Origin of the sequence: Corallococcus sp. Z5C101001 (genome assembly GCF_007352635.1) — a bacterium.
GTDB classification, from domain to species: domain Bacteria; phylum Myxococcota; class Myxococcia; order Myxococcales; family Myxococcaceae; genus Corallococcus; species Corallococcus silvisoli.
Window position 1 is genome coordinate 906,761 of sequence record NZ_VKLU01000001.1, and the last position, 113,972, is coordinate 1,020,732.

Here is a 113,972-nt window from a genome sequence, read left to right on the forward strand (position 1 = left end):
GAAGTAGGTGTAGTTGGCCGGAGGCGATTGTTTTATCTGGATGACCTGCCCGTCATACGCGTAGCGGATGGGCCCTCCCACGGGCGTCGCGTTGTATTGGGTCAGGTCGTAGTACGCCCAGAAGTTGGGCATGTGATTGTGATACACGTGCGCGGCGGCGATCTGCGCCCGTGCCCGGTCCGCGTGAAACAGCGAGACCGCGAGCACCGCGAGCCACACCCACTGCGGCAGTCTTTTCATGGAGCGTCCTTGACCGGCCGGGAGGAGGGCCGTCCGGTCCGGACTGCTTACCGGTGTTTGACTCTGGATTTCCCATGTAAACTGGTAATGACAATCTGTAAATCGATACTGCGATGCGTCAGTCCCCTGGGGACAGGCTGTCGTTGACAGGGGGCACCCGGGCCCGGACAGTCGGGCGCGCCATGGCCACCTATCCCGCGTCTCCTCGTGAAGCCTTTGTCCAGTTGCGTACGCTCGCCGAGGCGCTGGCACGCCCGGAGGAGCGTCCCCGCGCGCTGGTGGAGCTGCGCGAGCTGGCGGAGCTGTCGCGCGGTCAGCCGGAGGGGGCGCCCCTGCGGCTGGCGTCGGTGGTGGTGGCGGTGGGTGCGTCGCAGGAGCGGCTGGAGCTGTTCATCCCCCCGTCCATCTTCGCGCCGGAGGCGTGGGCCTTCACGTTCCTGGAGGGGCTGCTGAAGGTCCCCCTGGACGAGTACGCCGGCAAGCAGCTGGTGGAGGTGGGCGCGGGCTCCGGGTGGATCTGCATCGCGCTGGCGAAGTTCACGGGGCTGGCGCGCATCCGGGGCCTGGACCTGAACCCGCAGGCCCCGGCGGTGGGGCTCTGCAACGCGTGGCTCAACGGAGACGAGCAGCTGGTGTCGCGGCTGTCCTTCGGGGAGAGCGACCTGCTGCGCGGCCTGCCGCAGGCCCCGGCCTGGGACTTCATCGTCGGGTGCATCCCCCAGGTGCTCCGCGGGGATGAGCTGCCCGCGGAGCTGGCGCAGGCGGATGAGCAGGCGCTGTTGGACCTGTCCAACTACACGTCGCTCCAGAACGTCTACGAGGACCACTTCGGCCTGGGGCTCATCGCGCGGCTGCTCGACGAGGCGCCGGAGCGGCTGCTGCCCGGGGGGCGGCTGCTCCTCAACCTGGCGGGCCGGCCGGGCCGCTCCATCATCGCGCGCATGTTCACCCGCCGCGGGTTCACCACCCGCGTGCGCGTGGCCCGGCGGGTGATGCAGGCGGCGGACACGGACATCCGCCCGCTGGTGTCGCTGGAGCAGCGCACCGAGCGGGAGTTCGAGTTCTTCATGGAGGCCCACAGCCCGGAGCCGCTGCGCGCCGCGACCGCGCTCGGCTGGCTCCAGGCGGGCCACCCCATCTGGCACGAGGTGGCGGTCTGGGAGGCCCACCTGTCGCAGCCCCGCGAGACGCTGGCCCTGCGCGCGTCGCTGCGCGCCCTGGGCATCGCGCCGCTCCAGGAGGAGCTGGACCTGGGCGCCGCGTCCCCGGAGCAGCTGGGCTTCGTCACGGCGCTCGCGGAGCGGCTGTCGCAGTCGCCGCACCTGCCCTACGCGCACGAGGCCGGGGACGCGTCCTTCCGGCGGCTGGTGGCGCGCTACCTGGACCGGCACTTCGGCTTGAGGCTGTCGGAGGACTCGCTGTTCGTCGCGCCGGAGCGCGAGCAGGCCGTGTATTCGTTCCTGCTCGCCACGTGCGACCCGGGGGACACGGTGCTGGTGTCGCGCAGCCTGCACCCGCTCTACGCCCGCGCGCTGGACAAGGCGGGCGTGCGCGCCACCGTGACGCACAACGCGCTGGGGGAGATCCGCCGCCTGCTCACCGCCTTCGACGTGAAGGCGGTGCTCCTCACGGTGGAGCCGGGGGAGCGCACCAACCTGGCGGTGCTGCGCGACATCGTGGCGGAGGCGGCCCGGCGCGGCATCTGGGTGGTGCTGGATGAGAGCGCCTTCTTCAACATCACCGGCGAGGTGGAGCCGCGGACGCTCTTCGAGTTCCTCGCGCGCACGCCGCAGGCGCCCAACCTGGTCATCCTGTACGGGCTCATCAAGAACGCGGTGTGGCCGGACCTGGAGCTGACGCTGCTGCTCCCGGTGCCCGAGCCCCTGCGCGCCGACCTGGAGGTGGCCGCGGAGGTGACGTACTCGCGCATCAGCGTCCTGGCGGAGTGGTTCTACGAGCGCACCTTCTCGGAGCTGCTCGCCTTCCGCATGGCCTTCGCGGAGCCGGAGCCGCCCGCGCCGGCCCGCTCGCCAGAGGTGCCGCTGCCCCGGGCGAAGCGCATCGCGCGGCTGGCGGAGGAGCCCGCGTTCGCGCCGCGCTTCTTCCACGAGGGCGACCCGGAGCTGGTGCGCCTGGACTACGGCGAGAACGAGGGGCCGTTGCCGCTGCCGCTGGTGGAAGGGCTCATCGCGGCGGGCGTCGCCCCGCGCGCGGACGCCACTCAGACGGGGCTCGCCGAGTCCGTGGCGGCCTTCCTGCTGGAGACGCGCGGGGCCCGCTACGCCCCGGAGGACGTCGTCGTGGCGCCCGGCGTCTGGCCCCTCATGCACCACCTGGGCGTGGCGCTGCGCCAGCGGCTGGGCCGCGCGCCGCGCGTGTTCCTGGTCACCCCCTGCTACGGGGTGCTGGCGCCCACGTTCCTCGCGGCGGGCTGCGACGTGGAGTCCGGGCCGCTCGGCGCGCTGCTGTCTCGCCGCGCGCGGGGTGGGGCGCCGGACGCGGTGGTGTTGTCCCAGCCGGCGAACCCCACGGGCCACTACCTGTCGCACGAGGAGCTGATGGCGCTGGCGACGTACGTCGTGGAGCAGCGCTGCCTCTGGGTGTCGGATGAAATCTTCGGGCTGGTGAACCTCACGAACCCCACCGCGGAGACGGTGCACAGCCCGGTGACGCTGGAGGGCGCGGTGCCCGGCATCGGCGCGCGCACGGTGCTTTTGGGCGGGCTGTCCAAGGAGTTCGCGGCCGGAGGGCTGCGCGTGGGGTGGCTCGCGACGAAGGACCGGGCGCTGGTGGCGGCGCTGCGCGACAGCGCCCCGGGGGTGCTGCACACGCCCACGGCGCGCGCGGCGGCGTACCTGTACGCGGCCCATGCTCGCGGGCCGGATGGACAGCTGCTCTATCCGGCGAGGCACAAGGCGCTGCGGGCCTATCTGGCGAGGATGCGGCGCGACCTGGCGGAGAAGCGCGCGCTGCTGGCGGAGGCGCTGCCGGACGACGGCCGCGCGGAGGCCACGGAGGCCGGGGGCCTCTTCCTCGCGCCGCGGATGACGGCCTGGCTGGGGCGTTCGGTGGACGGGGTGACGCTCACGCCGGAGAACCTGCCCCGCGTCATCTACGCGCACACCCACGTGGTGCTCAACGGCGGAGCGTGGTGCGGCGACGCGGAGCGCGTGCGCGCGGTGTTCTCCATCCCGCGCGAGAAGCTGCTCAAGGCCCGCGAGCGGCTGCGCGCCTTCGGCAAGCGGCTGCGCTGACACGGCCCGTGCGGCGAGCGGATCCGCGTCGTTCCCTCTACACTCCACCGACCGATGATCCGCTCACTCCTCGTCCTCCTCCTCTGCGGCCTTCCGGCCGGCGCGCTCGCGGCCAGCGAGTCCTGGCTCGTGACGACCGACCTGTGGGGCAACCCCGCCTACCAGCTCCTCACGCTCGAGCGCGCCGGGAAGCGCCTGACGGGGGAACTCGACGGGGACCGGCTGGAAGGGGAGCGCGCGGGCAACGTCGTCCACTTCGTCGTCACGGACTCGCGCCAGCAGACCTACGTCTTCGACGGCAAGGTGAGCAGCGACGGGCTGCGCGGGACCGCGGACTACCCGGACAGCAACAACCCGAAGGCTCGGGTGGCCCATGCCTTCACGGCGCGGCTGCTTCCCGTTCGCCCCGCGGGGCCTCCGCGCGTGCACGACTTCACGCCCACCACCTGGTCCAACGAGTTCACCGCCCACCGCCTGCCGGTGCTGACGGTCTGGCCGGGAGACACGGTGCGGACCTCGACGCTCGACTCCGGCGGCATGGACGCGAAGGGCGTCACGCGCGCGCTCTTCGGCAATCCGCAGACGGGCCCCTTCTTCATCGCCACCGCGAACCCCGGCGACACGCTGGCCATCCACATCCGCCGCCTGAAGCCGAACCGGCCGTTCGCGGACAGCCTGGACAGCATCGTGGGCCGGGCCCTCACGCCGGGGCTCGCCGCGAAGGCCGCGGGCCTGGGCAAGCCGGTGCGCTGGACGCTCGACCTGGAGCGCGGCGTCGCGAGGCCGGAGACCCCGACGGAGCGCCTGAGGGCCTTCAGCGTGCCGCTGCGGCCCATGCTGGGCGGCGTGGCGGTGGCGCAGGGCTTCGGCTCCGCGCCGCTGTCCACCGGCGACACGGGCCGCTACGGCGGCAACATGGACTTCAACGAGGTGGTGGAGGGCAACACCGTCTACCTGCCCGTGGCCCAGCCCGGGGCCCTGCTGTACCTGGGCGACGCGCACGCCGCGCAGGGCGACGGTGAGACGTCGCAGTACGCGCTGGAGACCTCCATGGACGTCGAGTTCACCGTGGACGTCCTCCACGGCAAGCCGCCGCCCTCCACGCCCCGGGTGGAGTCCCCCACGCACCTGATGGCGCTGGGGCAGGGCGGCTCGCTGGACGACGCGCTGCGCTCCGCGACGCAGGGGCTGGCCCAGTGGCTGGAGCAGGACTACGGGCTCACCCTGTCGGAGAGCGCGCAGGTGCTGGGCAGCTCCGTGCAGTACGTCGTCGCGAACCTCGCGGGGCGCAGCGTGGGGGTCGCCGCGAAGCTCGACAAGGTCCGGCTCGAAGCCCTCCGTCCCCCAGCGAAGTGACCTGCGCTCCCGGCGCAGACCGGGGGGAGGGGCGGCGCGGAAAATGGGGCGGAAACAGGCGTGTCGATTTCGCGGCCCCTCGTTCGACGTGGAGCTGAACCCTCCCGCTCACCCCGGGAGCCTCACTTCACGGGAACAGGAGCCCCTCCATGGCCATCAAGCTCGCAATCGCCGCCCTCATCCTCGTCGCCGCGCTGGGCGCCTTCATCGCCACCCGCCCGGACCGCTTCCGCGTGGAGCGCGACGCGCACGTGGCCGCTTCGCCGGATGCCGTCTTCGCGATGATCAACGACCTGCGCCGGTTCGACACGTGGAACCCGTACCGCTTCGAGCTGGCCCCGGGCCTGACCAAGTCCTTCGAGGGGCCCGACGAGGGGCCGGGCGCCCGCTTCTCCTGGGCCGGAGGAGGTCAGGCGGGCGAAGGCAGCATGCTCATCACGGAGAGCCAGCCCGGGCAGCGCGTCGTCCTCACGCTGACGTTCGTCAAGCCGTTCGCCGCCACGAACCAGACGGTCTTCACGCTCACCCCCGAGAACGGCGGCACGCGGGTGCGCTGGAGCATGGATGGCGACAACACCCTGATGGGCAAGGCGATGTCGCTCGTCATCAACATGGACACGCTGGTGGGCAAGGACTTCGAGAAGGGGCTCGTGAACCTGGACGCCGCCGTGCGGACTGGCGCCCCGGCTTCCCCCGCGAACGTCCAGGCCGCCGCGGCGACGCCCGCTCCGGCGCTCTGAGTCCGCGCTTCAGCCTTCCAGCGCCCGGTACGCGTCCTTGGAGAACTCCAGGGCCAGGGCTCCCTCCTCGGGGTCCTGCACCCGCCGCTGGGTCAGGAGCAGCGCCGTCAGGTCCTGCCGCGGGTCGATGAAGAAGGTGGTGCCGTAGCCACCGCCCCAGCCATAGCGACCGGCGGTGGGAGAGATGCCATCCGGCCGCGTGGTGACGGCGCCGCCGAAGCCCCACCCCGTCGCGTCCCAGAAGCCGGGGTAGAAGGGCGAGGCGTCCTTCTGCTCCGAGGGAATCTGGTCCGTCATCATGGCCTCGATGCTCCCGGGCGACAGGATGCGGGTGTCGCCGTGGCGGCCCGCGCTCAGCAGCATCCGGCCGAACGCGAGGAAGTCGTCGGCCGTGGACACCAGTCCTCCCTGGCCACCGCCGGAGGGGAACGCGGGAGGGCGGGACCAGAAGCTGTTCGAGGGCTCGTCCCAGGCCTCGAGCCGCCCGGTTCCCGGGTCGCGTGCATAGGCGGTGCACAGCCGGCCCCGCTTCTCCACGGGCACGCTGAACGCGGTGTCCTTCATGGCCAGCGGCACGAAGAGCCTTTCGCGCAGGAAGTCATCGAAGCGCATGCCGGAGGCGCGCGCGACCAGGACGCCCAGGACCTCGTAGCCGGTGTGATACATCCAGCGCTCCCCCGGCTGATGGACGAGCGGCAGGGTGCCCATCCGCCGCATGTACTCATCCGGCGGGTCGGTGATGGCTTGGAACCCGGCGGACACCCGCGCCTCGCGAATCGCCTCCTGGATGGGGTAGGTGCCGGGCGGCGCCATCACCGCGCCCAGGCCCCAGCGCAGGGTGAGCAGGTCGCGCACGGTGATGGCCCGCTTCGCGGGGACGGTGTCTTCGAGCGGGCTGTCCGGCCTGCGCAGGACGCGCCGGTCCGCCAACTCCGGCAGCCACCGGTCCACGGCACCGTCGAGCGCGAGCTTCCCTTCCTCCACCAGCAACAGCGTGGCCACGGCCGTCAGGGGCTTGGCCATGGACGCGACGCGGAAGAGGGTGTCGCGCCGCATGGGTGGGCTGGAGGTGGTGAGCCCCTGCGTGCCCAGCGCGGCGACGTGCACGGCGTCTCCGCGCGCGACCAGGGCGACGAGCCCGGGCAGGTCCCCTCGCTCCACGTGGCCGCGCAGGGCGGTCGTCATGTCCGCGAGCCGTGTCTGAGAGAAACCGCGGGTGGGGGGCGTGTTCATGGAGGACCCGAGAGGAATGTGGCGACGAAGGGCCCGTCGCGCGGCGGCGGAGGCCCCCCGTTCGGAGGCCTCCGCGGGATGTGTCAGTAGAGCAGGGAGCGCATCGGCACCGTGAGGGTCAGGGGACGCCCACTGCCGAGCTGGCCGTCGGAATTGACGCCCCAGGCCCAGACCGTGCCATCGCTGCGCAGCGCCAGCGAGAAGCTCTCGCCCGCGGCAACGGACGTCGCCGTCAAGACGGACAGGCTGTTCACCAACACCGTGACGGGCGCCAACGCGTACGCGTCCGGCGGGGCCCCGGTGCCCAGCGATCCGGCATCGTCGGTGCCCCACGCGAACACCCACCCATCCGAGCGAGCCGCCACCCCGTGATAGCTGCCCTGCGCGACGACGCCGCCTCCGGTCCACCCAGGGACCTGTGTGGGGACGCGGTGGGAGTTCTGGGTGCCGTCCGCGAGCTGTCCGTAATCGTTCTCGCCCCAGCCCCAGAGCGTCCCTCCGGAGCGCACCGCCATGGACGTGAAGCCCCGGGCGCTGAGGGACGACACGTCCGCCAGCCCCGTCACCCGCACGGGCGTCAGGCGGTGCGTCGTGCTGCCATCGCCCACCTGTCCGGAGAAGTTACCGCCCCAGGCCCACACCGTGCCGTCCGAGCGCAGGGCCAGCGAGTGGTATATCCCCGCCGCCACGGCGACCACGTTGGTCAGGCCCACCACCTGCACCGGAGCGGAGCGCGCCGTGGTGGAGCCGTCCCCTAGGGCGCCATAGATGTTGAAGCCCCAGGCCCACACCGTGCCATCCGAGCGGAGCGCGAGCACGTGGTGGCTGCCGGTGGCCACCGACAGCACGCCTCCCAGGCCCGGGACCTGCGCGGGGACATTGCGCCCTCCCGCCGTGGCGTCCCCCAGCTGTCCCCAGTCGTTCGCGCCCCACGTCCACACCGTGCCATCCGAGCGGAGCGCCACGGAGTGGCCCGCGCCCGCGGCCACCGCCTTCGCGCTCGTGATCCCCGCCACGGCGAAAGGCGCGCTGCGGTTGGAGCGGGTCCCATCGCCCAACTGGCCCGCGCGGTTGGAGCCCCAGGCCCAGACGCTGCCGTCGGAGCGGACCGCCAGCGCATGGGCGTCACCCGCCGCCACCCGGGTCACGCCGCTCAGCCCCGTCGCGGGCACTGGCACCGGGCGGCGGTAGTCCGTGCCGTCGCCTCGGACGCCGCCCCCGCCGTACCCCCACGCCCACAGCGTCCCGTCCGAGCGCGCCGCCAGCGAATGGGAGACCCCCGCGGCCACCGCCACCACGCCTGTCAGCCCCTGGACCGCGACCGGGGTGTTGCGGGACGACCGGCTGTCGTCACCCAGCTGGCCCCAATAGTTGTCACCCCAGGCCCACGCCGTGCCGTCCGAACGCACCGCCAGCGAGTGGGATTGGCCCGCCGAGACCGACACGACCCCGTCGAGCGAAGCGATCCGCACCGGCACCGCGCTGAAGGCCAACGTCGAGGAACCCGTCCCCAGCGAGCCGTTGCTGTTGTCGCCCCAGGACCACGCGAAGCCATCCGAACGAACCGCCAGCGAATGGGATGAGCCCGCCGAAACAGACACGGCGCCTGTCATCCCCGCGACGGAGACAGGAGAGGCGCGGTCCACCTGGGTGCCGTCCCCGAGCTGCCCGCGGTGGTTCCATCCCCAGGCGGAGAGCGTTCCATCCGCGCGCAACACCAGCGAGTGGTAGCTGCCCGTCACCCCCATCAACGCATTGGCGAGCCCGGGCACCTGCCCCGGCGTCGAGCGCGACGTCGTGGTGCCATTCCCCAGGTTGCCGTAGCCATTGTAGCCCCAGGTCCACACGGTCCCGTCCGAGCGCACCGCCAGGGCATGGTTGTCTCCGGCGGAAACAGACACCACGCTCCCCAGTCCCGGGATCTGGGTCGGTACCAGCCGGGACGCCGTGTCACCCATGCCCAGCTGCCCGTACGTGTTGCTGCCCCAGGCCCACACCGTGCCATCCGAGCGGAGGGCCAGAGAGAAGTTCCGGCCGGCCGCCACCGCCGCCACGCTGCTCAGTCCCGAGGCCTGGACCGGGTTCACGCGCTGGAGGCGGGTGCCATCTCCGAGCTCCCCCTGGCTGTTGTTTCCAGAGGCCCACACGGTTCCATCCGGACGGATGGCCAGTGAGTGACTCACGTTCGCGGCGATGCGGCCGGAGAACGCGGTGCGCGACGCCGCGTCGGCCCCCTGTTTCCCCACGGTGCCGTCCGCCGCCAGGGCCGGGCTCCAGGCCATTCCCAGCAGCAATGACAACCAGGCTCCCCACCATCGGAACAACTCCAGGCGCATCCTTGAACGCATCTCGTCTCCCATGTTCGTGGATGGTGTTGCCGGGCATCCAGCAGGCCCTTCAGGCACACCCCCCCCCGCTCAAACGTGCCCATCTCGTAATTCACGGAAGGTCTGTGTGGATTTCACGGCATGGGTGTTCGATGAACGACATGCAATGCCAGACAGCTCAGGCCAGACGACACCGGCTCCCTCCGTGGGCACCGGAGCGAGGCCTCGCGAGGGCCCCTGTCCCGCCAGCTCCGTGGGGGGCTCGCGCCCGCCGTCGGCGTTCCACGGGAGGCGTCAGGGCGGCCGATGGTACAGCCTGCGCAGCTCCGCCTTGGCCTCTTGGAGCGCGCGCTTGCGCGAGGCCGGGAGGTTCTTCCCCGCGCGGTTGCCGTAGAACGACAGCATCGACATGGCCGACTGGAAGGGCGAGGCCTTGAGCCGGTCACTGCGTTCGGCGGAGCGCTTCACGGAGCGGGCGATCTGCTTCGGGGACCGCGTGAAGACCCGGTCCTCCAACTTCATCGCGTTGCTGTGCGCCGTCACCTCCGCGGACCAGTAGCGCCGTTTCGCCGTGGAGCGCTTCGCGGTGGACGGCCGCTTCCGGGGGGCGGTGTGGCCGCGCGGCTTCTTCGTCACGGAGGCCATCGTGGCTACCTCCCCGCCCGGGTCGGGGTGCTCTTGCCCTCGCGCGGGTCCTCCCGGGCCTGCTCCACGGTCTGTTCGCCAGGCATTCATTCCTCCCAAGGGGTTCGGGTGCTGTCCCAAAGGTGAGGACGCTTCATGCACAGGCAAGGCGTCGCTCCACTCCCCCGCGGAGGGGTTCTGGCGCGTTCCCCGGGCGCCGCCTCGTCACATGGGGCTGGCCGGAGCCTTCCCAGGTGGTGGGGGTGCCTCGCTCTGTTGCTTGCCTCCCGTCCGGCACGCCGTCCCGCGGGTGGCGTCCTGGGCTCCGCGGCGTCCGGCCGGACCCTTCAGCGGGTCCGGTTCGGGGCCATCGCGCATCGACCCCCGGGGGGACGGGAATCAAAGCCCTGCCGCGCCGGCGTCACCCGCCGGTGCGCCCGCCCGCTCAGTGTCCGGCGGCCAGCCCGGGCTCCGCGGACGTCACGCGAGCGCGCAGGTCCTGCTTGAAGCCCAGTCCGAAGAGCACCAGCGTGAGCAGGTACACCGGCTCGATGAAGAAGAGCAGCGGACCGCCCAGGGACAGGCCGTGGGTCTTCTTCTCGAAGACGACGTGCGCGCCCACCACCAGCGCGAAGCGAACCACCATGACGCCCACCGCCACGCCCGCGGCCGTCCCGGTGGGCAGCCCCGCCACCGCCTCGGCGGCCAGCAGCGTGGGGACCAGGGGCACCGCCATCAGCAGGCCCGCGGTCCATTCCAGCGTCACGGCGTACAGCGCCACCGCGGCCACCAGCAGGTGCGCGGCGGTGACGGGAAGGCCGGGCACCCGCACCCAGCACAGGGGGACCAGCAGCGCGAAGGTGAAGAGGTAGGCCCCCAGGAAGTGCACGGCGCGGCTGACGCCGTTCTCGTGCAGGGGCATCCAGACGCGCATCTTGTCGGCGAAGCTCATGGGCCCCCAGGCTAAGCCATCCGCGTCCGGGATGCCTCTCCCCATGAGGGTTCGCGGTCGGGGGACACCCCGGGCCCGAGAATAATTTTGCACCGGGGCGTAACCCAGGGGCAGCACGCCGTTCACCGCTGCCCTCACCCTGAAGGTCACTCCCCGATGAAAACCCTCCTGTCTCCCAGCGTCCTGCGCCGCGCGTTCCGTGGCGTGGGCTTCAAGGTCGCCGCGGCCGCCACCGTCGGCCTCGCGCTGACCAGCGCCATCAGCTTCGCGTCCGTTTCCACCCGCACGCTGACCCACGATTTCACCCAGGCGGACGTGGACAGCATCGTCGCGCAGATTCGCACGGTGTCCTCGGACACGTTCTACGTCCGGCTGCCCACGTTCTCGGCCCGGGGCGTCGTCAACGGGTCGCGCCTCTATGGGTCGCTGCCCATCGCCTACGTGCGGCGGATGGCGAGCGCCCAGAACGTCGTCCTCAACGAGGACGCGAACATCATGGGGCTGGTGATGGACCCCAACAACGCGTCGCAGACGGCCTCGGGCGCCAAGTCGGAGCGCGCCGCGCTGGCCATTGAAGCCGTGCTCGCGAACATCACTCCCAACAGCTACCAGTTCCTGAGGTAGCCCATGCGGACCCCCCCATCCCGGCCCGTGGGCGATGAGCGCCCCGCGGGCGTGTGGGCGTGCGTCGCGGTGCTGCATCTGGCCGCGGTGAGCGCCTTCATCTGGACGGACCTCTCCCGAGGGAACTCGGACACCGCGTTCGACCGCGGCGTGCGGACCTACAAGGGCCTGTCCGGCGTCGTCAGCGACTACCGCTTCTTCGCGCCCGCGGTCTCCAGCGACACGCGGACCGGCTTCTTCCTGGAGCTGCGCGACGGAAGCACGCTGTTCCAGTCCCTGGAGTCCGGGGAGCTGGAGGTGGGGCTCCGTTACCAATGCATCGTCGCCTCCAGCCTGCGCTCCAGTCAGAAGGTGCAGGATGTGCTGGCCCAGTCGTGGGCGGCGGTGATGCTGGGAGTGCATCCAGAGGCTTCCCGCGTCACCGTCGTCACGCAGTCCTACGTGCTTCCGCCGATGCGGGCCTGGGCGGCAGGGAAGCGGCCGGACTGGACCCTCAACTACACCGGGACCTTCGACCGTCGCGACGGCCCGGCCCCCGAGTCCTCGCCATGAACCGCGTCCCTTCCCTCCTGCGCCGCTTCTGGTTGGAGCCGGCCGCTCCCGACGCGCTCGCCTTCCTGCGCCTGGCCGTCGCGACCATCGCCCTCACGCAGCTGGTCATCCTCTGGCCGCACCTGCCCGCGCTCTACGGCAACTTCGGCCTCGTCCAGTGGGTCATCACCGACATGAGCGCGGGGGACTGGGCGCCGAGCCTGGGCCGGTTGGGCATCCTGCTGGCCCCGCTGGGCGTCAGCGCGATGACCACGCTCTACGGCGTCTTCGTCCTCTACGCGGTGGGGCTCGTGGGCCTGCTGGTGGGCTACCGCACGCGCTTCTTCGCGGTGCTCACGTGGGTCACGCACGGCATCACGTCCGCGAACGCGACGCTGTCGCTCTACGGCGTGGACACCATCCTCCACGTCCTCTTCTTCTATCTGGCGTTCATGCCGTCCGCGGGCCGCTGGTCGCTGGACGCGCGCGCGGGCCGCGTCCTCACGGGCCTGTCCTCGCGGGCCCGCGTGGCGCAGCGCACGTTGCAGCTGCACCTGTGCTTCATCTACCTGGACACCGGCCTCGCCAAGGCGCAGGGCCCCCAGTGGTGGAACGGCGAGGCCCTCTGGCGCGCGCTGATGCAGCCGCAGTTCCGCGTCTTCGACTTCTCGTGGCTGGCGTCGTACCCGGTCGTCGCGCAGCTGGCGTGTTGGGGCACGCTCGTCATCGAGGTGGGCTACGCCGGGATGATCTGGGTCCCCCGGCTGCGCCGTCACTGGCTCCTGGCCACGCTGGCGTTGCACGCGGGCATCGCCGTCTGTCTGCGGCTGTGGCTCTTCTCCCTGATGATGATGGCCTTCAACCTGGCCGCGTTCGCCTGGGAGTGGCGGACCGAGGCCGCGCCCGCGAAGGACGCGCCCCCGGAGTCGCACCCGGAGGCCCCGCTCCTGACCACCGAGGCGGCCTGACCGTTTCAGGTTCTGGACCTCTGGCGCATTCCGGGTTGACCCGCTGGAGGCCCGGGAGCATGAGCGGGGGCGCGACCCGAACGGGAGGAGAGGCGGACCATGAAGATTCTGGTGACTGGTGCGACGGGCTACATCGGCGGGGCGGTGGTGGAGGCGCTCGAGCGGGCCGGCCACCAGGTGCTGGGGCTGGCGCGCTCGGAGGAGGCGCGCGGCAAGCTCGCGGCCCGGGGCGTCCAGGCGGTGACGGGCGACCTGAAGGACACCGTGGGGCTGGCCGCCCTGGTGAAGGACCTGGACGCGGTCATCTGGACGGCCACGGCCAACAGCGAGGCCGTGGACGCGCCCGCCGTCGCGGCGGTGCTGGACGCGCTCCAAGGCACGAACAAGGCGTTCCTCTACACGAGCGGCGTCTGGGTGCACGGGGACACGCGCGGCGTCGCCACGGAGGAGTCCCCGCTGAACGCCACGCCCATCGTCTCCTGGCGTCCGGCCGTGGAGCGGCGCGCCCTGAGCACGCCGGGCGTGCGCGGCATCGTCATCCGCCCGGGCGTCGTCTACGGCCACGGCACCGGCATCCCCGCGATGCTCGTCGCGTCCGCGAAGGAGGGTGGCGCCGTCCGCTACGTGGGCACCGGTGAGAACCACTGGCCGGTGGTGTTCGTGGAGGACCTGGCGGACCTCTACGTGCGCGCCGTGGAGAAGGCCCCCGCGGGCACCGTCCTCATCGCCACGCAGGGCCCGGCGGTGAAGGTGAAGGACGCCGCCGCCGCCGCGAGCGAGGCCGCTGGCGTGGCCGGGAAGACCGTCGCGTGGCCCCTGGAGGAGGCCCGGAAGCAGTTCGGCCCGTTCGCGGACGCGCTGGCGTTGGATCAGCAGTTCACCTCCCAGAAGGCGGAGAAGCTGCTGGGCTGGGCACCCCGGGGGCCCGGCCTCCTGGAGGACCTGCGCGCCGGCTCGTACGCGCGGCGCTGATGCAGGACCCCCGCCGCGCACCGGCCCCCGAGGCCGATGGGCGGCGGCACCGCGGCCCGGACCTCAGCTCCGGGCCGCCTTGAGCACCCGAGCGACGACGCCCGCGTCCGTCACGCGCTCGTAGCTCAAGGGCTGCCCGAGCACCGCGCGGTAGCGGTAGACCGTGAAGGGGCCCTTGTCGTCGCTGGCATGCTCCGGCACGAGCACCGCGAAGCTCTCCGTCCCCACGCCCACCACGTCGATGCAGCGCAGCCGCTCCAGCTTCCCCGAGGGGTCGCGCAGGTTGTAGACGTCGTCGATGCTGAAGCTGACCACGCCCTCGCCCTCGGGCCGGGTGGGCAGGTGCTTGCGCAGCAGGCCCACGACCTTGCCCAGGTAGTCCCGGGCGGCGTCGGCCGTGGCCGGCAGCTCCTGGCGCTTCGCGTCCTCGCGCACCAGCGCCACCAGCGTCGCGGCGGGGGTCGCCTTGTCGGCGAGCAGGGCCTCCAGCCCCTCCAGCCCCGTCCACAGCGGGATGCTGTTGAAGCCGAGCGCGTGCTGGACCTGCTCCTCCACCTCCTCCAGCCCCGAGTTGGGGGCGCAGTAGGCCTTCAGGAAGGTGCGCGCCTTCTCGAGCGCGGGCGCCTTCTGGAGGGCCTCCATCCGAGCCTGGAGCTGTTCGAAGGTGGCGGCTGCCTTGGGGTCGGCGTTCATGGGTTCTTGTTACCGGGGAAGGCGGTCAATACCACCACCTGCGGCGGGGTGCCGTCGAGCAGGCGCAGCCGGATGTTGTAGTGGGTCGCGTCCAGCGGGACGGCCCGCCTGGTGCCTGTCGTTGGATCCTCCACGCCCTTGAAGCCCTTGCCCACCTTCGTCCCGGTGGGGACGGGGATGTCCAGGTTGTCGCTGACGCCCTCCAGGGCCAGCTCGGTCCGGATGCGGGGCCAGTTGTCGGCGACGTACTGGTTGAGGGTCGCGTTCATCGTCGCGTCGCTCTCCCACTGGAACGACAGGGGCTCCGCCTTGTTCCAGCCGTCGCCCGTGGTGACGCGGCTCTCGATGCTGCGGGCCCCCGGCGGCGCGTCCGCGACGGAGGTGGGCACCGAGGCGCCGTGCCGGTCGACCGTGTGCGCGTTGTGGGCGGTGCCGTGCGCCAGGTCGTTGGCGGCCACGTCGAGGACGGGGCCATTCGGGTACGCCGCGGCCAGCTGCTGATCGCGGATGACGCCCCGGCGGAGCATCTCCGCCTGGGCCTTCTCCGCGCGCACCTTGGCGTACTGGTTCGTCTCGACGGGGACCTTCTGCCCCGTGGTCGGATCCTCCCGGGTGTAGGGCCCGGGCTTGATGTCCTGGTTGAGCTCGGCCTGGGTGCGGAGCTTCGGGTCGTAGGTGCGCTCGGCGTACGCGCGGTGGCCCTCGCTCACGCGGGCCTTGTATTCGGCCTTCGTCTCCGTGGGGGCGCGCGGGTTGTTGATGGCGGCGTGCTCCGCCGCGTTCATGGGGGCCTGCGCGGGGGGCGTCACGGCCAGCTGGCTGTTCACCGTCGTGCCCACGCCCGGCCAGTCCGGCACCGCGCCCGTCTGGCCGTGCATCGCCACCGAGCCCGTCCCCGGCGCGAGCGAGTTCAGCTTCTGGGCGTGGAACTCAATCTGGAACTCGACGTTGGCGATGTCCCGCTGGAGCGCCGCGCGCTCCGCGACGGTGGCCGCGGTGGGCTTGCCGCTCATGCCCGCGATGCTGTCGTCGATTCTCTTCTGCGCCGCCTCCAGGCCGCCCAGGATGTTCTTGAGCTTCTGCACCTCCAGCTTCGACTCGAAGCCCTGCGTGCCGTAGCCCGGCGTGCGCGTGAGGGCCTGCTGGACGCGGTCCTTGAGCTGGCGGATCTGCCCGGTGGGCCCCTCGTACTTCTGGAGCAGGCGGGCCGTCTCCTGGTGCGCCGCGATGTCCGCGGGCGTGGCGTGCGGCCCCGCCTCGATGCGCACCCGGCCGTTGTCGTAGCGCACCTGGGTGGTGTTGCCCGGCAGGTCCGGGTTGCGCAGGACGGGGATCTCCCGCGGCTTGAGCAGCTCCGCGCCCTTGGCGAAGCCGCCGCTGACCGCGCCGCCCGTGATGGCGCCCACGGTGCCGTCCGTCGCCGCGCGGGTGGCCACGCGGCCCAGGCCCTTGAGGGCGCCGTCCTGCCACGTCTCGCGCTGGGTGGCCGCGTCGACGGCGCCACCGGCCGCGCCGCCGAAGGCGCCTTCCTTCATGCCCTGCTTGATGGCGGTCTTCACGCCGCTCTCCGCCGTCTCCTTCACCGCGGTGCGGGCCGCGGCCTCCGTGACGGTGGTGGCCGCGGCGCGGGTGCCGCCCGTGATGGCGCTGGCGCCCTTGCCCACGGGGATGACCGCCGTGCCGCCCTCCACCGCGCCGATGAGCGCCTGGCGGCTCAGGTCCTGCGCCCCGGCGGCGTCGCCCTGGATGGCGGCGTACGTCACCGCGCGCGTCGTGGCCCCCGCCGCCGCGTATCCGGCGATGGCCAGCGGCGTGGCCGCGCCGCCCGTGGCGATGACGGCCGCGGTGGTGACGGCGACGACGGCCACGGTGGCCGTGGTCTCCGCCAGCGAGTCCTTGCCCGCCTGGAGCGCCTTGACGTCCTCCGTGGCGTAGCCCGTCAACGTCTGCGCGCGCTGGGTATCCCCTGTCTGGAGGGACTGCTCCGCGCGGCCCAGGTTGCGGTCGAGGATGTCGTTGTCCGACTCGCCCTTGGTCAGGTGCTGCACTCCGTCCAGCAGGCTGACGCCCAGGCCCGACTCGTTGGCCTGGACCTCGCGCAGGCGCCGCACGCGCTCCTGCGCGGCGTTGGGGTCGTTGGGGTCGATGGCGCCCAGGTCGAAGTCCTGCTTGAGCAGCTCCAGCTCGTCGCGGCCGTCCAGCTCGCTGTCCAGCTCCGAGCGCAGGTCCTTGCCGTACTTCTGCTGGTAGGCGGCGGAGATGGCGTTGAGGTCTTCCTTGGACTTGCCGCTCAGCACCGAGCGGATGGCGTCCTCGTCCGTGCCCAGGCCGTCCATGGCCAGGAACAGCTTCTCCGCGGCGGCCTCCGCCTGCCCCTGCGCGTCGTCGGCCGCGGGCGGGTTGAGCATGCGCAGCGTGACGTCGCGGTCGCCGCCGTCCCACTGGCGGACCTGGTCCTCCAGGGACTGGCCCGTCTGGCGTTGGTACTCGGCCTTGATGGCGGTGAGCTGGTCGGGCGTCTTGCCTTGCAGGATGTCGCGCACGCCGCTCTCGTCCGCGCCGAAGAAGCCGCCCATCGCCTCGCGCAGCCGGGCCGCGTCCGCCTGGGCCGGGTTGCCCTGCAGCATGCCGATGGCGCGGTCGTACTCCTCCGTGGACAGGTCGTCCTTGAGCTTCGCCTTCAGGCCCTCGTCCTGCGCGAGGATCTGACGCTGCTCGGGGGTGGCCTTCTCCAGGCGCTCGAAGAGGCGGCCCTCGTCGGTGCCCCAGCCGGCCATGTCCTCTTCCAGGCCGGCCTTGAGCGCCTGGGCCTCCAGCGCCGTGGCCTCCGCGGGGTTCGTGGCTTGTCCCGCGCCGAGCATGCTCCGGGCCCGCTCCAGCTGGGCGCCGTCCATCTCGCGTCCCAGGCGGGACAGCAGGAAGTCCTCGGGCGTCTGGCCCGGCGCGGTGCCGCCGTTCAAGTCCGCGAACTGCTGGGCGATGGCGTGGCGCTCCTCCGGGGCGCGCTTCTCCAGCACCTTGAGCATGTCCTCGTTGGTGCCGAAGAGGCTGTCCATCTCCGACTGGAGGTTGACCGCGTCGCTCTTCGCGGTGTTGGACTGGAGCATGCCCTCCGCGCGCTGCCAGTCGGAGCCGCTCAGCTCGCCCCGGATGGTCTCATCCAGGTTCTTGCCGTAGTGGTCCTGGTAGCTCTGGCGGATCATCGCCAGCTGCTCCGGGCTCTTGCCCTCCAGCGTCTGGAAGAGCTTGTCCTCGTCGGTGCCCCAGCCGGTGAGGCCCCCTTCCATGGCCTCGCGCAGGGCGCTGGCGTCCTTGTCCGCCTGGGCCTGCGTATACGACGGCGCGGCGGGCGTGGGGGCCGGCGCGGGAGGCGTGGCCGCGACCTGGGGACCGGCGACGGTGTTGGCGGTCGCGGGCGGGGTGGGCGTGCCCAGCGACGGGCCAGTCCGGGCCTGGGGACGCTCGAAGGAGGAGCGGTCCCGCTGCGGAGGCTTGGGAGGGGGAGGTGGGGGCGGAGGCGGCGCGGGGGCCTGGGGCTGCTGCGGGAGCGTGCGCTGAACGCCGTTGTTGCGAGGACCGTCGATCGCCATCGTCTGTCTCCGAAGACTTCTGCGCTCGGTGGGTCCAAATGCTGGCGCCCTGGAACCGCGGCGTCCCCCGCCACCGGGTGCAATCCTTTTCAGATTATCGCACCGACCCACCTCAGGGTTTCGGATGGCCCCCGATGGGTAGGAATTACAGTGGGTGTCTGCCTACACGGTGCGCGTGGCGCGCAGGCGGGGTGGGGTGAACGACAGCTCCCGGACGCGGAGCCGGGACGTGGTGAAGCCATCGAAGCGGCGGGGCGCCTCCTGGGCCCCGGCGCGCAGGGCGACGTGGGACTCCACGTCCAACTCCAACTGGACGGGCCACAGCCGGTCCAGGGCGAGCAGGCAGCCTCCGTGACCCTTGGCCTCCGTGTGCATCGTCTCTCCGCCGTTGGGGGTGCGGAGCGAGGCGGGCACCGGCTGGGGCGTGCGCGGCGTCTCCCATTGGAGGCGCAGGCCCACGGACTGGCGCTCCAGGCTGCGCAGCTCCACGCGCGTGGTGGCCCCGGTGAGCGCTCCGCTCCCCACGCCCTGCTGTTCCCACCGGGCCCCGAGCCCCACGGGTTCGGTGGGCAGGAAGGTGCCCAGGTCCTTGAGCAGGTCCGCCATCTGTTGCATCTGGCCGCGCACGGGCGCGGAGAGGTCCGGCGGCAGCTTCCACTCGAAGCCGGTGGAGCGGCCGTGGGGGCCCACCTGCCCCTCGCCCTTCAATCCCGGCAGGGGCGCGAGCTGCGCGCGGGCCGCCTCCACGGCGCGCACGGGCGTGCGCGCGGCGACGAGCAGGTCCACTTCTTCCAGCGTGAAGCGGTAGCGCGCGGTGCCGTCCGGGAGCACCCGCAGCACCTCCGCGACCATCACCATCTGGACGCCTGGAAGCGAAGGCCCGGGCCTGGTCCGGCCCGCGTCGCGCAGCGTGGTGGTGCTCTCCGAGCGCATGCCAATGCGTTGCACCCCGCCGAACAGGGGGCGCAGCAAGAGAGGCTGATGGGGTGCATGACCGCGTCGCAGGACGTGCATGGGCCGCGAGTCTAGCCCCGCCGCGCGGCTTGTGAATCCAGGCACACGGCGCGGGTTGCGAGGGGGGCTCGTGGCGGTTACGCATGCGCCGTGGTCATGGGTCGCCGTCAGCGTCCTCCGGGACGACGAAAGGCCGCATCCCCATGTCGAACGAAACAGCAACCCCGGTGCCGCTGGAAGTGGGTCAGGTCCGGTTCGATGCGTTCAAGAGCCTCTGGCTCTGGAGCATGGTGATTCCAGGCGGGGTCCTCGGGCCCCTGTCCGTGACGCCCGCGACGCTCACGGCGTCCCTGGGGATGACCTTCCTGACGCTGTGCCTGGGGCACTCCGTGGGGTTGCACCGGGGCGTCATCCACCGCACCTACGAAGCGGGCCCCGTCGTGCGCGGCGCCCTGGCGTACCTCTTCGTCCTGAGCGGCCTGGGCGGGCCCCTGTCCTGGGCGCGGCTGCACGCCGTGCGCGACCACTGGCAGAACCAGCGCGACTGCCCGCCGTACTTCGCGTACCGGCACTCGCTGGCGCGCGACTTCGTGTGGAACCTGCACCTGCGCTTCGATGCGGCGGATGACCGGGCCCTGTCGCGCCTGCCTCCGGACGTGATGGAGGACCGGTGGCTGCGCTTCCTGGAGCGCACCTGGCCGTTGCACGTGCTCGCGCTGGCGGCGGTCACCTTCGCGGTGGGCGGGCCTGGCGCGGTGGCTGTCTGTATTTGCGCCCGGACCGCCGGAGGCATCCTGGGCCACTGGTTCGTCGGCTACGTCGCGCATGTCTGGGGTTCGCGGCCGCATGCCGTTCCGGGCGCGACGGAGAGCGGCACGAATGTCTGGCTATTGGGGGTGCTCTCCTTCGGGGAGGGTTTTCACAACAACCACCATGCGTTCGCCGGTTCGGCGCGGATGGGCCTGCGGACCCACGAGCTCGACCTGGGCTGGCTCAGCCTCCGCGCGATGGAGGCCGTCGGGCTCGTCCGCTCGGTCAGAAGCCACCGCTTTCACGGTGAACCATCCCGGCTGTGATGTCTTTGGATAAAACAGAGTCCGCGCAAATCCAGCCAGCGCCGTCTCGGTGGGCGAGGGGGAATTTCCCAGGGGGCGAGAACGCACCGGGTGGGGACGAAAGACATCGCGGAGCCCCTCGCGATTGTTTATAGGACGTGTTCCGCCAAGGCCCGCTTGGAGGCAGCACTGAAGCGCTCGTACCCCCGGAACTTTCCCACGCACTCTTTGTATTGGTTCGTTGGGGGAGGGGTCCTCATCTATGTGGTGGCGGCGGCGTTTCTCGCGCCCACCTCGGTGCGCCTGCTGCCCCTGGAGGTGATCCAGGCCCTGTTCCATGACCGCTTCGGGCCCTTCATCCTGTTGTTCGGCGCCCCCTGCGGCATCTACCTCATTGGGTGGCGGGCGGATGACCTCTTCGTCTGGATGGTCGCGCCGCGCGCGCTGACGTTGGACGACGAGGGGCTGCGCGACGGCGACACGCGGGTGCGGTGGCGGGACGTGCGGGAGATCGTCGAACAGCCCGCGCACGACCGGGTCGTCCTGCGCCACGCGGGGGGACGCTACCGGCTGCGGCTGGGCCTCTGGGGTGACTCGGAGGAGCTGCACCAGGAGGTGCAGGGGCAGGTCGTGTCGCGGCTGCTGGAGCGCGTGCACCTCCAGGTCGCCGCCGGGCAGGAGGTGCGCTTCGGCCCGCTGACCCTGGGCGACGCGGGGCTGACCCACAAGGGGCGGCTGCTGACCTGGGAGGACATCGAGAGCATCCGCCTCCAGGACGAGGTGGACCACGGCGTGGCGGCGCGCGAGCTGGTCATCGTCGCGCAGGGCAGGACCCGGAAGTTCGACACCTCGAAGATCGTCAACGCGCCAGTGCTGCTGGCCTACCTGTCAGACCGGCTGGCCGGCTGACCTCCTCTTCACACCCGGACACTCCCATGGAAGTCTACCGTTCCCCCAAGGCGAAGAAGCAGGTGGAGCAGCCGAAGGCCATCTACTACTCGCGGACCCGGCTCATCATCGGCGCGGTCATCTGGTCGCTGGCGGTCGCCTTCTTCGGCGCGCTCGCCTGGCGCTCGAGGACGGAGACCGGCGCGCTGGCGTTCGCGGGGGTGATCACGCTGGGCGCTGCCTGGATGTTCTTCAGCTGTGTCCGGCCGCTGGGGAGCCTGGACACGCCCGTGCTGCTCATTGGCCGGGACGGCATCCGCTTCCCGGATGGCGTCCTCATCGCCTGGGCGGACATGGAGGAGAACGTCTACTTCCACCAGTCGTACATGGGCATCCCCATCATGAAGCTGGTGCAGGTCAAGACCACGCTCAAGAAGCCCCGCCTCAAGAAGCTGCGGGTCTCCGCGCTCGCCATGAACAGCGACGAGTACCTGGCGCTCTGTGACAGCTACAGCCAGGGCGAGAGCCCGTCCTCCGCGCGCTGAGCGGGCTAGGGGACGGCCGGAGCGGGGGGCAGGCCGACGACCCGTGTCCCGCCGTCCTTGTCCACCTCCAGCGTGAGGCGGGGCTTTCCCTGGGCGTCGTGGAGCACGATGCTCGCCACGCCATCCACCACGCCCAGGGTGATGCGCTCCTTCCAGTCACGCCGGAAGGTGATGTTGGGCTGGCCCTGGATGAGGCTCATGCACATCGCCTCGTAGCCCTCCTTGCTGTCGAAGCACAGCCCGCGGATGTCCAGGGAGTCGATCATCCCCAGGCCGCCCACCTCCTCGCCGGAGGCATCCATGAACTGGATGCCGTAGGCGGTGACGGCGCGCTTCAGGCCCTTGGGGTCGGGCATGGGCGCGCTGATGCGCACGCGCGCCTGTCCTTTCTCATCGACGATGTTCAGCTCCCGCACGGAGAGCGAGTCGGTGGGCCGGGACGTGGTGGAGCAGGCCCCGAACAGCAGGCCCGCGGAGGAGACGGCGACGCACAGGGACGGACGCAAGGGGGAGCGGAGCATGGTGAGCGTCAGGCTAGACGCCCCCGCGCACCGGCTGCTCCACGGCCCGCTGGTCAGCGTGTCATCGGTCCGTCATGACGCCCCAAAGGGAATCGCAAGGCGCGTCACGCGCCCTGCGTTCCCCGGGACGGCCTCTTGCCTGAGCGCGGACTACGCGGGCAGCGTGCCCTGGCCGGTGGCCAGGGTGTTCATGAAGCTCTTCACCTTCTGCACGTAGGTGGCGTCACCCGTGCCCGCGGGGATCGCGTCGGGGTTGCTCTTGTCCACGCCGTTCGGGCCGGAGTTGTAGGCGCGCAGGGCCAGGTCCACGCTGCCGAACTGCTCCTTCATGTCCTTCATGTAGAAGGCGCCCGCGAGGATGTTGGTCTCCGGGTCGGCGAGGTTCTTGCCCTGGAGCTCCGGGTGCTTCGCCTGCAGCTCCTGGTAGGTGTTGGGGTTCACCTGCATCAGGCCGGTGTCCGTCAGGCCATTGCCGCCGTTGGTGGTGACGGCCTCCAGGTTGCCGCGCGACTCCTGCCAGATCTGCGCGGCCAGCATCTCCGCGGGCATGCCCGTCTTGGCCGCCGCGGACTCGATGGCGCCCCGGAACTTCTCCAGGCCCGCGGGCAGGTTGCCGCCCAGGCGCGAGCCGCCGGACGGGCCCTGCTGCGACGTCACCGGGCTGGGGGTGTTCTGCTGCGACGGCGCCGGGCTGGCGCCATCCTGGCGCAGCGGGGGCGGGATCGGGCCCGTGTTCTGCGCGACGGGGTTGAGGTCCACGGGAGGCCGGCCCGACGCGTCCTTCGGCGTGAAGCTGCTGCCGGAGGACTGCGAACCCGAGCACCCCTTTGCGCCCGTGACGCCCTGCGCGTCCTGCCCGCCGGTGAGGCCCTGGAGCCCCTGCGCGCCGCTCGCCTGCGCCACCAGCTGCACGATGGAGCTCAGCACCGACAGCGTGTCCTGGAGCAGCTTGCCCAGCTCCTGGCCCTTGCCGGAGCCGGCGTCGAAGCCGTCCTGCTGGAGCGCGGCCAGCCCGGGGGAGGACAGCCGGGAGCCCGGCTTCTGGCTGGAGGAGGCACCCCCCACGCCGCCCTGGAAGCTCGACGGGCGGGACACGGCGCTGTCCTGCGTGGAGATGCGGGAGGCGGGAGCGGAGGCGCTGCGGAAGGCCGAGATGCTCATGGGGGTGTTCCTCGAAGGGGATTGGGAGTTCGGTGAAGCGACGGGGACTCCCTTAGCAGCCGGTGTGCCAGCCCCTTCGGACCGGCCGGGCGCTGGCAACCCATTGATTTCACATGGGGCGCCGGAGCACGGGGATGGCGCTGGTGGGGGGCGCCCTGATGACTGCCGTCATCGGCCCGGTGGCCAGCGTCACCAGCCGAACCGCCGGGCGCGGACGGGATTGGCGGAGGAGGGCGAGTCGGGCAGAACGGGCCGCATGGCCGACATCACCCACCGCATCGTGAAGACGAACGGCATCCACCTCCACATCGCGGAGGCGGGGCGCGGGCCTCTCGTGCTGCTCCTCCATGGGTGGCCGGAGTCCTGGTACTCGTGGCGCCATCAGCTCACGGCGCTCGCGGAGGCCGGCTACCACGCCGTGGCGCCGGACGTCCGCGGCTACGGCCAGAGCGACAAGCCGCAGGCCGTCGAGGCGTACAGCATGAAGCAGCTGCTGGCGGACTTCGTGGGCCTGCTGGATGCGCTGGGGGAGAAGACCGCCGTCGTGGTCGGGCATGACTGGGGGGCGGCGATGGCGTGGACCTGCGCGGCGCTCCACCCGGACCGCTTCCGCGCCGTCGTCGGCATGAGCGTGCCGCACCTGGGCCGCGCGCCCATGCCGCCCACGCAGCTCTTCAAGCGCATGTTCGGGGAGACGTGGTTCTACATCCTCTACTTCCAGGAGCCGGGCGTCGCGGAGGCGGAGTTCGAGGCGGACATCCCCAGGACGGTCCGCATCCTCCTCGCGGGCGTCCCCGGCTTCGACCCGAAGGACCGGACCGTGCAGGCGAAGAAGGCAGGGGACGGGTTCCTCACGGGGCTCGAGGCCCCGGACACGCTGCCCTCCTGGCTCACGGAGGCGGATGTCGCGTACTTCGCGAAGGAGCTGGCCGGCAGCGGCTTCCGGGGAGGGCTCAACCGCTACCGCAACATGGACCGCGACTGGGCGGAGCTGCCCGAACTGGCGACGGTGAAGATCGAGCAGCCCGCGCTCTTCCTCATCGGAGAGAAGGACCCGGGGCGCGCCTTCGCCCCTCCCGACCTCATGGCGGCCCTGGTGCCCGACCTCCGGGGACAGCACGTCCTCCCGGGCGCGGGCCATTGGCTCCAACAGGAGCGCGCCGCGGAAGTGAACGCCGCGCTCCTGGACTTCCTGAAGGCGTTGCCCTCCTGACGGGGCGGGGGGACAGGAGGCGCTGGCTCCGCGCGCGCGTCGTGCTATCGACGGCCCCATGAGCGCTGAGAACCCAAGCATCCTGTCCCATGTCTCCGTTGGCACGAATGACTACGCGCGGGCGGTGGCCTTCTACGATCAGGTCCTGGCCACGCTGGGCTGCCGCCGCGTCCTGGAGTTCCCGAACGCTGCGGCCTACGGCCGCCAGTTCCCGGAGTTCTGGGTCCAGGCCCCCATCAATGGCCAGCCCGCGAGCCTGGGCAATGGCACGCACTTCGGCTTCATCGCGCCGTCGAAGCAGGCGGTGCATGACTTCCATCAGGCGGCGCTCGCGGCGGGAGGCACCGATGACGGCGCTCCGGGGCCGCGTCCCCTCTACGGCGCGCCCTACTACGGCTGCTTCGTGAGGGATCCCGACGGCCACAAGGTGGAGGCGTCCTTCTGGGATGAAGCGGCGGGCGGTGGCCACGGGGGCGCGTGAGCCTCGCTCGCGGCATCGCCGTGCTTCGACACAGCGGGGCCTCGCGCTCGTCGCGCGGGTCCTGCCACGGCGCATGACGTCTTCTCGAAGCAGGAAACTTCCGGACGCCTTCTTCCCATAATCCGAGACGACCGGGACGGACCCGGCCGCGAGCTTCGGGCTTCGGAGATGGCGATGCGCGTCAATAGCGGTGGTGTTTCTCAGACGGGCACGGCCTCCGGGAGCGATGGCGCGGCGGAGGCGGCGCGGCGCGCGGCGGAGGAAGCACGGCGGGCGGCCGAGGAGGCGATGCGGCGGGCCCAGCAGGCGGCGGCCGAGGCGGAGCGGGCGAGGGCACAGCTCCAGGCGGCTTCGACGAACGTGGGGCCCTCGCGTCAGCCCGGCGCGGATTCGCAGGGCGGCCTGAAGCTGGAGCAGCGCTCGGTGGCGGCGGACGCGAATGCCCGGCAGCTCGCGACGGAGGCGCGGAACGCGACGCAGCACGCGAACACCACCGCCCTGGCCGCGGGCCGGCCCGCGCCCTTCCCGGCGGGACCTTCCCTCCGCAACACGTTGCTGGCGGACGGCGGTGACTTCTCCGGCCGTCCCAAGGCCTCGCTCTTCGGGACTCCCTCGCTCGGGGCCACCCCCGCGAACTTCCGCGCGGACGCGGGCGCCGTCACGGGCCCGTCCACGGCGGCGCCGGCCGCGGCGGCCACTGGCGCGACGACGGTCGACGAGGCGCGCACCAACCTGGTCGACGCCAAGCAGTCGTACGACGACGCGCACAAGAAGACCGCGGAGCTGAACGAGAAGCTCAACCAGGAGCTCGCCAAGCTGGGGCCGGCGCTCACCGACGCACAGAAGCAGCAGTACGTGCAGGAGTTCCGGGAGAGCCACCCGGATGAGTTCGCCGCAGAAGAGGCCGCGGCGAAGAAGCTCAACGACGCGCTGAATGATCCGAAGCTGCTCGAGGCCGCGAAGAACAACCCGGACGTCGCGAAGGAGAGCGTCGACGCGGCGAAGTCGCTCGCTGAGTCGCCCCAGGCCAAGGGCGCGCTGGAGTGGGCCGCCAAGGCGATGGATCCGCAGGGCCCGGCGGGCACCGCCTTCGAAGGCCTGAAGGATCAGATCGACGAGGACGTCACGGCGCCGGCGCTCTCCACCGCCGCGGGCCAGCTGCTCACGGAGAACGGCGGGGACGCCCAGGCGGCGCTGAAGGCGCTGACGGAGCTCACCCAACCGCTCGTTCCTCTCTCCAAGGGGGGCGCGGCCCTCAAGAACGGCATCCAGACCATCAAGGCCGCGCTCGACTCAGGCGACCCGAACCCCCTGCGCCAGCTCTCCCAGTCGGGGGGCAAGCTGGGCACGGCCCTGGCGGGCGTGGGCGTCGCCTTCGGGCTGGCGAGCGCGGCGACGGATGCCGCGCGAGGTGAGTGGGGCAAGGTCGTCAAGGACCTGGCGAACGCGGGCCGCAGTGGCGCGCAGGCCGCCGCCGCGGTGATGCGCACCCTGGGCGAGTCCGGCCGCATCGCCGCGCAGACGGGGGAGAAGGCGGCGCAGTTCCTCTCCCGACTGGCGCCCGCGCTGGGCGTGGTGGCCAACTCGGTGGTGCTCGCGGAGCACTTCAAGGACTTCCTGGATGATCCGTCCGTGGGCGGCGGCGTCCAGGCCTTCGGCGACGCGGTGGCCGTGGTGGGCGCGGGCCTGGGCACGGTGCTCCCCGGCGTGGGTCAGATTGTCGAGGGCGTGGGCCTGGTGCTCTCCGCGCTGGGCGGCCTCATCGTGGGCAAGGAGAAGCAGGAGGCGCTGGACAACGAGTCGGAGGGCATCCTCAAGCAGATGGGCATGGACCCCGACGTGGCGAAGACCCTCGCCCACGGGGATGATCAGCCCGAGCGCCTGTCCAAGGACCTGGGCCTGTCGCCGGAGCAGATCCAGGACGTCGCGAAGCGCTACCCGACGCTCTTCGACGCCCCGGGCCTGGGGCAGGCCGCCATCGACGCGGCCAAGGCGTGCGGAATGAAGGGCCAGGACGCGGTGGGCTTCATCGACGCGATGGCGAAGGACAACGGGGACTTCGCGTGGGACCTGCTGGGCGTCAAGCCGATGATCCAGGGCGACGGCACGCACCCGACCTCCACGGACGACTCCTGGCGAGCGTATGTGCAGGGCCGCTACCCGACCGCCTACGCGCACGCGCAGGAGCACGCGCCGGACCTCTTCGGGGCCAGCGCGGAGTCGCGGCTGCGCGCGGACCGCGACTTCGAACAGAACGCGGGGATGATGGACTTCCCGCTCACGTACGCGCGCCTGTGCGACAAGAACAAGGGCGACGAGGCGTACACCAGCGAGTTCATCCACCGCATGAAGGACAACGGCTACCTCGACAACTTCGTGCGCTTCATCGACCAGAACGGCCTGGACATGGATCGCAGCGGCGCGAAGGCCGCGCTCGACGCGGCGTTGAAGACAGGCGTGCTCTCCGAGGCGGACGTCCAGGGCTACCTCAACGGCGGCAACGGCGACGCCTGGCGCTCCATCCTCGGCCGCTGAGCGGGGGCCTTCCGCGCGCGGAGTGCCACGGCTCCGGCCCTCGTCGGAGCACGAGCTGTTAGCTTCTCCAGGCATGGGCGAACTCCGGGTGGAGCGGTTTGGCCGGTATGAGCTGTTGATACCGGTTGAGTTCAGCGGGTTCGCCAGGCTGTACCTGGCGCGCGACACGGAGGCGCCGGGTGCCAGCACGCCCGTGCTCCTCAAGCGGCTCTCCGAGGTCAATTCAGGCGACGCCGCGTTCATCGAGAAGTTCCTCACCTCGGCCCGCAGGACCGCGAAGTCCCACCACGACAACATCGCGCGGACGTTGGACTTCGGCGTGGTGGGAGGCGAGTACTTCCTCGCCCGGGAGTGGGTGGACGGCCGCGACCTGATGGGCGTGCGGCACTCGGCCAGGAGACGGGGCCTGAAGGGGATGCCCGAGCCCATCGCCGTGAGCGTCACCCGCGACGTCTGTCAGGCCCTGCATCATGCCCATACGCGAATGGGCATGCTCCACGGAAGCCTCTCCCCCCGCCATGTCCTGCTGGGGTTTGGAGGAGCGGTGAAGGTCATCGACTTCTCCCACGACTGGCGGATGCTCTCTCCCGACACGGTGTCCCGGTTGAACATCATGACGGGCAAGCTCCAGTACTTCACTCCGGAATGGGCCGCTGGCCTCGCGGAGGATGCCCGCTCGGAGGTCTATCTGACGGGGGTGATGCTCTACCAGTTCTTGTGCGGAGAGCTTCACCTGCGCGGCGACTCCGATCCCGCGCGGCTCGATGAGGTACGGCAGGGCCGGCTGATCCCCGCGCGACAGCACAAGCCCTCTCTAGATGAGGAGCTTCTGGGCATCCTCCAGCGGGCCTTGATGACGTCGCCAGAGGACCGGTACCCGTCCGCCCAGGCGCTGCGCGACGCGCTGTCGGATTGGATGTCCGCCCACGCGCCTTCGTTCCACGCCGACGACCGCGGCCAGTGGCTGGTGCGGCTTCGTCAGGAGTCGGAGGGCAGGGGGCAGTGAACAGGCTGCTTGCGCGGCTCAATCCAGCGCGGACGCGGGCGCGTGGACTGGGGCCTCCCCGGACAGCTGGGCCCTCGTGCCGGTCCGCGCTTCGAAGCGGCGGATGAACTCCTTCAGCCGGTCCGCGGTGAAGCGCTCGCGAGGAATCCCAGTAACGCGGATGGCGCCCTCGATGGCCTCGGGAGAACCCTCCACCTCGACGAGCAGGTCCATGCGCGGGAACTGCTCGAAGCGCAGGGTGGCGTCCCCGCACGCGTACCAGGCGATCTCCCGCGTCAGGTGCTCGCCCGGCGTGAAGCCGGTGCGCTCCAGGATGTCCCGCAGGGTGGAGGGGTCCTCCACCCGGGTGCTCAACTCCTCCCGCACCTTGTAGCCGTGCTCCAGGCTCGCGCCGCCCTTCCACGTCAGCTCCGACCACTGGCTTTCAGGGGACTGGTAGGTGCGGATCCGCAGCCGCCCGGTGCCGCCGTCCTTGCGCGTGTAGTACCGGTCCTCCATCGTCCCGGCGAAGCGCAGCGTGCCGCCCGCCGCCTCGACCCGGCTGCGGCAGCGCGCGACGTCGTCCACGACGCTCTTGAGCTCCACCTCACGCATGACGCGTCATGATGGCGGGCGCCCATGAGACGCGCATGGGGAGGGGATGAGGGCTCTCTCATCCGCTAACGGTCGCACGTGAAGCGCCCCAAGATGGGCGGGTCCGTGCCGGGCCGGAAGCGACGCCGGGCTGACACGTTCACCGACTCCAGGGCAGCGTGGTGCATGCCCCGGGATGCGCGGCGCTCCTTGGGGATTGTGGCGGGGGCCGTCGTCGTGGTGTCTGGCCTTCGATGTGGCTCGAGAGCGGAATGCCTTGCACGGTCGTCACCCTGTTGCTGCTGTGTGGCACCGCCGCGCTGGGCGAGCCGCTCACGCTGCGCGCGGCGCTCCTCGAGGCCCGGAGCCAGGCCCCCGCGCTCGCGCAGGCCCGGGCACAGGAAGCCGTGGCCCAGGGCGAGGAGGCGCTGGCCCGCACCTATGCGCCGGTGACCCTGTTCCTGGCGGGCGGCGGCAACGACCCCCACTGGGCCGTGGGCCTGACCCAGAAGCTCCCCTTCCCGGGGGCCCGGTCCGCGCGCGTCCACGCCGCGGAGCTGTCGGCGCGAAGCGCAGGGGATGATCGCCGCGCGAGCGAGGCCTCGGTCCGGGCGGAGACCCGGCGCGCGTACTTCTCCCTGCTGCGCGCCCGACAGCTCGTGGAGGCCGGCGCGCGGGCCCTGGCGCTCGCGCGCGAGTCGGAGGCCGCCGCGGCGCTGCTCTTTGAAACCGGCGCGGCTCCGGAGCTGGACCTCCTCCAGGCCCGCATCGCGCGCGGCACCGCGGAGGTCCAGGTGCTCACCCGTCAGGGCGACCTGACCGGCGCCGGGGCGGCGCTGGCGCTGCTCCTGGGGCGGACGCCGGGTGGCGTGTTGGAGCCGGTGGATGCGCGGACGCCGGACCTGCCCTCGTTGGACGCGGTGCTGGCCCTGGGCTCGCGTGCTCCCGCCGCCGAAGCGCGACAGGCGGAGGTGGCGGCGGCCGAGGCGACCCTGCGGGCGACGCGACGCGAGCGGTGGCCGACCCCCACGGTGGGCGTCTCCATGGAGGGGGACGGTCCGGCCGGCCGCCATGCCTTCCTCCGGGGCGCGCTCGCCCTGGAGATGGTCCTCCCCGGCCTGGGGAGGGGAGAGACGGTGCGCGCGGCGGCGCAGCTGGAGGCCGCCCGGGCCCGCCAGGACGAGGACGTTCGTTCGCGGAGAACGGAGCTGGTCGCGGCCCACGCGAGGCTGGCGGTCGCGGTCGCCAGCCTCGCGCTCTACACGCGGGAGATCCTCCCCGCGGTGGAGCGGACGGAGCGCATGGCGCTCGAGGCCTACCGCGCCGGCCGCAGTCCCCGGGTGGCGCTCAACGCCGCGCTCCAGGCCGCGACGGACACGCGGACGCAGGCCATCGACGCCGCCTTCTCCGCCCAGTCCGCGTTCGCGGACCTTGAACTCGCGGCCGGGGTCCCCCTCGATGAGCCCTAGACTCCCATGGCTCGGCTGTCTGCTGGCCACCGTCGCGGCCTGCCAGCGCCCGCCGCCGGAGGAGGGCGCGCAGCCGCTGCCGCGCGTCCGCGTGGCCCCGGTGGCTCCGGGGCAGGCCGTGCGCGGTCTGCGCGTCACCGGCCTCTTGTCCGCGCTTCCCGGGCGCGAGGTCCGGCTCGCGCCGCCCGTGCCCGGCCGGCTGTCGTTGCTGCGCGTGGCCGAGGGAGACCGGGTGCGCGCGGGCGAGGTCCTGGCGCAGGTGGACCTGGGGCCCGCCACCGCGGAGCTCCAGCAGGCGGAGGCCACGCTGAAGGAGGCCACGTCGGCGCTCGAGGCCGCTCGGGAGAAGCGCGCGCGCACGGACGTCCTGGTCGACCGCGGCGTGGCGGCCCGTCAGGACGCGGAGCAGGACCGGAGCGCGGAGGCCGCCGCGCGCTCCGCGGAGACGCGGGCCCGCAGTGCCCTGGAGCTGGCCCGGCGCGGCGTGGGCCGCACCGCGCTCCAGGCCCCCTTCGACGGTGTCGTGACGACGGTGTGGGTGCGGCAGGGCGAGATGGTGGATGCCTCCACGCCCGCGGTGGTCCAGGTCTCCGCGACGGATCCGCTGGAGCTGCGCGCGTTCGTCACCCAGCAGGAGGCCGCGGCGCTCCGGCCCGGCCAGCGCGCGAGCCTCCGCGTCGAAGGGCTGGCGGGTGCACGCGAGGGCGAGGTCACCGCGGTGGCCCCGGCCGTGGACGCGCTGAGCGGCAACGTGGGGGTCCGCCTGCGCTTCGCCAACCCGCGCGACGACCTGCGCCTGGGCGGAGCCGCCTGGGCCCACGTCGTCCTGGAGGACCTGGGCGCCGCGCTGGCCGTGCCGTCCTCCGCGCTCCTCCCCCAGGAGGACGGGGGCGTCGCGGTCGCGCGGGTGGCGGACGGCCGGGTCCACATCGTGCCGGTGCGCATCGTGTCCGAGGACGAGGGCCGGGCCGTCATCCAGGGGCCGCTCGCGGTGGGCGACCCCGTCGTCGTGGAGGGCGGCTACTCCCTCCCGGACGACGCCGGCGTGGAGGTCCTGCGGTGACGTGGCTGGCGCTGTTGCGGCGCAACGCGCCCGGGGTCGTGGTGCTGTTGGCGATGCTGACGTTGGCGGGGGGGCTTGGCGCCCTCCAACTGCCCGGCGGGCTCTACCCGGAGGTGTCCTTCCCCCGCATCGTCGTGGCCGCGACGCTGAACGGCGCCAGCGCGCAGATGATGCAATTGACCGTGACGCGCCCGGTGGAGGAGGGCCTGTCCACCGTCATCGGCGTGCGGCAGGTCCGCTCGAGGACCCTCCGCGCGGCGTCGGAGATCTCGCTCTGGTTCGACTCGCGCGCGGACATGGAGCGGGCCCTGGGGCTGGTCAACGCCCGGCTCGCGGAGGTGCGGGGCGCGCTGCCCCCGGACGCCACCCTCACCGCCGAACGGCTCACCCCGTCGTCCTTTCCCATCCAGACCCTGGCCGTCACCGGCACGGCGTCGCAGGCCCGGATGCGGGACTTCGCGCTGGGGACGCTGCGCCCCGCTCTGGCGGGCCTCCCGGGCGTGGGGCGCGTGGACGTGGTGGGCGGCGACGTGCGCGAATGGAGCATCACCGCCGACGCGCAGCGGCTGGCGCAGGCGAAGCTGGACCTGCCCACGCTCGCCACGCAGGTGGGCAGCGCGCTGATGCTGGAGCCCGCGGGCCGCGTGGACGTGCACTACCAGCAGGAGCTGGTGGTGGTGCGGGGACCGGTGGACTCGCCGGGGTCGCTGACGGCGCTCGTGGTGGGGGGCACCCCCGACGCGCCGGTGCGGCTGGGGGACGTCGCGCGCATCGAGGAGGGACACGCGGACCGGCTCTCCCTCACGTACGCGAACGGGCGGCCCGCGGTGCTCGTCAACGTGGGGCGGGGACCGGGCGCGGACGCCGTCGCCCTGGCGCGGGGCATCCAGGAGGAGCTGGCGCGGATGCGGGGGGGCCTGCCCCCGGGCATCGCCATCGAGGTCTCCTATGATCAAGCCGGGCTCATCGCGCGGTCCGTGGCCCATGTGCGCGACGAGGTCCTCCTCGGCGGGCTGCTCACGCTGGGGGTGGTGGGCCTCTTCCTGCGCTCCTGGAGGGCCATGACGGCGGCGGCGGTGGTGCTCCCCGCTGCCCTGGCGATGACGCTCGGCGCGCTCTGGCTCACGGGCGGGACGCTCAACCTGATGTCGCTGGGCGGGCTGGCGGTCGCCATCGGGCTGGTGGTGGACGACGCCGTGGTCGTGGTGGAGGCGGTGTACCGGCGGGTGTCGGCGGGCATGGAGCGGTGGACGGCCACCGCGGAGGCGCTGGGGGAGATCGCCTGGCCCGTCACCAACTCCACGCTCACCACGGTCGTCGTCTTCGCGCCCCTGTCCCTGCTGCCCGGCGTGTCCGGTCAGTTCTTCTCCGCGCTGGCCTTCACCCTGTGCGCCGCGGTGCTGTTCTCCCTGCTGCTGGCCCTCACGCTGACGCCGCTGCTGTGCGGATGGTTGCTCGTCGCGCCCGGCACCCACGCCCCGCCGGCGCCCTCCCTCCCGGAGTTCCTGCGCGCGCGGTGGCGGCGGAGGCCGGGCGTGCTCGTCGCGGGCGTGGCGCTGCTCATCGTGCTGCTGGCGGTGCTGGGCCATGGGGTGGGGACCGGCTTCCTGCCGGAGCTGGATGAGGGCGCGTTCGTGGTGGACTACTTCACGCCGACGGGGACGTCGGTCGCGGAGGCGGACCGGCTGGGGCGCGCGCTGGAGGCGGTGGTCGCGGGGGTCCCGGAGGTCGTGGGCACCAGCCGCCGGCTGGGCGCGGAGCTGGGCCCTCCGGCGGCCACCGAGTCCTCGCGAGGCGACCTGACCGTGTCGCTCTCTCCCCGGCGCACGCGCCCGGGGCCCGCCATCATCGAGGAGACGCGCGCTCGCGCCGAAGCCGCCCTCCCGGGCGTGCGCCTGGAGTTCGTCGAGCTGCTCCAGGACATGCTCTCCGACCTGGAGGGCGCGCCAGAGCCCGTCGAGGTGAAGCTGCTGGGCCCGGACGTCCAGGTGCTGCGGGGCTTCGCGCCGCGAGTGGCCGAGCGGCTCCAGGACATCCCGGGCCTCGCCGACCTGTTCGACGGGGTCGCCGGCTGCACGCCGGAGGCCCACCTGGAGGTGGACCTGGTCCGCGCGGGCCGCCTGGGCCTCACGACGCGGGACGTGTCGACGCAGGTCCGGACCGCGCTTTTGGGGGAGGTCGTCGGGACGCTCCCCCGCGAGGGCCAGCCGGTGGACGTGCGCGTGCGGCTGCGCGACGCGGACCGCCTGGAGCCCCAGGTGCTCCAGCACCTGCGGCTGCGGACCCCGTCGGGGGTGGAGGTCCCGCTGACGCAGGTGGTGCGCGTGAGACAGCAATGCCTGCCGTCGGAGCTGCGGTCCGACAACCTCCGCCCGCTGGTGGCGGTGACGGGGCGGCTGGAGTCGCGCGACCTGGGGAGCGTCACCGCCGACGTCCAGGCGCGGCTCGCCACGCTGACGCCGCCAGCGGGGGTGGACGTGCGGCTGGGCGGGCAGCACCCGAGCCAACGCGCGTCCTTCCGCGCCCTGGTGCTCGTGCTGCTGCTGGCCACGCTGAGCGTCTTCCTGGTGCTGACGTTCCACTTCCGCGGGGTCGTGCTGCCGCTGCTCATCCTGGGCGCGGTCCCGGTGGCCCTCGCGGCGGGCATCGCCTGCCTGCGGCTCACCGGCATCCCCCTCAATGTGTCGTCGTTGATGGGCTGCATCCTGCTCGTGGGGCTCGTCGTGAAGAACGGCATCCTCCTGCTCGACCGGGCGGAGGAGGGCCTCGCCGAAGGGCTGCCGGCCGCGGAGGCCGTCGCGACCGCCACCGCCGTGCGCCTGCGCCCCATCCTCATGACCACGCTCGCGACGCTGCTGGGACTCGTCCCGCTCGCGCTCGGCCTGGGGGAGGGCGGCGACCTGCAACGCCCGCTGGCCGTCACGGTCCTGGGGGGGCTCGCTCTGTCGACTTTCACGGTGTTGGTGGGCCTGCCCGCGGCCTACGCGTGGGTGCGCCGTGATTCCCCTGCGAAGATGAAGGCCCGATGAAAACTCTCTCAGACAGCCCGTGGCGCGCGGACACGGCCAACCCGCATCGGGCATGAATCAGGACATTCCCCGCGCACCGGAGCACTGATGCCCAGGCGGCCCTTGGGGACGAGAGGATACCTGATGCCTCGCACGTCCGAGCGGACCTCCCAGGCCCGTGGGTGGCCCTGGGGCCTGGCGGCGACATGCGGGCTCATCCTCTTGAGGCTCGCCTACGCGGCGCGGGTGGAGCTGGCTCCGCAGGAAGCCTATTACTGGCAATACACGCGCCACCTGGACTGGTCCTATCTGGACCATCCCCCCATGTGCGCCTGGTGGATGGCTTTGTCCGTCCGGCTCCTGGGGGACTCGCAGGTCGCCCTGCGCCTGCCCGCCATCCTCTCCTCCGCCGCGCTGAGCTGGGTCCTGTACTCCCTGGGCAAGCGATTGTATTCGCCGGCGGTCGGCATGCTGACGGCGGTCGCCGCGAACGCCACGGTCCTCTTCGGGCTGGGGGCGGTGGTGATGACGCCGGACGTGCCCCTGGTGCTGTTCTGGGCCGCCGCGCTGCGGGTCCTCTGTGAGCTGGTGCTCCCGGACGGGCGGGGCCCGGGGCGCTTCGGCTGGCGCTGGTACCTGCTGGGCGCGCTCTGTGGGGGCGGGCTGCTGTCCAAGTACACCGCCGCGCTGTTGCCGCTCCAGGTGCTGGCCACGGCGCTGGTGATGCCCCGGGGCCGCGCGGCCCTGCGCACCCCGCATCCCTACGCCGCCTGCGTGCTCATGCTCGCGGTGTTCTCACCCGTGCTCATCTGGAATCAGGCGCATGGCTGGGCGTCCTTCGCGTTTCAGACCACCGGCCGCGCGAGGACGGTGGATGGCTTTCATGGCTACCTCGTCGGCCGCTATCTGGGATTGCAGGCGGTGGCCGTGGGGCCGCTGCTCTATGTGGCGTTGCTGCTGACGGCGGGCGTCCTCGTGCGCCAGGCGTGGCGGGGGGATGTCCGCGCGCGGCTGCTGGGAGTCGCCAGCGTGCCGGGGCTCGCCGCGTTCACCCTGGTGAGCCCGCTGCATTGGGTGAAGATGAACTGGGTGGCGCCCGCGTACCTGGGGCTGATGGTGGCCGCCGCGGCGGGGGCGTGGGCCCTGCGCCAGCACCGGGCCGTGCGCGGCTACGCGGCGCTGAGCGTGGGCGTGGGCGCGGTGCTGATGACGGGCATGTACCTGATGCCCCTCTGTCCGTGGATTCCCTTCCGCGAGCGCGACAACCTGGTGAGCGGCTGGCGCGAGCTGGCGGACGCCGTGCAGCGGCACCGCGAGGCGGCGGGCTCCCCCGCGCCCCTGGTGGTGGGGTGGGGCTACAAGACGGCGAGCGAGCTGGCCTACTACCTGCCCGGCCGTCCGGAGACGCAGTCCGACTCCGCGCTGGGCGGCGACGGGCTGGCGTATGGCTTCTGGCTGGACCGGGTGAGCCCCGGGGTGGACGCCCTCGTCGTCGAGGACGCGCGCCAGCCGCTGCGCGACGCGGCCACCCGCCTGGAGGCGCACTGCGGCGCGGTGAAGGAGCTGCCCTCCGTGACGGTGCACCGCGGCCCGCGCCCGGTGACGACGTTCAGGGTGTGGTCCTGCCAGCGCTGGCATGCGCCCCGAGAGGTGGCGGTCCGTCAGCCGCCCCCGGCTTCGGCAGGCGGAAGGTGAAGCGGCTCTCGCCGTCGCTCCGCGCGTAGTCGAGCGTGCCGCCGTGGGCCTCGGCGATGGTGCGCGACAGCGCGAGCCCCAGGCCCGTGCCTTCTCCGGTTCGTGACGGGTCCGCGCGAGCGAAGCGCTGGAAGAGCCGCGCCTGGAAGGCGGGGTCCACCCCCGGGCCGTCGTCGCCCACGGTGACCTGGACCCCGGCGTCCGTCGCGCGCACCTCCACGCGGATGCGTTGCCGGGCGTGGCGCAAGGCGTTGGAGAGCAGGTTGTCCAACACGTGGGACAGCAGCACGGGGCTGCCCTGCACCGTCGTGGGGTTGCCCTGGAGCTCCAGCGTCAGGCTCCGGGAGCGCGCCGCCAGGTGCTGCTCCGTGCGCTGGAGGGCGCCCTTCGCCAGGAGGAACAGGTCCACGGGCTCCGCCTCCAGGACCCGGGCGCCGGCATCCGCGCGCGCGAGCTGAAGCAGCTCATCCACCAGGTGCGTGAGCCGGCGCGTCTCGTCGAGCACGACCTCCAGCGTGCGGCGGTACTCCTCCGGCGCCCGGTCCCTGCGCAGGCTTACCTCCGTCTCGCCCAGGATGACGGTGAGCGGCGTGCGCAGCTCGTGCGCGGCGTCAGCGGTGAAGGAGCGGATGCGCTCGAACGACGCGCGGGCATCCGCGAGCAGCTCGTTCAGCGTCGACGCCAGCGTGTCCCACTCGTCGCTCGTCCCCCGGACGGGGAGCCGCAGGTCCAGCTCCGAGGCCCGCGCGACGCGGACCCGGTCACTGGCTTCGCGCAGCGGGGCCAGCGCCCGGTCGGCCAACCTGCCCCCCAGCGCGAGGGACCCCACCACCGCGAACGGGATGCTGAGGAACATCGCGCCCAGGGCCTGCAGCGCCTCGTCGAAGATGCCCTCCGTCAGCCCCAGGCGGGGGTCCGCGCGGTGCTCGAGCCACTCACCCGTGGCCAGCACCGCCGTCACCAGCGCGCCGTAGAGGAGCAGGGTGCCCAGGACGGAGCTGGCGAAGAAGAAGGTCAGCTGGCCGCGGAGCGTGCGCGGGCGCTTCATCCGTGCCTCCGGAGCACGTAGCCCACCCCCCGCACCGTGTGGATGAGCCGGGTGGGGAAGGGCGTGTCCACCTTGGCCCGGAGGTAGCGGATGTAGACCTCCACGACGTTGGAGAAGGTCTCGAAGTCGTGGTCCCACACGGCCTGGACGATGCGCGTGCGCGAGACCACCTCGCCCGCGTGCTCGAGCAGGAACTGCAGCAGGGCGTACTCGCGGGCGGTGAGGGGGATCTCCACGCCCGCCCGGACCACCTTCCGGGTGGTGGGGTCCAACGTCAGGTCCGCGTGGGTCAGCAGCGGGGTGGCGCGGTTGTCCACCCGGCGGAGGATGGCGCGGATGCGCGCCAGCAGCTCGTCGAAGGCGAAGGGCTTGATGAGGTAGTCGTCCGCGCCCGCGTTGAGCGCGCTGATGCGGTCCGCGACCGCGTCTCGCGCGGTGAGCATGAGGATGGGCGTGGTGTCCTGCTTCGCGCGCAACGCCCGAAGCAGCTCCAGCCCCGACAGCCCTGGGAGCATCCAGTCGAGGATGATCAACGCGAAGCGCTCGTGGCGCATCAGCTCCTGGACCTGGGCCCCGTCCGCGCACTCGCGCACGCGGAACCCCTCTTCCGTGAGGCCCCGCGCGATGAAGGCCCGGACTCGCAGCTCGTCTTCGACGATGAGGATGGACACGATGGGATTCCTAGCAGCCTGCCCCGGGAGGGGCGGCGGGGGAGTGGCCGTCGCGGGGGAACGACAGCCGCAGGTGGGCCCCTTCCGTCGAAGGAAGGAACTCCGCGTGGGCCCGGTGGGCCCGTGCGACGAGCGCCACCAGGGACAAGCCAATGCCATGGCCCTGCTTGCCGGCGCGGGCGCTCGGCGTGCGGTAGAAGGGCTCGAAGACTCGCATCGAGTCCTCGCGGGCGATGCCCGGTCCCTCGTCCCGGACCTCGAGCCGCGTGGCGTCCGGGGTCTGCTGGAGGGACACGTGGACCCGCCCGCCGTTGGAGAACTTGAGGGCGTTCTCCACCACGTTGTCCACCAGCTGCCGCAGCAGGTGGCCATCCCCCGGGATGACGCCCGGGGTCCCGGCCTCGAAGTCGACGCGGCGCTGCTCGCCTTCGGGCAGTGAGCGCAGGGCTTCCTCCACGATGCCTGACAGGCTCACCGGCTCGAGGAGCTCCAGCGCGCCCCGCGTCCCGTCCGCGAGCACCAGCAGCCGCTCCACCAGCACCCCCAGCGACACCACCGTCCGGTGCATCCGCTCCAGCGCCTGGGCGGTGTCCGGGGGCTGGGACAGCTCCGCCTGCAGCTCCAGCTCCGCCCGCAGCGTGGTCAGGGGCGTGCGCAGCTCGTGCGCGGCGTTGGCGGCGAAGCGGCGGGACTGGTCCAGCGCCTCCTGGAGGCGCGTGAGCAGGTCCACCAGCGCGGCGCGCACGGCGTTCACCTCGCTGTAGCGGGCCGGGGCGTGGAGCGGGGCGGGGAGGGGGCCGCCGGGCTCGATGCGCGAAAGCTCCGCGCTCAGCTCCGTGAGGGGCCGCGCCGCCCAGCGCGCCACGCGCCGGCTCACGCCCAGGCTGAGCAGGGCCGCGCAGCCCGCCGCGAGCAGGGCGGCCAGCGGCAGGGAGAGCCGCAGCAGGGGGATGCTCTCCAGGTTCTCCCGCGCCACCGCCAGCCTCCCGTGGGCCATCACGCCGCAGGACCGTACGCCTGACTCGGCCGGGAGCGGGGACCAACCGCAGCCCGAAGCGACGGGGATGCCGGGCGCGCCGCCCAGCCGCCGCTCCCCGGAGAACAGGGCGATGTGGATGCCGAAGGCCGCCAGCTCCTGCTGCTCGGACTGGGCCGCCGCCCCCGCCTCCGCGTCCGTCATCCCGGCCACCTCCTCCACCAGGTCCACCGCCGCGTCCCGCAGGCGCCGGTCCTCTCCCTCCAGCAGCAGGTGGTAGGCAATCAGGCCGGTGGCCGCGGCCGTGAGCGCGCTGCTGGCCAGGGTGACCGCCAGCATGGCGCGCGACAGCCGGCGCACCATGGAATCCCGAGGGAGCCCGTCGTCAGCCCTGTCCAAGGCCATACCCCTCGCCGCGCAGCGTGCGCACCACGTCGTCGCCCAGCTTGCGGCGGATCCTCCCCACCAGGACCTCCAGGCTGCTCGCGGCCCCGGCGGAGACCTCGCCCCAGACGGACTCCAGCAGCGCGTCGCGGCCCACCACGCGGTCCCCGTGCGCGGCCAGCGTCTCCAGGATGGCCCACTCCTTCGCGGTGATGGGGACGGCCGCGCCGGAGCGGAGCGCTTCCCTCCGGCCGAAGTCGAGCACCACGTCGCCCCGCTGGACGCGGACCGTGCCCGTCCGCTCCCTCCGGCGTCCGACGGCGCGCACCCGCGCCCGCAGCTCCGCGATGGCGAAGGGCTTGCCCAGGAAGTCGTCCGCGCCCGCGTCCAGCCCCTCCACCCGCTCGTCCACGCGGTTGTGGGCGGTGAGGATGAGGATGGGCGTCTGGAGGCCGTCCGCGCGCAGCTCCCGGCAGAGCGAGAGCCCGGAGCCATCCGGCAGGCCGATGTCGAGCACGATGACGTCCACCGCGTCGACCAGCGCCTGCCGCGCCTGCTCCACGTCGGCGGCCTGCCGGACGACGTGGCCGTCGCGCTCCAGCGCCTGGGTGACGAGGGCGCGGAGTTCCTGATGGTCATCGACGACGAGGACGCGCATGGCGGTTTTCCCGGCCGACCTATAGCACCGGCGAGCGGCCTCCGGCCCATGGGCTCCGGAGGCCGTTCAGCCGCCGTTCAACAGGGGCTGGCAGGGTCCGCGCATGTCTTCCCGGTGCAGGCCCCGAACGCCCGCTGCTCGCATGATGGTGCTCACGTGGCTCCTGATGGCCACGGCCTGCGCCACCTCGCCCTACGACCGGGCGTGGGTGTCCGCGGAGCTTGGCTCGCTCGCCGCCCCCCTCGGGCCGGGCGTGGACACCCCCGCCTCCCTCCCCCCGGGCGTCGAGGACGCGGAGCCGTTGGACGAGCGGACCGCGGTCGCCGTCGCGCTCTGGAACAGCGCCGCGCTCCAGGCCGACATGGCACAGCTCGGCGTCTCGCGCGCCGACCTGGCCGAGGCGGGAGCGCTCCCCAACCCCACCTTCTCCCTGCTCCTGCCCGTGGGGCCCCGGACGATCGAGTCCTCGCTGCTCCTGCCGCTGTTCTCCCTCTGGCAGCGCCCGGCCCGCGTCGCCGCCGCGAAGGCCCAGGTGGAGCAGGTCGCGCGCGGGCTGGTGCAGAACGGGCTGGATGTCGCCAGGGACGTCCGCGTCGCCCACGCGGACTGGGTGCTCGCGGAGGGACGGCGCGTGGCGCTCGAGGAGCTGTCGGCCCTGTGGTCGCGGACGCTGGAGCTGGCCCAGGCGCGCTTCGAGGCCGGTGACGCCAGCCGCACGGAGATGGACGCGCTGCGCGCGGAGACGCTGCTGGCGGAGGACACCGCCCGGCGCTCGCGGACGGACGTGCTGCTGGCCCGGGAGCGGCTGCGGCTCTTGATGGGCGTGGTCCAGAGCCCGCTGTTCGCCGCTGCCCGCCCGCGAGGGGCACCCCTGGAAGCCAAGGCCCCGCGGCCGCTCCCCGACCTCATCCAGCTGGCGCAGGCCGCGAGGCCCGACGTGCTCGCGGCGGAGCTGGGCATCCAGATGGCGGGAGGCCGGCTGGGCTGGGAGAAGTCGCGCATCGTCAACCTGCTCGCGCGGTTGGACGTGAAGCCGTCCACGTCCGCGAAGGGCTCGCCCCAGGCGCTGTGGGTGCCGGGCGCGCAGCTGGAGCTGCCGCTCTTCAACTGGAACCCGGGCGGCGTCGGGCGCGCGGAGGCGGAGCTGATGCGCGCCTCCGCCCGCTACGTCCTGCTGAGGCAGCAGGTCGCGAACGAGGTCCTCGTGGCCCGGGAGCGGGTGCTCCAGTCCGCCGCGTCACTCCAGGCCTTCGAAGCGAACATCCTCCCGGCGTTCACCTCCGCGAGCGAGGGCGTGCGCAAGTCCTTCGACGCCGGGGATGCGCCGTATGTGTTGGTGCTGGACGCCCTGCGCCGCCTGGCGGACGCGCGGCTTCGCACCCTTGAACTCGAAGCGGACCTGCGCCGCGCGCTCGCCCAGCTGGACCGGGGGCTGGGCAAACAGGGAGTGGCCCATGAATAGGCATGTCCGGCTGGCCGCCGTCGCCGGTGTCGTCGTCTCCTGCCTCGCCTGCCGGGATCCAAAGCCCGCGCCCGCGCCCCCCGCGGCTTCCGTGAGCGCCCACGTGGCCGAGGCCTCGTTGGCGACGGTGACGCTCCAGCCCCAGGCCGAGGCGCGGCTGGCCCTGCGCGTCCAACCCGTGGAGAAGCGGAAGGCGCCGCGGCGGCAGGTGCTGGGCGGCGAGGTCGTGGTGCCGTCCGGCAACGCCCTGGTGGTGACCGCGCCCGTGGCGGGCGGCGTCGCGGCGGAGGGCGCGACGCCCGCGCTGCGCCCCGGGGCCCCGGTGAAGCGAGGCGATGTCCTGTTGCGGCTGGTGCCGCTCGCCACCGTGGACCGGGACCTGCTGGCCCAGGCCCGCCGGGCGGTGGACGCGGCGGCGGCCCGCGACGAGGTCGCCGCGGGGCGGCTCGCCCGGACGGAGCGGCTGCTGCGCGACGGCGCGGGGACGGAGCGGGCCGTGGAGGAAGCGCGCGCGGAGCGGGCCGTCGCCCGGTCGGAGCTGGAGGCCGCGCGCACGCGGATGGAGCTGGTGAGCCGCTCGCCGCTGGAGTCGGACGTGAGCCTGCGGATCCGCGCGCCTCGCGACGGCGTCCTGCGGCAGGTGTCGGTCGCGCCCGGCCAGTCGGTCACGGCGGGCGCGCCGCTCTTCGAGGTGGTGGGCGTCACCGCGAACTGGGTGCGCGTGCCCCTCTTCGTCGACGAGGCCCCCCGCGTGAAGCCAGACGTGCCCGCGCGCGTGCACGCGCTCCTGTCGGGCCGGGACGACGGCGTGGAGGCCCTGCCGGTGATGGGGCCCCCCAGCGCGGATCCGGTCAGCGCCACGGTGGACCGGTTCTATGAGCTGCCCGCCGCCGCGCGCTTCGCGCCGGGCCAGCGCGTCGCGGTGTCGCTGCACCTGGAGGAGGACGCGGAGCTGCTGGCCGTGCCCGCGTCCGCCGTCGTCTACGACGCGCTGGGCGGGGCCTGGGTCTACGCGCGGCAGCAGGACCACGTGTACGCCCGCGTCCGCGTGGACGTCGTGCGCCTGGAGGGGACGGACCTGCTGCTGGGCCGGGGACCTCCGGAGGGCACCCCCGTCGTGGCCGTGGGCGCGGCGGAGCTGTTTGGGACCGAGTTCGGCGCGGGCCACTGAGGAAGACCGGGTTTCGACATGAATCGACTCATCTCCGCTTGTCTCCACTATCGGCTCATCCCCATCGCGGCCGCGGCCCTGCTGCTCGTGCTGGGCTACGCGAGCCTTCGCGGCATGCCGCTGGATGTCTTCCCGGAGTTCGCGCCCCCGCTGGTGGAGATCCAGACGGAGGTCCCGGGCCTGTCCAGCCTGGAGGTGGAGAAGCTGGTCACCACGCCGCTGGAGAACGGCCTCGCGGGGGTGCCGGCGCTGAAGACGCTCCGCTCCAAGTCCGTGCTCGGGCTCTCCTCCGTGGTGCTCATCTTCGAGCGGGGCTCGGACCTGTTCCGGGCGCGACAGCTGGTGCAGGAGCGGCTGGCGCGCATCGCCGCCACGCTGCCCTCGGTGGCGCGGCCCCCGGTGATGCTCTCTCCCGTGTCGGCGACGAGCCGGGTCCTCAAGGTGGGCCTGCGCTCCGACACGCTGGACCGGATGGCGCTGTCGGAGGTGGCGCGGTGGACCCTCCGCCCCCGGCTGATGGGCATCCCGGGGGTGGCGAACGTCGCCATCTGGGGACAGCGGGACCGCCAGTTCCAGGTAAGGGTGGACCCGGAGCGGCTGCGCGCCGCGAACCTCCAACTGGACGACGTGCTCCGGGTGGCGCGCGCCGCGAGCCTGCCGTCCTCCGGAGGCTTCATCGACACGCCCAACCAGCGGCTGGCGGTCACCCTCCCGGGGGCCACCACGCTGGCGGCGCTGGAGGAGGTGCCGGTGGCCTTCCGCAACGGAGCGTCCATCCGGCTCGCGGACGTGGCGACGGTGCAGGAGGGGCATCCGCCGCCCATCGGCGAGGGCATCGTCGACGGCGAGGCGGGCATCCTCCTCATCGTCGAGAAGCAGCCCTGGGGCAACACGCTGGAGGTCACCGAGCAGGTGGAGGCCGCGCTCGAACAGCTGCGTCCGGCGCTCCAGGGCGTCACCGTGGTCCCCGGCATCTTCCGTCCGGCGACCTTCATCGAGACCGCGGTGGGGAACCTCCAGCACGCCGTGCTGCTCGGCTGCGTGATGGTCATCGTGGTGCTGTTCGCCTTCCTCCAGGACGTGCGGACGGCGGCCATCAGCCTCGTCGCGATCCCGCTCTCGCTGGTGGGCGCGGTGGTCGCCCTGCGCCTGGTGGGGGCGACCCTGGACACCATGGTGCTCGCGGGGCTGGTGCTCGCGCTGGGCGAGGTGGTGGATGACGCCATCATCGACGTGGAGAACGTGCAGCGGCGCCTCTCGGAGAACCGCGCGCTGGGCAGCCCCCGCTCCGCCTTCCAGGTGGTGCTCGACGCCTCGCTGGAGGTCCGCAGCGCCGTCGTCTACGCGACGGTCATCGTCGTCCTCGTCTTCCTGCCGGTGTTCCTGCTGGAGGGCGTGAGCGGCGCCTTCTTCCGTCCGCTCGCGGTGGCGTATGTCCTCGCGGTGGGCGCGTCGATGGCGGTCGCGCTCACGCTGACCCCGGTGTTGTGCCTCATGTTCCTGTCGAAGCGGGGGGAGGAGCGGGCGCCCCGGCTGGGAGGGTGGCTGCGCGAGCGCCTCCGCCCGCTGGTGGCCTGGATGATGGACCGGCCCCGGCTGGCGGTCCGGAGCGTGCTCGCCGTGCTGCTGGCGGGAGGCCTCCTCGCGGCGTGGCTGGGCGAGGGGTTCCTGCCCCACTTCCAGGAGTCGGACTTCCTCATGCACTGGGTGGCGAAGCCGGGGACGTCCGGCGACGCCGTCCTCCGCACGGCGCTGCGCGCCAGTGAGGAGCTGCGAGCCATTCCAGGCGTCCGGCACTTCGGCGCGCACATCGGCCGCGCGGAGGTGGCTGACGAGGTGGTGGGCCCCAACTTCGCGGAGCTGTGGATCAGCCTGGGCCCCGTCGACGACTACCCGGCGACCGTCCAGCGCATCCACGAGGTGGTGGAGGGCTACCCCGGGCTCTACCGCGACGTGCAGACGTACCTCCAGGAGCGCATCAAGGAGGTGCTCAGCGGCGCGAGCGGCTCCATCGTGGTGCGCGCCTCGGGGCCGGACCTGGACACGCTCCGCTCCAAGGCCCGCGACATCGAAGCGAGGCTGCGCGGGATTCCCGGCGTGGTGAACCTGAAGGTGGAGCCCCAGGTGCTGGTGCCCCAGCTCCAGGTGCGGCTGGAGCCGGAGGCGGGCCGCCGGCTGGGGCTCACGCCGGGAGACGTGCAGCGCGCGGTGGCCACGCTGCTCCAGGGCACGAAGGTGGGCGAGGTGTACCGCGACGAGCGCACGCTCGATGTCGTCGTGTGGGGCGAGGAGTCGCTGCGCCAGGACGTGGCCGCCGTGAAGTCCCTGCGCCTGGTGGCCCCCTCGGGCATGCCCTACCGGCTGGGCGACGTGGCGCGCGTGGAGATGGTCTCCGTCCCGAACGTCATCCAGCACGAGGGCGCGTCCCGCAGGCTGGACATCACCTGCGACGCCCAGGGCCGCGCGCTGGGGGCGGTGGTCACCGACATCCGGGCCGCGCTCTCCGGACTGGACTGGCCGGTCGGCCACCACGCCGAGGTCCTGGGCGAATACGCCGAGCGCCAGGGCGCGCGGACGCGGCTGCTGGCCTTCTCCCTCCTCGCGGTGCTGGGCATCGCCCTGGTCCTCTACCTGGACTTCCAGTCGCCGCGGCTGGTGGCCTTCACCCTGGGGACGCTGCCCTTCGCGCTGGTGGGCGGCGTGGTGGGGGTGCTGCTCACCGGGGGCGTCGTCTCGCTGGGCTCCCTGGTGGGGTTCGTCACCGTGCTGGGCGTCGCCGCGCGCAACGGCATCCTCCTGGTGAGCCACTACCGTCACCTGGAGGCCAGCGAGGGCGTCCCGTTCGGACGCGAGCTGGTCCTGCGCGGGACGCTGGAGCGGCTCCAGCCCATGGCGATGACCACGCTGACGACGGCGCTGGCGCTGGTGCCGCTGGTGGCGGGGGGCCTGCGGCCGGGGCAGGAGATCGAACACCCCATGGCCGTGGTCATCCTGGGCGGACTGGTGTCGTCCGCCGTGCTCAACGTGCTGCTCGTCCCCTCCCTGTACCTGCGCTTCGGGAGGGGAGCGGGGGCGGCTTAGAGCTGGATCTTGAAGCCGCCAATGAGCGTGCGGGGCGCGTTGGGGCGGGCGCCGTAGGGACGGCGGCCGACGATGACGGCCTCATCCAGGATGTTGCGGCCGCTCACGTAGAGCTGTCCCCAGCGGGTGATGTTCCAGCTGGCGTTCACGTCGAACGTCAACAGGGCCCCCGTCTTCAGGCCCTCGGGGATCTCCCCCTGGCCCGCCTGCTCGCGCATGCTGGCCAGATAGGTGGAGCTGATGAAGGCACCCCAGCGCGCGCCCTCGATGCCGATGGAGGCGTAGAGCTGGTGGTGGGGCACGTACGGCAGCTCGTCGCCGACCACCACGTTGCCGAACTGGGGATCCGAAGAACGGAAGTCGTTGAGCAGCTTCGTGCGCGTGAACGTGTACGCCACCGTCAGCGGGAAGGTGATGCCCCCGCCCGGACGGAAGGTCTTCTCCGCGAAGGCCTCCAGGCCGTAGATGTTCGCCTCGCCCGCGTCCACCTGCCGGTCCAGGTTGTCGTTGAGACAGCCGTTGGAGAAGGTGCAGACGTCGGTGAGGTTGGAGTAGTCGTTGAAGAAGCCCACGACCTCGAAGCGCTCGCTGCGCCGCGCCCAGCGCGCGCCGGCCTCGTAGTTGACGCTCTTCTCCGGACCCACGGCCTGGGGCTGTCCCGGCGCGGGCGGGGAGAAGCCCCGGTAGGCGCCGGCGAACAGGCCCAGCGCGGGGGTGAGCGCGCCATAGACGCCCACGCCCGGCATCAGCGCCTCCAGCGACCCGTGCTGCACGGTGTCCGCCAGCTTGTCCGCGGACTTGGAGCGGATGATCTCCAGGCGGACGCCGGGCGTCACCACCAGCGGGCCCCAGGCGATGGCGTCCGTCGCGTGCAGCGCGAGCGCGTGCGTGGAGTCCTTGTTGTCGGCGGTGACCTCCGTGGTGCCGCCCTCGGCGACCAGCTCGCCGCTGACCATGCGGAAGCCGTCCTGCGTGTGGCGGCGGTCGATGCTGTCGAAGTGGTAGCGCACGCCGAACTCGGCGTTGTGCGACAGCGGGCCCGTCTTCGCCGTCCAGCGGGCGATGCTCTGGATGCCCTGGTTGACGAAGACGCGGTGGTTGGGGCCGATGAGGATGGTCTCACCGGGCGTGGACGAGTCCTGCTCGCCCGTGAGCACGGCGTAATAGATGGCGTTGCGCGCGCTCGTGGGGTCCGCCAGCACGTCGGAGATGGAGATGCCCCGGAAGCCGTTCACCTTGCGCCAGGTGCGGTCCAGGTCCTGGCGGTACAGCGACGTCGTCACCGCGACGTCGCGCCCCTCCAGCACGTGGCTGAGCACCGCCTGGGTGCGGTGCCACTGCATGTGGTCGAACTGGCTGGCCTTGTAGCGGCGCAGCGGGTTCGCCGCGAAGTCCGCGTCCGACAGGCCCAGGTACGTCTCGTTGGAGCCCTCGTCGGAGTAGCCCAGCTTGAGCTGGAGCGTCTGGCGCAGCTCCCCGTCCGGCACCAGCCGGTAGCGCGCCTTGGCCATCCATTCGTTGCGGTGGAAGCCGGTGGTGGCGTCGCTGTTGTCGATGTCCTTGAAGCCGTTGCTGCGCAGGTGCACGCCTTCGATGAGGAAGCCCGCCCGCTCCGTGCTGGCGCCGAAGAAGCCGTGCGCCTTGCCGTACAGGTACTGGCCGCCCGCGACGTCCAGGCCGAAGGACTCCTGCGCGGGGATGTCCCGGGTGATGAGGTCCACCGAGCCGCCCACCGTCTGCGGGCCCTGCTGCACGGACGAGGGGCCCTTGAGCACGCGCACCGACTGCATGCGCGTCATCAGCGGGAAGTAGTACGCGGCGGGGGCGGAGTAGGGCGCCGGCCCGAAGAGGATGCCGTCCTCCAGCAGCGTCACCTTCTTGCTGCGGTCCGGGTTGACGCCGCGCAGGCCCAGGTTGGGCCGCAGGCCGAAGCCGTCCTCGCCGCGGCCGTACACGCCCGGCACGGACTGGAGGATGGCCTGGGGGTCGTCCAGCTCGTAGCGCTGGAGCTTCTCCGGCTTGAGGATGTGGATGGAGCCGCTCGTCTTCGCCTCGGACGTGCCCACCACCACGCTCTCGAACCGGCGGTTGTCGGCGGGCGGGGCCTCGACGACGGGCGCGTCGGACGGCGCGGGTCCGGCGAGGGGAGGCTCCGAAGGCGGCGGGGCCTGGAGCGGCGCGTCGGCAGCGGCGGCGGAGCCCGGGACGGACGGGGCTCCGGCGGCGGCCGGCTCGGGCGCGGGCTCGGAGGCCGGCGGCGGTGCCAGCGGGGTCTCCGAGGGGGGCGGGGAGGCCTCTTGCGGCGCGGGCGCCTGCGCCAGGGCCAACGAGGAGACGACGAAGGAGACGACTGCGACTGCCCAGGCCGGTGCACCCATGAAGACGAAGACTCCCGGAGGAACGTGCGAAGAAGCGCGGCGGCCGACCGGACCGACGGGGGCGTGACGCGTCCCCGCCGGTCCTGGAAGACCGCGCTACAGCGACCGCGTGGACGTCTACTGCGCCTCGGCGGCGCCCGCGACGACGATCTTCCCGTCGGACTGCACGGTGATGCCGCGCGCGGCCTCGTCCAGCTTGCCGGCGATGATGTTCACCGTGACGATGCCGCCGGTGCCGAAGGTGGTGTCGCGCGTGCCATCCAGGTTGAAGCGGGCGACCGCGAAGCGGTTGTCACCCCCTTCGGTGACGAAGCCCGCGGCGTACACCTTGTTGTCCGGGCCGAACGTCACGCCCCAGAAGCGGTCGTTCTCCGTCTCGGAGAAGGGCACCGCGCCGGCGAACTCCGCGCCCGTCGTGATGTTGCGGATGAGCAGGATGGCGTCGTCGTCCTGTCCGCCACCCGCGCGGTAGCCCGCGGCCGCCACGTACTCGTCGGCGCCGATGTCCGCCTTCGCGACGTTGAAGAAGGCCTCGTCCGGACGGTCGAAGGAGTAGAGCTTGAAGCCCTCGTTGAAGCCGTCCGCGGCCGCCGGGTGGCCGTCCGGGGTGATCAGCACCGCCATCGCGTCGATGTTGCCCGACGTCGGGGTCCCGCTGCCCACCATGAACACGCGGTTGTCCTTCAGCACCACCGCGTCACGGCCGCGGTCGTTGTCACCGGCCAGGTCCAGGATGAACGCGCCGTTCGTGCCGTAGGTGGTGTCGAGCAGCCCCTCCGCCGTGTAGCGGAAGGAGATGAGGTCCACCGTGTTGCCCGCCACGCCCGCCGCGCGGCCATAGCCGGTGGTGACGTAGGCGCCCGTGGACTGGCGGACCGCCGCGTAGGCCTCGGAGATGCCCCACTCCTTGGTCGGGTCATTCGTGGCGAACGGCGCCGAGTTCAGCACGCCCTTGGAGCCGAACGTGTTGTCCACCGTGCCCGTGCTCTCCAGGCGCAGCAGCACGATGCGGTTGGCGGACTGCGCGCCCACGCCCGAGGGCTGCGACAGGTAGCCGGCGGACATGATCTTCCCGTCCGCCTGCACGAAGCCGTGGCGCGCGGAGTCGCCCAGGCCGCCGATGTCCAGCGCGTAGAAGCCCTTGCGCGCGTTGGCGGCGGGGGTCGCGTTGAAGGTCTCATCCAGCGCGCCGTTGGCGGTGAGGCGGGCCACCACGCGGTCGGTGTCCGTGCGCGTGCCCTCCGCCTTCTTCGTCGCGAACACCACCAGCCGGTCCTGCGCGTCGCGGCTGATGCCCCACATGGAGTCACGCACCGTGCCGGCGCCCGTGCCCAGGTTCACGCGCGAGATGCCGTTGCCGTTCGCGCCGAAGCTGTTGTCCACCGTGCCGTTGGCGTTCAGCCGCAGGAACGCCAGGTCCGTGTCCGGCGTGACGGTGCCAGCGTCGGTCCCCGCGTCGGTGCCAGCGTCAGTCCCCGCGTCGGTGCCAGCGTCGGTGCCGGCATCCGTCTGGGTGCCCGCGTCCGGCGTCGGCGTGGGCTCTTCGTCATCGCCGCAGCCGCCCAGGTAGGTCACGGCCAGGCCCAGGACCAACATGCTGGGCAGCAGCTTCTTGAAGCTCCGGTGCTTCCTCTGATTCGACATGTAAACCCTCGGGTAGGGTGCGATTGAAATGAGAACGATTCTCATTTTCAAACGCGTTGACGGGGCGCCTGAGTAGACCGCGAGTCCGGTGAAGTCAAGGCATCGGCCGACTGACACACGGTGCTGTTCATTGCGTCGAGAATGATTGTCAGTCTCAACTTTGGCTGATACTTCGACGGGCATGAGTGTCTTTCGAACCCGTCCCGAAGCGCCCTCCTGGCTGGGAGTGAGGGCCCTGGCGTTCACCGCGGTGCTGTGCGTGGCGTGCAGCGACGGCAAGCCCAAGCCGGTGCCGCCTCCGCCCGAGGGCGTGGATGTGCGCGTCGACCTGCTGAAGGCGGCGGGTGATTGCATCCTGGGGACGGCGCGGGACTTCCTGCCCAAGGCCACGACGTTGGAGCAGAGGACGGCGGCGCTCCGGGACGCCCCGGACGCGGCGGCCCAGGCGGCGGCGCGCACGGCGTTCCATGAGGCGATGGACGTCTGGCAGACGATGGAGGCGATGCAGGTGGGGCCGGCGGCGCCGCGCAGCAGCCCGGGTGGCGCGGAGATCCGCGACAACATCCACTCGTTCCCGCTCTACAACCGGTGCTCCATCGAGGAGCAGATCGTCTCCAAGGGCTACGAGTCGGCCAGCTTCTCCACCAGCCTGGTGACGCGGCGCGGGTTCCTGGCGCTGGAGTACCTGCTGTTCTACGAGGGCGCGGAGACGGTGTGCGGGCCCAACTCCGCCATCGTGGCGCAGGGCACGTGGGCGGCGCTGTCCGCGGAGGAGCGGGCGGCGCGCAAGCGGGCCTACGCGGCGGTGGTGGCGGCGGACGTGCGCAATCGCGCGCAGGCGCTGGTGGATGCGTGGGCGCCGGAGAGCGGCGACTTCTTGAAGACGCTGGCGACGGCGGGCTCCGGCAACAAGGTGTTCCCGACGACGCAGGTGGCGCTCAACGCGATGAGCGACGCGCTCTTCTACGTGGAGCGCGAGGGCAAGGACCAGAAGCTGGCGCGTCCGCTGGCGCTGCGCGACTGCGCGTCGGACACCTGTCCGGAGCTGCTGGAGTCGCAGTTCGCGGGCCGCTCGAAGCAGAACCTGCACCTGAACCTGGTGGGCTTCCGGCGCATCGTGGACGGCTGCGGGCCGGACTACACGGGCATCGGCTTCGACGACGTGCTGGCGGCGGCGGGCGCGGAGGCGGTGGCCACGCGGCTGCGGCAGCAGGTGTTGGAGGCGGAGGCGGCGCTGGCCGCGGTGGAGGAGGACGACCTGCGGCAGGCGCTGGCGCAGGACAAGGCGTCCGTGCAGGCGGTCTACACCGAGTTCAAGGGCATCACGGACCTGTTGAAGACGGACTTCATCACCACGCTGGACCTGGAGCCGCCCGCGGGCCTCGAGGGAGACAATGACTGACGCGCCTGGCGCCGGGGGCGTGACGTCCTCGCGCCCCGTGGCGCGGGTGTGGGCGTGGTTGCTGGCGCCCCGGGACATCGCCGCGCTGGCGGCGTTCCGGGTGGCGCTGGGCCTGCTCATCGCCGTTTCGGCGGTGCGCTTCCTGGCCTACGGCTGGGTGGGCGTGCTGTTCGCGCAGCCTCGGTTCCGCTTCACCTATTGGGGGTTCGGCTGGGTGCCCGTCATCCCAGGCCCTTGGATGCCCGCGCTCTTCGTGGCGCTGGGCGTGCTGGGGGTTCTGCTGATGGTGGGGCTGTTCTACCGGGTCACGGTGGTGCTGCTCTTCGCGGTGTTCGCGTACGTGCAGCTGCTGGACGTGACGAACTACCTCAACCACTACTACCTCGTGAGCCTGCTGCTGGCGCTGTTGTGCTTCGTGCCGGCGCACCGGGCCTTCTCCGTGGACGCGTGGCGCAAGCCCGCGCTGCGGAGCGACTGGCTGCCGGCGTGGTGCACGGTGCTGCTGCGCTTCCAGGTGTCCGTCGTCTACGTGTTCGCGGGGCTGGCGAAGGTCACGAACGACTGGCTGGTGCACGCGCAGCCGCTCAACATCTGGCTGGCCGCCCGCACGGGACTGCCGTGGGTGGGGCCCCTGCTGGAGCAGCGCTGGGTGGCCTACGCGGCGGCCTGGGGCGGGATGCTCTTCGACAGCACCATCGTGCTGTTCCTGCTGTGGCGCCGCACGCGGCCCTTCGCGTACGTCGTGGTGCTGGGGTTCCACGCGGTGACGTTCGTGCTGTTCCCCATCGGGATGTTCCCCTTCATCATGGTGACGGGGGCGCTGGTGTTCTTCGACCCGTCGTGGCCGCGCGCGCTCCTCGCCCGGGTGCGGCGGCGGCCCGTCCCCGCTCCCCCAATCCCGCCCACGGCGGCGGTGGCGCCGGGCTGGAAGGGCCAGCTGGCGCTGGGGGCGGCGGCGGTCTACGCGCTCCTCCAGTTGGCGCTGCCGCTGCGCACCCACGCGTACGGGGGCAACGTGCTCTGGCACGAGCAGGGGATGCGCTTCTCGTGGCGGGTGATGACGCGGGAGAAGAACGGGAGCGCGACGTTCATGGTGCGCGACAGCGTCACCGGCCGCGAGTGGCACGTGCCGCCCAGCCAGTACCTCACGCGGCTTCAGGAGCGGGAGATGGCGGTGCAGCCGGACCTCATCCTGCAACTGGCCCACCGCATCGCCCGGGACTTCGAGGCGACCACGCACCACCCCGTGGAGGTGCGGGCCGACGTCCGCGTGTCCCTGAACGGCCGGATGTCGGAGCGGCTGGTGGACCCCACGGTGGATCTGTCGAAGGAGGAGGACGGCCTGGGACCCAAGGCGTGGATCCTCCCCGCGCCGGAGGGGCCGCCGGTGCACCTGCGTCCCACGCGCGCCGCGCAGGCGCGGAGCCCTGGCGCCTGACGTCCCGTCAGCCCAGGGTCAGCAGGGCACCGCAGACCATCAGCCCGACGCCCACGACGAGCTTCCACGACATGGGCTCGCCTAGCAGGCCCCACGCCAGCACGAGCGTGAGCGCCAGGCTGAGCTTGTCGATGGGGGCCACCCGCGAGGCGGGCGCGAGCTGGAGCGCGCGGAAGTAGGCGAGCCACGACAGGCCCGTGGCCACGCCGGAGAGCGCGAGGAAGAGGAGGGTGCGCCGGCTGAGGGTGGGGAGCGCCGCCCCCTCGCCCCGGGCCAACGCGATGGTCCAGGCGAAGGCGAGCACCACCACGGTGCGCAGGGCGGTGGCGAGCGTCGAGGGCACTCCCTCCACGCCCACCTTGCCGAGAATGGCCGTCAGCGCGGCGAAACCCGCGGAGGCCAGGGCGTAGATCCACCACGTCATGTGTGACTCCTGGGCGCGGGCCCGACTCCAGTGACGGCTCCGCCGTGCCCGTCATTCTCGCGGCTTTCAGCGCTCGCGGAAGACGGCTTCCATGTTGTTCCCGTCCGGATCCAGGACGAACGCGGCGTAATACCCGGGCGGATAACCCGTGGCGGGGTCGCGAAGTCCCGGCGGACCGTTGTCCGTGCCGCCCGCACGCCCATCACGTCCTCCACCGTGCGGCCCGCCTTCCAACACCTACTCCGTGGCCAGAGCGTGCCTGAACGCATCCCTGCCGAGCCCTGGGGGCAGCGCAGCGAGCGCGTCGGTGCCGTTCGGTACCGTGCGCAGCATGACAACCACGATTGCCGCGCGTTGGCGGCTCCGCCTCGCTGTCCATCTGGCTGGAGCGCTGTCCCTGTCTGCATGCGCCGAAGGCGCCATGTCCACGGCGAGCGGCGTCCGCAGATGGGTGGGCCCTCAGGTCACGGTCCCAGGTGGCGGGCAATTCAGGACAAACATCTTCTACGGCCCGTGGCAGTGCAGTCAGCAGCTCATGAACTACTGCCGCGATAAGTGCACCGGGGATGGATTCGCGCTCCAGGGATGCGTCTGGCTCGCGGACGTGAAGATGGACTTCGACGGCGACGTGGTCCGTGCGGGCTCCAGGTTCGGCATCACCAACTGCTGCTGTAACTATCCGGCCCTGAGCGTCAGCCAGAACGCAACGGCGCGGGGACGCTGGGAGTCCATCCGCGATGGCTTCCGCGAGCGCTGGGCAGAGAAGTTCGGCCAGTGGCCCACCGACGCCAGCGGGAACAACTATCCGGCCCACCACATCCGCGACCTCAAGCACGGCGGTAACCCGACCGACTGGGACAACATCATCCCCTATCCGTCCGAACTGCATTCCGGCCTGAATCAGGTCTACAACCAGTGCTACGCGGGACAGCCCCCGTGGACGATCGTCGGGGGCAGCTACCCCTACGGAGAGTAGCCACATGCCGACGATGACCGAACTCCTGAACGTCGTGGCGGCCCAGCACTATCCGCACCCGCCCGCGACGGCCGCGGCGGTCGAGGCGTTCGAGCATCGCATGGGATGGCGCCTGGACCCGGACCTGCGTGCTTTCTACTCGCGTTTCGATGGAGCGAAGCTGTTCCGCGGCTCCAACGCGCCCTACCAGATCCTGCCACTCGCAGAGGTGCGTCGCGCTCGGGTGGTCATGTCCCAAGCCGACACTGACGCGGCGGGCCCCGCGTCCTGGTACGCGGTGTGCCAGCTCCAGGACAGCAACTACGTGCTCCTGGACGTGGGGCAACAGTTCGATGGGCGCTATCCCCTCCGCGATGGATATCGCGAGGGATTTCCGGACCCGTACTACTGCCCGGTCATCGCCCACTCGTTCGCGGAGTTCCTGGCGGGCGCGCTGGCGGCCGCTGGGAGGTCATACTGGCTGAAATCCATCGAAGAAGAGGGGCAGTGAGGCCAAGGCGCGGCGCCTTGCTGTCCTGCTGACGCGGTGCCGCCTGCGGCACGGGCGGCGGTGCCACCGCGCACGCACACTCCGGATTCGCTTCGGCCAACTGCTCTCGGCTTTCATCCATCAGCCGCGAAGCAACCCGACATCGCGCCCCCTGCCAGTAACACTCCCTCCAGCCTTCAAACTGCTCGGCTTTCAGCGCTCGCGGAAGACGGCTTCCATGTTGTTGCCGTCCGGATCCAGGACGAACGCGGCGTAATACCCGGGCGGATAACCCGTGGCGGGGTCGCGAAGTCCCGGCGGACCGTTGTCCGTGCCGCCCGCTCGGAGGCCCGCCGCGTGGAAGGCGTCGACCTGGGCGCGGCTTCCTGCCGCGAAGGCCGTGTGCTGCTTCACACCAGGAGGATGGAAGCGATCAATCCAGAAGACGGGATGGGCGCGGCCGTAACCAATGCCGTCGCTGCCCTCGCCCTCTGGAAGCTGCATGACCCGGTGGAGGCCGAGCGCGCCCAGCGCCGCGTCGTAGAAGGCGGCGGAGCGGGCCATGTCCGCCACCCCGATGCCCGTGTGGTCGATCATTGAGGCCATCCCACTCCACGCGGGCTGGCCGCTCCAGTCCGCTCACGCCGCCTGTGTCCCTGTCCCAACGGTCGGCCGGACAATCACCTCATCCACGTCCGCGGGTGACTCCAGCGTGAAGCCACTCGCGCGGGTGGGCCCGGGCGGATCCACGACGGTCGCGCCATCCTGGAGGGAGGGGCAGGCATGCCGCGCGAACGCCTGTCGGTCCACATCGCGGGCCCTGTCGTCCGGTCCTGGACCGCCCCAAGGGATGAAAGTCGCGCCGCCCCCTGTCCAATGCCCTCGTCCGTCACCAGTTCCCTGGGGCGGAATGGATCCATCGCGGGGGGGCATCAATGTCGGGATTGGGGGACGAGGGATTGCCGGAGCTCATTCCGGACAGACCGTCGTCGCGCCTGCCGGGGTTTCACCGTCGCGACATGGATTCGCGGTGGCGGGAACTGGCGCGGCGAGGCGACGTCTCACCGGAGGACCTGCGGGTGCTGCGGGCCTTGGGCACGCCCTCCTTCGACATCGTCAACCAGATGATCGAGAACGCGGTGGGGGTGTTCGCCCTGCCGCTGGGTCTGGGATTGAACCTCACCGTCAACGGGTGTGATCACCTGGTGCCCATGGCGGTGGAGGAGCCGTCGGTGGTGGCCGCGGTGTCGTTCGCGGCGAAGGTGGTGCGCGAGGCGGGCGGCTTCACCGCGGACGCGGACCCCTCCCTGATGATTGGTCAGGTGCAGCTCACCCGCTACGGCGTACCGGAGGTCGCCCGGGAGCGCCTGCTGGCGGCCCGGGAGCAGCTGCTCGCCCTGGCCAACAGCTTCCACCCGGCGCTCCAGCGGCGGGGCGGCGGCGCGCGCGACGTGCAGGTGCGCATCCTGCCCGCGCCCGAGGGCCCGCAGGGTGAACCGCTCTTCATCGTGCACCTCGTGGTCGACACGCGGGAGGCCATGGGCGCCAACCTCATCAACACCATGGCGGAGGGCGTGGCGCCGCTCATCGAGCAGCTCACCGGAGGCCGCGTCTTCGTGCGCATCCTCTCCAATCTGGCCGACCAGCGGCTGGCGCGCGCCTCCTGCCGCATCCCCGTGGAGGCGCTGGCGGACTTCGACCTGCCGGGCGAGGACATCGCGGAGGGCATCCTCCAGGCGAGCCGCTTCGCGGAGGCCGACCCCTACCGCGCCGCCACGCACAACAAGGGCGTGATGAACGGCATCGACGCGGTGGCCATCGCCACCGGCCAGGACTGGCGGGCCATCGAGGCCGGCGCGCACGCCTATGCGTGCCGCAAGGGCCGCTACGGTCCGCTGTCGCGCTGGACGCTGGAGCAGGGCCACCTGGTGGGGCGCATCGAACTGCCGCTGGCGCTGGGCATGGTGGGCGGGCCCATCCAGGTGCACCCCGGCGCCCAACTGGGCCTCAAGCTGCTTCGCGTCGGCTCCGTGCGCGAGCTGGCCATGGTGTTCGCGGCGGTGGGGCTGGCGCAGAACTTCGCGGCGGTGCGCGCCCTGGGGTCGGTGGGCATCCAGAAGGGCCACATGGCGCTGCACGCGCGGTGTGTCGCGGTCACCGCGGGCGCGCGCGGCATGGACGTGGAGAAGGTGGCGGTGCTGCTCGTGGAGCGCGGCAGCGTCAAGGTGGAGACCGCGCGGGAGATCCTCGCCTCCCTCCAGGAGGCTCCCGCGCCATGAACGAGCCGGCGGGGGACGCGCCCTCCGTATTCACCCGGTGGGCCTCGGGTGTGCACCGGCACCGGGGCCGGGTGCTGGCGGGCACCCTCGCGCTCCTGGCCGCGGCGCTCTGGCTGCTGCTCCAGGGAGGGGCGCTCACCACGGGGACCATCGACGGCATCGAGGCCGCGCGGGCCGAGTCGCTGGCCCGGGGCGCCGCCGCGGGGTCGAACGACCAGACCCTGGCCGTCATCTTCCACCGCGACGACTGGACGGCGGAGGACCCGCGCTTCACCCAGGCGGTGACGCAGGTGCTGGCGCGCGTGGGGCGGCTGCCGGAGGTCGAATCGGTGGTGTCGCCCGTGGACGCGCCGCCGGCCATCCGCGCCCGCTTCGTGGCGAAGACGGGGCATGACCTGCTGGCGCTGGTGCGGCTCAAGGGCGGTGAGCGCGAGGCGACCGCCGCGTTCCCCGCCGTGCGGGAGGCGCTGGAGGATCCCCGCTTCCAGACGACGCTCACCGGCAAGGTGGCCTTCCTGGACGCGCTGAACCAGCTGCTGGAGCACGACCTGCTGCGCGCGGAGCTGCTCTCGTTCCCGCTGGCGCTGGTGGTGCTGCTGTGGGTGTTCCGGACGGTGGTGGCGGCCGTGCTGCCGCTGGTGGTGGGCGGGCTGGCGGTGCTCTGCGGCGTGGCGGGCGTGCTGCTGCTGTCGCGGTACACCAACATGGCCCAGTACACGCTCAACGTGGTGTCGCTCATCGGGTTGGGCGTGGCCATCGACTACTCGCTCTTCATCGTGAGCCGCTTCCGCGCGGAGCTCGCCGCGGGACTCACGACGGAGCGGGCCTTGATGCGCACGCTGGACACCGCCGGGAGGGCGGTGGCGTTCTCCGGGCTGGCCGTCGCCGTGGGGCTGGGCGGGCTGCTCTTCTTTCGCGGCTCCTACCTGAGCGCCATGGGGCTGGGGGGCGCGCTGGTGGTGGCCTTCGCCGTGCTCTTCGCGCTCACGGTGTTGCCCGCGCTGCTCTCGTGGCTGGGGCCGAGGGTGGACCGGGGGAGGCTGCCGTTCACACGCGGAGCGGGGCGCGGCGGCCTCTGGCATGCGCTGGCCACCTGGGTGATGCGGCATCCCTGGTGGGTGCTGTTGCCCACGCTCGCGCTCCTGCTGGCCATGGGGCTGCCGTTCCGGCGGCTGGAGCTGGCGGCCACGGACATCACGGCGCTGCCCGAGGACACGCCGGCGCGCCAGGGCGCGGAGCGGCTGGCCCGCCTGTTCCCGCGTGAGGCCGCCACGCGTGTACTGGTGGCGGTGGAGTTTCCGTCGGGGAACCCCCTGACGCCGGAGCGCGCCGGAGCCCTCTTCGATGCCAGCCGCCGCATCGCGGCCCTGCCCGGCGTGCTGGGCGTGGAGAGCGCGGTGGACCTGGTGCCCGGGATGGATCGCGCGACGGTGCAGCGGCTCGCGGCGGCGCCTCCCCAGGCGATGCCACCGGAGCTGGCCGCCTCCCGGGCCGCGTACCTCACCGGGAGCGTGGCGGTGATGCAGGTGCTGACGTCCGCGCCGCCCAGCAGCCGCGAGGCGCGGGACCTGGTCCGGACGCTGCGCGAGAACCGCGTCGTGGGCGATGGTCGTTGGGTGGTGGGGGGCCAGACGGCCACGGACGTGGACGCCGGGGCCTTCGTGCGCCACCACACGCCCGCGGCGGTGGGGTTCGTGATGGGGATGACGTGCCTGGTCCTCTTCGTGCTGCTGCGCTCGGTGGTGCTGCCGCTGAAGGCGCTCCTGATGAACGTGCTGTCGCTGGCCGGGTCGTTCGGGGCGCTGGTGTGGATCTTCCAGGAGGGACACCTGCACCGGCTGCTGCGCTTCGAGCCCGGCCCCATCGAACCGTCGCTGCCCATCCTGCTCTTCTGCGCCCTGTTCGGCCTGTCCATGGACTACGAGGTGCTGCTGCTCAGCCGGATCCGCGAGGAGTGGCTGCGCACGGGGGACAACACCCACGCCGTGGCCGAGGGGCTGGAGCGGACCGGCGGGCTCATCACCAGCGCGGCGGCCATCATGGTGGCCGTGTTCGCGGCCTTCTCGCTGGCGTCGGTGGTGGTGGTGAAGGCGATGGGAGTGGGCATGGCCATCGCGGTCGCGCTGGATGCGACGCTGGTCCGCGTGCTCATCGTCCCCGCGATGATGCGCCTGATGGGGGACCTGAACTGGTGGGGGCCCGGTCATCGCGGGCGTCCGCACGTGCGGGCGGAGGGGACGGAGGTGAGGCCATGAACGCGCGGGACCTGGGATGGGCGGCGGCGGGGGCGGCGGCGCTCGGTCTGTTGATGCACGGGCACCTGGGGCTGATGGCGGGCGTCCGGCGGCGCCCGGCGCCTTCCGGGAAGCGGTTCGACCCGCCGTCGGTGACGGTCATCCGCCCCATCCGAGGCCTGGACGTGGAGGCGCGCGCCAACGTGCGCGCGCTGCTCGACCTGGACTACCCCGGCGAGTGGGAGGTGCTCTTCATCTTCGACAGCGAGGACGACCCGGCGTTCGCTCCCACGCGGGAGGAGGTGGGCTCGCACCCGACGCGCGCGAAGCGGGTGGCGCTCATCGTGGCGGGCGAGCCCCCGGAGGGGATGACGGGCAAGCTCAACGCCATGCAGGTGGGGGTGGCCCGGGCCCGGGGAGACCTGCTGGCCTTCAGCGACTCGGATACGCGCCCCGAACCCGGCGGCCTGACGGCGCTGGTGGGGGCCCTGCTGGAGGACGCGCGCACGGGCGCCACGTTCGCGCCGGTGTACGCGGCGGCGGACACGCCCCTCGCGGGCGACGTGGGCTACGGGCTGCTGGTGAACGCGTGGTACGGCGCGTCGGTGGCGCGCACGGCGGGGCCGGATGGCGCGCTGCCCTTCATCATGGGGCAGCTGATGGTCTTCCGCCGCGAAGCGCTCGCGGCCATCGGGGGCGTGGGCTGCGCCGCCGGGCAGTTCGTGGATGACATGTACCTGGGGCGCCGGCTGCACGAGGCCGGGTGGAAGAACCGCGTCATCCACGCGCCCCTGCGCATCGTCACGGGGAACCTGGAGCTGCGCGCCTTCCTGCGCATCTTCCGGCGGTGGATCCTCTTCTCGGAGGCGGGGCTGCCCTGGGCCTTCGCGCGGCCCAACTGGGTGCGGGGGCTGGTGGGCTGGCTGTCGTGGGGCGGCCTGGTGACGGCGGCGTCGCGAAGGGCCTGGGGGCCCGCGGCCCTGGCGGCCCTGCCGATTGGCTTCTCCGTGTGGAGCCAGCTGCGGTTGCAGCGCGCCTGCCACGGGCCCCGCGTCGCGCCCCGGCACTTCTGGGTCCCGGCGGTGCTGCCGCTGCTGGGCGCGGGCGTGGCGCTGTCCACGCGGCTGTCTCGCGACGTGGACTGGCGCGGCCGCGGCTACCGGTTGGATGCGAAGGCTCGCCTGGGGGAGGCCCAGCCCGCCCGGGCCAGCGTGTAGACGGGACGGCGGACGCGACGATGCAGCCAACTCCCCATCTGCTCCACCGCGCTCGCCACGGTGCTCCGGAGCGGCGGTCCGGCCGAGCGCAGCAGCGGCGCGGCGGACCGCAGGTTCCCGCCCGGTCCGCTCGGCGAGAGCATCGCCGCGAAGGCGTGGCCCACGACGCTCAGGTACTCGCGGGCCATCACCCGCATGCGGGGCTCCTCGGAGGAGAGCAGGGCCATGGAGGCGCGCGCGCCGCGGGGGCTGAACTGCCAGTAGTGCAAGAGGCCCAGGCGCAGCGCCCGCATGCCGTCGTCCTGCCCCGCGAAGGCGCTGTAGAGCGCGGAGGCGAGCGCGACGCGGGTGCGCTGCGCCGGCCGCCGCTCGTGCGCGTAGTGTTCGAGCGCCCGGGGGATGTTCCCCCGGTGGTGGTACAGGGCCTCCTGCAATGCGCGGGCGTCGTGGAAGCACGACGCCATGCCGCTCGCGGTGAGCGGATGGCAGCACGCGGCGGCGTCGCCCACCAGCACGGCGCTCCCCATCCAGACGGTCTCCGACAGCCGGTCGTCGTTGGAGGCCATGCGCGGCGTGGGCTGCTGCTCCAGCGCCTGCCGGACCTCATCCCTCAACCGGGCGGGCAGCGCGAGCAGGTATTCCGGATGGGCCCTCAACATCTGGGCCGTGCTGCCCAGGGGGAGATCCACCATCACCCGCGCCACGCCAGGTTGGATGGCGTAGGCCAGCGCGTGCACGGGGCCGCCCACGAACTGGTGTCCGTGGTCGGGGTAGGGCAGGCAGGCGCTGTCCACGGTGACGCCCAGCATGGTGGAGATGCGCGTGAGGTGTTCGGCGATGCCCAGCATCCGCCGCACGGGCGACGCGCGTCCGTCCGCGGCCACGAGCAGCCGGGCGCTCAGGGTGTGCTCGGCCCCTTCATGGGAGAAGCGCACCCGCACGCCGTGCGTGTCGTTGTGCTCCACGGCCGTCACGCGGGCCCGGGTGCGCACGGTGACGCCGGGCCTCCGGGCCACCGACTCCAGGAGGGGAACGGTGAGGGCCGCATGCTCGAGCGACAGGCCCGTGACCCCGTTCCCGTAGGGCAGCAGGAGCGTGCGCGCGGGGGCATGGAAGCGCACCGCGAAGCCGCGCACCGGCTGGGCCGTCCAGGCATCCACGACGTCCCCGAAGCCCAGCGCGCGCAGGTCCCGCACCCCGGGAGGGTGAAGCAGCTCGCCCGCGAGCTGTTTGTGCCGGTCCACGCCCGCGTCCAGCAGCATGACGGACAAGCCCAGCTCGTGGAGCGCCGCCGCCACCGAGCACCCCGCGGGCCCACCACCGGCAATCACGACGTCGACGTCCAACACACGGCCCCCACTCGGTCTGAAGACACCTGGTCTGTCCTGTCATGGACGAGTTAGCCATTGAGTCGCCGTGCCGCACGCAGAGGAGGCAGGCATGAGGTTGCCGGGAGAGTCGTTCTGTCGCACGCAGCTGCCCCGGGTATCCCGGACGTTCGCGCTCAACATCCCCTTGCTGCCCGGGCCGCTGGACCTGGCGGTGACGGTGGCCTACCTGCTGTGCCGCATCGCGGACACGCTGGAGGACGAGGCCCCGGGGGCACTCCAGGGGCCCCTGCTCGACGAGCTGGGAGAGCTCGTGTGCCTGGGGCCGGACTGGGAGTCCCGCGCCAGCTCCTTCGCGAGGCGGGCGGGCCTCGCGCTGAGGCCGGAGGTCCCCGAAGCGGAAGCCGAGCTCGTCGCACGCACGCTCACGGTGCTGGAGACCCTGGCGGCGCTCCCCTCCTGGGTCCACCCGCATATCGCGCGGTGCGTTCGCACGATGACCGGTGGGATGAGACAGATGCAACGGCTGTACGGGGGCGACAGTCAGGTCATGGGCCTGCCCGACCTCCAGGCGACGTTCATGTATTGCTATTACGTGGCGGGCGTCGTGGGCGAGATGCTGACCGGGCTCTTCATCGCCGGCTCCTCGAGCGTCGCCCCCCGGCAGGAGCGGCTCGCGCCGCGGGCGCTTGCCTTTGGCCGGGCCCTGCAGCTCACCAACATCCTGAAGGACGTGCGCGAGGACCTGGACCGGGGCAGCTGCTGGCTGCCCAGGGACCGGATGTCCGCGCATGGGCTGACGCCAGCCACGCTCGCGCTGCCCGGCAGCCGAGCGCGGGCGGTGGCGCTGATGGAGGAGCTGGTGGCGGTGGCGCGGCGGGAGCTGGACGCGGCGCTCGAATACACGCTGGCCCTGCCCGCCGACGAACCCGGCCTGCGGCTGTTCTGTCTCTACCCCCTGTTCTTCGCGGTGATGACGCTCAACACGCTGGAGGGCAACCCCGCCGTGTTCGACCCCACCCCCGTGAAGATGAGCCGCGAGGCGGTGGGGATGCTGATGCAGCTCACGCAGGAGCGGGTGGCGTCCGACGACGCGCTGCGGGCGCTCTACGCCGAGTGCTCGCGGGCGCAAGCGGGGGTGGCGGAATGGCGGTGATGCGGCGGGCCCGCGCCACGCTGGCCCGGACCCAGGAGGCGGATGGCTCCTGGAAGGGGGACTACAGCGGCCCGCTCTTCCTGGGCGCGGTGTACGTGGCCGGGCTGTATGTGATGGGCCAGACCCCGGACGCGCGCACCCGGGAGGGGATGATCGCCTACCTGCGCGCCCACCAGAACGCGGATGGCGGATGGGGACTGGACGTGGAGTCGCCCAGCCTCGTCTTCACGACGGTGCTGGATTACGTCGCGCTGCGGTTGATGGGCGTTGGCCCCGCGGACCCGGGGCTCGTCCGTGCGCGGGAGTGGTTCCTCCCCAGGGGAGGGCCGCTGGCCAGCGCGTCCTGGGGGAAGTTCATCCTCGCCCTGCTGGGGCTCTACGAATACGACGGGCTGGCCCCCGTGCCTCCCGAGCTGTGGCTGTTGCCGCGAGCGCTGCCGTTCCACCCCTCGCGGCTGTGGTGCCATTGCCGCATGGTGTACCTGCCCATGGGCTGGCTCTATGGCCGCCGGGCCCGCGCGCCGGAGACGCCCCTGCTGGCCGAGCTGCGGCGTGAGCTGTATCCCCAGCCGTACGCGGACGTGGACTGGAAGCGCGCGCGCGGCCGGGTGGCCCCGTCCGACGCCTACAGTCCCCACGGGCCGTTGCTGCGCGCGGCGCACCGCGTGCTGGGGGGGTATGAGCGGATCCACTCGAAGCGGCTGCGGGCCCGCGCGCTGGATGAATCCCTGGCGCTGATTCGAGGAGAGGACGAGGCCACGCACCACCTCTGCATCGGGCCCATCAACAAGGTGCTCGACACGGTGGTGTGGCACCTGGCGCGGCCGGGAGGCCCGGAGGTGCGCGCCCACCTGGAGCGCCTGCCGGACTACCTCCAAGAGTCTGGCGGGGGCATCACCTTCAACGGCTACAACTCCTCGCAGCTCTGGGACACCGCGTTCGCGGTGCAGTCCCTGGTGGCCGCCGGACCGGACGCGGGGACGCGTGACACGCTGGAGCGGGCAGGGCGCTTCCTGGAGGCGGAGCAGGTGCTCGAGGACTCACCGCGCGCCGCGCGCTTCCACCGGCATCCGAGCCGGGGCGGCTGGCCTTTCAGCACGCGTGCCCACGGCTGGCCCATCAGCGACTGCACGGCGGAGGCGGTGAAGGCGTGTCTGTTGCTGGAGCCGCTCGGGCTCAACCGCGTGTCGCGCGAGCGGCTGGCGCAGGCGGTGGCGTTCATCCTGTCGCTCCAGAACCGCGATGGCGGCTGGGCCACCTACGAGCGGCAGCGGGGCCCGCGCTGGTTGGAGCGGTTCAACCCGTCGGACGTGTTCGCCGGCATCATGGTGGACACCAGCTATGTGGAGTGCACGTCGGCGTGCGTGCAGGCGCTGGCGGCGTGGCGGAGGGCACGACCGGAGGCGCCGGTGGGGCGGGCCATCGCGCGAGGCGCGGACTTCCTGCGCCGCCAGCAGCGCCCGGAGGGAGGCTGGGAGGGCTCCTGGGGCGTGTGCTTCAGCTACGGTACGTGGTTCGGGGTCAACGGGCTGGTGGCCGCGGGCGCCGCGAAGGACGACCCCGCGCTGCGCCGTGCGGCCACGTTCCTGAAGGCCCACCAGCGCGACGACGGCTCCTGGAGCGAGACCATCCAGAGCTGCCGTGAGCGCCGCTGGGTGGAGGGGCGCGCGGGGCACGCGGTGACGACGTCCTGGGCGGTGTTGTCGCTCGTGGCCACGGGCGACGCGGACTCCCAGTCCGCCCGCCGGGGTGTGGCGTGGCTGCGCGAGCGACAGGGGCCCGGAGGCCAGTGGCCCCAGGAGCCCCTGGCCGGCGTGTTCAGCCGCACCTGCGCCATCCACTACGACGCCTACCTGCGCATCTTCCCGCTGTGGGCGCTCGCGCTCGCGGAGCGCCCGGCCTCCAGCCTCAAGGCGAGCGGAGGTTGAGCGACCCCAGATAGTCCGCCTTGCCCAGGTTGACGCCGTTGTGACGGAGGATCGCGTACACGTGGGTGACGTGGAAGTAGAAGTTCGGCAGCGCGTGCTGGAGGAAGTAGTCCGCGCCGCTCATCACCTTGCCCTCCCAACGAGGCTGGGTGACGACGCGCTCCCCCGCGCCCTCGAAGTCCTTGGCGGTGAACCCATCCAGATAGGCCACCACCGAGCGGATGCGGGCGCCAAGCTCCTCCAGCGTCTGCTCCGTGTCGGGGTGGGACGGGGCGGCCTTGCCTGTCAGTCGTGACGCTCCGAGCTTCGCGGAGTCACAGGCGATCTGCACCTGCCGCGCGAACGGGAGCTGGTCCGGCGCCAGCCGGAACCCGCTGTAGATGTTCGGGTCGAAGGGCTTCGACTTGGCGAAGGTCGCCGCCGTCTCCAGCCACTTCTCCATCTGCCCGAGCTGCTTCTTCATCTGGGAAAAGGTCTCGAAGTACATGGCGCGCAAGCTAACCGTGGGGCTCTTTCCGCACCACCTGATCTCTCGGGGTTCCTCCGTCTGTGAATTGGGAGGGTGCGTCATGGGCACTTCAGCCCGACGCGCGGACCAGCCAGTACCAATGGGAACGAATGAGGCGGCGCCGGCTCTTGAGCGCCTGCTGCAACTCGAAGCCAGGGGCGAACGCCTCCTTCACCGACGCAGGCGAGAACGACAGGCCGCTCGGACCGGAGTCCAATGCCCAGACAAGGTGGATGCCCCCCGGCTTGAGCAGCCGGGACACCTCCGCCACATAGGCCCGCTGGCCCTGCGCGTCGAAGCAGTGGAAGCACCCGACGTCGAAGGAGAAGTCGAACGGGCCGCTCAGCGCCTCCAGCCGGGTCACGTCACCCACGATGAACTCGGGCCGGAGGGTGTCCCTGGCGGCGCCCTCCCGCGCCTTGGCGATGGCGACCGGCGAGAAGTCCACCCCCGTCACCCGCAGTCCCTGCTGGGCCAGATAGCGGGAGAACCTTCCGACGCCACACCCCAGCTCCAGCGCCGTCCGGGGCGAGCCCTGCCGCGCCAGGGCCTTGAGCTCCTCCGGAATCCGGATGTCACCCCAGAACGTGATGGGAGCCCGGTAGGCGCGATCGAAATCAGCGCTCTTCATGGGTACTGTCATGTGCTGCCTCCATGCGCCCGGTGCGCGTCGCTCCCGGACATGAGGTGATCTATATAGCATGCTATGAAAGTCAAGACTCCCCCCCGTTGGGACCCCGCGGCCGCGCCGACCTTTTGGATCAACCACGCGTCCCGCCTGTTGATGCGCCACTTCGAGCAGCGCCTCCGGCCCTTGGACTTCGGGATGGCCTACCTCCCGGTCGTCGGGGAGCTGGAAGAGCACGGCGCGCTGTTGCAGAAGCAGCTCGCGGAGCTCGCCCGCGTCGAGCAACCCACGATGGCCGCGCTCCTCACGCGGATGGAGCGCGATGGCCTCATCACGCGGGAGCCGCATCCGGGGGACAAGCGCGCGATGCGGATCTCGCTCTCCGCGAAGGCGAAGGCCCGCGTACACCAGGCGAGGGAGCAACTGGGGGAGGTCGCCGACCAGGCGACCGCGGGCTTCAGTGAGCGCGAGCGCGCGACGCTCATCGCGCTGTTGCGCCGCGTGGTGAGCAACCTGGACCCCACGGCCGAGGACTGAAGAGCACCCGGGCGTGCCGGCGGTCTTGGAGCCGGGCATGCCAGGCGCCCGCTGCCGGGGAGCGGTCTCGGGGCCTACCCTCTGGAGTGCGCCCTGGGGAGGCGGCGAGCACCACGTCCAACGCCGGGCGGCTCCCTGGCCGGCAGGCGGGGCTGGTGCACGTCCAAGGCAAGGGGCGCCCGCGCGGCCCCCGCCACCGTGGGGCCATCGAGCGTCTTCCCTGGGGGTTCGCATGGAGCACCTACTCACTCGCGCGGATCAGCCTGCACCGGCGCGCGGTGCCTGGCGGGTGAAGCGGGCCTGGCCGCGGTGGCTGCGCTACACGTTGCCAGGGTCCTGGGTCGCGCTGCTCCTCGCGTGTCTGTCCTTCACCCCGTCGCTGCTGCCGCGCACCGGACCCTTCCAGGGATTCGTCAGTGGCCTCAGCGCGGCCATTGGCTATGGGCTGGGGTGCCTGGGCGCCTGGCTCTGGCGCGAGTTCGCCCCCCGCCCCGCGAGGGCACCTCGCCCGCGCGCGTGGCGGGCCTTTCTCGTGACGGGCTGCGTGGCGCTGGTGGGCTCGCTGCTCCTGGGATGGCACTGGCAGCAGCGCATCCGGGAGCTGATGGGCATGCCCCTCGCGAGCGGCGCGGGGTACCTGCTCGCGCCCTTCGTCGGGGCGGTCGTCTTCTTCCTGTTCATCGCCCTGGGGCGCGGGCTGCGGGCGGTGTACCGCGGGCTGGATGCGCGGCTGGCGAAGCACATCGGTCCTCGCGCGGCGCGTGCGACGAGTGGCCTCGCGGTGGTGGTGTTCACCGCCCTGGTGGCCAGCGGAGTGCTGTGGGACGGGCTCATCGGGATGGCGGACCGCACCCTGGAGGTGCGGGACCTGACGACGGACAAGGGAGTGGTCCCCCCGCGCACCGCGCTGCGCTCCGGGGGGCCCGGTTCGCGGGTGACGTGGGACTCGTTGGGGCGGGAGGGGCGCAACTTCGTGGGACGCGGGCCCTCCGTTGACGAGCTCTCCCGGTTCCATGGGGCGCCCGTGAAGGAGCCCATCCGCGCGTACGCCGGCTATGCGTCCGCGCCGGATGCGGAGGGCAGGGCCCGGCTCGCCGTCGATGATCTGGAGCGGGCGGGTGGCTTCGACCGCGCCTACCTGTTGGTCGTGACCACCACGGGCAGCGGCTGGGTGGTGCCGGGCGCCGTGGACGCCTTCGAGTACTTGGCCGGCGGCGATTCCGCGATCGTCGCCATGCAGTACTCACACCTGTGGTCGTGGCTCTCCGTCCTGGTCGATCAGCAGCGGGCACGGGAGTCGGGGCGCGCGCTCTTCGATGAGGTCTACGAGCGCTGGTCCAGGCTCCCCCCGGACCACCGCCCGAAGCTGCTGGTCTTCGGCGAGAGCCTGGGCTCCTACGGTGGCGAGACGGCGTTCAGCGGCGAGCGAGACCTGGCCAATCGCACCGACGGTGTGCTGTTCGTGGGGCCGCCGAACTTCAACACCCTGTATCGCGAGTTCACCGACCACCGGGACGCGGGCAGTCCGGAGGTGGAGCCCGTCTATCGCGACGGCCGCATCGTCCGCTTCAGTCGCAGGCCCGGGAAGGACATCCCCCCGGCGTCCGCTCCGTGGGGGGACTCCCGGGTGTTGTATCTGTTGCACCCCTCCGACCCCATCACCTGGTGGAGCCCCAGGCTCCTGGTGAAGCGGCCGGACTGGCTGCGCGAGCCTCGGGGCGATGACGTCCTCGGGGAGATGGTGTGGATCCCCTTCGTCACGTTCTGGCAGGTGACGGCGGATCTCCCGCTGGGGATGGAGGTCCCCGCCGGCTACGGCCACGTGTACACCGGCGAGCACGTGGACGGCTGGGCCGCGCTCCTGCGGCCCGAGGGCTGGACCGCGGACAAGACGGCGCGGTTGCGGGAGCTCCTGCTCGCAGCGGCCCGCCAGTCCGGCCAGTGATCCAGACCTGTCCACCAGGGCGTCCGCATTGTGGGTATCGTGCGCGCCATGAGACTGGTGGCGCGTTGTGGGCACGAGGTCATGCGGATGACAAGGACGGCGGGCCTGTGGGCCCGGTGGGGGAGCTGCATCTCGGGAGTGGTGTTGCTGGCGTGCGGTGCCACGCCTGGACGGGGAACGCCCGCGGCGGCGGAGGTCGCGCGGGCGCCCCGTTCCGTGGACTCGCGTGAGCACGCCGTGGAGATCCCGGCGGGCGTGTTCCGGATGGGGTCGCCTGACGATGAGGCGGAGCGGGACACGGATGAAGGTCCTCGGCTAGAGGTGTCCGTCGCGGGCTTCCGGATGGACCGGACGCCCGTCACGACAGAGGCCTTTGAAGCACGCATCGCCGAACTTCAGGCGGTCGCTCCCGCGGCCCGCTGGTGGCGCGAGGACGAGACGCCGCAAGGATGGCGAGGGAAGTGCAATCTCGGCTCGACCCGGCGCGCTCACCCCGCGAACTGCGTCAACTGGCATGCCGCCCGTGCGTACTGCCGGCTCACGGGGGGCGACCTGCCAACCGAAGCCGAGTGGGAGTACGCCGCGCGGGCCGGAACCACCGGCCCGTTCTGGTGGGGGCCCGGCTTCGATGACACGCGGGTGATCAGCTCGGTGTCATGCGCCGCGCGAGGGTGCCGGGGGGAGACGGCCCCCGTCGCGGAGACGGGAGCCCGCTGCAACGCCTGGGGGCTCTGCGATACGGCGGGCAACGTCTGGGAATGGACCCTCACCGGCTATCAGGAGCACCTGAGCGGAGACGTCAACGTCGTCCCCCCGGGAGACCCGGTGGATCCGATCCACCGGGGTGGCTCCTGGCTCAACCACGTCCCCTCGCTGTTCCGCGCCGCGCACCGTGGCCGGAACTACCCGTCTCATGGGCTGAGCGGCGTCGGGTTCCGGTGCGTGCGGCGGTAGTGCCGCACGCGCCCTGGCCGCGTCAGTGGCTGGAGGCGGGCTGGAGGATGAGCAGGTAGTGGTCCGGGAGGCTCGTGTCCTCGGAGGCGATGAAGAGGCCCGCGGCCTGGGCGGCGGCGACGAGCGGTGGACGCATGGCTCGGAGGTGCGTCACCGCGATTCGTCCGTGTGGAGCGAGCGCGGCGCGCAGCTTCATCAGGTAGGCCGCGCGGTCCGACAGGAAGTGGTCCACCTCGGAGAGCAGGATGAGGTCGTAGGCTCCCGCCTCGAGCCCCGGGTCGTCCGGTCCCACCTTCCGCACCACGACATTCTTCCGCGCGGAGACACGCATGCGGAGCTGCTGGATGACCGCGTCATCGACGTCGGTTGAAACCAGCTGTCCCTCCGGCCCGACCGCATCCGAGAGCCGCAGCGTGAAGTACCCGCGCCCCGCCCCGATGTCCGCGATGTGCTGTCCCGGTGCGATTCCCAGCGCGGCGATGACCCGGGCTGGCTGGCGGGCCTGATCAAAGGTGGGGTCTTCACCTTCGATTCCCCCGACCCCATGCATGGGCGTCGGAGTGTCCTTCTCAGTCACCTCCACCGCCGCGCGAGGGGCCTCCCTTCGCTCCTCCTTGGCGCCCTCGGAGCGACAAGCCGCGGTGCCGGCCAGCACGAGACAGACACACAATCCCATCAGCGGGCGGGGGACTGCCTGGGAGCGCATGGGCGTCATTCCAATCACCGGGACAAGCAAGGGATGGCGCCAGGAGCAAACCAGGGAATCCCTCTCCAGTCGACCGCTTCGAGCGGCCGCTCAGAAGCCCCGCTGAAGCGCGCGATCCAACCGCGCCCGGTACTCCTCGAGGGTTCCCCCCGCGAGCGTGGGGTGTTCGAGCACGAAGTTCGGCCAGTCCACGTCGCCCGCCGGTTCATACACGCCGTGGTTGAAGTACTCCGCCCAGTTGCCCTCCTGGGCGTCGAACACCTGCTGGATGACGCGCGGCTGGGGTGGGGTGTTCTCCGCGAGCAGGACCGCGTCGTAGAGGTCCTTGCCCTGGGCCCACATGTCATGCGCGATCCAGATGAGCTTCCACGCGAGCGATTCCTCCGGTGTGGCGACCTGGACCTTCACGTCGTCCACGTCGTGCAGAAGGGGCGCCTCGAACAGCCGCTCGTTGAACACGACGTCCACCTGGACCGAGTCGCGAACGCGCCCCTCCCAGGTCCACGGGAAGGTGAGTCGCCGGCCCTCGGCGCGCTCATACGTCCAGATGCCGTCGACCGGGATGGTCGCTGGATCCAGGTCGATGCCCTCGAGCCGCAGTGCGTCCGTGACGGCCCGGGTCAGCTCCGCCATGAGCTGGCGCCCCTCGCTCGACTCCGGGCCCACGGTCTCGGGCGTGACGACGAGGTCGATGTCCTTCGCGGGCCGGGCGCGCTCGCCGTACCAGAGCGCCAGGACCACGCTGCCGCGCGCGACGACCTGAGCTCCCACGGGCGCGCGGCCGATTCCCGCGAGGCACCGCCGGAGCAGCCGCGCGCGAGCCTCACGGAAGCGGGCGGCCTCCGCCGCGTCCTCGAAGCGGGGAGGGCCCTTGATGTACCCGGAGTCGTGATGCTTCAGCGCCGGGTCGAACACATCCGGACGGTTGTCGTCGTGCTCGTAGCCCGCGGGGTGCTGGCGCCTCAGCGGAACGGGCTTCGTGGGGTCGCTCATCGGGATGTCTCCTCCAGCCAGCCCTCATCGAGGGCGATGTTGTCGTCGAAGAGCACGCGCTCGCGCTCCACCTTCGTCACCGGGAGCCTCGCGTCCACCAGCGCCATCATCAGCGCGTCGAAGGCCTCGCTCATGGTCGCATCGTCCGTGGGGCCGAAGCGCTGGGTGAGGAAGCGCTCCTGAAGCCCGTCGGGAGACACCTTGTAGGCGTTGCGGGACAGGTGGGCTCCCCGCGAAGCCGCGATGCGCTCCAGGGACTCCAGGTCGTGTGTGGCCACCCGGACGTGGTGCTCCAGGTACGCCGGCGCATGCTCCGGGAGCCGCGTGTTGTTCCAGGTCGCCTCGACCTTGATTCGTCGCGGCCGTGCGCCATGGAGGAGCAGGGTCTCGGAGGCAAGCGCCCGTGCGCGCTGAAGCGCCTCCTCCACCGACGCGCTTCCATGCAGCGTCAACATCACCTGCCGTGGCGCGACCCCGCGCCCGAGCTCGATGCACAGCGCCTTCACGCCATGGCGCGCGGCCCAGGCCCGGAGTTCAGGCTCCGTGCCGAGCGGTAGGGCGAGGGTGAGGTGGGTCTCCAGGAGCATGAGGGCGAGGGCTTTCGGGACTGGAGCCAGGACGGGGCGGAACGGAGGCCCTGACGGCAGCCAATCTATCCAGGCGGGGGGCCTCGTGGGTGGCGCCACGGGGGCGCCGCGCCCAGGCCGCGGCCCCACCCTACCGGGCGAAGAAGGACGCCTGCTGGAAGCGCAGTCCGGCCAGGATCTGCTCCACCCGTGCGTCGGACAGCGACCCGATGCGCTCACCCAGGCGGGTCTTGTCGACCGAGGAGATCTGCGACACGACCACCACGCTCTGTCTGGGGAGGTCTCCCTCGCCGACCTCGAGCAGGACATTGCCCGGCTCGCTCGCCCGGTGCAGGTTCGACGTCAACGCGCACACGACCACGGTCGTGATTCGCGAGTGGTTGAAGACGTCCTCCTGGACGACCACATGAGGATGCGAGTAGCTGGGGGCGGGGCCTCGTGAATCATCGGGGCCCAGCCAGAACACGTCTCCGCGGTGGATCCGCACGGGCCCTGCCTCCGCCGATTCGACTGGGGTCGTCTTCATGGCTTGTTCGCGACGAGGGTTCGGAGATGCCGCATGGGACTGAAGAAGAAGGGCAAGTACTGGTACGGAACCGACACCCAGGATGTCCAGGCCGAAGTGGTCCGGTTCAGCCAGCTCAACGGCTATCCCGCCACGCGATTCTCCTCGCCCGTCTGTCCGTGTGGGAGCCTGACGTTCAAGCTCGAAAGCGACGAAGAGGTGGGCGCCGCGAGGCGTGTCTGCGCGACCTGCGGCGCGGTCCACCTGATGGGAGACAGCGCTCAGTACGCGGACGAGGCGGAGTTCGAACACCACGTCTGCGTCTGCCGGGAAGAGGTGTTCCAGCTCCTGTCGTCGGTGGCCCTCTACGCGGAAAGCAGTGACGTCCGCTGGTACTACATCGGATGCATGTGCATGGGCTGCCAGCTCGTAGGGGTCTTCGCCCACTGGAAGTGCGAGGCCGGTGACGCGGAGGCCTTCCTCTCCGCGACCTGACCTCGCCGGGCCTCAGGCCTTGAAGGTCATCAGCGGGCGCAGCCTCGCCACCTCCCGGACGATGTCCGCCTCCACCTGCGCGGCCACCACCGAGCCGATGGGCTTGTAGGCAGCGGGGGCTTCCTCGATGCGGCGCTCGGCCCGCAGCGCGATGCAGTCCACCCCGGTCAGCCCCAGGGCCTCCTCGCGGTGCTCCGCGCCACCTCGCGCCATGGAGAAGCGCGAGTGGGCCCGGCCCGCCCCATGCGAGGCCGAGGACAGCGCCCGCGCATTGCCCAGGCCGCTCATCAGGTAGGACGTGGCCCCCATCGAGCCGGGGATGATGACCGGCTGGTCGGCCTCCGCAGGACACGCTCCCTTGCGCGCCAGCCACCCGTCTTCCCAGGGCAGGGTGATGTTGTGGGGCACGTCGTAGACGAGCGGCGCCTCGACGTCCCCGAACAGCTCGCGCAGGGTCTGCCGCAAGAGCTCCGCGAGGAGCAGCCGGTTGAGGAAGGCGTAGTTGGCCGCCGTGGCTTCGGCCCGCAGGTACTCGCGGACGCGGTCCGGATCCGCGAGCGGGAAGATGCCGCTCGGGGGGTAGGGCACTCCCACGGGCCACGCGGCCCGCGCCCGCTCCTGCCACGTGCGCCCCACATGCTTGCCCATGTCCCGCGAGCCAGAGTGCACCATGAACGCCAGCTGGCCCTCGCGCACGCCCCACTCCCAGGCCCGTGCACGGTCCACCACGGCCTCCACCTGCTGCACCTCGACGAAGTGGTTGCCTCCGCCAATGGTGGCCAGGCCGGGGTCGCGCACCACGCCCTCCCGGCGCAGCCCGGTGGGCGCCCAGGCCGGGTCTCCTTCGAGCGCACCGCCGAGGTGGACGCGCGCGGACTCGCGCCCCAACTGGCCCAGGTCGGCCCGGGCCGACATGCCCAGCGGCTGGGCCTCCGTCTCCAGGAGCCACCCGGGCAGTCCGTCGCGCAGCAGCGCCTCCAGCGCGCGCGAGCCCTGGGCGACGTCTCGCGTGCCGAAGAAGTAGTGCCCCTTCATCCGCTCCACGAAAGCGTCGCGGCGGGCGAGGAAGGCGTCCACGAAGATGTCCGCGACGTGCAGGCGCATGCCGCAGTTGATGTCCGTCCCCACGGCGCCGGGGACCACCAGCCCTTCGGTGTGGACCACCGAGCCGATGGCCACCCCGGAGTCGCCCGGATGGAAGTCCGGCGTCGCGCGCACCTGTCTGACGCGCCCTCCGGCGGGATGATGGAGCGCGGCGAGCGCCGCGAGCTGCTGGAGCGCCTTGCCCTCCACCGGCAGGTCCGGTGGCAGGAGGACCTCGGCGGGGGGCGCATGGGGATCGGCTTGGAGGCGGACCGTGTAGACACGGCCGTCGTAGGTGACATCCAGCCCCTCACGGGCAAGCGCCCGCAGGAGCCGATTCATTTTCGGCTGCATGACCTTCTCGGAATCTGACCCGGCGGACTGCCCGGGGGACGTGAGCGATGAGATTCGGGACCTCGGGTCAGCAGCCGCGGTCGGGACGCCGGAGCATCCGCGCCCCCTGGACGGCCCGGCCCACGGGACCTGACAGCCCCGGGCAGAGGGAGGCGTGCTCCGTCCGGGCGGGCCTTGACCCGCCGGGGGATGTCGACCAAGCAGGACGCCATGAACCAGGGATCCTGTCTTTGCGGAGCCGTTCGCTTCGAGGTCGCCGGCGCCTTGCCTCCGCCCAATGCCTGCCATTGCTCACAGTGCCGCAAGCAGTCCGGTCACTTCTGGGCGTCCACGGATGTCCCCCGCGACGCCGTGACGATCCACGGCGCGGAGAAGCTCACCTGGTTCCGCTCTTCCGAAAAGGTGCGCAGGGGCTTCTGCTCCGTCTGCGGCTCGTTCCTCTTCTGGGATCCGCTCCCGAAGGACACCCTCGCCATCGCCATGGGGGCGTTCGATTCGCCCACCGGCGCCCGGCTGGCGATGCACATCTTCGTGGCCGACAAGGGCGACTACTACGAGCTGGGGGACGGCCTGCCCCAGAACGCGCACTGACGCACGGCGCGTCGCGGTCAACGCCGTGCGCGACAGGGGCTGTCAGTCGGTGAAGGTGGGCGGGGTGGTCTCGGTCAGCGCGGGGACCGGCTTGTCGCCGGACATCGCCAGGAGGCCCTTGAGGCAGCGGACGGCGAGGAGCCAGTTCTTCGGGCGCTTCATGTCGAGGCCTCCGACGAGCTGTTTGAGGATGCTGAGCGTGTCGAAGTAGACGCGCTCGCAGACCAGCGTCTCGGACTCGTCGAAGATGAAGTACGCGGACATCCGCGCCCGGAACTTGTTGCCCGTGGGGGGAATCTGGCCCAGCGGCCCCAGGTGGGTGCCCATCAGCCAGAACTCGACGATGACCGCATCGTCGCTGTGCCGCAGGGCGATGATTTCATGGTGCTGGTCGGGGAACGCGACGCGGGTCTCCCGGTAGTAGTCGCGCACCGCGCGGTCCCCGTCGTGCACCGTCAGGGTGGGGATCAGCTCGTAGTGCGGGTGCGGGAAGGTCGACAGGACGTCGTCCCAGTTCTGCTTCACCTCGTCGTGGAAGTGGTTCAACACCAGCTTCTGTCTGGCCTTGCGGACCTGGTCTGTGAGCACGCGTGCCTCGCTTCGGGGGAATGTCAGGGCGCGTCGGTCAGCGCAGGACGGGGCGCCCCTCCCGGATCGCGTCCCGCAGGGCGTCCGCGTCGATTTCACCGTCCTCGATGAACTCAGGCCGGAGCGCGGTGGAGGCGTCGCTCGCGGTGGAGGCATCGAACATGTAGTGCGGGGCGTCGTCTTCGTCAGGGTCCAGCGGGTTGCCGTCCTCGTCGCGGCCCGTGGACCACTCGGGGAAGTCTTCACCGGGACCTCGGAGCATCTTGCCCTTGGCGGGGCCGGAGAGGTCAATCGAGCCCCGTCCGCTGATTTCAAGCCAGGTTCCGGCGGAGACAGGGCCCCTGACCACGAGGACGCCTGCGTCACCCAGGTTGGTGACCATCAGCCGCGAGACCGTCAATCCGCCGCCAATGACGACCTGGCCATCCCACATGGACTCGAAGTCCTCGCAGGTGACGGAGCCCGTGACCAGGAGGACGCCATAGAAGTCGCCCTGGGTGGCGCTGAGGGGCCCGCGCACGGTGAGGTTGCCGTCGATGACGTACACCGTGGCGTCATCGTCGTCCTCCGCGCCGAAGCCAATCGGGCCGTCGATCACGACGTCTCCCGTGGACACGAAGTAGTGGCTCGGCTCCTCCGGGAAGTTCTCCTCCGGGTCGATCAGCCCTTGGCTGCGCTCCTCGATGACATAGGTCTGGCGGGCCTTCTTCGCGCTGACCTTCTTCCACTTGATGGCCTTGTGCTCACAGAACACGTTGCTTGCTCCTGATGGGGGTCTTCCCCTGATTTAGAGCGACACCTCTCCAGGGAGAAGCCATTTCGTCGGCGTGGCGCCCGCGCAGGTCGGCTCGCGCTCAGGGCCGCACGACGTCCTGGATGAACCGGCTGAGCGCCTCCGCCATCTTCCGGTGCGTGGCGGCGGACGGATGCCAGTCCTCGCCAACGCCGTCGACGCCTGGGACCTGTACGGCCATGACGTGCCGGTAGACCCGGGCATCCCCCTTGTGTTGTCGCTCCGCGACCAGCTCGGTGATCCATTGGCCGACATGCGCCGAAGTCACCACACCCTCCCGGGAGGCTTGTTTGTAGCCGTCCGTCATGCTGCCAAGCGTGCAGACGATGTGCGCCTCGGGGTGCAGCGTCCGCAGACGCTCGAGGAAGGCCCGATAGGCCGCCTTGAAGGCCGCCTCATCGGGCAGGAACGCGTCCGTGCCACTTCCCGCGAGGACGTCGTTGGTGCCCGCGTTGATGACAATCACCGCGGGGGGATCGCGCGAGAAGTCCCAGGAGGCGGGCAGGTCTGGCACCGCGCGTTCATAGAGCTCGGGGAGCAACCCGGACGTCGACAGGTCCAGGTTCCGGTAGACCCCATGGCCCGAATAGCAGACGAAGGTGGGCTCCGCTCCCAGGTGCATGGCCGTGAGCCAGGCGTAGCTGCGTCTGGGATTCTCGTGCTTCGACGTGAAGGTGGGCGCCCTCCAGGACTTTGACTCAGGGATGAACGCCACGTCGGTGCCATAGCCACACGTGATGGAGTCCCCGACGAACTCCATCCGGAGCTTCGAGCGACCGGGCGGCTCACGGGGCTCCCCATGGATCTCGAGCGCCACGAGCGTGCTGGAGCCCACCGAGGACTCGGTGCGCTTGATGAGCTCCACCGTGTGAAGTCCGACCGGAAGGCCGCTGGCGAGCGGGTAGGTGGACTGGCTGCTTCGCACCGCGAGCCGCTGTGGAGGCGCCCCGTCAATCGCCACGTCGAAGTAGTTGGTCCCCACCTCGCCGCCCTGGCCCGCGTCGTCGAGCCGCATCCGCACGGCGTCCCCCCAGAAGCGCGCGCGAATCGTCACCCCGGGGTGGGAGAAGGTGACGCCGGTGCCGGAGCGCCACGTCCGTCCGATGTACTGCACGCGCGCGTCCGCGGCGGGGAGGTTCACCCACGTCTGTGTTCCCACCGTGGGGGCCCCGGAGCCGGGGTCCCCCGCCGGTGGCCGAGGAGGAGCACTGCATGCCGCCAGGGATACACCGAGGCCGAGGCTGGCGAACCGGAGTCTTCGTCCCAGGCAGGAGGGGGTTCCGGGCGCGGCGTGCATGCTCATCCTCATGGCGCGGGAGACTATCGCTTCCGTCTCTCGGGCACGCTCCCTGACGGGCTCTTCACCTCAGCGCGCGAGTCCCAGCACGAACCCTGGCGACGACCCGGGCATCACCGGCCCATCGCCAAAGTCCGTGTCTCCCCAGAAGTACCCCACGACCCTGCTCACGCCCTGCTTGCCGATGCTGACGTCGGAGACCCAGATGCCGGTGGAGGGGAATCCTCGCGCCCACCGGAGTCGTCCATTCGAACTCTCGAAGCTGGCGGCGAAGAGGCTCCAAGGGGACGCGCTCGGCGGCACCGGTGGGAGCGGGACTCCGACGATCGAGTCTCCGTCCACGTACTCACCGACCACCACCACCTCACCCTTCGGGGACATGTCGATGGAGCGCCCGTCGGTCGCGAAGCCCCACCCCCAGGACTCCGCGCCTGAAGTCGAGTAGGTCGCGACGAAGGCATCCCGCCCGTCCGAGGGCGTCACGGTCTTTCCCGCGAAGGAGAAGGGCTCGCGGAAGAAGCCAGTCAGCGCCACCCGGTTGCCATGCATGGCCAGACGCCTCACGTTGCCCAGGGGGCCCAGGACTCGTCGGCTCCAGACCCGGGTGCCTCTGGGCGTGAATCGCATGAGGAAGAAGTCGCCGTAGTAGCTGCCATCTCCGTTGAAGGCGGTGGTGAATGTTCCTCCCAGGTACACGGTTCCGTCGTCATCCACCGCCAGCCCGGTGGCCTCGCTGCCCTTCACGTCGGGAAAGATGTGGCTCCAGCGGGGCGTGCCATCGGCGGAATACTGGGCGATGAAGGCCGTATCCAGCGCCGACGCGAGCGGGCCCTGCCCGAAGTCCACGACGCCGTTGTAGACGCCCGAGATCGTGATGTCTCCGGAGCGGCTGGCGACAATCTGATAGGGCTGGAAGAAGCCCTGGCCGGCGATGGGGCGGACCCAGCGGAAGCCACCGGATGGATCCAACCCGACGATGAAACGCGCGGCGGAGATGGGGCCTCCGCCAAAGTCGATGGCTCCCTGGAATGACTTCTCCACCACCAGGGCGAGGTTCCTCTTCCTGTCGATCGCCGGGCCAATCAATGACGAGGCGCTGCCCGCGAAGGCCCGAGCCCATTTGAAGGCGCCATGGGGCTTGTATCCCACCAGCGCGAAGCCGCCGCCGCCCCCCGGCACGGAGACGGGCCCCCCTCCGAAGTCGACGGTTCCGGCGAAGGAGGCCAGGAGGACCCGGTTGCCGTCCCGGTCATGTGTGATGGAGGTCGGGAAGGCCTGGAGCTGCCGCAGCTCCACGCTCGCCCCGGGCGGTGTGTGGCCATGGCCCCGGGCGTCCTCCGTGGACTCCTCCTCCACCGCTTCCTGGAGCTGCATCTCCACCTGCGTCGCGCTGGGCGGCTCGTCGGTGCCCGGAGGCACTCCACCGCACCCCCATCCCAACAGCGCGATACAGCAGAAGACCTCAAGGCCGAATCCGCGATGTGCCATGACCTTCTCCTTTGGGTGAGCGCTCAAACAGACAGCGTTTGGAGATGTCTGGCAATGGGCCCCGGGTGGCAATGATTCGTCGTGAGGAGAGGGATTCGAGCCAGGGCGTGCGCATGACGCGGTGAGCGAAACGGGCGCGGGTCCTGGCTCCCACCACGGAAGTTGTTGGACATCCGCTGGCGCTCGTACTGAGGAGGGACCTCATGCGCACCTGCCCGCATCCGTTCGCCTCCCTTGTCCTTCTCATCACGCTCAGCGCCGCCGCGCAGCCGCCCACGTCCCCGCTGGGGCCCGTGTCGCCCACCACCGGTCTGGTGCTGCGGGACGACGCGGTGCGCGCGCTCATCCAGGAGAGCTCCGGCGACCGCATCCATGACGGCGTGCAGCGGCTCGCATTGATCGCGCGGGACACCCAGTCCGGCTACACCGAAGCCGCCGCGTGGACGAAGACCGCCGCGGAGGCCGCCGGACTCCAGGACGTGCGCCTGGAGCCCATGAAGGACGGTCCCCAGTGGCGCGCCACCCGCGGCGAGCTGTGGGTGGCCGGCGCCCACCGGTACCGCGTGACGTCGTACGCCGACCTGCCCATGTCCCTGGCGGCGGGCAGCGGAGCCTTCGAGGGCGCGGACGTGGAGCTGGTCGACGTGGGCACGGGCACCCAGGAGGCGGAGTACGCGGGCAAGGACCTGAAGGGGAAGGTGGCTCTCACCCGGGGCCCCCCCGTCGCCGCCCTGCGCAACGCCGTGGTGAAGCGCGGCGCGGTGGGGGTGGTGTCGTCCTACTCGACGCCGCCCTGGAACCTGTCACACCGCATGGACGGCGACTTTCCGGATCAGGTGGGCTGGGGCCTCGTCCCACGGTCGCTGTCGACGCCGGGCGTGCCAGCGCCCTTCCTGTTCATGATCTCCGACCGGCAGGGGCGCGAGCTGCTCGCCCAGCTTCGGGCGGGCCCGGTGAAGGTGGACGTGAGCATCGCCACGCAGACCGACACGGGACACCTGAGCATCGTCAGCGGCGTCATTCCTGGCACCCGCGCCGGGGAGGAGCTCGTCCTCACTGCCCACCTGGACCACTACAAGCCCGGGGCGGATGACAACGCCTCGGGGTCGGCCACCCTGTTGGAGCTGGTGCGCACCTACACCACGCTCATCCGCCGGGGCGTGCTCCCGCCGCCGGTGCGCACCCTGCGCGTGCTCTGGCTGCCGGAGTTCGAGGGCACCCGCGAATGGTTCTCCCTCCACGGTGAGGAGCCGGTGCGGCGGGTGGCCCAGTTCAACTTCGACATGCTCGGCGCGAGCCTGACCCGCGCCCACTCGCGCTTCCAGGTGTCCTACACCCCGGACTGGAACGGCAGCTTCGTGAACGCCGTCTCCGAATCCACGCTGGCCTTCATGAACCGCTTCAACAGCGTGGTGTATCCGCCGCGGAAGGACTTCCGCATCGGCTCGGTCACCGGGTCACAGGACCCCATGGACGCGCACATGGAGCGCTACGGCCGCGGCTCGGATCACCAGCTCTTCAACGACCACGGCATCCCCGGCGTGGCCTTCTCCACCTGGCCCGACGATGGCTACCACACCAGCGGCGACCGGCCGGAGAACGTGGACCCCACCCAACTGCACCGCGCCGCCTTCGCGGGTCTGGCCTCCATTACCGTCGCCGCCTGGGCGGAAGGCGCGGGCGCCCTGGAGCTGGCACGTCTGGTGGCGCTGCACGGCGTGCGGCGCGTGGCGGAGGACGAGTTCAGGGCCCGCCGCGATCTGACCTCGGTCCCGGTGGCGGAGCTGCCGGAGACCTACCGGCTCACCCGCGCCGCGGTGCGCATCGCCTATCAGCGCGAGCGCGAGGCCCTGCGCTCCTGTCTGTCCCTGGGCGCGCCCGCCGCCCCCGTGCAGGCCATGGCCAAGGCACTGGAGAGCGCGGAGGCGCAGGCACTGGGACGCCTGGAGGTGGACGGCAAGGCTCGCGGCGCATCCCTGCGAGAGGCTTCTCCCAGCGCGGCCGAACGCCAGGCCCGGACCTTCGTCCCGCGCCGCGTGAAGGGCCAGGAGCTTGCTTCGTTCGACGAGCTGGCGCGCAAGGCGGCCCCCGAGCAGCAGCCCCGGGTGGCCGCCGTGCAGGCCGCCATCACCGCCGCGGAGACGGCCCTGCGGGAGCGTGGGGAGGGGGAGCTGCGCTTCTACCAACTGCCGGATGCCCTCGCGAGCTACGCCGACGGCAAGCGCTCCGTGGCGGACATCCGCGACGCGGCCTATGCCGAGTACGGCCATGTCTTTCCTGTGGATGCACTCGTGGAGCTCTTTGGATTGTTGGAGCAGGGCGGCGTCATGACGCGGATTCGCTGAGAGAAGGTGAATTCATGTCTGGGATGGAAAGGGAGACGTTAGGGTCCGCCGGCTGGGTATTCCCTCCCGGCATTCCACTTCGTTGAGGTTGATTGATGCGTCTCCCTGTCCTGGCGCGTGCGCTGCGCACCGCCTCCCTGTTCCTCGTGGGCTCCTGCTCGCTGCTGACCGCCTGTGGTGATTCCAGCGAGGATCCGCCGGTGCCACCGCCCCCACGGGACACCTCGCCGCGCACGCTGACGCTGCTCCAGACGAGCGACCTGCACACCAACATCTTCCCGTGGGACTACTTCACCGGAAAGCCAGACGCGAAGCGCGGCGTCGCCAAGGTGGCCACGCTCGTCAAGCAAGAGCGTGAGAAGAATCCGGACTGCACGCTGCTCGTGGACACGGGTGACACCATCCAGGGCACGCCGCTCGGCACCTACTATGCCCTCGTGGACAACGCGCCCAAGCACCCCATGGCCGCCGCCATGAATGAGCTGGGCTATGTCGCCATGGCCCTGGGCAACCATGAGTTCAACTACGGCCTGGACGTCCTCAACAAGTTCAAGAGCGAGGCGAACTTCCCCCTCCTGGGCGCCAACGTGCGCAAGCGCGCGGACGGCTCCGAGGCCTTCACGCCGTATGTGCTCACGACGGTGTGCGATGTGAAGGTCGGCATCCTCGGTCTGGTGACGCCCGGCGTGTCGACGTGGGAGCGCGCGGAGAACATCGCGGGCCTGCGGATCGATGACCCCCTGGAGACCGCGAAGGCCTACGTGCCGAAGATGAAGCAGGCCGGCGCGGACGTGGTGGTGGTGGCCATCCACAGCGGTCCGGACAAGCAGCCGGTCGGCAGCGCGAGCAGCCCCGAGTCGTGGCTCGCCGACTACGCGGACGCCACGAAGTGGACGGACCGGGGCAACCTCCCGGGTGAGAACGAGGCCGTTCAGATTGCCCAGGAGGTGGCCGGCGTGGACGTGCTCCTCACCGGCCACACCCACCAACCCATCCCGAAGATGCTGCTGAAGAACCAGGACGGCCACGAGGTACTGCTCACCCAGCCCAACCGCTGGGGCAGCCATCTGGCCGACGTCCAGCTCCGCGTCACCTGGAGCGGCGAGCGCTGGGGTGTGGACACCCACGACGCCCGGCTCCATGCGGTGGACGACAGCGTGGCGGTGGATGCCACGGTCGCGGGGCTGACCCAGGCCTACCACGACACCACGGTCACCTATGTGAACCAGAAGATTGGCACCACCACCGCGGCGTTCCCCGGCGGCTTCGCCGGGCGCTACGTGGACAGCCCCCTGGCGGACCTGCTGAACATCGTGCAGGAGGAGGCCGCGCTGGAGGCCGGTCATGCCGTGGACCTGTCCGCGACCGCCCTCTTCACCAACGATGGCGCGCTGCCGGCGGGGGACGTCACCCTTCGCGACGCCTACAGCATCTACATCTACGACAACACGCTGTATGTGATGGAGATCAACGGCTCCATCCTCCGGCGTGCGTTGGAGATGAACACGCTCTACTTCGCCACGCTCGACGCGAACAACCTGCCCGCGAAGCCCGAGGGCGCGAAGGCCACCTCGCCCGTCGTCGCGGACTACAACTGGGACCTCTACTCGCGCATCGACTACGGGTACGACCTGACGAAGCCCGCGGGCTCGCGGCTCACGCACCTGCGCTTCCAGGGCCAGGACGTCCGGGACGACCAGGTCTTCCGGATCGCCGTCAACAACTACCGCGGAGGCGGTGGCGGTGGGTACAGCATGTTCCGGGAGGGCCGTGTGCTGTGGACCTCGGCGGACGGCGTGCGTGACTACGTCGCGCGCTATCTCCAGACGCACCAGGGCCTGTCGCCGGACGCGGTGAACACCTGCAACTTCTCGCTCGCCCCCGACCTCTACACGCACTACTTCGCGTCCACGCTCGGCGCGGCGAAGTGCGTGCAGCCGGAGTAGCAGCGGGCGGACTTCCATGGGTCCGGGCGCTCGAGGTTCGTGCGCGCCCGGACCCCGGCGAAGGGTGGGGCGCTCGTGAAGCGCCGTCGCGTGACAGCGCCCCGGTTCTTCGGGGCTCAGCCGCCGCCCGCGCGGGGCGTCTCCCGCGCGGCCCGGTCGAAGGTGTCGCGGGCCCGCTGGACGTCGGGACTGTGGCGCTGGGCCCAGACCGCGAGGCCGGTCACGGGTTCGAGCAGCGTCCGCCCGAGCCGGGTGAGGTCGTAGTCGACGCGCGGTGGAGTCGTCGGGAGGACGGTGCGCCTCACCAGCCCGTCCCGCTCGAGGCTCCGCAGCGTGAGCGTCAACATGCGCTGGGAGATGCCCTCGATGGCGCGCTTCAGGTCGCTGAAGCGCAGGGTGCCGTCCCCCAGGTTGACGATCACCAGCACGCTCCACTTGTCGCCGACGCGGTTCAGGACCTCGCGCGTGGCGACGCAGTCGTCGGCGATGCGCTTGGTCATCTTTCCGTTCCCTAGTGACTTCAATGTGCCTCCTTGTCAGGCGTCGCGCGGTACGCAAGATAACCCCTCGGTCACCTTCAGTGACCAGGCACACGAAAGTAACCACCCGGAACCCCGAGGAACGCGATGAACGACGCGGCCGCTCCAATCACATCCAACGCGCAGCCATCGAAGGCCCTTCATGTCGGCCTATGGGTCGTGCAGGCGCTCCTGGCCGTCACCTTCGCCGGCACGGGGCTGTGGAAGCTCCTCACCCCCATCCCCAGGATCGCCGAGCTGATCCCCTGGGCTGGACAGGTCCCCGCGGCCTTCTTCCTCGCGACGGGCGTGATCGATCTCCTGGGCGGAGTCGGGCTCGTGCTGCCCGCGCTGACGCGCATCCAGCCAGGCCTGACCTGGCTCGCGGCGCTGGGGTGCGCGCTCCTTCAGGTGAGCGCCATCGTCTTTCACCTGTCACGCGGTGAAGCGGCGAATACGCCCTTCAACTTCTTCCTCGTGTTCCTCGCGCTCTTCGTCGTCTGGGGACGGCGCTCGAAGTGGCCCATCCCGCCGCGTGCGTGAGGCGCGGGAGTCCCTTGAAGGGCCTGTCCGCCCGCCGGGCCGGGACGCTCCATTATCAAGCACGGCTTCAAAGCCCATCCGATCCCCGGCGCCTAGTCTTGCGCGAACGAAGACCGTATCTCTCTCCACCTGACCGGAGAAACCCTCCCTTCATCCAGGAGCAGAGAGATGCAGAAGATTCAAGCTTGGGGAGCTGCCGCGGCGGGGACTCCGCTCGCGCCCATGGTCATCGAGCGGCGCGAGCCGGGCCTTCACGACGTCGTCCTCGACGTCCTGTTCTGTGGCGTCTGCCACTCCGACATCCATCAGGCGCGCGACGAGTGGTCGGGCGGCGTCTTCCCCATGGTCCCGGGGCACGAAGTCGTGGGGCGGGTCGCGCGACTTGGGAGCGGAGTCACCAAGTTCAAGGTCGGTGACATCGCGGGCGTGGGCTGCATGGTCGATTCGTGCCGGACGTGCAGCCCCTGCAAGGAGGACCTGGAGCAGTTCTGCCAGGAGGGCAATGCGCCCACCTACAACGGCACCGAGATGGACCGGAAGACCCCCACCTATGGCGGCTATTCCAGCCAGCTCGTGGTGGACGAACGTTTCGCCCTGCGCATCCCCGCGGGCATGGACCCCGCGGCCGCCGCCCCCCTGCTGTGTGCCGGCATCACCACGTACTCGCCCCTGCGCCAGAGTGGCTGCAAGCCGGGCGACCGCGTGGGAGTGGTTGGACTCGGCGGGCTGGGCCACATGGCGGTGAAGCTGGCGGCATCCATGGGGGCCCAGGTGACGGTCCTGAGCACGTCCAGCGGCAAGGAAGCCGACGCCCGCCGGCTCGGCGCCACCGACTTCGTGGTGACGAAGGACGCGGAGTCCTTCCGACGGCTGGCGGGTCAGCTGGACCTGTTGATCGACACCGTCTCCGCGCCACATGACTACAACGCCTATCTCGGGTTGCTCCGCCCTCGGGGCACGATGGCCATCGTCGGAGCGCCGGCGACCGCGTCGCCGCTCCATCCGTTCTCGCTCATCCTCGGGGGCAAGCGGCTCCTGGGCTCGATCATCGGCGGCATCGCCGAGACGCAGGAGATGCTCGACCACTGCGCCAGGCATGGCATTGCCTCGGACATCGAGGTCATCCCCATCCAGAAGATCAACGAGGCCTACGAGCGGGTGCTCAAGAGTGACGTCCGCTACCGCTTCGTCATCGACATGGCGAGCTTGAAAGGCTGACAGACCAGCCCGAATCGCTCCCGATGTTTCGGGAGCCCACTCAGGAGAAGATGCGATGAAGAAACGCATGTTGGGAAAGAGCGGCCTGGAGGTCTCGGCCCTCGGGTTCGGCTGCATGGGGATGAGCTTTGGCTACGGCCCGCCGATGGACCGGCAGCAGGGAATCTCGCTCATCCGCGCGGCTTTCGAGCAGGGCGTCACGTTCTTCGACACGGCCGAGGCGTACGGCCCGTTCACCAACGAGGAGCTCGTGGGCGATGCCGTCGCGCCCTTCCGTGCCCAGGTGGCCATCGCGACGAAGTTCGGGTTCAAGTTCGATGCGAACGGGCAGCAGGTGGGCACTGACAGCAGGCCCGAGCACATCAAGCAGGTCGCCGAGGCAGCGCTCAAGCGGCTCAAGGTGGAGGCCATCGACCTCTTCTACCAACACCGCGTGGACCCGGCCGTGCCCATCGAGGATGTCGCCGGGGCCGTGCAGGACCTCATCCGTGAGGGCAAGGTGAAGCACTTCGGCCTCTCGGAGGCGGGGGCGAAGACCCTCCGTCGCGCGCACGCGGTGCAGCCGGTCGCCGCCATCCAGAGCGAATACTCGCTGTGGACGCGAAACCCGGAGGCGGAGGTGCTGCCCACCTGCGAGGAGCTTGGGATCGGGTTCGTCCCGTTCAGTCCGCTGGGGAAGGGATTCCTGACGGGCAAGATGGATGCCCAGACCCGGTTCGACAAGGGTGACTTCCGGAACATCCTCCCGCGCTTCACGCCGGAGGCCCTTGGGGCGAATCAAGCCCTGGTCGAGTTGTTGGGCAAGGTCGCGGCGCGCAAGAAGGCGACGGCGGCGCAGGTCGCGCTCGCGTGGCTCCTCGCGCAGAAGCCGTGGATCGTCCCCATTCCGGGCACGACGAAGCTGAGTCGGCTGGAGGAGAACAACGGCGCGGCGGGCATCGACCTGTCCGCCGACGAGCTGCGCGAAATCGAGACCGCGGCTTCGAGCATCGCCGTGCATGGCGCGCGCTACCCGGAGCACCTGGAGCGCAGGACCGGTCTCTGAGGGCACGTCTCCGCGGCCCTGGCACCTCGCGGGTCACTTCACGCCGCGAAGGGCCAGCTCCCTGGCCGCCTCGATGAAGAGGCGCAGCGGCCCGGAGCGTTGCGCGCGGCTGGGGAAGTAGAGGAAGTAGCCAGGAACCGTGGGCGCGTAGGGTTCGAGCACCCGCACCAGTTGCCCGCTGTTCAGCTCCTCCATCACCCTGGGTTCGAACGCGTACGCCAGCCCCAGGCCCAGCTTCGCCATCGAGGAGCACATCAGGCCATCGTTGGTGACGACGCCGCCGCGGACCGGCACGCGCCAGGTCCTCCGCCCCCGCTCCAGCTCCCAGGCATAGAGCGTCCCGGTGGTCGGGGAGCGGAAGGTGATGCACTCGTGGTGCAGCAGGTCCTCGGGGCGCTGCGGTGTCCCGTGCCGCGCCAGGTATTCGGGCGTGCCCACCACCACGAAGCGAAACGGATCCGTGAGCCGGACCTGCACCATGTCGCGCTCGATGGTCTCGCTCAGCCGGACGCCCGCGTCAAAGCCCCCCGCGACGATGTCCACGAGGCGGTCTTCGAGCGACACCTCGACCTCCACACGTGGGTGACGCGCGCGAAAGGTCGGCAGCACCGGGTCGATGATGAAGGGCACCGCCGCCCGAGGCAGCGACAGCCGCAGCCGGCCCACGGCCTCGCCCGGTTGGGCCGAGACCTCGGTGAGGGTCGCGGTCGCCTGCGCCAGCGCCGGCCCCGCGCCTTCCACCAGCCGCCTCCCGGCGTCCGTCAGTGAAACGCTGCGCGTCGTGCGGGCGAGCAGCACCACGCGCAGGTGTTTCTCGAGCTGCCGCACGGACTGACTCACGGCGGCCGTGGAGACGCCCAGCTCGCGCGCCGCGCCGCTGAAGCTGCGCTGACGCGCCACCACGAGGAACACCTGCAGCTGGGGGAGGAGGGCCGGCTTCATCGCGATAGCTCCTGTGAGGCTTCGGGAAACCTCGCCCGACCCCGCGCGCGGACTCACCCAGGGGCCAGTCCGGCCCCGAGGGTGCCGCGCTCGATTTTCAATCATTGCTTAAGAGCCCATCCGCCTCGGGCTGTCCAGTCGGCCTGGGGTCCAGCGTGGACTTCCATGCGGGAGGTGGGCGCACGCCACTCTCAATCGCCTGTGGATTCCGCCGGGTCAGAAGCACTGGCACGGTGCCTCGCCCACCACCGCCATGACCCACCTGGCCATCCAGGAGGCGAGCGACGGCATGGTCGTCGAGTGGATGGAGAAGGTCACTGACGCGCAGTACGGCGCGCAGCCCTGAGTCCCCCCGCGAGCCGCTCCCGCGTCAGACCCGTGAGGTGCCCATGCCCGTCATGGGGTTGGCGCCTATGAGCCGGTTCGACGCCGCGTTCCCCGGCCCCGCGCGCCCTCATGCTCGCAGCCTGCGTGCGAAGAACGCGAGGATCTCATCGCGCGCCGCCAGGGTGGGCTCTCCCGCGGCGTCGATGAGGTGTGCTGTCACGACGCTGTGCGGGCTCCCGATGACCTCCGCGAAGAATGGAGGCGGGGTCGGGTTCGCCGCGGACGACGGGAGCACCCTCGGGACGAACCGGTCTCCGAGCGCGGCCGCGTAGGCCTGGAACCGCTGGGCCGTACAGAAGCGGTCCCCCTCGAACCGATAGGCGAGCACCGTCAGGTCATCGCGCTCCAGCCGCTCCCGCACCGCGGACGCCTCATCCTGCGAGAGCTGGATCGCGCCGGGGTCGTTCAGCGGCAACGACGGCTGGCAGAGGACGGGCGCGAGCATCGCGCGCTCCAGCATCAGGGTGAGCGCGAAGTTCCCCGTGAAGCACATCCCGATCGCGCCGACCCCCGGCCCCCCACACTCCTGATGCGCGAGGCTCGCGAGCGCGCGCAGCCACTGGGTCACGGGGCTCGACCCATTCGCCGCGAACGCCCGAAACTCCGCGCTCACGCAAGCGCGCTGCAGGACCGCGCGCCCCTCCCCCGCGAGTGGGTAGGCGCCGTCGCGGCCGAAGAGCGAAGGCATGTAGACCGTGAAGCCCGCGTCCCTCACCCAACGCGCGAAGCGCGCGACGTGTGGGCTGATGCCGGGCATCTCGGCCAGCACGATGACGGCGGGGCCGCTGCCGGTGACATGGACCGCCTTCTGCTGGTCCTGCAGGGTGATGTCGCGACGCTCGAAGTCATCGAGCGGATCGTCGGCCGTGGTTTCGTTCGAGAGAGTCATGCGCCGACGATGAGCGAGAACCCGGTCGGGGCCAAGTGGCAGGAATGACAACCTTCGGTCTAATATCGCCACATGGTGACGCACCTGGTTTTCGACGGAGTCGCGGATGGCCCACTGGGCGTCGGCCTGGATGTCATGAGCACCGCCGCACGTCTCCTGCGCTCGGGGCTCGTCATGGCACCCGTGCCCGAGCGGGCCTTGCGCCAGTGCGTGGTGTCGGTGGATGGCAGGCCGGTTCGCACGGGCGCTGGGCGCACGTTGCCCGTCGATGGTGCGCTGTCGGCGCGCGGGCTCCGGGAGGGAGACGTGCTGGCGCTGCCGGGGCTCGGGGCGGCCACCGAGTCCCAGGTCGCCGGGCTCCTCCAGCGGCCCGACATCTCGCGCGGAGTGGAGTTCCTCACGCGCGCGGCCAGGAAGCGCGTCGTGCTGGCGGCATCGTGCTCGGCGACGTTCGTGCTGGCGGCCTCCGGTGCTCTGGACGGTCGACAGGCAACGACCACGTGGTGGCTCAGCGGTGCCTTCGCGCGACGCTTCGCGGGGGTGACGCTGCGCGCGGACAGGATGGTCGTGGACGCGGGGAGCGTGCTCACCGCGGGCTCCGCGTTCGCGCACGCGGACCTGATGCTCGCCATCGTGGCGCGCACGGCGAGCCCAGCGCTGGCGCACCTGGTGGCGCGCTACCTGGTGCTCGACGAGCGCACCTCGCAGTCACGCTACATGGTGACGGAGCACCTTCGCAGCTCGGACCCGTCGGTCCGGGAACTGGAGGCGTTCGTGCTGGCGAACATCGAGCGGCAGGTGTCGATTCAGCAGATGGCTCGCGCCACGGCCACCTCGCCCCGCACCCTGGCGCGGAGGGTCGAGGATGCGCTCGGCACGACGCCCCATCGCTTCGCGCAACGGCTTCGGATCTCCCGCGCGGTGCACCTGCTCGAGACGACCCGCGACTCCGTGGAGAGCATCGCGGCGCGTGTGGGCTACGCGGACGCAGCGGCGTTCCGGCGCGTCTTCCGTCGTGAAACCGGAGAGGCGCCCCGAGCGAAGCGGACGGGCAGCCTCCGGTCGCGAGCCGGTGAAGTCACCCGGAGGGCCCGTGGGGACGGCGGCGGCGCGGAGCGGTCACGTTGACGGCCCTCGGGGTGAACGCGACGATGAACGCATGAAGAAGAGAGTCCTCGTGACTGGCAGTGCTGGCCACCTGGGCGAGGCGCTGATGCGTACGCTGCTTCGCCAGGGACATGACGCCATCGGTGTCGACCGGCTTCCTTCCCCGTTCACCCAGCGCGTCGGCACCCTCGTCGACCGCGCCTTCGTGCGCGACTGCATGGACGGCGTCGAGGCGGTGCTTCATGCGGCGACCCTGCACAAGCCCCATGTCGCGACGCACTCGCGCCAGGCCTTCCTCGACACCAACCTGACCGGGACGCTGAACCTGCTCGAGGAGGCGGTGGCGGCGCGCGTGGGCGCCTTCGTCTTCACCAGCACCACCAGCACCTTCGGTCGTGCGCTCGTGCCACCCGAAGGCGAGCCCGCCGCGTGGATCACCGAGGCGGTGGTGCCGGTGCCGAAGAACATCTACGGCGTCACCAAGGTCGCCGCGGAGGACCTGTGCGAGCTGACCCACCGCGACGCGGGCCTGCCATGCATCGTGCTGCGCACCTCCCGCTTCTTTCCCGAGGGGGACGACGACGCGGCGATGCGCAGCGCCTACGAGGACACCAACGCGAAGGTCAACGAGTTCCTCTATCGCCGAGTCGAGATCGAAGACGTCGTCGACGCGCACCTGCTCGCGATGACCAAGGCGCGGTCGATTGGCTTTGGCCGCTACATCATCAGCGCGACCACGCCCTTCACCCGTGACGACCTGGCGCTCCTGCGCACCGACGCGCCCGCGGTCGTGCGCCGGTACGCGCCCGAGTTCGAGGCGCTGTATCAGCAGCGCGGCTGGGCCATGTTTCCCACCATCGAGCGCGTGTACGTCAATGAGCTCGCGCGGACGCAGCTGGGATGGCGGCCCCGGTGGGACTTCCGGAGCGTGCTGCAGGAGCTGCTGCTCTCGCGGAGTCACCGCAGCGAGCTCTCGCGAATCGTCGGTTCGAAGGGGTACCACGCGGAGCCTGCGACACCTGTCTGAGCGGACCGCTCCGGGGGCATGTGGGCCCGGCGTCCGCTGGGCAGCGGGGGCCGCCGCCGCGACAGGCGCGGCGTTCGCCTTGTCCGTCGACGCGGCTCAACGGGATGACGTGTTCACCTGGCCGCGGAGCTTCAGGACGTAGAGGAAGTCCTTCTCCGTACGCCCGCGCGCCACCACCAGCCCATCGCGCAGGATGACCACCTCCTCCATCGCGTCGTGGAAGTGCACCAGCGGCGTGATGTCCCGCCTCTGGTGGAACGCCACGGGGCCGTCTCCCAGCGCCTCCCAGAGCGGCCGGCGCAGGGCCTCCTCGGGCGCCACCGCTCCCTCGACCTCCCCGCGAAGGGCGCCCGTCTCCAGGTCGAAGAATCGGGTGATCTGGTCATTGGCTTGGGTGATGGCGACGCCCTCGCCCAGGGCGACCGCGAAGGCCAGCGCTGGGTGGGGCCACGCGTGCAGGAGCACCCCGGTGCGCGCGTCGTAGAGGCGCACGACGCGATCCATGCCGCAGACCGCCAGGAGGGTTCCATCCGCGGAGAGCCCCAGGCCGACGGGCTCCTCCGAGGTCTCGATGACGCTCGACGAACCTCCAGTCAGGTCGAACAGCTCCACCGCCCCCGAGGCCTGACCCACCGCGAGACGGGGTGCCCGCTCCGCGGTGGCCCAGGACGGCTGGGGATCCATGAGCGCGTCGGTGTCGACGATCCGCTCTCCGCTCATGACGTCATGCACCTGCAAGCGGGAGTCTTCCGGGTAGCACGTCACCAGGTGCGCGCCGTCCGGAGTGAAGGCCACCACGTCGGCCGTTCCCCCGGGGCCGTGAAATGCGTGCAGCAAGGCCCCGTCGGTTGCGCGCCACAGCCGCACCGTGTCCGGCTCCACGGGTCCGGCCAGGAGCTGGCCGTCGGGGGAGAAGGCGATGGGCTGCTCGGAGAGGAGGACATCCGGCCCTTCGGGCGGGCCCGGCGGTGCCGCGAGCACGCGCTCCGGCGCGAGCGTTCGCAGGTCCATCACCTGGACGCCCGCGTGGAGGGGTGACTCGCCCGCGAGCCGGATGGAGTACGCCGCCCGCTCGCCTCCGGGCGAGACTCCCCATGGATGGTGTCCCGCCTCGGCGGGGTCGTTGGGAAACGCGCGCGCGTGGCCCTGGGCGTCGATGGCGAGCGACGACTGGAGCCGCCGTGCGATGGCCATGCTCCCCTCCGAGGGGCCCCACAGCGCCAGGACGCCATCCCCCTCGGCGAGCAGCGTGGGCGGGACCTCCGCATCCAGGTCGTTGACGCGCACCCGTCCGTCCGAGGCCGTGAGGGCATAGCGCCTCCCGTTGGGGTGGAAGGCCACGCTTCGCTGGCGCCAGTTGTGGGGGTACGGGCGCGTCAGCAGGATCTCTCCTGTGCGCGCGTCCAGCACCTCCACGCGGTTGAACGTGAGCGCCCCCAGGCGGGTGTCGTCGAGCCACGCCACGCTGGAGTAGACAACGTGCCCGCTCGACCCGGGCGTCAGCTTCCAGTCGCGGGTCTCGGCCCGCGCGATGCCGTTGTCGGTGCTCATCGCGAGCCACCGCCCGTCGGGGCTGAAGGCGATGGACTCGACGGGCATCTGGGAGGGGAGGACCGCCACGACCGTGCCCGTCTCGGTGTCCCAGACGCGAACCGTGTTGTCCGAGGCGCCCGAGGCGAGCCACCGCCCAGAGGGATGGAAGGCCACGCACAGCACGGACTGCTGGTGGCCCTCCAGCGTGCGCACCTCCTGGCCGGATTCGACGTCGACCAGGCGCACCACCCACCCGAGGTTCGCGGCGGCGAGCCACCTCCCGTCGGGACTGAACGCCACCGACGTCACCTGCCCCTCTTGCCGGGTCAGCGCGTGCAGGAGCGCGCCCGTGCGCACGTCCCAGATGCGCGCTTCATGGTCGCGGGAGCCCGACGCCAGCCGGGTGCTGTCCGGGCTCCACGCGACGCTGCGCACCTCCGCCTCATGACCCGCCATCACCCGCAGGCGCTGGCCCGTGGCGAGGTCCCAGACGCTCACGTTCCGCTCGTCCTCCCATGACCCCGTCGCCAGCATCGTCCCCGACGGGCTGAAGTTTGCGCAGAGCACGATGGCGCCGTGAGGGAGGACTTGATCCGTGGAGTCCAGCTCGCCACGCAGCGGCAGCAGCGACTCCAGCCAGGGCCCGCCCCCAGCGGCATCCCGCTGCCCGCGCCAGAGCTTCGCCAGTTGGAACAGGTGTGCCTCTGGATGGGTCCAGGCGCCTCGCGCTTCCGGAGGGTAGTGCGACGCGACGTCTGGCGCGTCGAACCAGCGCAGGCGGTTGTAGAGACATTGAAACAGCGCCTCTGGATGCTCGCGCAGGAAGTCCGCGTCGAGCGCGACGGCGCTCCGGAGGAAGCGCAGCGTCCGCGGGCCCACGATGGGACCTCCTGCCGTGGACACACGGGCCTCCGCGGGCGTCCGCGCGAGTCCGTCATCCAGGGCGGCCATGAGCGCGTCCACGCCCCCGGCCTTCAGCAGCCGTTCGAGGGTGGGCAGGTCGGTGAGTGACGCGAGGGACGGGGAGTCAGGGGACATGGTGGCGCCGGGGGAGGGGAGGCCTGGAGGGTACTCGCACCCAGCGTGCGCCGGTGGCTCGAAGATGCCCGTGACCGAGCTGGGAACAGCCGGCCGTCGCCCGGGAGTGAGCACGCAATCGGGGCGGCGGCTCACACTTGGGCTCGGGACGCGCCTCCGCTATTTTCTGGCGATGACATCCACTCCCCGGCTCGACGCTCAGGTCACCTCATGAACATCACGAGGTTGCGAACCTTCGTCGTGGGCGCTTCGGTCCTCCTCTCGCTCTCAGGCTGTGCCACCACGGGCACGCAGCGCCCGGTGGAGGCTCACGCCGCGCCGGCCAAGGTGGTCGAGCTGGCCGGGGCCTTGAAGCCCTTCGCTTTCCTCCTGGGCACCTGGGATGCGGCGGGCGGCGGTACGCCCGGCGCGTCGGCGGGGACCTTCACGTTCCAACCCGATGTGCAGGGGCAGGTGCTGGTCCGCCGGAACGAGTCCTCGACGCCCGCTGGAATCCATGAGGACTTGATGGTCCTCTATCTGGCGACGCCCGACGCGGTCCGCGCGAGCTACTTCGACAACGAGGGGCATGTCCTGCAGTACGCGGCCCACGCGGAGGCCTCACCCGCGAGCGCCGAGTTCGTCACCGACGAAGGCCGCGGCGGCCCCCGCTTCCGGCTCTCGTATCGGCTGAACGCGGACGGCACGCTCAACGTCAAATTCGAGATCGCCCCGCCCGGAGCCGAGTTCCGGACGTACCTGGAAGGCACCGCTCGACGCAGATAGGTGTGTCATCCGGAGGAGCGTCCAGAGCCCCCGTGACGCTCCTCCCTCGCGAGCCCGCCGCGAGACCTCCGGGGCCGGGGTGTGACGCTGCTGGTCATCGCACAGAGCGTGCGGAAGACCTGACTGCCGGCACGGCGGTGGAGTACACAGGGTGGGACGTGACTCTGGCGCGCAAGCGCTCCCTCCGACGTGAACTCTCGCGCAGAAGGACATGCCGACATGAACGCAACCCGGTGGTTCGGACTCGCTTCCCTGATGTTGCTGCTGGCCTCCAACTCCCTGGCCGAGGACAAGGCCCCCGCGGAGGCGACGGGCGCCGTCGGCCGGTGGACGACCATCGATGACGAGACGAAGAAGCCCAAGTCGGTCATCGCCATCTACGAGGAGAACGGCAAGCTGTACGGGAAGATCGAGAAGCTCTTCCGCGAGCCCACGGAAGAGCAGAACCCGGTCTGTGACAAGTGCCAGGGGGCGCTGAAGGACCAGCCCATCATCGGGATGACCATCCTGCGCGACCTGAAGAAGGACGACGACGAGTGGTCCGGTGGCACCATCCTCGATCCGGCGAACGGCAAGACCTACAAGTGCAAGATCGCCGTCGAGGAGGGGGGCAAGAAGCTGAAGGTCCGCGGCTACATTGGCATGTCATTGCTGGGCCGCACCCAGCACTGGAACCGCGCCGAGTAGCCGGAGGCGCTGAACTCAAGGGACGTACCGCTCGGCGGTGTTCAAGACCCCGCCGTCGGAGTCGCCCCCGATGATGAGCACGCCCCCGGCATCCAGCCATGTGGCCGTGTGGTAGGCGCGCGCGGCGGCCATGGGGGCGATGAGCTCCCTGCCGCCATCCGGCCGGAGGAGCTCCGCAGAGTCGCGCGGGGCTGTGTAGTCGGTGGAGGAATACCCGCCCGTGACGAGCACGTCGCCCGAGGGCAGGGCGGTGGCCGTATGGACGAAGCGAGCGTGTTTCATGTCCTCCTGGGGAATCCACGCGGCAGTCTCCCAGTCGTAGCGCTCCACCGAGCTGATGACCCATCCAGGCGACCCCACCCGTGAGCCGGTGACCAGGACTTCGCCTGACGGCAATAGCGTGGCGGCATGCCCGTTGCGCCCATTCTTCATCCGCGCGAAGAGGGGGCGCCAGCCAGCATCCGGCTGACTCGAGTCGTAGAGCTCCGCGGTCGTCTGCGCACCGTTTTGATTGAAGCCACCGATCGCCATCACCATGTCCTCGTCGAGCAAGGTGAGTGTCAGCGCGCTTCGGCCGACATTCAGGTTCCCCGCGTTCGTCCAGGTGTGGCTGTCCGGGTCGTAGAGCGCCGAGGTATTCAGCCCGTCGGAACTCGAGGTCCCGCCACCCGCGACCAGCACCTTCCCCGAGGGCAGACGGACGGCCGCGTGACTGGCGCGCGCCCCCAGGTCGATGGACTCGTACTGGGTCCACGCACGGGTCTCCGGGTCGTAGACTTCCGCGTTGCTCAGCGCGCTGCCTGATGGACCCCGTCCGCCGACCACCACGACCTTGCCATCGCCCAGCAGGGTGGCGGTGTGGTCCATCCGCGCTGTCGTGAGGACCCCGCCATCGCTCCAGCTGTTGGTTGAGAGCGTGTAGAGCTCCGTCGAGCGCGTCGGCGAGAAGCCATTGCTGCTCCCGCCAACGACGAGCACCCGGCCATCGTTCAGGACCGTGGCGGTGTGGCCCATGCGCCGCGTCTGCATTGGAGGCACCGGCTTCCACCCCGGTGGCTCGGTCTCCAGCGGCCCCCCGTCAGGCCCTGCGTCCGTTCCACCATCCGGCTTATCCCCACCGTCAACGCTTGCATCGGGCTCGCCTCCTCCATCCTCCGCGGGCGCGGGGTCCTGACAGGTGACGGGGTTGGCCTGACAGAACCGATCCACGGCGCCATCGACGTCGAGACACCCGGCCATGTGGATGCCGAGCGCCAGCAGTCCCAGGGCCGCGAAGCGAAGTGGAGCACTCATGGCCACCTCCCGGCGACGAACGCGGACGTGCCGTCTGTTCCTACCTGCAAGGACGACCGCGTCTCTGGCGCACCCAGGAGGTACATTCCCGTGGCGGCGCCCAGCCCCACCACGCCCCCCATCAAGAGCCCCACGCTGACCTTCTGGAGCCCGCGAGCACCGCGCGCCACGTCGAGGGCGGCGGCTCGGGAGTGGAGGTCCGGGGCCGCGCCCTCCAGCTTCGCCTTCCTCCCCTCCGCCATCCCCCAGAAGATCCCCGCCGTGGCCACGAGGGCTCCTCCCGCCACGGCGGGGATGAGCGCCCGGGTGCGCAGCGAGGCCCGTGAGCCGGACGCGTCCAGCGCCGGCTCGGGGGCCGCCACTGGCGCCACCGAGACCGCCACCGGAAGCGGCTCGGAGGGGGGCGGACTCGCCTGGGTCAGCGCGAGGGCTTCCCGTCTCGGGGGCTCGCGGTCCTCTCCTCGCGTGGCCAGCTCGCTTCGCACGTTCTTGCGCATGGCCTCGAAACGCCGCTTCAGCTTGGGCGAGACGTTCAGCGGCAGCGTCGCGTCGGGGTCCAGGATGAGACAGGCCCTGAAGGCGGCGTCGCTCTGACGGTTCTTGATCTGCTCCGCCAGGATGATCCCCTCGTAGAGCAACATCGCCACGTCATCCTCGGGCCCCGTCGACAGCTGTTTGCAGCGGGCCACCTGCTCCAGCGCGCTCTCGTAGGCGAGGTCCTCGATCAATCGATGGACGGAGACCACGCAGCGGTGCACTTCGGTGGAGTCGTCGCCCCGGGCGACCCCTGGGATGAGGGCGAGCCCCAGGAGCAGGGGCCAGACCCGGATGGGCACGAGCTGTTTCGTTGGCATCGCCTGGACTTCTTTCAAACGCGTCCCGCGTGTTGGCGTCGAGGCAGTGGGGCGCGACGGGGCCGCTCCACGCGGCGACCCAGGGGTGTCCGGGTCTCCAGGCAGGAAGAGGGGGCGGGCTGGATTTCGTCCCAAGAATTCCTGGGCGGCCCGATGTGGGTCAGCCTGCTCCGCGAGTCAGTCGAGCAGCCCGTGCAGGCTGATATCCAGCCGGCTGTTGACGAGGCCCAGCAGGCTCTCCAGCGCGAGCTGGTCCTGCTTCAGCCGGGGCGTGAGCTCCATCCGGACGCGCTCGAGGAGCAACTCGCGGGCGTCGGCGACCCTGCGCGCGACGCTGGAGCGTGAGCCGCCATACAGGAGCGTCAGCCGGTCCATCGTGAACCCGTGGAAGTGGTGCAGGCGCAGCAGGGTCCGCTCCTGTTCGGGGAGCACCTCCACCGCCTTCCGCAGCGACTCGACGAGGAGCTGGCGCGCGTCTTCGCGCAGCAGCGCGTACTCGGGATTGCTCGGGGCCAGCAGCCGCGCGAGCTCCTCGGGAGGATCCGCCACGAGCTGATGGCGCTCGTCCCGGCCCACCAGCTCCCCGGCGATGCGCGCGGCGATGATGACGACCCAGGTGAGCAGGGGCCCTCGTCCCCCATAGCTCGAAATCTTGGGGGGCGCGCCGCCGCTGGCCACCAGCAGCCGCTCGCGCAGCATCTGCAGCACTTCGTCCAGCATGCTCGGCGACACCCGCCCAAGCCGGGAGGGAACGAGCCGGAGGATGTGCTGCTCGAAGGCCCGGAGGGCGGCGGACTCCCCGGTGGCGCAGGCGCACGCGAGGTACAGGTCGGCGGCATGGAGGACGCGCAGCACCTCCAGGGTCTTCCCCGCGGGCAGGTGCCGGGCCAGGTGCCGCACGAAGGACTCGGCCGGGAGCGGGAGGGCGGGCCATGCGGCGCGGGCCGCCTCGACGTGTCCGTGCAGCAGCGCCTCCCACCCCTCCACGGCCTCCAGCTCCGCGGACTGCCCCCGTGGCAGGTGCTCCCGCAGCAGCGCCGCGAGGGCGCCTGGGTTCCGTTCGTCGCTCATGGCCTCGCCTCACGCTGTTGCCACGCCAACACCTGCTGGAGCTCCGGGCGACCTCGGATTCCCACGGACTCCAGATGCGCCCGGGCCTCGTCGGCCATCGCGAGCGCCCGCGACCGGTCCGGGGCGGACCGCGTCGCCACGAGCGCCCGGGCCAACGCGAAGGCGGTCTTGCCAGCGAACCACGGGTCCTTGATGTCGCCGGATTGGGTCTGGATGCGCCGGGCGCGCTCGAGCAGCGGGATGGCCTTCGCCACGGCGCCCAGCGCCAGCTGTGCCTCTCCAGCGCAGGACAGGGCACCGGCACCATCCTGGGACTCCACGCCGTCGGCCTTCTCGGTGAGCTTCAGCGCGCGCTCGCAGTACATGAGTGCGTCCCGCGGGGCCTGGGCGGCCAGGGTCACGTCGGCCAGGGGAAGCAGCACGGACAGCAACCCGGCCCCCTCCGGCCCATGCGCCTTCTCCTGCCGCCTCAGCGCGTCCAGCACGTCGCGCCGTGCCTCGGAGTGGCGGCCCAGGTTCATGAGCGTGAGCCCTCGGACCACCAGCGACGGGACGGCTCGCGTCGTGTCGGGGCCCTGCAATTGCTGGATGCGCTCCAGGGCCTGGGTGGAGAGCTCGACCGCCTTGTCGAACTTCCCGGCCTCCCCGGCCACCATCGCCTGCTCCTCGATCACCTGGACGACCGAGTAGTGATTGGGAGCGCGGGTTCTCTCGAAGATGGCGCGCGCCCGCTCGAGCATGGGCGCCACTTCCTCCTGTCGGCCCTCGATGCGCAGGGCCGCCGCGAGGTTCAGGAGCGCTGTCGCGAGGAGGGTATTCTCCGGGGCGTGAGAGGCCTCGTGGAGGGCCAGGGCCGTGCGCCAGATGTCCACGGCCGCGGCGCGCTTGCCCACGTGCAGATAGGCCGAGGCGACCCGGTTGTAGGAGGCGACGAGCTCGGGGTTGTCGGGGCCCAACAGGCGCTTGCGCAGCTCGAGCGCCTGGAGGTGGAACTCCAGTGACTCGTTGTCGTGGTTCTGGACCATGCGGATCCTCCCCATCTCGTGGAGGAGGCTCGCCGTGTGGAGGCTGTCCGGGCCGTTTCTCCTGCGTGAGAACTCCAGGCCCTGCACGGCCTCCTTCTCCGCCTCGGCGAGGTTGCCTTGCTGCTCCCGCAGCGAGGCCAGGCGCAGGTGCAGGAGCGTCGTGAGGTCCGGGAAGCGCTCCCGCCCCAGTCGCTCGACGGCGGACCGTGCGTGCCGGATGAGCTTCTCCGCGTCCGCGGGGCGGTACTGCGCCTCACCGACCACGAAGATGAGCTCCAGCCATGCACGCGCCACGCTCTCGTCGTCACGCCCGGCCTCGGCGGCCCACACGGCCTCGTAGAGGGCCGACTCCGCTTCCTTGGGTTTGTCGCTCTGCTCCAGGAGCTCGCCGTGGGCCAGGAACACCTCCGCCTCCAACGGCTTGTAGCCAAGCCCCTGCTGCTCTTCGAGGAGCGCGGACGTCACCGCGAGGCCGTCGGTGAAACGGCGTGCCACGAGGTGGGCCCGGGCCTGCGCCAGCTTGTGCCTCGCCGCCTCCACCCGGGAGAGGAGGCTGTCGGGCGGCTGCGGGCGGATGGCGAGTCCGCTCGTGTCCCGGCACCCGGCGAGCCCCTCAAGGGAGGCCGCGAGCGGGCGCGTGTTCTGCACGGTCTGCGCGTCAGCCTTCTCCAGCACCTCCGTGACGGCGGCCAGCTGCCAGAGCCGCGCATCGAGGCATGCGGCGGTCTGCCTGGCCGAGGCCGCGGCCTCACCCGTCATGGCCAGGCACGCCTCGGTGCGAAGCGACTGCCATTGCGCGGTGTGGGCATCCAGCACCGCCGCGAGCTGTTCCCAGGCTTGCGCGGCATAGGGCAGGCCGGTGGCGAGGAAGGCCGCGCGGCCCTGTTCTCGCCGCGCGGCGCTCCAGGCCACCGCGACCTTCTCCGCTTCCTGCGCACAGCTGGCCTGGCGCCGCTGCGCGGTCGTCCCGTAGGCCGCGAGCGTCCCGATGAGGCCGGCAACGGCCATCGTCGCCATGATCCGCGCGAGCCACCGGACGGGCCGTGGCGCGAGGGCGGCCAGCAGCGCGTGCATGGAGGGGAAGCGCTCCTCGGGCTTCGCGCTGAGCCCCCGGAGGACCGCGCGTCGAATCCGGGTCGGGATCTTCACGTCGCGCTTCGGCGGGCTCAGCCTGCCTTGCTGCGCGGCCTGGACCAGCTCCTTCAGCGTCTCGCCTTGGAAGGGGCGCCCGCCGAAGAGGGCTTCGTGGAGGGCCACGCAGAAGCTGAACTCGTCGGAGCGGGCATCCGCGCGCTGACCCCGCACCAGCTCCGGAGCGAGGTAGGCGGGCGTGCCCAGAAGCTGGCCCGTCCGGGTGAGCTGGCCGGCGGGGGCGACAGGGGCTTGCGCGTGCTCCTCGCGCGCCGCGGCCTCTTCCTCCTGAAAGAGCCGCGCGATGCCGAAGTCCGTGACGAAGACGCGCCCATCCTTCCCCAGGAGGATGTTGGCGGGCTTGAAGTCACGGTGCACCAGCCCCGCGGCGTGCGCGGCGGCGAGGCCCTTGCCGGCTTCAAGGAAGACGCGCAGGACGTCCTGCCAGGGGTGGGGCTGCTTCATCCACTCCGCCAGGGTGATGCCTTCCACCAAGGCCATGGCCAGGAAGACCCCGTCGCCGTGGGTGCCGACGTCGTAGAGGGTGACGACGTTGGGGTGGGAGAGCCGGGCCAGCGCCTGGGCCTCGCGCAGCAGCCGTTGCTGGAGCTCCTGGTGGTGCCGCCCTTCGGGGCGCAGCACCTTGAGGGCCACCCGCCGGCCCAGCTCCGGGTCATCCGCCGCGTAGACGACGCCCATGGCCCCCGCGCCGAGGGTTTCGCGCACCACGTAGCGGGAGACGCTGTGGCCAGGAAGGAGCTGGGGTGGGGAATGCGCTTCGGATGGGGCTGCGGGAGCACCGGACCGGGCCGCGGGACCGCCTTCACCCGCCGCGAGCGCCCACCGGCAGTCCGAGCAGCTCTCCACGTGAGCAAGGACACGAACCCGGTCCTCTTCGGAGAGCAGACCGGAGAGAAAGTCAGTCAGCGTCGCTTCCTGCGGACATGGCTGCATAGGTAAGGGTTCCGCGGACGTACGGGGGCGCCCAAGGATTCTTGGGATGAAGGCTAGCCCATTCCCTCCTATTTCCCGATAGCCGGATAAGCCTGGGGTGCCCCGTGGAGCGGAGATGTCCCTCGTCGAACTGTGGAAGCCCGCGAGGGTGCCTCAAGCCGCCCCATGTCTGTCGGTGGGGAACGCCTGCCCTGGACGCGCGGGCGTCATCGCCATTCCTACGGAGGCATACAAAATGTGTGGGAAGGGAGGATGGTCGGTGGAGACAGGCGGTCGACGCGGCAGGTGACATGTGTTCGAGCTCCGGCTGCGGCGTGGGTGGACGCTCCCTGGCTCTTGGGGATGTGAATGGTGTGTGAATCACCCATGGTGAAGTCCTGGTGGATGGCAGGAGGGGGATGTTTTCATGGGTAAGGTCGTGCCGTTCAATCGTCGGGCGGCCTCAAAGGTAGACAGCCCAAGGTCCACGGGATGTCCTGGCACGGGGTCTTCCGCACGTGAAAAGACAAGCATCCTCAGGCCGCCTGTCGGCGCGCCGCCGAGCCAATCTCCCACCCGTAGGAAAGACAAGCACCTGAAGCAAGTCGGCGCCGCGGAAGCTGTCTCCAGGTCTCATGGGGCGCGGCTTGACGGGCTCGAGGACGTCGTCAGGAATGCCGGAGGTGTTCTCTGTCTGGTCGCCGGCGACGCGGCCCGGGTCGCCGCCAATGTGGTCGCGGAGGCGGCCAAGGAGCTGGCGGGCAAGGCGGGCACTGTCCTCAAGAGCCTCGCGGGTCACGTGAAGGGGCTCGGTCCAGACGGGGGCCCGAAATCCATCGGGCCGGACGTCATGGATGGAGGAGGCGACGTGGATGAGCCCGACGACGCGCGTGACGACGACAAGGTGAAAAAGCTCTATCCGCTGAAGGGTCCACGATAACGAAGTGCGACAGCCGGAGGTGTCGGTCCTCACGCAGCAGCTTCGGCTGGGAGCACGTTGTGCTCCAGCGAATCAAGATCCCCTCCGCGATGCCGCGTCACACCTCGCGGAGGGAGAGCTGCTCCGTGTCTTCGTCGTACGCGAAGAGGTCGCCGAAGCGCCCCCAGCGCACCAGGGTGTCGAAGATCCGCTCGTAGTTCTCGGAGGGCATCGCCATCACCACCGTCTCGAGGACGAACTCCCGCGTGACGTACCCCTCCTCGCTTCGTTCGATGGCGGCCTTCACGCTGCGAAACAGCCCCAGATGGAGGAGCTGCTCGCGCCAGAGGACCTTCCGCTCCTCCGGCAAGGCCCTCACGAGCCGGACACCCACCGAGTCCAGGAGCACCATCCGTTTCGGGGTGTCCACCAGGTCCAGCAACTCGGCGGCCTTCACCACGTTGATGATGTGACCGAACTCGCGGTCCGTGTCATTGGCGATCCGGAAGATGTCGTCCCTGCCGCCCCGGGCGTCCAGGTACTCGAGCAGGCCGACCACCTCGCCGCTGGTCACCGAGGGGATGGGCTCGATGAGGTCCGCGACGGGGGCGAGCGCGGGGGGCGCGTCTGGCATCTCCGAGCCCGTGATGATGTCGTGGAGCCGGTCGACCAGTTGAAGCAGCTCGGGAGAGCGGTAGTCGCGCGGCCGGGGCAGCCGGTTCTCCACGACGGTGCGGACCACGCCGGGGTGCGCTCCGAGCACCACGATGCGGTCCGCCATGTACGCGACCTCCTTGATGTCGTGGCTGACCATCAGGATGGATGAGGGGTTCCGGCCCTTCGCGCTCCAGATGTCGAGCACCTCCGCGCGCAGGCTCTCCGCGGTGAGCGCGTCCACCTGGCTGAACGGCTCGTCCATGAAGAGCAGCTCGGGGTTGAGCGAGAACGCCCGGGCCATCCCCACCCGTTGCTTCATCCCGCCTGACAGCTCCCGGGGGAAGGCCTCCTCGAACCCCTCCAGCCCCACCACCCGGATGGCGTTCGCGGCCTGTCGCGGGCGCTCCGCCTCCGGGATGCCGGCGGCCTTGAGGACCGCCTGGACGTTCTGCATGACGGTCATCCACGGGAAGAGCGCGAAGCTTTGGAAGACGATGGCGCACCCGGGGTTCAAGCCCACCAGGGGCTTGCCCCGGTAGCGGACGCTCCCGGACGTGGGGCGGATCAGCCCCGCGAGGATGCGGAGGATGGTGGACTTGCCACAGCCGGACGGCCCCAGCAGGGCGACCACCTCGTCTGGCTCCACCCGCAGGCTGATGTCCTGGAGGACGCGAAGCGGTGTGCCGTTGGGCTGGGGAAACTCATGGGTGACGTGCTCGAGCTCGCAGAGCGCCGTCGAGGAGGGTCGCGGGGACGGAGGAGTGTCGGGCGTCATTTGCTGAGCGAGAAGCGGGTCTCGGCGAGGCCCTGCAGCCGTCTCCAGACGAAGCGGTTGAATGCCACGACGACCATGGACATGACGACGATGCTGGCCGCGAGCGCCGGGAAGTTGGCGGACGACGCCGCGGCGCTGATCTGCGCCCCCAGCCCCCTGGTGGTGAGCACCTCCCCTCGAAAGGTGACGTATTCGGCGACGATGCTGGCGTTCCAGGCTCCGCCCGCAGCGGTGATCCACCCCGTGACCAGATAGGGGAAGACCGCCGGGAAGTAGAGCGAGGTGAAGCGCTGCCACCGCCCCAGCCGGTAGCTCCGGGCCGCCTCACGGAGGTCCGCGGGCATGGCCATCGCGCCGGCGATGACGTTGAACAGGATGTACCACTGGGTCCCGAGCAGCATCAGCACCACGCTGCCCCAGCCCAGCGTGACGCCAGCGGCCTTCAGCGCGGCGATCACCACCGGGAAGAGCATGGGGGCGGGGAACGACGCCACCACCTGCACCACGGGCTGCAGCAGGCGGGACAGCCGTGGGGAGAGGCCAATCGCCAGGCCCGCGGGGAGCGCCCAGAGCGTCCCCAACGCCGTGGAGAGCAGGACGCGCCCCAGCGTCAGCGCCGCTCCGGACGCGATGTGTCCCCAGCTCGCCACCGTCACGGGATGCAGGAGGATCACCAGCCGCACGACGCCATAGAGGAGGCCCGCGACCATGAACAGGTACAGCGCGCCGGACACGGCGCGGCCGACCCGGGCCACGCCGGGGTGCGGTGCGGGGTGGTGGGGGCCCTTGGGTATCAGCCGGCGGGCGACAGCCCCGCTCAGGCGCCTGAGCCAGGACGCGAACCAGCGGATGAGCCGGGAGCGTCGCAGCCAGTCGAGGAACCAGGAGTGCATCTCCTCCGCCAGCCCGCCCTCCTCGACGCGGAACTTCTGGGCCCAGACCACCACCGGCCGCCAGAGGAGCTGATCCAGCACGACGATCATCACCACCATCGCGAGGACGGCCCACAGCATGGCGGCGGTGTTCCCCTGCGCGACCGCCACGCTCATGTACGAGCCCAGCCCGGGCAGGCGGAAGTCCTTGTCTCCCAGGACGAAGGCCTCGCTGATCATCAGGAAGAACCACCCCCCCGCCATGCTCATCATGCTGTTCCACACCAGCCCAAGGGTGGCGAAGGGGAGCTCAACCCAGCGCAGCCGCTGCCACCGCGAGAAGCGGTAGACCTGCGCCACCTCGCGCTGGTCCAGCGGCACGGACTTCAGCGAGTAGTAGTAGCTGAACGTCATGTTCCAGGCCTGGCTGGTGAAGATCATCAGCACCGCGGCGAGCTCCAGCCCGACGTTGCTGGTGGGGAAGGCGCTGACCAGCGCGAGGACCAGGCCCGGCATGAACCCCAGCACCGGGATGCTCTGGAGGATGTCCAGCAGGGGAATGAGGGCGTGCTCCGCCAGCTTGTCCTTCGCGGCCCAGTATCCGTACACGAGCGTGAAGCCCAGCGAGAGGACGTACGCGATCATCCCTCGCGACAGGGAGAGCAGGGTGTAGCGGGGCAGGGCCCACGGGGTGAGTTCAATCCGCACGGTCGGCCGCAGATGTCCCACCCACTCTCGTGACGTCTGGAAGACAGCGAGGGCAATGCCCGCCATGCCGACGAGGATGAGGACGTCAATCCATGGCAGCGGGAGGCGCGGCTCCGTGGCCCCCGTGGGACGGCCCCAGACGGAAGCGAGGAGGTGCCTCAAGGGCGCGCCCCTCCCGTGCTCGCGAAGACGCAGGCCGCGGCCTGAGGTGCTCTTCGGAAACAAACGGAAGGCAGGCGCATGGGGACCCCCGGTCGTGCTCCATGTGCCGATATCCCCCCCCACCCATCGATGCAAACGCGCCCGGGCGAAGTGTCGCCGAGTGCTCTTCCTGATCATCCAGTGCGCATCGCCACCGCCAGGGCCGCGGGCATCGGCTCCAGGAACCCGCCGCCAGCGCGAGGGGCTTCGACCTGGGCGTCCAGGTCACGCTCGTGGCGCATCGGAAGCGGGCCTGTTCGACAGCGTCGCGCGGACCGCTCACCGGCTCCGGCTCACATCAGGGCTTTCACCTGACGCTGGAGGGCCTGCAACTGGTCGAGCTTCTCCCTCAGCTCGCCGCGCATCTCACGCTCGTCGGTGTGGAGGACCTCGTCGTGCAGCTCGTCGATGCTCTCGTCGAGGCACGTATGGAGGAGGCGGATCTGCTGCTGGGAGAGCTCCAGGACCATGGGACACCTCTCGGTCAGCGCAACGGCGGTGGCACTTCACCCTCTCACCCGAGGGAACGGGTGCGAGAGCGCGCGCGTCAGGTCCGCTGGGGCGGTGCCGCTGCTCCGGGTCGGGTCTGGCGCGCAGGCAATCGCGGAACACGAGGAAGTGTAGTGCGCGTGTGCCCACCGCCCAGGGCCCCCCCAGGACATCGGGTGGCGAGGTGTTCGGTGCTCTACATCCGAGGCACCGCGCGGCCCCACCGGGAGCCGCGCGGCCCGAGCTGCTGTCCGCGGTGGGGTGCCTGGGCCTCGGGCGCCACACCGCGGACGGGGACTACCTGAGCGCGATGAGCGAGGCCACGAGCAGCGAGACGACGCTCATGACCTTGATGAGGATGGCGACGCCAGGACCCGAGGTGTCCTTGAACGGGTCGCCCACCATGTCACCGACGACGGCGGCCTTGTGGACCTGCGAACCCTTCGCGTGGCCCGGCAGCTTGCCCTTCTCGATGTACTTCTTGGCGTTGTCCCACGCGCCGCCCGCATTGGCCATGTAGAGGGCCATCGTGGCGCCAACGACGAGCGCGCCGGCCAGCAGGCCCGCCAGCGCCGCGGGCCCCAGCACGTAGCCCACCAGCGGCGGGGCGACGACGGCGATGACGCCCGGGAAGATCATCTCGCGCAGCGCGCTCTTGGTCGCGATGTCGACGATCTTCTTGGGGTCCGGGTCCGCCTTGAGCTCCATCAGCCCGGGAATCTCGCGGAACTGACGGCCAATCTCCTCGACGATGGCGCCGGCCGCGCGGCCCACGGCGAGCATGGTGGAGGCGCCCACCAGGAACGGGAGGATGGAGCCCAGCAGCAGGCCCACGATGACGCGCGGGTCGGTGAGCAGCAGAGTCATCTCCTGCAGGCCCGCGGCGACGCGCGTGTGGTTGACCTCCAGGTTGAACGCGGAGAAGAGCGCGATGACGGTGAGCGTCGCGGAGCCGATGGCGAAGCCCTTGCCAATGGCCGCCGTGGTGTTGCCCACCGCGTCCAGCTCATCGGTGATGGCGCGCACTTCGGGGCCGAGCCCCGACATCTCGGAGATGCCGCCCGCGTTGTCGGAGATGGGGCCGTAGGCGTCCACCGTCATCACGACGGCCGTGCCGCCCAGCATGCCCACGGCCGACAGCGCGATGCCGTACAGGCCGAGCGCCCGGTCCGCGATGTAGGCCACCAGGGCAATGGTGGCCATCGAGATTCCCACGCTCTCCATGCCGACCGCGAGGCCGCGGATGAGGTTGGTGCCCGCGCCCGTGATGGAGGCCTCCGCGATGCGCTGCACCGGCCTGGACGACGTGTAGTAGTCCGTGACGAGGCCGATGATGGCGCCGCCGAAGGCACCCGCGGCCAGCGCCACCGTGATGGACTGCGACAGGCCGAACACGTTCATCATCACGAACGAAATGCCCACCAGGATGACCGGGGGCATGATGAGCGCGCTGCGCAGGACCTGCGCGGGGTTCATGTGCTTGAGGGCGCGCGCGATGAAGATGCTCAGCACGCTGACCACCAGGCCCACCGCCGACAGCACGAGCGGGAGCACCACGCCCGCCACCCGCGCGCCACCCGTCGCCGACGGGTCCACCACGAGGCGGGAGAGCTCCGAGGCATTGGCGGTGAGCGCCATGGCCATCGCGGCCACGATGGCCGCCACCATGGACTCGTAGATGTCGGCGCCCATGCCGGCCACGTCGCCCACGTTGTCGCCCACGTTGTCGGCGATGACGCCGGGGTTGCGCGGGTCGTCCTCGGGGATGTTCTCGATGACCTTGCCGGCGATGTCGGAGCCGACGTCGGCGGCCTTGGTGTAGATGCCGCCGCCCACGCGCGCGAAGAGCGCGATGGAGCTCGCCCCCACGGCGAAGGAGTGGAGGATGGGGGAGATGTGCTCACTGCCCCGGAACACGTAGTAGACGCCGCCCATCCCAAGCAGGCCCAGGCCGGCGACCGCCAGCCCCATCACCGCGCCGCCGTCCAGCGCGACCAGGAGCGCGTTCGGCTTCGAGCCGCTGCGCGCGGCCTGCGCGGTGCGCACGTTCGCGAACGTCGCGGCCTTCATGCCGATGTAGCCCGCGAGCAGGGACAGGAACGCGCCCAGCACGAAGCACGCGCTCGCCAGCCAACCCAGCGCCAGGCCGATGACCACCGCGAGGACCGCGCAGTAGATCGCGAGCACCTTGTACTCGCGGACGAGGAACGCCATCGCGCCTTCGCGGATGTAGCCCGCGATGCGGTTCATCGTCGCGTCGCCGTCCGGGAGGCCCTTGACGCGGAAGTAGAAGAACGCAGAGAAGAGCAGCCCGATGGCGCCGATGACGCCCGGCGCGACTGCCCAGAAATTCGACTCGAGACTCGACAACTCCATCCATTCCTCCCGAGCAGTTCCGGGGGCCTGACCTCTCCCTCCGCGTCGCTCGTGTGCCACGAAAATTGTACGGAGGGCGTATACGTGATTTCAGGGCAAGCGGGGAGCCTCTTCGGAGCGCCCCGGCTGGACGGCTCGGCCTGTCGAGGGAGGGGACGGGTGTGCCACGGCTCCGGCCGCCAGGAGGGCTCCCAAGAGGGGACGCCCCCTCGGAAACGGACAGGCCTGGCGGGAATTGCTGGTCTCTGACGTCACCTTGAGCGAAGTCCACGCCCGGTGACTGTTTCGCGAGTTCCAGCGCTACTACAACGCGCGCCGGACGCTCGGGTCGACACCCGGCGCGAATCCACCGCTCAAGGATTGGCGGGCGCGTCGTGGATGGCGTGCTCGAGGTCCCGGATCAGCTCCGCGGCCTTCTCCGGGTCGACCGCGAGGCCCAGCTCCCCTTGCTGGTACGCCATGGCGAGCGCCTGGATGGACTCGGGATGATCCAGCTCCGCGGCCTCGGTGTAGCAATCCAGCGCCTTGCGCTCGTCCATCGCGACCCCGGCTCCTGAACGGTACGCGTTGCCAAGGACGAACAGGGCCGCTGGCAGGTGCTGGTCGGCCGCGCGGCGCAGCCAGGGGATGGCCGCGCTCAAGGAATGCCCTGGCACCCCCGGCGTGCGGTACAGCACGCCGAGGTAATAGGCCGCGGCGGGGTCTCCTGCCTCCGCCGCCGCCTGGAGCCATCGGCTGGCTTCCGATGGCTCCTTCGCGATGCCGCCTCGACCGCGCAGCAGCGCCTTTCCAAGAACGCGCTGAGCCGTCCGGTCCCCCGCCTCCGCCGCACGGCGCAGGTACGGCAGCCCCTCCGCGGGAGGGACCCCCGCCGCGCCGTCCAAGGTCGCCTCTCCGATCATCAGGTTCGCGCGGGGCCGCCCTGCCAGGGCCAGCAGGTGCAGCTCCCACTTCGCCCCCCGGTCATGGCCGGCATAGGCCCTGGCGCCGAGCGCGGTGATGCGGGAGGGCTCGCGCCCGGCGCGAACCAGGACGACGGCGCAGAGGGCGACGCAGAGGACGAGGAGCGCCGCCGCGAGGGTCGCCGCGGCGGCGATGGGACGCTTCAGCATGGTCGGTTCCCGAGGTCTACTTGCTCAGGTCGATGGCGTAGAGCGCCATGCCCTTGCCGGTGCCATCGTCCGCGTTCAACACGGAGATGTTGTTCAGGCCCGCGGCCTGCGCGACGTCGAGCTTGCCCTGCGCCGAGGCGAACGTGACGGGGCCCGCGGTGGTCACCTGCCTGAAGCGCCAGCTTCGGGCCGCGCCGTTGGCCACGCGCGTGAGGTTCTTCGCCTCCTTGACGTAGTTGATGAGGACGTCGCGGTTGGCGTCGGGCGACGCGAGGATGATGTTGCTGCCATCGAGGCCCGGGAAGCCGCCACCGCCGCTGGCGCGGTAGTTGTTGGTGGCGACGATGAACTCCTGGCCCTCGCTGACCGCCGTCCCCTTGTAGGAGAGGTTCTTGATGCGGTCGCCGACGTCCTGGGTGACGTCGATCTCGTACTGGATGTCCGCCGTCGTCGGCATGTCGAAGTTGTAGCCGGGGAAGGTGCTGATGAGGCTCTGGGCCGCGGGCTTGGTCGGGTCGATCTTGTTGAACCGGGTGGTCGCCATCTCCAGCCAGGCCTTCAGGCCGGCGCCCGTGACCTTCACCGCGTAGAGCGTGTTGGGGTACAGGTAGAGGTCCGCCGCGTTGTTGATGGCCAGGTTGCCCGCCGCCACGTCGGTGAAGTCCCCACCGCCGCCGAAGCCGCTCTTGAAGGGCGCGCTGACGGAGATGACGGGCAGCGCGGCGTACTGCGGCAGGTTGTTCTTGACGTACTGGTCCACATACGCGGCCTGGGCCTGGTTGACGATCTGCACGGCGCCCACTTCACCCACGTCCGCGAAGTAGGTGGTCATGCGGAAGTCCGACGCGCCAATCGCCGTCTTCACGTAGGTGATGGTGCCCTCGTGCTCGGTCCGTACGAGCGCCGCGATGGCGGGCTCGACGTCCACGTACGTCTTGTCCGCGAACTGGGTGGAGCGCGCCTCGACCCGGGTCTTCGTCTTGTCGATGGACCAACGCGTGCCATCGAAGGTCAGCTGGAGCGCGATGACGCCCAGGTGCTTGCCCCAGAAGTTCGCCATCACCGCGGGGACGCCGTTGACCGTGCCCGCCTTCTTGTCCACGCCGGGCAGGTTGAACTGCGCCTGCGTGGAGGCGGCGTCGGGGAACACCTGGTGCGAGTGGCCCAGCAGCAGCGCGTCCACGCCGGGGACCTGCGACAGGTGGTAGCTGCCGTTCTCCATGGTGGGCGAGTAGGTCCGGTCATCGAGGCCGCCGTGCGAGATGGCCACGATGATGTCCGCGCCCTTGCTCTTCATCTCGGGCACGTACTTCTCGGCGGTCTCCTTCAGCCCCGCGGTGTAGACCTTGCCCTCCAGCCAGCGCTTGTCCCAGTTCATGATCGCGGGAGGCGTGAAGGCGATGAAGCCCACCTTGACCTTCGCGGCGACCTCCTTGCCCGACGGGTCGATGGCCGTGACGGCCTTCTCGATGAGGGTGTAGGGCTGGAAGAGCGGCTTCTCCGTCTTCGCGCTGAGCACGTTGGCGAGCACGATGGGGAAGCGCGGACCCGCGCACTTCGTCGCGCTGGGGTTGGGCGTACCATTCACCTCGAAGCGGCTGCCGGTGACCTGGCTGAGGAAGTCGAGGCCGTAGTTGAACTCGTGATTTCCGACGCCGGCCACGTCGTAGTTGAGCGCGTTCATGACCTTGTACATCGCGAGGGTCTGATCGCAGCGAAGGGGCTGGACCAGGGCCTGGAAGTCCGAAAGGACCGTCCCCTGGATGGTGTCGCCGTTGTCGACCAGGAGGGAGTTGCGGAACTCCATCCGCGCCGCCTTGATCAAGGTGGCGAGCCGCTCGAACCCGAGGCTCTTGTCCTCGGCCAGCTTGTAGTAGTCGTAGCTGCGGATGTTGGTGTGCAGGTCCGTGGACTCGAGCAGCGCGAGCTCCGCGGTGGTGCCGGCGGCCGTGGGCTGCGTGGGCGGCGTGCCCGGCTGGCCCTCGGGGCCGGTGGGTCCGGCAGGTCCAACAGGGCCCTGGGAACCGTCTTCACCGGCGGGGCCCGGGGAGCCGTTTCCGCCGGCAGGGCCCTGGGGGCCCTCGCACGCGGAAAGGGTCATGGCGCTCGCCAGCAGCATGGCGGCGGTGGAGCGCGAGAGCTTCGCAATCATCGAGGGAGGTCTCCGCCGGAGCGCTGAGGAGAGGAGGCTCCGGTGCGCGGGACTCTCGGTGACTCGTGAAACAACGCGCTGCGGGTTGTGTCACACCTTCATCGCGCCGCGCTCGAAATCGCGCGATTTCACGAGCGCGTGACCCTGGCTCCACGCCTCGGTCGCGGACGGGTGTGAAGAAAGGCGCACGGCGCGTCCGGGACCGGCGGGAAGCGGACGAAGCCCCGCCGGGTTCGCCGCGGTGTGTCGCTCCACCTCCAGGCAAGTTGAAGGCGGAGCGCGAGCGTGGGGACGAGTAAGATAGCGGGCACCATGGTCTCCCTTCGCGCCACCGCCCTGTCCTTCTTCCTTGTGCTCGGCTTCATCGCTGCTTGCGGTGACAGTTCCACTCCCGACCCGGTCAAGCAGTGCGACAGCGCCGGCGACATGCTGTGCGAGGGTGCTTGCGTGAGCATCCAGAGCGACCCGGAGCACTGCGGGGCGTGCGACAATTCCTGCGGAACCCACGAGGACTGTGAGGGCGGCGTCTGCGTCGCGTTCTGTGAGATTGACGGCGAGCAGGTTGCCGCCGGAACGATGAATGCGGCGAACGCGTGCGAGCAGTGTACGCCAGCGACGTCCTCGAGCACGTGGACGGCTCGCGCGGATGGGACGCAGTGCGCTTCGGGGCAGGTCTGCTCCGCTGGCGTGTGCAGCGCGAAGTGCTTCATCGACAGATGGTTCTATGACGCGGGGGCGCCAAACCTGGCGAACGTTTGCGAGGTGTGCGTCCCGGAGGCGTCCACGACGGCGTGGACGCCGCGCGCGGACGGGGCGCAGTGCGGCTCAGGCCAGGTTTGCTCGGCCGGCACGTGCAGCCCGAAGTGCTTCATCGACGGCGGGCTCCACGCCGCGGGGGCGCCGAACCCGGCGAATGCTTGTGAGGTGTGCGTGCCGGAGACGTCCACGACGGCGTGGACGCCGCGCGCGGACGGGACGCAGTGCGACTCAGGCCAGGTTTGCTCGGCCGGAATGTGCAGCCCGAAGTGCTTCATCGACGGCGTGCTCCACGCCGCGGGGGCGCCGAACCCGGCGAATGCTTGCGAGGTCTGCGCGCCGGAGACGTCCACGACGGCGTGGACGGCGGCCGCGAGCATTCCGCTGCTGGTCGGCGGCGAGGACCTCGCGGCGCAGGGGTGGACGACGGTCTCGCAGGCGCCGAGCGCGCTCACCTACGGAGCGGACTACGTCAGCCTCGCGACGTCGACGAACGTCGGGGGTCGGACGAGCGGGCAGTTGCTCATCGTGCGGGCGAACGCGGTCGACCCAACGAAGCCGTTCACCCTCCGCGTGACGATGCAGGTCGAGTCGGTCAACGCCCACAACTCCCTGGACAGTGGCGCGGCCATCATGGGGAGCTTCACCCCGTCGGTCGGCAACTCCACGGACCGCGCGCAGATGATCTACCTGGACAGCGCGAAGCTTGGCTGGGCGGATGACACGCAGTCCGCCGCGTTCGCGGTGACCGACGGCGCGTACCACGTCTATGAGCTCGCGGTGGATGCCGCGAAGGTGGCGACGGTCAGCGTCGACGGCGTCGCGAAGCTCACCCGGAACAACTTCACGACGACCGGCACCATCGCCATTGGCGACCAGACCAACGACCCCAACGTCGACGGCACGACGCGGATCAAGTCGGTCGAGCGGCTCTGCCACTGAGGCTGGCCTCCCGGTGTGACAATGCCTGTCTTTGGAGGAGGGGAGGGGGCCCCTCCTCTTGGAGAGGTATTGAGCCGTGACACAACCTTGACACATGTATCTCGCACCGGCTCAACTTGGGGCAGAAACGATAAGCCCCCCTGCGCATGGGCCGAGACACATGCGACCAGATGCGTCATGTCGTCAGGGTCCGTCGTGACCAGCCGGGTTCGGTAGGATCCGTGTTTCTGAATCTTCCCTACCTTGTAAACCCTTGCTGACGCGGAGTTCGATACCGTACAGTCCGCCGGGTTTTTTGCACCGCAGGGGGAGACATCCATGCCAGCAGCGGCAGACGACGCAGCCACGAACGTGTCCAGTGCACTCGCCACCGTCGACAACGTCGCCATCAAGGTCGAGCAGGCACTCTACAAGTTGTATCTCGCCGTCAGTGGGGACGGCTTCAAGAGCATCACCGAGAAGATCTCCGTCATCTGGACGCCGGTTCGCAACGTCCTCAGCTCGGTGCTCAAGCAGGTCGAAGTCCTGATCAAGCCGCTGATGGATCCCAAGGTCGTGGACTCCATCAAGAACGTGCTCGAGGCGGGCCGCGATCTGGTGAACTCCACCCTGGACCTGCTGCCGGACTCCGCGCGCAGCCTGGCTCAGACGGGGCAGCGGTTCCTCAACATCATCGTCGACTTCGTGGGCGCGGGCGTCGAGCACATCGTCGCGATCATCGACCTGCTCCTCAACGTGGGCAAGGCGCTGATCAACGAGGGCGCGCGCCTGGCGGACACCACCATCGCCGCGCTGAAGAAGTCCGGCGTCAACGTCCTGGCGGCCGGCTAGTCCTCCCGGTTGCAAGTCGCGTGAGCGTGTCGCGGAGCCGGGTTCGCCGCGGACGGGATTCAGCGTGTCATCACGGCCCTGCGCACGCCCTCACCATTGATGTGAAGTCATTGCTGATGCAGTGGACCGTACCCCTGAGGGGTGGGCTGATGGCTCATCGATACGGTCCAGGGAACCTGCACCCTGAGCAGGGGCATCCACCCCCTCGTTCATGAGGGTCGGAGAGGGTATGGCCACA

The 113,972-nt window shown here is 71.0% G+C and carries 92 protein-coding genes (1 of these 92 cut by a window edge); 47 read left to right on the forward strand and 45 right to left on the reverse strand.

Annotation, left to right across the window (positions count from 1 at the left end):
- Positions 1-240, reverse strand: partial view of a carbohydrate binding domain-containing protein gene (locus tag FOF48_RS03725; RefSeq protein WP_143898727.1) — the 5' end (the start) only. Its footprint begins 4,116 nt before the window's first position; only the first 240 of its 4,356 coding nucleotides appear in the window; it begins with the start codon at positions 238-240; its stop codon lies beyond the left edge, outside the window.
- 182 nt (positions 241-422) lie between these two features.
- On the opposite strand from FOF48_RS03725, the gene FOF48_RS03730 reads away from it, so the two are divergent.
- The 3 genes from FOF48_RS03730 (at position 423) to FOF48_RS03740 (ending at position 5,590) form a co-directional block, all read left to right on the forward strand.
- Positions 423-3,494 (forward strand): aminotransferase class I/II-fold pyridoxal phosphate-dependent enzyme, encoded by a 3,072-nt coding sequence (locus FOF48_RS03730; protein ID WP_143898728.1) that lies wholly within the window; start codon positions 423-425, stop codon positions 3,492-3,494.
- 54 nt (positions 3,495-3,548) lie between these two features.
- On the forward strand, positions 3,549-4,850 hold the full coding sequence (locus tag FOF48_RS03735; RefSeq protein ID WP_143898729.1) for an acetamidase/formamidase family protein: 1,302 nt from the start codon (positions 3,549-3,551) through the stop codon (positions 4,848-4,850).
- Positions 4,851-4,999: 149 nt separating this feature from the next.
- A complete protein-coding gene (locus FOF48_RS03740) occupies positions 5,000-5,590 on the forward strand; it encodes an SRPBCC family protein (RefSeq protein ID WP_143898730.1) in 591 nt (196 codons plus the stop codon).
- Positions 5,591-5,599: 9 nt separating this feature from the next.
- Here FOF48_RS03740 and FOF48_RS03745 read toward each other — a convergent pair whose 3' ends face one another.
- From FOF48_RS03745 to FOF48_RS03760, 4 genes are all read right to left on the reverse strand, one after another.
- The gene (locus FOF48_RS03745) at positions 5,600-6,775 is read right to left on the reverse strand and encodes a serine hydrolase (RefSeq protein ID WP_304503194.1); all 1,176 of its coding nucleotides are present in this window, start codon (positions 6,773-6,775) and stop codon (positions 5,600-5,602) included.
- A 131-nt stretch (positions 6,776-6,906) separates the two neighbouring features.
- Positions 6,907-9,159, reverse strand: a complete 2,253-nt coding sequence (locus FOF48_RS03750; protein WP_255441851.1) for an RCC1 repeat-containing protein — start codon at positions 9,157-9,159, stop codon at positions 6,907-6,909.
- A gap of 285 nt (positions 9,160-9,444) precedes the next feature.
- Positions 9,445-9,795: a DUF3175 domain-containing protein gene (locus tag FOF48_RS03755; protein WP_143898733.1), complete on the reverse strand. Its 351-nt coding sequence runs from the start codon at positions 9,793-9,795 to the stop codon at positions 9,445-9,447.
- A 424-nt stretch (positions 9,796-10,219) separates the two neighbouring features.
- Positions 10,220-10,726 carry an Mpo1-like protein gene (locus tag FOF48_RS03760; protein WP_143898734.1) on the reverse strand — a complete coding sequence of 169 codons (507 nt, stop codon included), beginning with the start codon at positions 10,724-10,726 and terminating at the stop codon, positions 10,220-10,222.
- A gap of 156 nt (positions 10,727-10,882) precedes the next feature.
- Here FOF48_RS03760 and FOF48_RS03765 point away from each other — a divergent pair, with 156 nt between their 5' ends.
- The 4 genes from FOF48_RS03765 (at position 10,883) to FOF48_RS03775 (ending at position 13,821) form a co-directional block, all read left to right on the forward strand.
- A complete protein-coding gene (locus tag FOF48_RS03765) occupies positions 10,883-11,350 on the forward strand; it encodes a hypothetical protein (RefSeq protein ID WP_143898735.1) in 468 nt (155 codons plus the stop codon).
- Positions 11,351-11,353: 3 nt separating this feature from the next.
- On the forward strand, positions 11,354-11,902 hold the full coding sequence (locus FOF48_RS36310) for a hypothetical protein (protein WP_186001752.1): 549 nt from the start codon (positions 11,354-11,356) through the stop codon (positions 11,900-11,902).
- Entirely contained in the window at positions 11,899-12,849 is a 951-nt protein-coding gene (locus tag FOF48_RS03770) for an HTTM domain-containing protein (protein WP_161663927.1), read from the forward strand. Before FOF48_RS36310 ends, FOF48_RS03770 begins: the two co-directional genes overlap by 4 nt.
- A 99-nt stretch (positions 12,850-12,948) precedes the next feature.
- Entirely contained in the window at positions 12,949-13,821 is an 873-nt protein-coding gene (locus FOF48_RS03775) for an NAD-dependent epimerase/dehydratase family protein (RefSeq protein ID WP_143898737.1), read from the forward strand.
- A 63-nt stretch (positions 13,822-13,884) separates the two neighbouring features.
- Here the strand turns inward: FOF48_RS03775 and FOF48_RS03780 are convergent, their stop codons facing one another.
- The 3 genes from FOF48_RS03780 to FOF48_RS03790 form a co-directional block, all read right to left on the reverse strand.
- Positions 13,885-14,514 carry a hypothetical protein gene (locus FOF48_RS03780; RefSeq protein WP_143898738.1) on the reverse strand — a complete coding sequence of 210 codons (630 nt, stop codon included), beginning with the start codon at positions 14,512-14,514 and terminating at the stop codon, positions 13,885-13,887.
- On the reverse strand, positions 14,511-18,104 hold the full coding sequence (locus tag FOF48_RS03785) for an annexin (RefSeq protein WP_143898739.1): 3,594 nt from the start codon (positions 18,102-18,104) through the stop codon (positions 14,511-14,513). Before FOF48_RS03785 ends, FOF48_RS03780 begins: the two co-directional genes overlap by 4 nt.
- Before the next feature lie 162 nt (positions 18,105-18,266).
- Entirely contained in the window at positions 18,267-19,076 is an 810-nt protein-coding gene (locus tag FOF48_RS03790; protein WP_143898740.1) for a hypothetical protein, read from the reverse strand.
- A 185-nt stretch (positions 19,077-19,261) separates the two neighbouring features.
- Between FOF48_RS03790 and FOF48_RS03795 the strand changes: the two genes are divergently transcribed.
- From FOF48_RS03795 to FOF48_RS03805, 3 genes are all read left to right on the forward strand, one after another.
- Positions 19,262-20,134 carry an acyl-CoA desaturase gene (locus FOF48_RS03795; protein WP_255441852.1) on the forward strand — a complete coding sequence of 291 codons (873 nt, stop codon included), beginning with the start codon at positions 19,262-19,264 and terminating at the stop codon, positions 20,132-20,134.
- A gap of 246 nt (positions 20,135-20,380) precedes the next feature.
- On the forward strand, positions 20,381-21,022 hold the full coding sequence (locus FOF48_RS03800; RefSeq protein WP_255441853.1) for a DUF6585 family protein: 642 nt from the start codon (positions 20,381-20,383) through the stop codon (positions 21,020-21,022).
- Positions 21,023-21,048: 26 nt separating this feature from the next.
- Positions 21,049-21,546 (forward strand): hypothetical protein, encoded by a 498-nt coding sequence (locus tag FOF48_RS03805; protein ID WP_143898743.1) that lies wholly within the window; start codon positions 21,049-21,051, stop codon positions 21,544-21,546.
- A gap of 5 nt (positions 21,547-21,551) precedes the next feature.
- Here the strand turns inward: FOF48_RS03805 and FOF48_RS03810 are convergent, their stop codons facing one another.
- Positions 21,552-22,067, reverse strand: coding sequence for a hypothetical protein (locus FOF48_RS03810; RefSeq protein WP_143898744.1), 516 nt, complete (start codon positions 22,065-22,067; stop codon positions 21,552-21,554).
- A gap of 150 nt (positions 22,068-22,217) precedes the next feature.
- The gene (locus FOF48_RS03815; RefSeq protein ID WP_143898745.1) at positions 22,218-23,228 is read right to left on the reverse strand and encodes a lytic transglycosylase domain-containing protein; all 1,011 of its coding nucleotides are present in this window, start codon (positions 23,226-23,228) and stop codon (positions 22,218-22,220) included.
- A gap of 256 nt (positions 23,229-23,484) precedes the next feature.
- Between FOF48_RS03815 and FOF48_RS03820 the strand changes: the two genes are divergently transcribed.
- The 4 genes from FOF48_RS03820 (at position 23,485) to FOF48_RS03840 (ending at position 28,463) form a co-directional block, all read left to right on the forward strand.
- Complete coding sequence (locus FOF48_RS03820) at positions 23,485-24,441, forward strand: alpha/beta fold hydrolase (RefSeq protein ID WP_143898746.1); 957 nt, start codon at positions 23,485-23,487, stop codon at positions 24,439-24,441.
- A 58-nt stretch (positions 24,442-24,499) separates the two neighbouring features.
- Positions 24,500-24,922 (forward strand): VOC family protein, encoded by a 423-nt coding sequence (locus tag FOF48_RS03825; RefSeq protein WP_143898747.1) that lies wholly within the window; start codon positions 24,500-24,502, stop codon positions 24,920-24,922.
- A 174-nt stretch (positions 24,923-25,096) separates the two neighbouring features.
- Entirely contained in the window at positions 25,097-27,457 is a 2,361-nt protein-coding gene (locus FOF48_RS03835) for a hypothetical protein (protein ID WP_255441854.1), read from the forward strand.
- Between the two features lie 73 nt (positions 27,458-27,530).
- Positions 27,531-28,463: a serine/threonine-protein kinase gene (locus FOF48_RS03840; RefSeq protein WP_143898749.1), complete on the forward strand. Its 933-nt coding sequence runs from the start codon at positions 27,531-27,533 to the stop codon at positions 28,461-28,463.
- Positions 28,464-28,481: 18 nt separating this feature from the next.
- Here the strand turns inward: FOF48_RS03840 and FOF48_RS03845 are convergent, their stop codons facing one another.
- Complete coding sequence (locus FOF48_RS03845; RefSeq protein WP_143898750.1) at positions 28,482-29,057, reverse strand: CYTH domain-containing protein; 576 nt, start codon at positions 29,055-29,057, stop codon at positions 28,482-28,484.
- Positions 29,058-29,308: 251 nt separating this feature from the next.
- Here FOF48_RS03845 and FOF48_RS03850 point away from each other — a divergent pair, with 251 nt between their 5' ends.
- The 4 genes from FOF48_RS03850 (at position 29,309) to FOF48_RS03865 (ending at position 36,271) form a co-directional block, all read left to right on the forward strand.
- A complete protein-coding gene (locus FOF48_RS03850) occupies positions 29,309-30,505 on the forward strand; it encodes a TolC family protein (protein WP_186001753.1) in 1,197 nt (398 codons plus the stop codon).
- A complete protein-coding gene (locus FOF48_RS03855) occupies positions 30,495-31,568 on the forward strand; it encodes an efflux RND transporter periplasmic adaptor subunit (RefSeq protein WP_143898752.1) in 1,074 nt (357 codons plus the stop codon). Before FOF48_RS03850 ends, FOF48_RS03855 begins: the two co-directional genes overlap by 11 nt.
- Positions 31,565-34,597 carry an efflux RND transporter permease subunit gene (locus FOF48_RS03860; RefSeq protein WP_143898753.1) on the forward strand — a complete coding sequence of 1,011 codons (3,033 nt, stop codon included), beginning with the start codon at positions 31,565-31,567 and terminating at the stop codon, positions 34,595-34,597. Before FOF48_RS03855 ends, FOF48_RS03860 begins: the two co-directional genes overlap by 4 nt.
- Positions 34,598-34,720: 123 nt before the next feature.
- The gene (locus FOF48_RS03865) at positions 34,721-36,271 is read left to right on the forward strand and encodes a glycosyltransferase family 39 protein (RefSeq protein ID WP_186001754.1); all 1,551 of its coding nucleotides are present in this window, start codon (positions 34,721-34,723) and stop codon (positions 36,269-36,271) included.
- On the opposite strand, the gene FOF48_RS03870 is transcribed toward FOF48_RS03865, so the two are convergent.
- The 4 genes from FOF48_RS03870 to FOF48_RS03885 are packed head-to-tail and all read right to left on the reverse strand — an operon-like array spanning position 36,186 to position 40,008.
- On the reverse strand, positions 36,186-37,319 hold the full coding sequence (locus FOF48_RS03870; protein WP_143898755.1) for a cell wall metabolism sensor histidine kinase WalK: 1,134 nt from the start codon (positions 37,317-37,319) through the stop codon (positions 36,186-36,188). The genes FOF48_RS03865 and FOF48_RS03870 overlap by 86 nt on opposite strands.
- On the reverse strand, positions 37,316-37,990 hold the full coding sequence (locus FOF48_RS03875; protein ID WP_143898756.1) for a response regulator transcription factor: 675 nt from the start codon (positions 37,988-37,990) through the stop codon (positions 37,316-37,318). The genes FOF48_RS03870 and FOF48_RS03875 overlap by 4 nt, the downstream gene beginning before the upstream one ends.
- Before the next feature lie 10 nt (positions 37,991-38,000).
- On the reverse strand, positions 38,001-39,329 hold the full coding sequence (locus tag FOF48_RS03880; RefSeq protein WP_143898757.1) for a cell wall metabolism sensor histidine kinase WalK: 1,329 nt from the start codon (positions 39,327-39,329) through the stop codon (positions 38,001-38,003).
- 22 nt (positions 39,330-39,351) lie between these two features.
- Positions 39,352-40,008 (reverse strand): response regulator transcription factor, encoded by a 657-nt coding sequence (locus FOF48_RS03885; RefSeq protein ID WP_143898758.1) that lies wholly within the window; start codon positions 40,006-40,008, stop codon positions 39,352-39,354.
- 142 nt (positions 40,009-40,150) lie between these two features.
- On the opposite strand from FOF48_RS03885, the gene FOF48_RS03890 reads away from it, so the two are divergent.
- From FOF48_RS03890 to FOF48_RS03900, 3 genes are read left to right on the forward strand one after another with little or no spacing between them, the layout of a single operon-like run.
- Positions 40,151-41,470, forward strand: coding sequence for a TolC family protein (locus FOF48_RS03890; RefSeq protein ID WP_161663942.1), 1,320 nt, complete (start codon positions 40,151-40,153; stop codon positions 41,468-41,470).
- Entirely contained in the window at positions 41,463-42,641 is a 1,179-nt protein-coding gene (locus tag FOF48_RS03895; protein WP_161663943.1) for an efflux RND transporter periplasmic adaptor subunit, read from the forward strand. Before FOF48_RS03890 ends, FOF48_RS03895 begins: the two co-directional genes overlap by 8 nt.
- Positions 42,642-42,659: 18 nt before the next feature.
- On the forward strand, positions 42,660-45,722 hold the full coding sequence (locus FOF48_RS03900) for an efflux RND transporter permease subunit (protein ID WP_143898761.1): 3,063 nt from the start codon (positions 42,660-42,662) through the stop codon (positions 45,720-45,722).
- On the opposite strand, the gene FOF48_RS03905 is transcribed toward FOF48_RS03900, so the two are convergent.
- A complete protein-coding gene (locus tag FOF48_RS03905; RefSeq protein ID WP_143898762.1) occupies positions 45,719-48,100 on the reverse strand; it encodes a TonB-dependent receptor domain-containing protein in 2,382 nt (793 codons plus the stop codon). The genes FOF48_RS03900 and FOF48_RS03905 overlap by 4 nt on opposite strands.
- Positions 48,101-48,217: 117 nt before the next feature.
- Positions 48,218-49,744 carry a hypothetical protein gene (locus FOF48_RS03910; protein ID WP_143898763.1) on the reverse strand — a complete coding sequence of 509 codons (1,527 nt, stop codon included), beginning with the start codon at positions 49,742-49,744 and terminating at the stop codon, positions 48,218-48,220.
- A gap of 181 nt (positions 49,745-49,925) precedes the next feature.
- Between FOF48_RS03910 and FOF48_RS03915 the strand changes: the two genes are divergently transcribed.
- Complete coding sequence (locus FOF48_RS03915) at positions 49,926-51,146, forward strand: imelysin family protein (RefSeq protein WP_143898764.1); 1,221 nt, start codon at positions 49,926-49,928, stop codon at positions 51,144-51,146.
- Positions 51,139-52,584 carry an HTTM domain-containing protein gene (locus tag FOF48_RS03920; protein ID WP_143898765.1) on the forward strand — a complete coding sequence of 482 codons (1,446 nt, stop codon included), beginning with the start codon at positions 51,139-51,141 and terminating at the stop codon, positions 52,582-52,584. Before FOF48_RS03915 ends, FOF48_RS03920 begins: the two co-directional genes overlap by 8 nt.
- 7 nt (positions 52,585-52,591) lie before the next feature.
- Here the strand turns inward: FOF48_RS03920 and FOF48_RS03925 are convergent, their stop codons facing one another.
- A complete protein-coding gene (locus tag FOF48_RS03925) occupies positions 52,592-53,008 on the reverse strand; it encodes an EamA family transporter (protein WP_143898766.1) in 417 nt (138 codons plus the stop codon).
- Between the two features lie 535 nt (positions 53,009-53,543).
- On the opposite strand from FOF48_RS03925, the gene FOF48_RS03930 reads away from it, so the two are divergent.
- Both FOF48_RS03930 and FOF48_RS03935 read left to right on the forward strand, forming a co-directional pair.
- Positions 53,544-53,984: a hypothetical protein gene (locus FOF48_RS03930; protein ID WP_255441855.1), complete on the forward strand. Its 441-nt coding sequence runs from the start codon at positions 53,544-53,546 to the stop codon at positions 53,982-53,984.
- Positions 53,985-53,997: 13 nt separating this feature from the next.
- Positions 53,998-54,474: an SMI1/KNR4 family protein gene (locus FOF48_RS03935; RefSeq protein WP_143899104.1), complete on the forward strand. Its 477-nt coding sequence runs from the start codon at positions 53,998-54,000 to the stop codon at positions 54,472-54,474.
- A 192-nt stretch (positions 54,475-54,666) separates the two neighbouring features.
- On the opposite strand, the gene FOF48_RS03940 is transcribed toward FOF48_RS03935, so the two are convergent.
- Entirely contained in the window at positions 54,667-55,059 is a 393-nt protein-coding gene (locus tag FOF48_RS03940; protein ID WP_370456544.1) for a VOC family protein, read from the reverse strand.
- Between the two features lie 365 nt (positions 55,060-55,424).
- Between FOF48_RS03940 and FOF48_RS03945 the strand changes: the two genes are divergently transcribed.
- Genes FOF48_RS03945 through FOF48_RS03955 form a run of 3 tightly spaced genes read left to right on the forward strand, consistent with a single transcriptional unit; the run spans position 55,425 to position 60,183 of the window.
- Entirely contained in the window at positions 55,425-56,732 is a 1,308-nt protein-coding gene (locus tag FOF48_RS03945) for a hydroxymethylglutaryl-CoA reductase, degradative (RefSeq protein ID WP_143899106.1), read from the forward strand.
- Positions 56,729-58,987 (forward strand): MMPL family transporter, encoded by a 2,259-nt coding sequence (locus FOF48_RS03950; RefSeq protein WP_143898768.1) that lies wholly within the window; start codon positions 56,729-56,731, stop codon positions 58,985-58,987. Before FOF48_RS03945 ends, FOF48_RS03950 begins: the two co-directional genes overlap by 4 nt.
- Positions 58,984-60,183 (forward strand): glycosyltransferase family 2 protein, encoded by a 1,200-nt coding sequence (locus tag FOF48_RS03955; protein WP_143898769.1) that lies wholly within the window; start codon positions 58,984-58,986, stop codon positions 60,181-60,183. Before FOF48_RS03950 ends, FOF48_RS03955 begins: the two co-directional genes overlap by 4 nt.
- Here FOF48_RS03955 and FOF48_RS03960 read toward each other — a convergent pair.
- Positions 60,123-61,532 carry an NAD(P)/FAD-dependent oxidoreductase gene (locus tag FOF48_RS03960; RefSeq protein WP_143898770.1) on the reverse strand — a complete coding sequence of 470 codons (1,410 nt, stop codon included), beginning with the start codon at positions 61,530-61,532 and terminating at the stop codon, positions 60,123-60,125. The genes FOF48_RS03955 and FOF48_RS03960 overlap by 61 nt on opposite strands.
- 91 nt (positions 61,533-61,623) lie before the next feature.
- On the opposite strand from FOF48_RS03960, the gene FOF48_RS03965 reads away from it, so the two are divergent.
- Positions 61,624-62,667, forward strand: coding sequence for a squalene/phytoene synthase family protein (locus FOF48_RS03965; RefSeq protein ID WP_143898771.1), 1,044 nt, complete (start codon positions 61,624-61,626; stop codon positions 62,665-62,667).
- Complete coding sequence (locus FOF48_RS03970; protein WP_255441856.1) at positions 62,658-64,595, forward strand: 2,3-oxidosqualene cyclase; 1,938 nt, start codon at positions 62,658-62,660, stop codon at positions 64,593-64,595. The genes FOF48_RS03965 and FOF48_RS03970 overlap by 10 nt, the downstream gene beginning before the upstream one ends.
- On the opposite strand, the gene FOF48_RS03975 is transcribed toward FOF48_RS03970, so the two are convergent.
- Both FOF48_RS03975 and FOF48_RS03980 read right to left on the reverse strand, forming a co-directional pair.
- Entirely contained in the window at positions 64,576-65,082 is a 507-nt protein-coding gene (locus FOF48_RS03975; protein WP_143898772.1) for a DUF1993 family protein, read from the reverse strand. The genes FOF48_RS03970 and FOF48_RS03975 overlap by 20 nt on opposite strands.
- A 91-nt stretch (positions 65,083-65,173) precedes the next feature.
- Entirely contained in the window at positions 65,174-65,746 is a 573-nt protein-coding gene (locus tag FOF48_RS03980; protein ID WP_143898773.1) for a class I SAM-dependent methyltransferase, read from the reverse strand.
- A gap of 183 nt (positions 65,747-65,929) precedes the next feature.
- On the opposite strand from FOF48_RS03980, the gene FOF48_RS03985 reads away from it, so the two are divergent.
- The 3 genes from FOF48_RS03985 (at position 65,930) to FOF48_RS03995 (ending at position 69,167) form a co-directional block, all read left to right on the forward strand.
- Positions 65,930-66,268: a MarR family winged helix-turn-helix transcriptional regulator gene (locus FOF48_RS03985; RefSeq protein WP_255441858.1), complete on the forward strand. Its 339-nt coding sequence runs from the start codon at positions 65,930-65,932 to the stop codon at positions 66,266-66,268.
- Between the two features lie 232 nt (positions 66,269-66,500).
- Positions 66,501-68,213, forward strand: a complete 1,713-nt coding sequence (locus FOF48_RS03990; protein ID WP_143898775.1) for an alpha/beta-hydrolase family protein — start codon at positions 66,501-66,503, stop codon at positions 68,211-68,213.
- Positions 68,214-68,300: 87 nt separating this feature from the next.
- Positions 68,301-69,167, forward strand: a complete 867-nt coding sequence (locus FOF48_RS03995; protein WP_161663954.1) for an SUMF1/EgtB/PvdO family nonheme iron enzyme — start codon at positions 68,301-68,303, stop codon at positions 69,165-69,167.
- A 22-nt stretch (positions 69,168-69,189) separates the two neighbouring features.
- Here the strand turns inward: FOF48_RS03995 and FOF48_RS04000 are convergent, their stop codons facing one another.
- From FOF48_RS04000 to FOF48_RS04015, 4 genes are all read right to left on the reverse strand, one after another.
- Positions 69,190-69,717, reverse strand: a complete 528-nt coding sequence (locus FOF48_RS04000) for a class I SAM-dependent methyltransferase (RefSeq protein WP_255441859.1) — start codon at positions 69,715-69,717, stop codon at positions 69,190-69,192.
- Between the two features lie 246 nt (positions 69,718-69,963).
- Entirely contained in the window at positions 69,964-70,866 is a 903-nt protein-coding gene (locus FOF48_RS04005) for a nucleotidyl transferase AbiEii/AbiGii toxin family protein (protein ID WP_143898778.1), read from the reverse strand.
- Entirely contained in the window at positions 70,863-71,453 is a 591-nt protein-coding gene (locus tag FOF48_RS04010; RefSeq protein WP_143898779.1) for a hypothetical protein, read from the reverse strand. Before FOF48_RS04010 ends, FOF48_RS04005 begins: the two co-directional genes overlap by 4 nt.
- Before the next feature lie 130 nt (positions 71,454-71,583).
- On the reverse strand, positions 71,584-71,979 hold the full coding sequence (locus tag FOF48_RS04015) for a type II toxin-antitoxin system PemK/MazF family toxin (protein ID WP_143898780.1): 396 nt from the start codon (positions 71,977-71,979) through the stop codon (positions 71,584-71,586).
- Between the two features lie 33 nt (positions 71,980-72,012).
- Between FOF48_RS04015 and FOF48_RS04020 the strand changes: the two genes are divergently transcribed.
- A complete protein-coding gene (locus tag FOF48_RS04020) occupies positions 72,013-72,453 on the forward strand; it encodes a hypothetical protein (protein WP_143898781.1) in 441 nt (146 codons plus the stop codon).
- 12 nt (positions 72,454-72,465) lie between these two features.
- Here FOF48_RS04020 and FOF48_RS04025 read toward each other — a convergent pair whose 3' ends face one another.
- Positions 72,466-73,878 carry an RtcB family protein gene (locus FOF48_RS04025; protein WP_255441860.1) on the reverse strand — a complete coding sequence of 471 codons (1,413 nt, stop codon included), beginning with the start codon at positions 73,876-73,878 and terminating at the stop codon, positions 72,466-72,468.
- Positions 73,879-74,100: 222 nt separating this feature from the next.
- Between FOF48_RS04025 and FOF48_RS04030 the strand changes: the two genes are divergently transcribed.
- The gene (locus FOF48_RS04030) at positions 74,101-74,481 is read left to right on the forward strand and encodes a GFA family protein (protein WP_143898783.1); all 381 of its coding nucleotides are present in this window, start codon (positions 74,101-74,103) and stop codon (positions 74,479-74,481) included.
- A gap of 42 nt (positions 74,482-74,523) precedes the next feature.
- On the opposite strand, the gene FOF48_RS04035 is transcribed toward FOF48_RS04030, so the two are convergent.
- The 4 genes from FOF48_RS04035 to FOF48_RS04050 form a co-directional block, all read right to left on the reverse strand.
- Entirely contained in the window at positions 74,524-75,069 is a 546-nt protein-coding gene (locus tag FOF48_RS04035; RefSeq protein ID WP_143898784.1) for an ester cyclase, read from the reverse strand.
- Positions 75,070-75,106: 37 nt separating this feature from the next.
- Positions 75,107-75,823: a hypothetical protein gene (locus FOF48_RS04040; RefSeq protein WP_143898785.1), complete on the reverse strand. Its 717-nt coding sequence runs from the start codon at positions 75,821-75,823 to the stop codon at positions 75,107-75,109.
- A gap of 100 nt (positions 75,824-75,923) precedes the next feature.
- The gene (locus FOF48_RS04045) at positions 75,924-77,003 is read right to left on the reverse strand and encodes an SGNH/GDSL hydrolase family protein (protein WP_255441861.1); all 1,080 of its coding nucleotides are present in this window, start codon (positions 77,001-77,003) and stop codon (positions 75,924-75,926) included.
- A gap of 225 nt (positions 77,004-77,228) precedes the next feature.
- Positions 77,229-78,647 (reverse strand): hypothetical protein, encoded by a 1,419-nt coding sequence (locus FOF48_RS04050; RefSeq protein WP_143898787.1) that lies wholly within the window; start codon positions 78,645-78,647, stop codon positions 77,229-77,231.
- Positions 78,648-78,850: 203 nt separating this feature from the next.
- On the opposite strand from FOF48_RS04050, the gene FOF48_RS04055 reads away from it, so the two are divergent.
- The gene (locus FOF48_RS04055) at positions 78,851-80,992 is read left to right on the forward strand and encodes a M28 family peptidase (RefSeq protein ID WP_143898788.1); all 2,142 of its coding nucleotides are present in this window, start codon (positions 78,851-78,853) and stop codon (positions 80,990-80,992) included.
- A 95-nt stretch (positions 80,993-81,087) separates the two neighbouring features.
- Positions 81,088-82,938, forward strand: coding sequence for a bifunctional UDP-sugar hydrolase/5'-nucleotidase (locus tag FOF48_RS04060; RefSeq protein ID WP_143898789.1), 1,851 nt, complete (start codon positions 81,088-81,090; stop codon positions 82,936-82,938).
- Positions 82,939-83,054: 116 nt separating this feature from the next.
- On the opposite strand, the gene FOF48_RS04065 is transcribed toward FOF48_RS04060, so the two are convergent.
- The gene (locus FOF48_RS04065; RefSeq protein ID WP_143898790.1) at positions 83,055-83,438 is read right to left on the reverse strand and encodes a helix-turn-helix domain-containing protein; all 384 of its coding nucleotides are present in this window, start codon (positions 83,436-83,438) and stop codon (positions 83,055-83,057) included.
- Positions 83,439-83,636: 198 nt separating this feature from the next.
- Here FOF48_RS04065 and FOF48_RS04070 point away from each other — a divergent pair, with 198 nt between their 5' ends.
- The 3 genes from FOF48_RS04070 (at position 83,637) to FOF48_RS04080 (ending at position 86,262) form a co-directional block, all read left to right on the forward strand.
- Entirely contained in the window at positions 83,637-83,999 is a 363-nt protein-coding gene (locus FOF48_RS04070) for a DoxX family protein (protein WP_255441863.1), read from the forward strand.
- A gap of 168 nt (positions 84,000-84,167) precedes the next feature.
- Positions 84,168-85,217, forward strand: a complete 1,050-nt coding sequence (locus FOF48_RS04075; RefSeq protein WP_143898792.1) for an NAD(P)-dependent alcohol dehydrogenase — start codon at positions 84,168-84,170, stop codon at positions 85,215-85,217.
- A gap of 55 nt (positions 85,218-85,272) precedes the next feature.
- Entirely contained in the window at positions 85,273-86,262 is a 990-nt protein-coding gene (locus FOF48_RS04080; protein ID WP_143898793.1) for an aldo/keto reductase, read from the forward strand.
- A gap of 33 nt (positions 86,263-86,295) precedes the next feature.
- Here the strand turns inward: FOF48_RS04080 and FOF48_RS04085 are convergent, their stop codons facing one another.
- Both FOF48_RS04085 and FOF48_RS04095 read right to left on the reverse strand, forming a co-directional pair.
- The gene (locus tag FOF48_RS04085; RefSeq protein ID WP_143898794.1) at positions 86,296-87,204 is read right to left on the reverse strand and encodes a LysR family transcriptional regulator; all 909 of its coding nucleotides are present in this window, start codon (positions 87,202-87,204) and stop codon (positions 86,296-86,298) included.
- A 454-nt stretch (positions 87,205-87,658) separates the two neighbouring features.
- On the reverse strand, positions 87,659-88,480 hold the full coding sequence (locus FOF48_RS04095; RefSeq protein WP_143898795.1) for a dienelactone hydrolase family protein: 822 nt from the start codon (positions 88,478-88,480) through the stop codon (positions 87,659-87,661).
- A gap of 135 nt (positions 88,481-88,615) precedes the next feature.
- On the opposite strand from FOF48_RS04095, the gene FOF48_RS04100 reads away from it, so the two are divergent.
- Both FOF48_RS04100 and FOF48_RS04105 read left to right on the forward strand, forming a co-directional pair.
- A complete protein-coding gene (locus tag FOF48_RS04100; protein WP_255441864.1) occupies positions 88,616-89,608 on the forward strand; it encodes a GlxA family transcriptional regulator in 993 nt (330 codons plus the stop codon).
- 31 nt (positions 89,609-89,639) lie between these two features.
- Positions 89,640-90,614, forward strand: coding sequence for an NAD(P)-dependent oxidoreductase (locus tag FOF48_RS04105; RefSeq protein WP_143898797.1), 975 nt, complete (start codon positions 89,640-89,642; stop codon positions 90,612-90,614).
- A gap of 96 nt (positions 90,615-90,710) precedes the next feature.
- Here the strand turns inward: FOF48_RS04105 and FOF48_RS04110 are convergent, their stop codons facing one another.
- Positions 90,711-93,185, reverse strand: a complete 2,475-nt coding sequence (locus FOF48_RS04110) for a WD40 repeat domain-containing protein (protein ID WP_143898798.1) — start codon at positions 93,183-93,185, stop codon at positions 90,711-90,713.
- Between the two features lie 225 nt (positions 93,186-93,410).
- Here FOF48_RS04110 and FOF48_RS04115 point away from each other — a divergent pair, with 225 nt between their 5' ends.
- Positions 93,411-93,950: a hypothetical protein gene (locus FOF48_RS04115; RefSeq protein WP_143898799.1), complete on the forward strand. Its 540-nt coding sequence runs from the start codon at positions 93,411-93,413 to the stop codon at positions 93,948-93,950.
- Positions 93,951-94,169: 219 nt separating this feature from the next.
- Entirely contained in the window at positions 94,170-94,637 is a 468-nt protein-coding gene (locus FOF48_RS04120; protein WP_143898800.1) for a DUF2147 domain-containing protein, read from the forward strand.
- Between the two features lie 15 nt (positions 94,638-94,652).
- On the opposite strand, the gene FOF48_RS04125 is transcribed toward FOF48_RS04120, so the two are convergent.
- From FOF48_RS04125 to FOF48_RS04140, 4 genes are all read right to left on the reverse strand, one after another.
- Positions 94,653-95,930 carry a kelch repeat-containing protein gene (locus tag FOF48_RS04125; RefSeq protein WP_143898801.1) on the reverse strand — a complete coding sequence of 426 codons (1,278 nt, stop codon included), beginning with the start codon at positions 95,928-95,930 and terminating at the stop codon, positions 94,653-94,655.
- Positions 95,927-96,784, reverse strand: coding sequence for a hypothetical protein (locus FOF48_RS04130; protein WP_143898802.1), 858 nt, complete (start codon positions 96,782-96,784; stop codon positions 95,927-95,929). Before FOF48_RS04130 ends, FOF48_RS04125 begins: the two co-directional genes overlap by 4 nt.
- Before the next feature lie 177 nt (positions 96,785-96,961).
- Positions 96,962-97,855, reverse strand: coding sequence for an RNA polymerase subunit sigma-70 (locus FOF48_RS04135; RefSeq protein ID WP_143898803.1), 894 nt, complete (start codon positions 97,853-97,855; stop codon positions 96,962-96,964).
- Positions 97,852-100,965 carry a protein kinase gene (locus FOF48_RS04140; RefSeq protein WP_186001756.1) on the reverse strand — a complete coding sequence of 1,038 codons (3,114 nt, stop codon included), beginning with the start codon at positions 100,963-100,965 and terminating at the stop codon, positions 97,852-97,854. Before FOF48_RS04140 ends, FOF48_RS04135 begins: the two co-directional genes overlap by 4 nt.
- Before the next feature lie 406 nt (positions 100,966-101,371).
- On the opposite strand from FOF48_RS04140, the gene FOF48_RS04145 reads away from it, so the two are divergent.
- Positions 101,372-101,884, forward strand: coding sequence for a hypothetical protein (locus FOF48_RS04145; protein ID WP_143898805.1), 513 nt, complete (start codon positions 101,372-101,374; stop codon positions 101,882-101,884).
- A gap of 97 nt (positions 101,885-101,981) precedes the next feature.
- Here FOF48_RS04145 and FOF48_RS04150 read toward each other — a convergent pair whose 3' ends face one another.
- The 6 genes from FOF48_RS04150 to FOF48_RS04170 form a co-directional block, all read right to left on the reverse strand.
- Positions 101,982-103,295 carry a nitrate/sulfonate/bicarbonate ABC transporter ATP-binding protein gene (locus FOF48_RS04150; protein WP_143898806.1) on the reverse strand — a complete coding sequence of 438 codons (1,314 nt, stop codon included), beginning with the start codon at positions 103,293-103,295 and terminating at the stop codon, positions 101,982-101,984.
- On the reverse strand, positions 103,292-105,037 hold the full coding sequence (locus FOF48_RS04155; RefSeq protein ID WP_235685326.1) for an ABC transporter permease subunit: 1,746 nt from the start codon (positions 105,035-105,037) through the stop codon (positions 103,292-103,294). Before FOF48_RS04155 ends, FOF48_RS04150 begins: the two co-directional genes overlap by 4 nt.
- 332 nt (positions 105,038-105,369) lie before the next feature.
- Complete coding sequence (locus tag FOF48_RS36315) at positions 105,370-105,546, reverse strand: hypothetical protein (protein WP_186001757.1); 177 nt, start codon at positions 105,544-105,546, stop codon at positions 105,370-105,372.
- Positions 105,547-105,862: 316 nt separating this feature from the next.
- Positions 105,863-107,941, reverse strand: a complete 2,079-nt coding sequence (locus tag FOF48_RS04160) for a sodium-translocating pyrophosphatase (RefSeq protein ID WP_143898807.1) — start codon at positions 107,939-107,941, stop codon at positions 105,863-105,865.
- A gap of 353 nt (positions 107,942-108,294) precedes the next feature.
- Entirely contained in the window at positions 108,295-109,053 is a 759-nt protein-coding gene (locus FOF48_RS04165; protein WP_143898808.1) for a tetratricopeptide repeat protein, read from the reverse strand.
- A gap of 16 nt (positions 109,054-109,069) precedes the next feature.
- Entirely contained in the window at positions 109,070-111,205 is a 2,136-nt protein-coding gene (locus FOF48_RS04170) for a bifunctional 2',3'-cyclic-nucleotide 2'-phosphodiesterase/3'-nucleotidase (protein WP_255441871.1), read from the reverse strand.
- 1,011 nt (positions 111,206-112,216) lie between these two features.
- Here FOF48_RS04170 and FOF48_RS36730 point away from each other — a divergent pair.
- Positions 112,217-112,903 (forward strand): hypothetical protein, encoded by a 687-nt coding sequence (locus FOF48_RS36730; protein ID WP_255441930.1) that lies wholly within the window; start codon positions 112,217-112,219, stop codon positions 112,901-112,903.
- A 318-nt stretch (positions 112,904-113,221) separates the two neighbouring features.
- Positions 113,222-113,734, forward strand: coding sequence for a hypothetical protein (locus FOF48_RS04180; RefSeq protein ID WP_143898810.1), 513 nt, complete (start codon positions 113,222-113,224; stop codon positions 113,732-113,734).
- Positions 113,735-113,972 lie beyond the last annotated feature (238 nt).

Excerpts from the sequence above, each read along its gene's own strand:
- FOF48_RS04000 (WP_255441859.1), bottom strand. The coding sequence starts at position 69,717 with ATGCATGGGGTCGGGGGAATCGAAGGTGAAGACCCCACCTTTGATCAG.
- FOF48_RS03765 (WP_143898735.1), top strand. The coding sequence starts at position 10,883 with ATGAAAACCCTCCTGTCTCCCAGCGTCCTGCGCCGCGCGTTCCGTGGC.
- FOF48_RS03935 (WP_143899104.1), top strand. The coding sequence starts at position 53,998 with ATGACCGAACTCCTGAACGTCGTGGCGGCCCAGCACTATCCGCACCCG.
- FOF48_RS04100 (WP_255441864.1), top strand. The coding sequence starts at position 88,616 with ATGAGCACCGCCGCACGTCTCCTGCGCTCGGGGCTCGTCATGGCACCC.
- FOF48_RS03980 (WP_143898773.1), bottom strand. The coding sequence starts at position 65,746 with ATGACAGTACCCATGAAGAGCGCTGATTTCGATCGCGCCTACCGGGCT.
- FOF48_RS03810 (WP_143898744.1), bottom strand. The coding sequence starts at position 22,067 with ATGCTCCGCTCCCCCTTGCGTCCGTCCCTGTGCGTCGCCGTCTCCTCC.
- FOF48_RS03900 (WP_143898761.1), top strand. The coding sequence starts at position 42,660 with ATGAATCGACTCATCTCCGCTTGTCTCCACTATCGGCTCATCCCCATC.
- FOF48_RS04050 (WP_143898787.1), bottom strand. The coding sequence starts at position 78,647 with ATGGCACATCGCGGATTCGGCCTTGAGGTCTTCTGCTGTATCGCGCTG.
- FOF48_RS04170 (WP_255441871.1), bottom strand. The coding sequence starts at position 111,205 with ATGATTGCGAAGCTCTCGCGCTCCACCGCCGCCATGCTGCTGGCGAGC.
- FOF48_RS03920 (WP_143898765.1), top strand. The coding sequence starts at position 51,139 with ATGACTGACGCGCCTGGCGCCGGGGGCGTGACGTCCTCGCGCCCCGTG.
- FOF48_RS04120 (WP_143898800.1), top strand. The coding sequence starts at position 94,170 with ATGAACGCAACCCGGTGGTTCGGACTCGCTTCCCTGATGTTGCTGCTG.
- FOF48_RS36730 (WP_255441930.1), top strand. The coding sequence starts at position 112,217 with ATGTGCAGCCCGAAGTGCTTCATCGACGGCGTGCTCCACGCCGCGGGG.
- FOF48_RS03985 (WP_255441858.1), top strand. The coding sequence starts at position 65,930 with ATGGCCTACCTCCCGGTCGTCGGGGAGCTGGAAGAGCACGGCGCGCTG.
- FOF48_RS03845 (WP_143898750.1), bottom strand. The coding sequence starts at position 29,057 with ATGCGTGAGGTGGAGCTCAAGAGCGTCGTGGACGACGTCGCGCGCTGC.
- FOF48_RS03780 (WP_143898738.1), bottom strand. The coding sequence starts at position 14,514 with ATGAACGCCGACCCCAAGGCAGCCGCCACCTTCGAACAGCTCCAGGCT.
- FOF48_RS03760 (WP_143898734.1), bottom strand. The coding sequence starts at position 10,726 with ATGAGCTTCGCCGACAAGATGCGCGTCTGGATGCCCCTGCACGAGAAC.
- FOF48_RS04145 (WP_143898805.1), top strand. The coding sequence starts at position 101,372 with ATGGGTAAGGTCGTGCCGTTCAATCGTCGGGCGGCCTCAAAGGTAGAC.
- FOF48_RS03770 (WP_161663927.1), top strand. The coding sequence starts at position 11,899 with ATGAACCGCGTCCCTTCCCTCCTGCGCCGCTTCTGGTTGGAGCCGGCC.
- FOF48_RS03925 (WP_143898766.1), bottom strand. The coding sequence starts at position 53,008 with ATGACGTGGTGGATCTACGCCCTGGCCTCCGCGGGTTTCGCCGCGCTG.
- FOF48_RS03880 (WP_143898757.1), bottom strand. The coding sequence starts at position 39,329 with ATGGTGCGCCGGCTGTCGCGCGCCATGCTGGCGGTCACCCTGGCCAGC.
- FOF48_RS04125 (WP_143898801.1), bottom strand. The coding sequence starts at position 95,930 with ATGAGTGCTCCACTTCGCTTCGCGGCCCTGGGACTGCTGGCGCTCGGC.
- FOF48_RS04075 (WP_143898792.1), top strand. The coding sequence starts at position 84,168 with ATGCAGAAGATTCAAGCTTGGGGAGCTGCCGCGGCGGGGACTCCGCTC.
- FOF48_RS04160 (WP_143898807.1), bottom strand. The coding sequence starts at position 107,941 with ATGGAGTTGTCGAGTCTCGAGTCGAATTTCTGGGCAGTCGCGCCGGGC.
- FOF48_RS03775 (WP_143898737.1), top strand. The coding sequence starts at position 12,949 with ATGAAGATTCTGGTGACTGGTGCGACGGGCTACATCGGCGGGGCGGTG.
- FOF48_RS03940 (WP_370456544.1), bottom strand. The coding sequence starts at position 55,059 with ATGGCCTCAATGATCGACCACACGGGCATCGGGGTGGCGGACATGGCC.
- FOF48_RS03955 (WP_143898769.1), top strand. The coding sequence starts at position 58,984 with ATGAACGCGCGGGACCTGGGATGGGCGGCGGCGGGGGCGGCGGCGCTC.
- FOF48_RS03930 (WP_255441855.1), top strand. The coding sequence starts at position 53,544 with ATGAACTACTGCCGCGATAAGTGCACCGGGGATGGATTCGCGCTCCAG.
- FOF48_RS04055 (WP_143898788.1), top strand. The coding sequence starts at position 78,851 with ATGCGCACCTGCCCGCATCCGTTCGCCTCCCTTGTCCTTCTCATCACG.
- FOF48_RS03870 (WP_143898755.1), bottom strand. The coding sequence starts at position 37,319 with ATGAAGCGCCCGCGCACGCTCCGCGGCCAGCTGACCTTCTTCTTCGCC.
- FOF48_RS03965 (WP_143898771.1), top strand. The coding sequence starts at position 61,624 with ATGAGGTTGCCGGGAGAGTCGTTCTGTCGCACGCAGCTGCCCCGGGTA.
- FOF48_RS03850 (WP_186001753.1), top strand. The coding sequence starts at position 29,309 with ATGCCTTGCACGGTCGTCACCCTGTTGCTGCTGTGTGGCACCGCCGCG.
- FOF48_RS03855 (WP_143898752.1), top strand. The coding sequence starts at position 30,495 with ATGAGCCCTAGACTCCCATGGCTCGGCTGTCTGCTGGCCACCGTCGCG.
- FOF48_RS04025 (WP_255441860.1), bottom strand. The coding sequence starts at position 73,878 with ATGAATCGGCTCCTGCGGGCGCTTGCCCGTGAGGGGCTGGATGTCACC.
- FOF48_RS03825 (WP_143898747.1), top strand. The coding sequence starts at position 24,500 with ATGAGCGCTGAGAACCCAAGCATCCTGTCCCATGTCTCCGTTGGCACG.
- FOF48_RS04020 (WP_143898781.1), top strand. The coding sequence starts at position 72,013 with ATGGGACTGAAGAAGAAGGGCAAGTACTGGTACGGAACCGACACCCAG.
- FOF48_RS03915 (WP_143898764.1), top strand. The coding sequence starts at position 49,926 with ATGAGTGTCTTTCGAACCCGTCCCGAAGCGCCCTCCTGGCTGGGAGTG.
- FOF48_RS04005 (WP_143898778.1), bottom strand. The coding sequence starts at position 70,866 with ATGAGCGACCCCACGAAGCCCGTTCCGCTGAGGCGCCAGCACCCCGCG.
- FOF48_RS04080 (WP_143898793.1), top strand. The coding sequence starts at position 85,273 with ATGAAGAAACGCATGTTGGGAAAGAGCGGCCTGGAGGTCTCGGCCCTC.
- FOF48_RS03815 (WP_143898745.1), bottom strand. The coding sequence starts at position 23,228 with ATGAGCATCTCGGCCTTCCGCAGCGCCTCCGCTCCCGCCTCCCGCATC.
- FOF48_RS04165 (WP_143898808.1), bottom strand. The coding sequence starts at position 109,053 with ATGCTGAAGCGTCCCATCGCCGCCGCGGCGACCCTCGCGGCGGCGCTC.
- FOF48_RS03865 (WP_186001754.1), top strand. The coding sequence starts at position 34,721 with ATGCCTCGCACGTCCGAGCGGACCTCCCAGGCCCGTGGGTGGCCCTGG.
- FOF48_RS03995 (WP_161663954.1), top strand. The coding sequence starts at position 68,301 with ATGACAAGGACGGCGGGCCTGTGGGCCCGGTGGGGGAGCTGCATCTCG.
- FOF48_RS03840 (WP_143898749.1), top strand. The coding sequence starts at position 27,531 with ATGGGCGAACTCCGGGTGGAGCGGTTTGGCCGGTATGAGCTGTTGATA.
- FOF48_RS03910 (WP_143898763.1), bottom strand. The coding sequence starts at position 49,744 with ATGTCGAATCAGAGGAAGCACCGGAGCTTCAAGAAGCTGCTGCCCAGC.
- FOF48_RS03805 (WP_143898743.1), top strand. The coding sequence starts at position 21,049 with ATGGAAGTCTACCGTTCCCCCAAGGCGAAGAAGCAGGTGGAGCAGCCG.
- FOF48_RS04130 (WP_143898802.1), bottom strand. The coding sequence starts at position 96,784 with ATGCCAACGAAACAGCTCGTGCCCATCCGGGTCTGGCCCCTGCTCCTG.
- FOF48_RS04085 (WP_143898794.1), bottom strand. The coding sequence starts at position 87,204 with ATGAAGCCGGCCCTCCTCCCCCAGCTGCAGGTGTTCCTCGTGGTGGCG.
- FOF48_RS03835 (WP_255441854.1), top strand. The coding sequence starts at position 25,097 with ATGCGCGTCAATAGCGGTGGTGTTTCTCAGACGGGCACGGCCTCCGGG.
- FOF48_RS04105 (WP_143898797.1), top strand. The coding sequence starts at position 89,640 with ATGAAGAAGAGAGTCCTCGTGACTGGCAGTGCTGGCCACCTGGGCGAG.
- FOF48_RS04030 (WP_143898783.1), top strand. The coding sequence starts at position 74,101 with ATGAACCAGGGATCCTGTCTTTGCGGAGCCGTTCGCTTCGAGGTCGCC.
- FOF48_RS04150 (WP_143898806.1), bottom strand. The coding sequence starts at position 103,295 with ATGACGCCCGACACTCCTCCGTCCCCGCGACCCTCCTCGACGGCGCTC.
- FOF48_RS04010 (WP_143898779.1), bottom strand. The coding sequence starts at position 71,453 with ATGCTCCTGGAGACCCACCTCACCCTCGCCCTACCGCTCGGCACGGAG.
- FOF48_RS03755 (WP_143898733.1), bottom strand. The coding sequence starts at position 9,795 with ATGGCCTCCGTGACGAAGAAGCCGCGCGGCCACACCGCCCCCCGGAAG.
- FOF48_RS04110 (WP_143898798.1), bottom strand. The coding sequence starts at position 93,185 with ATGTCCCCTGACTCCCCGTCCCTCGCGTCACTCACCGACCTGCCCACC.
- FOF48_RS36310 (WP_186001752.1), top strand. The coding sequence starts at position 11,354 with ATGCGGACCCCCCCATCCCGGCCCGTGGGCGATGAGCGCCCCGCGGGC.
- FOF48_RS03970 (WP_255441856.1), top strand. The coding sequence starts at position 62,658 with ATGGCGGTGATGCGGCGGGCCCGCGCCACGCTGGCCCGGACCCAGGAG.
- FOF48_RS03795 (WP_255441852.1), top strand. The coding sequence starts at position 19,262 with ATGTCGAACGAAACAGCAACCCCGGTGCCGCTGGAAGTGGGTCAGGTC.
- FOF48_RS36315 (WP_186001757.1), bottom strand. The coding sequence starts at position 105,546 with ATGGTCCTGGAGCTCTCCCAGCAGCAGATCCGCCTCCTCCATACGTGC.
- FOF48_RS04140 (WP_186001756.1), bottom strand. The coding sequence starts at position 100,965 with ATGCAGCCATGTCCGCAGGAAGCGACGCTGACTGACTTTCTCTCCGGT.
- FOF48_RS03975 (WP_143898772.1), bottom strand. The coding sequence starts at position 65,082 with ATGTACTTCGAGACCTTTTCCCAGATGAAGAAGCAGCTCGGGCAGATG.
- FOF48_RS03745 (WP_304503194.1), bottom strand. The coding sequence starts at position 6,775 with ATGACGACCGCCCTGCGCGGCCACGTGGAGCGAGGGGACCTGCCCGGG.
- FOF48_RS03730 (WP_143898728.1), top strand. The coding sequence starts at position 423 with ATGGCCACCTATCCCGCGTCTCCTCGTGAAGCCTTTGTCCAGTTGCGT.
- FOF48_RS03905 (WP_143898762.1), bottom strand. The coding sequence starts at position 48,100 with ATGGGTGCACCGGCCTGGGCAGTCGCAGTCGTCTCCTTCGTCGTCTCC.
- FOF48_RS04060 (WP_143898789.1), top strand. The coding sequence starts at position 81,088 with ATGCGTCTCCCTGTCCTGGCGCGTGCGCTGCGCACCGCCTCCCTGTTC.
- FOF48_RS03735 (WP_143898729.1), top strand. The coding sequence starts at position 3,549 with ATGATCCGCTCACTCCTCGTCCTCCTCCTCTGCGGCCTTCCGGCCGGC.
- FOF48_RS03820 (WP_143898746.1), top strand. The coding sequence starts at position 23,485 with ATGGCCGACATCACCCACCGCATCGTGAAGACGAACGGCATCCACCTC.
- FOF48_RS03750 (WP_255441851.1), bottom strand. The coding sequence starts at position 9,159 with ATGCGCCTGGAGTTGTTCCGATGGTGGGGAGCCTGGTTGTCATTGCTG.
- FOF48_RS03895 (WP_161663943.1), top strand. The coding sequence starts at position 41,463 with ATGAATAGGCATGTCCGGCTGGCCGCCGTCGCCGGTGTCGTCGTCTCC.
- FOF48_RS03990 (WP_143898775.1), top strand. The coding sequence starts at position 66,501 with ATGGAGCACCTACTCACTCGCGCGGATCAGCCTGCACCGGCGCGCGGT.
- FOF48_RS03785 (WP_143898739.1), bottom strand. The coding sequence starts at position 18,104 with ATGGCGATCGACGGTCCTCGCAACAACGGCGTTCAGCGCACGCTCCCG.
- FOF48_RS04095 (WP_143898795.1), bottom strand. The coding sequence starts at position 88,480 with ATGACTCTCTCGAACGAAACCACGGCCGACGATCCGCTCGATGACTTC.
- FOF48_RS04015 (WP_143898780.1), bottom strand. The coding sequence starts at position 71,979 with ATGAAGACGACCCCAGTCGAATCGGCGGAGGCAGGGCCCGTGCGGATC.
- FOF48_RS03740 (WP_143898730.1), top strand. The coding sequence starts at position 5,000 with ATGGCCATCAAGCTCGCAATCGCCGCCCTCATCCTCGTCGCCGCGCTG.
- FOF48_RS03890 (WP_161663942.1), top strand. The coding sequence starts at position 40,151 with ATGATGGTGCTCACGTGGCTCCTGATGGCCACGGCCTGCGCCACCTCG.
- FOF48_RS04180 (WP_143898810.1), top strand. The coding sequence starts at position 113,222 with ATGCCAGCAGCGGCAGACGACGCAGCCACGAACGTGTCCAGTGCACTC.
- FOF48_RS04065 (WP_143898790.1), bottom strand. The coding sequence starts at position 83,438 with ATGACCAAGCGCATCGCCGACGACTGCGTCGCCACGCGCGAGGTCCTG.
- FOF48_RS03950 (WP_143898768.1), top strand. The coding sequence starts at position 56,729 with ATGAACGAGCCGGCGGGGGACGCGCCCTCCGTATTCACCCGGTGGGCC.
- FOF48_RS04135 (WP_143898803.1), bottom strand. The coding sequence starts at position 97,855 with ATGAGCGACGAACGGAACCCAGGCGCCCTCGCGGCGCTGCTGCGGGAG.
- FOF48_RS03885 (WP_143898758.1), bottom strand. The coding sequence starts at position 40,008 with ATGCGCGTCCTCGTCGTCGATGACCATCAGGAACTCCGCGCCCTCGTC.